This is a genomic window from Clostridium fessum (assembly GCF_027698965.1).
GTDB lineage: Bacteria > Bacillota > Clostridia > Lachnospirales > Lachnospiraceae > Otoolea > Otoolea fessa.
Genome location: NZ_JAQEQF010000006.1, coordinates 1 through 115,343, shown reverse-complemented (window position 1 = coordinate 115,343; position 115,343 = coordinate 1). Strand labels below are relative to the sequence as shown.

The following is a 115,343-nucleotide window of genomic DNA, read 5'->3' as shown; positions in this document are numbered from 1 at the left end:
GCCGCTGACCGGAAAATCGCCCCCACATTCGTAGGATTTTCTACATTCTCAAGAATCGCGATCCGTCTGACACCTGCACAGATTTCCTCGATCCCCGGCATTTTCTTCCGTTTCACTGCACACAGCATCCCGCGCGTCAGTTTAAAGCCGGTTAGGCGCGTCAGCACATCAAATGGTGCCGTAAACACAGGCACTCCCGCACACACCGGGCGTTCCAGAATCTCCCGCCCTTCTGTCTCAATATGGCGTTCTTCCATCAGAAAAGAAACCGGCTCATATCCCGCGTCGAGCGCCCGCCCGATGACCTTCGGGCTTTCCGCAATGAAAAGACCTTCCTTTGGTTCATTATAATGAAATAACTGCCCCTCGCTCAGCCGGGCGTAGATATCCAGTTCCGGCGCTTCCAGGGTTGTAATTGAAATATGATTCATTCTGCTTTTCACCTTTTTTAATATGGTTTTCATGTTCTATCGAGTATACCACATTTCTTACAAAAAGGAAGTGCCGATTATGGACGCTGACATGAAATCATTCCTCTATTCTGCGCATTCTATCATCCTCTTTCCGATTTCGTTCCTATTTCCATACAAATCTATCTTCGGCAAAGGATTTCGATTTGTCACATTAAAAATGGCAGCAAATAAAACGGTTTCAACAATAAATTTTCCTCTTTCCCCACATCTTTCTGTGACAGCAAATATAGGTTATGCACATTCCTTGAATATTTTCTGTAAAACTCTCGGATTGACTCATGTTTTCCCATTCCGGAAGACTTTATTTCAAAAGCATTTATTTTGCAACACACTTTTTAATGGCATTTTTATAAAATTTAATAAAAAATGCACCTTGGCACATTCTTTATGGAATAATAAAAAAAGAGTAGCAAAACTGGATTTACGCTCGTTTGCTACTCGTTTCGGTATTATTATATTTCCTGTTTTAAAAAAAGTCAAACCAAAAAAATCACCTGTCGGAAACAGGAATTCTGGTTATTGGTTCACGGGTAGACACTTTGGAAACCGGCACTCCCACTCTCCGCTTCAACGCCTCAATATACAGTCCCGCAAACCGTCCCGGTGTCACGCGATTGTGGGTAATGTAACCGATCTCCATATAATCGTCCACATCAAGCGGAATCGCTACAATATTCGGTCCGTTCAGTTCCTCATTGATGACACCGCTGCAGATCGTATACCCATTCAGCCCGATCAGAAGATTAAACAGGGTCGCGCGGTCGGACACCAGGATGTCCTTGCGGCTGTCCAGCGTGCTGAGGATCTCCTCGGAGAAATAGAAGGAATTGTGCTCGCCCTGCTCATAGGACAGACGCGGATAAGGTTCCAAATCCGACAGGGTGATGGAACTGCGGCTTGCAAGCGGATTGGCCGCACCGATAAATACATGCGGTTTTGCCATAAAAAGCCGCGTAAATTTGAGGTCGTGTTCCCGCAGCGTCTTGCGGATCACCGTCTCGTTAAAACGGTTCAGATACAGCACGCCAACCTCGCTCCTAAGCTTCGCCACATCCTCAATCAGCTCATACGTCTGCGTCTCGCGGATACGGAAATCGTACTCTTCTCCGCCGTACTCGCGGATCAGATCGACAAACGCCTCAACGGCAAAGGAATAGTGCTGGGTGGAGACACAGAACTGGCGTTTCTGCGGCACAGCGCCAAAATAGCGCTCCTCGATCAGGTTTGCCTGCTCGATCACCTGTCTCGCATACCCCAGAAATTCTTCCCCGTCCGGGGAAATCACTACGCCCTTGTTCGTGCGGGTAAACAGGGAAAATCCAATCTCATGCTCCAGTTCCTTGATCGCCGCCGTGAGGCTCGGCTGTGCAATATAAAGTTTTTTTGCCGCCCCGCTGATGGTTCCGGCTGCCGCCACCTCCACCACGTATTTTAACTGAAGTAATGTCATGCCCTGTTCTCCATTCTTACTGATTTTCTGTCATTTCTTTCTGAACCGCATCTGCCACAGAATTACATCAGACTCAAATCCGCCTCTAACGCACCTAGTCCACAAATTTTTCCGTCTCTTTCAGACGAACCAGCGCTCTCGCCATCGCCGCGCGGGTGCTGTAATACTCGGAAATACTCTGTTTCTGGCGCAGCCGCTCTTTCGCACGCTCTAATGCCTCCTGCGCCCGGATCCGGTCGATCTCCTCCGGTTTCTCGATCGTATCTGCCAGCAACATAACACGGTTGTTGGCGATCTCACAGAAGCCCTGCCCGACGACTGCCGCCTCCCACGGACCGTCCTCTGTCACCTGGAAACGCATTTCTCCCGCTTTGACTGCCACGATCTCGCTCTCATGGTGCGCCATGACAGCCATCTCACCGTCCACCGCCGGAAGGATCAGACAGTGGCAGACTCCCTCATAGAATGTCCGGTTGCTGGATATGATTTTTACATGAAAATCTGCCATCCGTTCCTACGCCTCCTGTTTCTCTAAAGCCTTCGCCTTTGCCACTACATCCTCGATCGTTCCGACATTGAAGAATGCTGCCTCCGGGTATGCATCCATCTCACCATCCAGAATTGCCTTAAAGCCCTTGACGGTATCCTTTAACGGCACATACTTGCCCGGTACACCGGTAAAGTTCTCCGCCACGTGGAACGGCTGGGATAAGAAACGCTGTATCTTTCTTGCGCGGCCGACGGTCAGCTTATCTTCCTCAGACAACTCGTCCATACCCAGAATTGCAATGATATCCTGCAATTCCTTGTATTTCTGCAAAATCTCCTGCACCCGTCTGGCCGTCTCATAGTGTTCTTCTCCGACCACATCCGGTTCCAGAATACGGGACGAGGATTCCAGCGGATCGACCGCCGGGTAAATACCCTGTTCTACGATCTTTCTGGAAAGAACCGTAGTCGCATCCAGATGGGTAAAGGTAGTCGCCGGTGCCGGATCGGTTAAGTCATCCGCCGGTACATAGACTGCCTGGATTGAAGTGACCGAACCATCTTTCGTCGAGGCAATCCGCTCCTGCAGCTCGCCCATCTCATTCGCTAACGTTGGCTGATAACCAACCGCCGACGGCATACGCCCAAGCAGCGCTGAAACCTCCGAACCTGCCTGTACATAACGGAAAATATTATCGATAAATAGTAACACATTCCGGTGCATTTTGTCACGGAAATATTCTGCCATCGTAAGCCCGGTCTCTGCAACTCTCATACGAGCTCCCGGCGGCTCGTTCATCTGTCCAAACACGAGCGCTGTCTTTTCCAGAACACCGGATGCCTTCATCTCACTCCAGAGGTCATTGCCCTCACGGGAACGCTCACCGACACCCGTAAAGATAGAATAACCGCCCTGCTCCATCGCAATATTCCGGATCAGCTCCTGAATCAGGACTGTTTTTCCGACGCCCGCGCCGCCAAACAGACCGACTTTTCCGCCCTTGGAATACGGCGCCAGAAGATCAATAACCTTGATGCCCGTCTCCAGAATCTCCGCGACCGGGCTCTGATCCTCAAATGGCGGCGGATCCCGGTGAATACACCAGTGCTCCTCACCATCCAGCTTTTCTCCTCCATCTACCGTCTCACCTAAAACATTAAACAAACGTCCAAGCGTCTTTTCGCCAACCGGAACGGAAATGCCTTCTCCCGTCGGTGTTACCTTCATGTCACGGCTCAAGCCCTCGCTTGCCGACAGCATGATGCAGCGGACGATATTATTTCCCATGTGCTTGGCAGCTTCCATCACACACGTCTTTCCCTGATTTTCTACTGTGAGCGCGTCCCGGATCTCCGGAAGGGGACCGCTCTCAAATTTCACATCGACAACCGGACCGGAAACCTGGACAATCTTACCTTCCGGCAGGCTGGTTTCAGTCTTTTTTGTCTCTGCCGCCTGTTCTCCCATCACACTCTCATCTCCTCTTCTCGTTCTCGTCTCTGTGCAGCCGCGCCGCCGCATACTTCGGTGATCTCCTGTGTGATCGCCGCCTGCCGCGCCCGGTTGTACATCGTATTCAAATCTTTTAAAAGTGCATCCGCATTATCCGTCGCCGCATCCATCGCCATCATACGGGCATTCTGCTCGCTGCAGAACGACTCAACCAGCGCGCCGTAGATAAATCCGGCTACATAGTTCGGAACGATCGCATTCATCGCTTCCTCCGGCGTTGGCCGGAGGGAAAACTCCTCCAGCCGCACATCGACCGGAATCGCCATTCCGTGCATATCCGGCTTGGTAATCGGAAGCACCCTTTTATCCTTCGCCACACTCTGCATCACATTTTCCATTCTTGTATACAGGACATGGATCTCATCCAAATCACCCGACAAATATCGTTCCAGAAGCATTCCTGCAATCCACCTTGCCCGGTTAAATGTCGGATCCTGCGCCGTATACTGGAAATTTTCTTCAATCGGGATGTGCTGGGAGGCAAAAAACTGCCGCCCCGTCTCACCGATGACAAACAGATGTACCTCGCGGGAAGGATCCTTTAAAAATGTATCCGCCATCTTCATGATGTTATGGTTATAAGCACCCGCCAGCCCTTTATCGCCGGAAATAACCAGCAGCCCCGTTTTCTTCGACTGGTGCCCTTCTTTTTCAAAATAGGGACTTTCCATGTTCGGCAGATGCCTCTGGATACGCCGGATGACATTTTGCAATGCATAGAAATACGGCTCCGTCTCTGCCAGTTCTTTTCTGGCTTTCTTTAATTTCGTCGAAGATATCAGGTACATCGCGTTCGTGATCTTGCGCGTATCCTGAATACTCCGGATCCGGTTCTGGATCTCTCTGAGTCCTGCCATCTTCCATCACCGCCTTACTGCTTATCCAGTTTTGCATCCGCTGTGGCTGCCTCCAGCGCATTTCCCTGTGCTTTCAGGAATTTTGCCTTGTACTCGCCCACCGCCTTCGCAATCTCGCGCTGGATATCCTCGCTGAGTGTCTTCGTCGTGCGGAGTGCGTCTCCCACCTGCGGGTAGGAGCTTCTCATATATTCGTAAAGACCGCCCTGGAATGTCTTCAGCTTTTCCTTCGGAATATCTACCAGCAGATGGCTCGTCGCCGCATACAGAATCACAACCTGTTCTTCCATCGAGAGCGGATGCTCAAGCGGCTGTTTTAACAGCTCCATCAGACCGCTGCCGTAGGTAAGCTGTGCCTTAGTCGCCGGATCCAGATCGGAGCTAAACTGTGTAAATACTTCCATCTCGCGGTACTGTGCCAGGTCGATACGTACGCTTCCGGCTGCCTTCTTCATCGCCTTGGTCTGCGCTGCGCCGCCGACACGCGATACCGAAAGCCCTACATTGACCGCCGGGCGCATGCCCTCGAAGAACAGCGAACTTTCCAGGAAAATCTGTCCATCTGTGATGGAAATAACGTTGGTCGGGATATACGCCGACACATCGCCCGCCTGTGTCTCGACAATCGGCAGCGCTGTGATTGAACCACCGCCCAGCTCATCCGAAAGCCGCGCCGAGCGCTCCAGCAGACGGGAATGCAGATAGAATACATCGCCCGGATATGCCTCACGTCCCGGGGAACGTTCCATCAGAAGAGACAGTGCACGGTACGCAACCGCGTGTTTCGATAAATCGTCATAGACAATCAGAACATCTTTTCCCTGATGCATGAAATATTCTGCCAACGCCGTTCCTGCATACGGCGCGATATACTGTAAGGACGCCGGATCACTCGCCGTCGCTGCCAGCACGATGCTGTACTCCATCGCCCCGTGTTTTTCCAGTGTATGAACCAGTCTCGATACCGTTGAAGCCTTCTGACCGATCGCCACATAGATGCAAATCACGTCTTTTCCCTTTTGGTTCAGCATCGTATCCACCGCGATCGAGGTCTTACCGGTCTGGCGGTCGCCAATGATCAGCTCACGCTGTCCGCGTCCGATCGGGAACATCGAATCGATCGAGAGGATACCGGTCTCCATCGGGGTATCAACTGACTGACGCTCGATAATACCCGGCGCCGGTGACTCCACCGGGCGGTATCCGGCTGCCTCAATCTCCCCTTTATTGTCGATCGGATTGCCCAGCGCATCTACAACACGCCCTAAGAATCCCTCGCCAACCGGGATACCTGCCATCTTGCCGGTCCGCATCGCGCGGCTTCCTTCTCCGATGGTGTTCGCATGCCCAAAGAGGATGCAGCCGATCTCCTTCGACCGGATATCCTGTACCATGCCTCTCACATCGCCGTCAAACGCCACAATCTCACCGTACATCGCATGGTCGATTCCATCCACATAGGCGATGCCGTCGCCCACCCGGCTGACCGTACCGATCTCACGGACCGAAATGTCGATTCCATCCAGATTTCCTTTCAGAATCCCGATGATTCCCTTCTGTGTAAGGAAATCACCCGAATCCGGCTCTTTTGCCAGATTCTTTAATTTATCTGCCAGCGCCCGTTTTCTTCCCTCCGTGCTCCAGTCATATTCCTCACTTCCGACCCGGAGGATAAAACCACTTCCAAGCTCCGGCTTTTCTTCCTTCACAATCCGGAGTTCCCGTCCCGGATATTTCTCCGAGAGAAATTTCCGGATTCCGGCTGCCTGTTTTTCATCCGGCTCTTTGACATATTCCAGCACACAGCGCAGATATTTATCCGGCTTTTCAAACGCCTCCGCTTCCTTAATCAGATCCGGCATCATTTTCATTGTCTGATCCTGTGCCAGCACCTCGATGATTCCCCGGACTGCCAGCGGAAACAGGCTACGAACCAGATCTTCCCGCTTCTCACGGGTCAAATCCGGATTTTCAAGCTCTGCCGGAAGCTGCGGTGTCGCAGCCAGTATCTCAGCCGCATGCTGCAGATCATCGACAGAAATCTTCTGCCTCTTTATTTCTTGTAAATAGACATCAAGTTTCTTCATTCTCCGTCGTACCCGCTTTCTTCAAAAACTCATCATAAAGAGCGCTGTCATCCGACTTCTTGTTCATCGAACCAGCCGCCGCGTCCAGAACCAGCGACAAAATTTCATGCTTCGCCTGTTCGAGCATCTTGTCCTTCTCCCGGCGTGCATCCTCGCCCGCCTTACGGATGACTTTATCTGCCTCTTTCTGGGCGTTTTCAATCAGCTGGCGTCCTTCCTCACGTGCACTCGCACGCGCCGCATCCAGCACCTTGTTTTTCTCTACTTCTATTTCATCCTGGCAGGCTGCGTATTTCTCTTTCTCCGCCTGCGCTTCTTCCTGCATCTTTTTTGCCTCATCATACTTTTCCTGAATGGCTGCATTCCGTTTATCGATCACTTTGTTGATCGGCTTAAAGAGGAAAATACGGATAATCGCATACCAGATTAAAAGGTTGATGATCGTAAAAACCAGGTTGATGTCCAACCGTAACATAGCCTTGCCCCACCTTTCGTTTTCTATCGTATCAGCTTAAAAGAATAATAATCAAAAGGGCAATAACGAAACCATAAATAGCAGTTGCCTCGGCAAGTGCCGCACCTAACAATAGAATCTTTGTGATTTTTCCCTCTGCCTCTGGCTGTCTTGCGACTGCCTCAGTCGCCTTAGATGTGGCGATTCCGATACCAATTCCGGCTCCTGCGCCTGCAAGAACTGCCAGACCTGCTCCGATTGCAATGATTGTACCCATAATAAAGTCTCCTTTTTGTAATTTTCTATTTCTCTTCTATTACTCGATTGATTCCTTGATAAAAAGCCCTGTCAGAAAGACAAATACATACGCCTGAATCAGACCGTCAAAAATATCAAAGTAAGCGCTGAACAATACCGGAAGCCCTACCGGAAGGATGTATTCAATCAATTTCATGATGACGAACGCGCCCAGCACGTTTCCGAACAGTCGCATACACAGCGACAACGGTTTGATAAATACCTCCATGATATTGATCGGTGTCACGATGGCGATCGGCTCTGTAAAGCTCTTTAACCATCCTTTTAAACCTTTGACCCGAATCCCTGCTGTCTCAATCAGCACAATACTCATCAGCGCCAGTGCTGCCGTGACGTTCAAATCCTTGGTTGGCGGCTTGAATCCCAGTATACCAAGCAGGTTCGCCACGCCCAGATACATCAGCACGGATGTCAGATACGGCGCATAGCCTTTTCCTTCCTCTCCGAGGATTCCCTCGCCAATGCCCTGCAGCCACGTAACAGCGTTCTCCAGAAGGAGCTGTCCGCGTCCGGGATGTTCAACTTTCAGACCGTGCGTCACAATCAGTGAAACCACGAGCACCACTGCCATCATGATCCATGTAACCACAACGGATTCTGATATGCCGATCCCGCCAATTGTAAAGGCTGTCTCACAGTTCAATTCCTTGATCAGGGTCGCACCCAGATCTCCCATACTGTCACTTCCTCTCTCCGGGTTGTTCTCCCGCGGCTGCCCCGGCTATTTTTCTTTCATTTCCCGATGCCGCCACGTGTTCTAGTTACTGTTCACGCATACGTGCCCAGTAACGTTTTCTCCTGTGTCTCCACATTCTTCCCGTCTGTTCCCGATCTTACTCCCGGAAATACAAATGGTAAAATTATATTTTTTTCCTATATCCATAGATAAAATGAATGGTGATAGTTATTGGTAATCGTTATTGTGGCTGGACATTTCTGGAAAAATACGATAAAGTGTGACTATATTTGGTAAATACACGTACAGATATAAAATCAGATAAACACTGTTTCAATCAGGCAGAAACAGTCCGACATACAGAAAGGATTTCAACTACATACATGGACATCAGTTTCGACTACTACAAGGTTTTCTATGAGGTGGCTCGATGCCAGAATATTACCCAGGCGGCTTTGAATCTCTGCCTCACGCAGCCAACCGTAACAAAATACATTCATAATTTAGAAGATATGCTTCAGTGCAAACTTTTCAACCGCTCCCAAAAAGGCGTGACCCTGACCGATGAAGGGCGGATCCTGTTCCGCCAGATCAACCGTCCCTGCCAGCAGATGGGACGAGCGGAAGAGCTTTTAAAAGAATACACGAACAGTCAGAGCGGCAAGGTTTCGATCGGTGCGAGCGAGCTGACAATGCGCTTCTTTCTGCTTCCTTATATTGAACAATTCCAGCAGCGTTTTCCGAATGTGACCGTGCAGATTCATTCCAACTCTGCGCCGATCACCGCTTCTTCCTTAAAGGCCGGGGAAAATGACTTTGCCGTCATCATTTCTCCGATCCACGAGATCATGAAGGATCTGGATCTGGTTCACGTGATGCCGGTTGCCGAGTTCCAGGACATCGTCATCGCCGGAAACCGTTTTTCCGAGCTGCAAAACCGCACACTCTCTCTCGAAGAGCTCTGTATGCACCCACTTGTCAGCATGGAGTCCGGCACAACGACGCGGCTTTTTTGGGACAATCTCTTTGAGGAACAGGGGCTGGATCTGCGCCCGAGCATCGAAGTTTCTTCCAACGACCTGATCGCCCCGACCGTATCCCACAATCTGGGAATCGGCTTTGTTCCCTCGGAATTTGCCCGGAACTACCTGATCAACTACCGCGTGTTCCAGCTTCACCTAAATATCCCTATCCCGAAGCGCCAGATCCTCGTCCTGCAAAACCCGATGCGCCCGCTGACGCCGGCGGCACAGGCATTTCTAGATATGCTGAAACAGCCGGTGCAGGAAAGTATAGGGAATGGACAGCCGGTCTTGTTACACCCATAGGGATTTTCACTAAAAATACCCTGTCGGTCGGATTTTAATGCTCCTGACAGGGTATTTTTGTTTGTAATCTACAAGCTTCTAACCTCTTCATATAAATGAAAGTGATTTTTTCTAAATTCCAGAAGCCCTTCCCGCTGCATTTTCCCCAGCTCTGCCGACAGCGCCGACCGGTCCACACCCAGATAGTCGGCGAGCTGCTGGCGATTGAATGGGATATCAAATCTCTCGCTCTCATTTTTTACCGCCTGATCGGAGAGATACGACAGAAGCCGTCCCCGGATGGATTTCGACGATGTATTGAAGATCCGGCGGGACAGCTGCAAGTTTTTCTGCGCCGAGATTGCAAGCAGGTTGCGGATAAGCTGCGTGTGATGTCCGCAAGAATTGGGACACTGCGACAGCATTTTTCCAACATTTAAAAACAGCACTTCCGTCACCTCCGCTGCAAACACATCGACCAGCAGCTTTTCCCCCGGCACGCACGCATATGTCTCCGCAAAAATCTGTCCCGGTTCTACCCGGTCCAGAATGCTGCGGTTGCCCCACAGATCATCGTTGACAATCATCACACTTCCGTGCATCACCACACCCAGAGATGTGACTGTATTCCCCGCGCGATAAATCATTTCTTCTTTTTCATAACTGCGTTCCTCCGCCCCCAGACAGGACAGCATCTCCCCGATTCCGGATTCGCCCGCGCCTCGAAACAGGGGGCTGCGGCTTAGAAGCTGCATTTCGAAAGGAGTTAAATTCAGGCTGGCGCCCGTTTTATAGTTTGATGCCATATAGATGTTGACCTTTCTGTTTTAACTAAGTGTTCTTATTATATCAAATATTTTTATATTTTTCTGCAATCTGATTTCCCGTTCTTGCACATCCATGCAACTTCTGCGATAATAGAAACATTCCTATATCAAATGAAGCTTTAAACCAGAAGATTTATCGGACAGGATATTTACATAAAGAGGAGACGTTCAAATGCTCGAGCCAAATCAGCTTCTTCAGACATATATCCGCCAATATCAGGCGGCAAGCAAGAAAAAACGAAAGACCAGTTCCCGCCCCCGCGATCTGAACGAGCGGACGAACCGGCTGTTAAAAACATTGAAACGCACCAAACCGACGCAGGTCACCAGCCTCTCGCTGGAGGAATGGCACCGCCAGATCAAAAATCTGGCTTATTTTGCGTACCGTTCGCACAACGATGCTGTCACAAAGCTCATTGAAAGCAGCCTGCTGCCACAGCTTATCCGCCTGGATGAGGCAATGTTTCTGCCCGCCCAGCGCGATGATATTTCCATGGATTTTCTGAATTATCTGGAAACAGAACTGGATGGTCAGCTCTGTACGCAGACACTTCTGGAACTTTACCAGATCTATAAGCGCTACGTCATCCAGTATAAAATCATGGATCTCGTCCCATCCCGTCCAGAGCTGGAATTTCCGGAAACTATGGCGATGAACCGCCGTTTCATTCTCCACATCGGACCGACCAACAGCGGCAAGACATTTCACGCGCTGGAACGCTTAAAAACAGCAAAAACGGGCACTTACCTCGGTCCGCTGCGCCTTCTGGCACTTGAGGTATATGAAAAAATGCACGACTGCGGCGTCCCCAGCACCATGCTGACCGGTCAGGAGTGTATCGCCGACGATGACAGCCGGATCACAGCTTCGACGATCGAGATGGCAGATTTCTCAGAGGAATACGATATTGCCGTGATTGATGAGGCGCAGCTGACCGCCGATCCAGACCGCGGGCATTGCTGGACAAAGGCGATTCTGGGGCTGAAAGCCCACGAAATCCATGTCTGCATGAGTCCCGCCGCTGAATCTGCTGTCACACACCTGATCCATCTATGCGGCGACAGCCTTGCCATCTGCCGGTATCAGCGCAAAACTGCACTCATCTGTGAGGACACGCCATTTTCCTTCCCGGAAAGTGTTCTTCCCGGCGATGCACTCGTCGTATTTTCCAAAAAATCCGTGCTGGATGTGGCGGGACGTCTGGAAGAAGAAGGTATCAAGGCAAGTGTTATATACGGAAGCCTGCCGCCGGAGATCCGTCGCCGCCAGATGCAGCTTTTTACCAGCGGCAAAACCAAGGTGGTCGTCGCCACCGACGCGATCGGCATGGGACTCAACCTGCCTGTCCGGCGTATCGTATTTGTCCAGACTCAGAAATTTGACGGCACCACCCGGCGCGGTCTGTCCGTACCGGAGATCAAGCAGATCGCCGGACGCGCCGGACGCTTCGGACTCTTTGACACCGGCTACGTCAATGCGATGGGGCAGGAATCCCTCGATTATATCCGGGAACAGCTTACTCAGGAGGAGGAACCGATCGAAAAAGTCAGCCTCGGTTTCCCGCAGATTCTCCTCGATCTGGACGAGCCGCTGGACGTTATCATCAAAGTCTGGAAATCCGTTGAGCCGACGCCTCCGTTTGAAAAGGTCAGCGTCGATGAGATTTTAAGCCTTTATGCGCAGGCAGAACGCCACAGAGACGATATCTACGGATTCGATGACAAACGGATTCTCTACCGCATGATCAGCTGTCCCATCGATATCAAGGATCATCAGGTTGTCCTGCAATGGCTGCGCTACTGCAAGGATTACCCGGCGGACAAACGCCTGAAACACCCGGACAAAGGCGCCGGTTCCAAGCTGGGGCTGCAGAAATACGAAACGTATTACCGCAAGCTCGACCTCTACTACCAGTTCTCCCACCGTTTTGACAAGATCATCGACGAGGACTGGCTCGAACAGGAACGCAGCCGCACTGAGGGTACGATCATGCGGTATTTGTCCAAGGGCAAAAAAAGCTACATCGCCCGCTGCCAGCGCTGCGGACGGATACTGCCGGTTGGATATCCGTTTAAGATTTGTGAGCCGTGTTTTCATCACAGTTCCATTATCGATTAGCCCCTGATTTTACCGTTTTATTTTCCGGCTGTTCAACACCACCAATGCTGTGAAAATCAAAAGAATGCCCAGCACATTTTCAACCCGCAGCATTTCTCCAAATACCACAATCCCAGCCACAGCTGCCACCATCGGCTCAGCAAACGCCAGAACCGAAGCTTTTCCTGCCTCCATCTGGCGGAGTCCCAGTGTGTAGCTTACAAACGGAAAAAAGGTAGATACAAGCCCCAGCGCCAGCCCTTTGCCAAGAAGCGCCGGAGAGGTCATCAAGCTCGAAAACACCTCCGGTAATTTTACAAAGGGAATCAGGGTGATGGTTACAGCCATAAAAAAAGCTTTATTCTGAGGTGATGATATGATAACGGAAGATGCCATGACGACATGGGGGATACTGTTTCGGGGCAGCGCATGACGTACTGCCTCTTTTTTCGAATTTATGCTATAATACAGAAAGAGGGAATTAAATTTCAGGAAAATAAGGAGAATTTCAATATGTATGATGTGTTAATTATCGGCGCCGGTCCCGGCGGTATCTTTTCTGCCTATGAGCTGATGGAACGTAAACCGGATTTAAAGATCGCTGTTTTTGAGGTAGGACATCCGCTGGAGCACCGTAAATGTCCCATTGATGGTGATAAAATCAAGTCCTGTATTCACTGCAAATGCTGCTCCATCATGAGCGGATTCGGCGGCGCCGGTGCATTTTCTGATGGAAAATACAACATTACCAATGATTTCGGAGGTACTCTCTATGAGTATATCGGAAAGAAGACGGCCATTGAATTGATGAAATACGTAGATGGAATCAACCTCCGCTTTGGCGGGGAGGGAACGAAGCTGTATTCCACTGCAGGAACAAAGTTCAAGAAAACCTGCATGCAGCATGGTCTGCATCTTCTGGATGCTTCGGTTCGCCATCTGGGTACGGATATTAATTATGTTGTTCTGGAGCACCTCTATGATCATCTGAAGGATAAGGTAGATTTCTATTTTGACTGTGCCATCGAAACCGTGGAGAAGACCGAGAAGGGTTACAAGGTTTACAGCGATGATACAACCTTTGAGGGTACGAAATGCATCATTTCCGCCGGACGGAGCGGCAGTAAGTGGATGCAGAAGGTATGCAGGGATCTGGATATCCATACGAATTCCAACCGCGTGGATCTGGGTGTCCGGGTTGAGCTGCCGGCTGAAATCTTTTCGGATCTTACAGATGAACTCTATGAGAGCAAGATCGTGTATCGCACGGAAAAATACGAGGATTACGTGCGCACCTTCTGTATGAATCCCAAGGGAGCTGTGGTAAATGAAAATACCAACGGCATCGTAACGGTAAATGGCCACAGCTACGAGGATCCTACAAAGCAGACCCATAACACGAACTTTGCCCTCCTGGTGGCGAAACATTTTTCAGAGCCCTTCAAGAATTCCAATGAATATGGAGAGAGTATTGCAAAACTCAGCAACATGCTGGGCGGTGGTGTAATTGTGCAGCGTTTTGGAGACCTGATCCGCGGAAAAAGAAGCACACAGCAGAGAATCAATGAATCTTTTACGGTTCCAACCCTCAATGCGGCAGCCGGTGATCTGAGTCTGGTTCTCCCGAAGCGGATTCTGGACGGTATTATCGAGATGATTTATGCCCTGGATAAGGTAGCACCGGGTACGGCGAATGATGACACCCTTCTCTATGGAGTGGAGGTAAAATTCTACAACATGGAGGTGGAAGTGGATCACAACCTGATGACCTGTCATGATGGACTCTACGTCATCGGTGACGGCAGCGGTATTACCCATTCCCTTTCCCATGCATCTGCCAGCGGTGTCTATGTGGCACGGCAAATCGCGGAGGCAATTTAATAATAAACGGTCAGAAATGTCTATTAAAAATGGATAAGATGCAGCCCCTATCGTCTGCCATCTTATCCATCTCATTTCACTTCTTTCGCTTACCAACATCTCATTCAGATGCATTTTCCTTGATTCCCACTCAGATCCCCAACTTCCGAAACAACGCATACAATTCTTCTGCCTCGTCCATCGAAGGTTTCCATCCATATTGTTTCAAATCGACGCGGTCGCCGTCCTCGGTGGAGTCCACCCGTATTCCATCCTGTTCCAGCAGTTTTTTCTGCTGTCCCGGATAGTCGAATGCCGCCGCGCCGCTTAGAAAGCCCTTGGAATTAATCACCCTGAATGCCGGGACATCGCCCAGGCGGTTGGTGCGGAGTGCATATCCCACCTGGCGGGAATGGCGCGGCGCACCGCACAGGAGCGCGACCTGACCGTAAGTCGTCACGCAGCCGTCCGGAATGCGCCTAAATACTTCTTCCATTCTCCGATAGATGTCCATAATTATTTCCCCAGCACCTCGTCCGCATGATCAAGTGCTGCCTCGATATTCGGGCAGAAATGATCGCGTCCGATCATATCCACAAATCCTGCCTTCTCCATCACGTGCATCGGCTGCTCGTTGACATGGGACAAAATCAATGTAACGCCGTTCTTCTGGCAGCGCTCATAGAGGGCAACCATCGAATTCATCGCTGTACTGTCAACCGCCGGAACGGCACGCATACGAAGAACCAGGCATTTCGTCTCCTCGCGGGTTTCAATCTGGTTGATGCGGTCTGCTGCACCGAAGAACAGCGGTCCCGTAATCTCATAAACAGCCAGTTCTCTCGGAATCTCCCGCAAACGTGCCTGTTCTTTCATGGCTGCTTCTTCATCTTCTGCAGCTGCCGCTAAGAGCTGTGCCTCTTCCACTGAAAGCTCTTTTCCGGCTTTTTTCGCTTTTCTTACTTCCTGCTCTTTGCGCTTCTGCTCCTCTACTTCTTCGACATAGAGCCAGCTTCTGACACCCGTCTCATCGCTCATCCGCTTCATAAACAGCAGGCAGGATAACAGCATACCGATCTCGATCGCTACAACCAGATCGAAGATAACGGTTAAGAAGAAGGTCATCACCAGAACCGCAATATCACTCTTCGGAGCCGTCTTGGTCAGACGGACGAAGGTTCTCCACTGACACATATTGTAGGCAACCATAAACAGGATTGCCGCGATGGTCGGCATCGGGATCCAGCTTGCACACGGCATCAGAACTACCAGAATCAGAAGCAGGACAACCGCATGAACCATGCCTGCAACCGGGGTACGGCCGCCATTTTTGACATTGGCTGCGGTACGCGCGATCGCGCCCGTCGCCGGAATACCGCCAAACAGGGCGGAAATAATATTACCCGCGCCCTGTGCCACCAGCTCCGTGTTGGAACGGTGTTTTCCGCCGATCATGCCGTCCGCTACCACGCAGGAAAGCAGAGACTCAATCGCCGCCAGAACTGCAATCGTAAACGCATCCGACAGGGAACCCTGAATCACATCGTAGCTAAACACCGGCAGACGGAACGCCGGAAGCTTGTTGCTGACCGTGTAAAGGTCGCCGATCGTATTCACATGCAGCGGCAGGAATTTTACCATTAAAATACCTGCAATAACCGCTACCAGCGATCCCGGAATTTTTTCCGTGATCATCGGCATCACGATCAGAATCGCCAGACACACCACGCCGACGATGATCGCATGCAGGTTGACACTTCCGAATCCAGCCGCGAACGCTTTCAGCTTCTGCATCGTCTCGATCGTCTCCATGCCTGCCGGATAGGTTACGCCAAAGAAATCCTTCAACTGACCGATGACGATCGTCACCGCGATACCGGAGGTAAAGCCGGTCGTGATTGTAAACGGAATAAACTTAATCAGTGAACCAAAATGGCAGAATCCCATGATAACCAGGATGATACCTGCCATGATCGTCGCAACTGCCAGTCCTTCCACGCCGCTCTTCGCCACGATACCTGCCACGATCGTTGCAAATGCCGCCGTTGGACCTGCAATCTGTACCTGGCTGCCGCCTAAAAATGAGATCACAAATCCGGCTGCAATCGCCGTGTAGATACCCTGTTCCGGACCTACACCCGAAGCCAGCGCCAGCGCGATCGAAAGCGGCAGCGCGATGATAGCTACGATGATACCCGCTACCACATCTGACATCAGCTGTGCGCCGGAATACTTCTTCAATGTTGTAAACAACATTGGACGTATTTTTTCCATACCTCAAACTCTCCCTTTTTCTTCCCAATTTAAATAAAAAGTAATTGCCAGCCCTAAAAAGGACCGACAATTACCTATTATACAGCAAAATAAGGGTGTGTCCAGTTTTTTCGAAGTTTTAACACAGGAATGCTTCCGACTTTACTGATGTGCGATAAAGAAGTAATAGAAGTGTAAAAAATTTTGCCGTTCCTATCCAGCACTTGCGCATTGTGTCGGACAGGTCGGGCGGTTATTCGGGCAAGTCCACCTTGCCAACAAAAGAATAATAAATCTCAATGTCCTGCCTACGGGTCTTGTTCTCGTCATAGCTGCACTCATGCACAACAATTTTCTCTACAAACTCCCGCAACAGAGTAGGGGTAAGTTCTTCAAAGCTGGTATGCCGCCGGACAACATTCATAAACTTTTCTGCGTTCACGGTGGCTTCCTGTGCTTTGGAAAGCTCCGCTTGGATAGCAGCGGCTCTTTCTTTCAGCTCCCGTTGTTCTGCTTCATAGTCTGCCGACAGCTCTGTGAAACGCTCGTCTGATATGCGCCCGGTCACGCTGTCCTCATACAGCCGCTTGAAGATAGCGGATAACTCGGCTATGCGTTTCTCGGTGGCTTCCAGCTCCTTTTTCTTGGCGGCGTTCCTGCGCTTGCCCCCGTCCTCGTTCTGCTCAATCAAGAGCTTCATAAACCGAGCTTCATGCTTTGCCGCATAGCTTGTCACTTTCCGCAGATTGGAGAGTACGCCAGCGGTCAAGAGGTCGGTGCGGATAAAGTGCGCCGTACAGTCATGGGTGCGTTTCTTGTAGTTGCCGCAGATATAACAGTCCTGCTTGCGCTTGTCCGTCTGGTATCGCTGCTGATACATGACACTGCCGCAGTCCGCACAGAACAGTATGCCGGAGAACAAGCCCACTTCATCATAGCGGTTGGGGCGTTTGCGCTGCTTGCGAAGTTCCTGCACCCGTTCCCATGTCTGGGTGTCTATGATAGGCTCGTGGTGGTTCTCGAAAATCACTTGCTTTTCCAGGGGATTTTCTACACTGTGCTTGACTTTGTAAGAGAGCTTTTCTGTCTTGAAGTTTACCAGACAGCCTGTGTATTCCCGGTTTTCAAGGATATGCACAACGGTATTGGTCGCCCACTTGCACTCATAGCCGGGGTGGTAGCGGCGGGTGCTGCCCGTCCTACGGTATTCCAGCGTCCCCGGCGTGGGGATTTGCTGCTCTGTGAGCATACGGGCTATCTTAGTCGGACCGTTCCCGGCAAGGCAGAGGTTGTATATCTGCTTGACTACGGGTGCAGCTTCCTCGTCAATAATGAAATTTTCGTCCTCGTCCATGAGGTAGCCATACACAGGCTTGCTTGTGATGGGCTTGCCACTCATGCCTTTTGAGCGTTTTACTGCTTTGATTTTCTTGCTCGTATCTCTCACCAGCCATTCGTTAAAGATATTCCGCAGCGGGGCAAAGTCATTGTCGCCCTGTGCGCTGTCCACTCCGTCATTGATAGCGATGAAGCGGACACCTTTCTGTGGGAAAATCATTTCCGTGTACATTCCCACTTGCAGGTAGTTTCGCCCTAACCTCGACATATCCTTTACGATAACTGTCCCGACTTTTCCGGCTTCAATGTCCGCAAGCATGGCTTGAAAACCGGGTCTTTGAAAGTTCGCACCAGAATAACCGTCGTCCGTGTACCAGCGCAGATTGGAAAAGCCGTTCTGCTTTGCATAGGTTTCAAGAATACGCTTCTGGTTGGAAATGGAATTGCTCTCGCCTTGCAGCTCGTCCTCATGGGAAAGTCTTGGGTAAAGGGCGGTAATTGGTTGTTGGTTGGTCTGTCTTAACATAAAATCCTCCGTTTCCGACAGCCAGCCCCACTATTCCGTACCTTGATTGTACCACATGGGGCGGCTGTCTGTATAGCGACAAAAGCGTCAAATCTGCTTCTTTATGGTCGGTCAAATCGCTGTTTTTTGTGTGGCAGCTTCCGCTTCCAGCACTTTCATCATCTTGTCGGCTGCGGTATCGGTTGCGCCCTGCTTGAAGAAGCCGGAAACGGTAAGGACGGAGTTGCCCATGCGGATTTCCGTCACACAGTCCGGGCGGCGGTCGGTGCGGTCATTGTTATTCTGTTTGTTTTCTGTCATAGGCAACTCCTTTCACTTCAACAGTTCTTTTAGTCCATTGAGCTTGGCTTGTGCCGTTTCCTTTCGGAAGTTCTCGCCTGTAAAGAGGATAGGCAGACACATTTCAAGCACTCGGTCATAGATACGGGCGTGGGCGGTGTCCTGTGGATTCTGCAGTTCCGTAAGGCTTAGATTGGTGGTGACAATCAGCGGCTTTCGGCTGCGGTATCGGCTGTCAATTACATTGTAGACCTGTTCCAAACCGTACTCTGTGCCACGCTCCATACCAAAATCATCAAGTATCAGCAGAGGGAAACGGCAAAGACGCTCGATATATTCGTTTCGCCCCTCAAAGCTGGCAGTTAAATCATTCAGTATCGCAGAAAAGTTTGACATGCGGACGGAGATTTCCTGTTCCATAAGGGCATTGGCAATGCACCCGGCAAAATAGCTTTTTCCTGTGCCTACCTTGCCCCACAAGAGCAGACCATAGTTGTTTTCTCTCATCTGCTCCCAATGCTCCACATATAAATGTGCCTTGCTCATCTGCGGGCATTTGCCGTTGTCATGTGCAAAAGTCCATTCCTGCATGGTGAGGTCGGTAAAGCCCCGGCGTTTCAGTTCCATAACGGTGTCAAGGTGTCGTCTGCGTTCCTCGGCGGATTCACATTCCAAACGCTTCTCCCGTTGGCAGTCACATTCTGTCGGGTGCTTGTCATGCCCCAACCATGCGGCGGTTTCTTTGGGAAAGTAGGCTTCTTTCGCCGTGCGGCACTTGCCGCAGTAAAGCAGACCGTCCTCGCCCGTGTAGTCCTCCGGCTCTGCGGTAGTAGTCATCATATTCAAAACGGTATCGGTAAAAAGTTCAGTCATAAACTCTCGCCCTCCTTAAAGGTGTAATCGGGTATGCCTTTTTTCGGCGGTTTCTTGGCTTCGTCCTCCTGCGCCCACTTGTATATCGTGGCTGCATGACTGCGGTATTTCGTTCCTTTGGACGCTATATGAGTAGATAAGCGGTCAATATAATACTCCCATTTGTCGGGCAGTTCCGCTTTCAGCTCGTCCAGTTCCGTATCGGAAAGAAAAACATTGTTGTATCTGCCATAGCTGCGGGCGGGGGCTTGTCCCGTTTCTAACTCTCTCTCTTTTTCTATCTCTATATCTATCTCTTTCTTTATCTCTATCTCTGGTGGACGAATGTCGGACAAATGTCCGCCGTTTGTCCGGGGTGGTGGCAAAGCCTTGTTTGCAAGCCTTGCCGCCCGTTTTCGTTCCGCTTCGGTAGAGGATTGCCCTATCATCAGTTCAATATCGGTCATGTAGAGCAAGCCGCCGTGTAGCTGCTCCACAAGCCCCAACTGCTGAAAAATCCCTAACGCCCGTTCCACCGTGCCTACCTGCTGACGGGTAAGAGTGGCGATCATCTGTGCTGTGTAAGGGATATTCTCGTCAAGCTGCAACTTGACGCCGTTTTTCAGCGATTTTAAGTGCAGCTTCAAGAGAATGTTGGAATAGAGAATACCGTCCGGCATACTCTCCAACAGCACGATAGCGTCATCATCAAAATAGCTTTCTTTCAGTTTGAGGTAGTAATATTTGCGGTTATCTGCCATAGGCGGTGTCCTCCTTTGGTTTCCAACGCTTGGAGTAATACCGGTGGCAGAGGATAATCACGGCTCGGAAACTCTGCTTGCAATCGTGGGTGCAGCCCCGGCAAAGGTCGTTATAGGTAATTCGGTTTCGGTGGTTGAGGAAAAAGCTCCATTCAAGCCGCCGTTTGTTGCTCATGCGTGGCATTGGTACGCTCCTTTCTGCCGTTTCCGTGGGTATCACGGATAGGGCGGGAAAACTGTATCTTCTCGGTATCATTTTCGGGGATTTTTTGCCCTGTACGCCCTGTTTTGAGGTCGTGGAGTATTGCGGATAGGGGTAAGGGCATATCCCTGTTTTTGTTTGGTTTCGGTATCATTTCGGGGCGGTTTTTAACGCTCCTGTTCATGCTTTTTCTGTCGGCTCGGCTCGCCGTGGTGCATTTGGGAAAGATTGCTTTTCATGGTCTGCAATTCCCGGACACGCTCTTTATTTGCCCGGTACTCGTTGTAAAGGGCGTTCTTCTCGGCGGTAAGCTGCTCGATTTCAGCCTGCAACGATTTATAGGTGGGCAGCTTGGTAATGCCTTTTTGCCGAAAATATCTTACGGCTGCGTCTGCTATGATAAAGTCGCTTTCATGCTTTTCCCGGTAGGCTTTGCGTGCCTTATCGGTTTTCTGCTTTTTCAATCCGTCACGCACATCTCTTGTCTTGGCATAGGCAAGCACCTGTTTCTGCAAGTCCTTTTTCTCACGGATAGCCGTTTCAATGGGCTTCAGCTTGGCGGTGCTGCTGTGTAAATCCGCATTGGCAGACACAAGGGCTGCGTCCAGTTCATCCGGGGTAAAGCCGTATTGCTCCATAGCGGCAACGGTAGCCGCCATCTGTTTGAGATTGTGGACAGCCGCCCAACGGTCATAGCCGATACCTTTTCCCTCGGCTCGCTTCGCCGCACGGTCAACCATTCTCTGAATGCTGCCTGTCGGGGCGATTTTCTGCGTTTTTCCTCGCTCTGTGCGGTTTGTTTCAGCGGTATGGTATTGGGGTATGGGTGCGGTCTTTTCGGCGGCTCTGTGGGCGTTCTGCTCCAAAAGGGCAAGAACGGCGGCACGGTTAAAATCATCTCCCAGTTTTCGGGCAGTAATGGGTTTCGTCCTGTCCGGGGTAAGGTAGGACAACCGCCCTCGGCTCTCTTTGACGATCACACCCTGCCGCAGAAGTAAAGCGGAGAACTCGTCAAAAGTAGTAGCTTCGCTCATGGCGTTCCGTATGGTCTGCCGCAGCTTCGCCTTGTCGGTTTCAAACTTGGTCTGCTTTGCAGGCTGCCCCTCGGCTGCAAGGGTGGCATTTTCCTTGTCAAGTTTGGCTTGTCCTTTCTTCTGCGCCCAATACTCACGCTCGGTAATGCGGTTTTTACTGCCATGGAGCAGGTCGATTTGATAGAGATTTTCCCGGTAGCACATCTCCATGACCTCGGCTTTGAAGTATTCCATAGCAGCGTCCGTGCAGCGATGTTTGCACCCGGCACGGGTATCTGCCGGTCTGTCCATGTAGGGCAGCAAGGGTACTTCCTCAATACGCAGAGAATTGATAACGATATGAACATGGATATTGCCGCTGTGGTTGTGTCCGTCCGGGTGGGTGCAGACAATGGCTTGGTGTCCGGGGAAATGCTCGGCACAAAATTCCTCTCCCAATGCTTGCGCCCGGTCTACGGTCAAGCCGTTGTCCGCTGCGTCCCGTGGGTCAAAGGAAATGATATAGTGGTGGCTTTTCACATCTTCCCGTTTTTGGTTTTTACCGTATCGGAGATTTGCCCGCATACAGGCAACGGCAAAATCTTCCTTGCCGCAGTTCAGCGTGGCTATCCGATAATCCTCCCGGAGTATGAGCCGCCCGGTTTCGTCAAGGGTGGGCTTCATGGTAAACTCGTCATGCTCAAAGGTTAGATACTGCTCGGCTGCACCGTAGTCCGCATTTTTAGAGCTGATATGCTTGAATGTTGCCAACAGCGTCACCTACCTTTCGCAAGACTTCAAACTTCAAGGCGGCAAGGTCGGAAACCGCCGCCCGTACCTCCCCGGCAAGCTGCGGATAGGGACTGTGCCACTCGTTCAGCGTCCGGGCTATCTGGTTTAAGTTGCCGCCGATCCTGCCGTATTCGGCGGTTAGCTTCCCGACGGCGGCAAGCAGCTCGTCGTTGACGGGGGAAACGGTTATGGTGGGGCGTATGGCTGCCCCGGTTATGGCTTGCCGGATAAACTCGGCTTGGCTCATGTGGTAAGCAGAAAGCCTTTCCGCAAACTCGGCGTATTCTTCCTCGGTCATGCGGGTTTTGACCACATGGCAGCGGTGGGGTGTGTTGTATTTTTTCTTCAAGCGTTGACCTCCTTTCTCGCCCGACAGGGCGCATGAGCAGGGTTTGGGGAAGGCACTCCCCAACAAGATTTACCAAAGGGGCAAAACCGCAGATATGCGGATTTTGGCACCGTGGTAGAATCTTGCTCTAAAAAACTACCGCTTTCCTCGGCGGCTCTGGTTTGCGGATATACTGGCTTGCTCCACCAATATAGCGATTGCGGCGGCGTGTTCTGCCCGCTGTTCACCACTACAACGGTGAAAAGGGGGCGTTTTGGCAAACGCACGGAAATTTTTTTGTTTTCCCTGTCTGCTCCCTACAACAATCCGGCGGTGTGGTTTGCCAAAGATTTTTGAAAATGGGCGCAAAAAAAGCAGTAAACCTTTTCAAGATTTACTGCTTATCTGCCGCTGTGATGGGCGGCGGTATTAAATTGTCAGCCGTTTTTCAAATGGAATTTATCTGCAATCGCTTTCTTTCCGCTTTCCAATTCCTTTTCTGTAATCTTCCATAATCCTAACGCAATGATCTGCTATCTTTTGCATTCCGAGTTCTTCAAAAAAGGAAATTTGTATTTTCATCAGTTCTTCACAAACAGTCAACTTCTGCTCATCCATATTGCTAATAGCAAGCCATGGGAACGCTTTATATTTCTTAGTGTCCCCAATGAGAAAATTGTACCCTATCAACTCATTTTCACGGAAAACGAAATAGAATTGTGGGCCTGAACCTGGAACTGACTTTTCCATAATTTGCTGCATTGTTTTCACGCCGCCGTATGCCGGAAAAAAACCTATTCGCTCAAGAGCATTTAATATGTCAATCCTTTTATCTGTGGGTATGTCTCTATAATTGATAATCTGTTCCATTTGCTCTACCCTCATTGAAGTTTAATTTGTCAGGCTCTAATTATACAACTTTTCTGTTTAGCGGTCAAAGCGGAACTTCAACAGGCTTTCTATCAGTTGCCTGACGATATGCTCCTGCATATCCGTGTTAATCTGTCCGTCCATTTTCGCACAAGAGCGGATATATCCGGCATAATGAGATAGAACGGCGGCAACAGCTTCCGGGTCCCCCTCGCTTGCCTTAACGATTGTTTCATAGGGAAGTAGCTGGTTCATAGGACAAGCCCTCCAACTCTGCCCGTAGCCGCCGTAAAATCATCTGAATACGCCGCCCGGTTGTGTTGCCAGCCCGTCCATATCTCCTTCCAATCTCCCTATGCGTCAATCGTTGGAAGTAGTACAGGAAAATGATTTCCTGTTCCATCTGTGATAGTGCGGACAGCGCTGCGGCAAGCTCTGGACTTTCCAAAAGCACCATCTGACCACAGACGAAAAGCGGATAGCTGTTCATGGCAGCTTGCTCCGCAAAGTATTTATCTGTGGTGCTGAATGGATAGTGTTTTTCTTCTATCAGATATTCAAGCGAGATTTCCCGCTTGCGGCGGCTGCGTATGCTCCGGGCTGCGTCTATGGCAGCGTGGCGAATAACGGTCTTGCAAAAGGCATCGTGTGTATGCCGGATATGTTCTTGATACTTTTCGTGTTCGGTCATGGAAAATCCCCCTTTCTGAATAATGGCAGAGGGCGGCAGCACTCCGTGCTGTCGCCCCTTGATTGCCTATCTGCAAAGGCAGACGGGGCTGTCAACGGCGGCGCAAAGCAACGTTCATTTTACTGTTGACTGGCTCAGCTGGCTTTGTACTATTGCCTTGTAGTAAACACAAATAGAAATGATTGCAGTAATCGCTTCCGTGATCCAAAACGCATTCCAGACGCCAACCGCTCCGAAAAACCTGCTGAGTAAAAACGCAGCCGGGATGATGACCACTACATACCGGCAAAGGGAAATCAGTAAGGAGGGAGTTCCTTTCCCAAGTCCCTCCAATGCGCCGGAAGATGTAACAGAAACCGCCGAGACGATAAACCCGGCCCCGATGATGCGTAAGGCGGTTTCCCCGGCCTGAATCGTCGCTTCTGTGTGGGTAAACAGCCCCATCAACTGTCCGGGGATCAGCAGACATATTACTGTCCCAAACACCATAATGATACCACTCATGCACAAAACGATCTTAAAGATCTGGCTGACCCGTTGGTGTTCCCCCGCGCCGTAGTTATAGCCGATCAGGGGGCGCATCCCCTGCACAATGCCATTCGCTGGAAGATAGACAAATGTCTGCAATTTGTAATAGATTCCCAAAACCAGAATATACACTTCGGAATATGCCGCCAAAATCACATTGAGCGCCGAAATCAAAAGAGACGGAAGCGCGAGATTCAGGGTTGCGGGAATGCCAATGGAGTACAGCTTTATTACCATCTTTTTGCTGGGGAGAATGTACTGCCTGCGGATATGCACGCGAATTGGCCGCGCAAGATAGACTACAAGGTAAATCGTCAGCGTCAGAACCTGTCCGATGCCGGTCGCCAGCGCAGCGCCTTTGATTCCCATTTCCGGGAATGGGCCATAGCCAAAAATCAGAACGGGATCTAAGACAATGTTTATGATGCACCCGCACATCAAGCTTATCATGGTCGTTTTCATGTTTCCTACTGTCTGGAACAATTTCTCAAACGCCATGCTGACGGTAACAATGAGTGTAAAGGCGAACGCAACGACAGAATAGCGAACGCCAAGTTCAATGACCGCTTCGGATGAAGTGAACATCCGCAGGAAAACTGGCATGATTGTAATACAGCAGACTGTCATAACAACGCCATGAATCACGGCAAGCACAAGTCCCTGCGTGGCTGCCTGATCCGCTTTTCTGTGATCCCCCGCGCCCAGATAGAAGGCGATCGCTGCATTGATGCCAACGCCAAATCCAATTCCGGCAGCATTGATAAAATTTTGAACCGGGTAAACCAACGATAATGCCGTCATAGCCTCCTCGCTGATCTGCGCGACGAAAAAACTGTCCACAATGTTGTAGAGGGAATTGACCAGCATAGATAAAACCATAGGCAAGGACATGGATAAAATCAGCGGTAATACCGGTTTCTCTTTCATGAAAGTGTCGTTCATCATTTTTCCTCCCTGGAACACGTTATGAGATATTTTTGCGGCGATGCCATGCCATCATCACAAGAGCAACGAGCAAAGTGGCAGTTTCGGCAACCGGAAATGCAAGCCAGATTCCGTTCAGATGGAACAATTTGTCCAGGCACCATAAGGCGGGAACAAGGAAAAGCATCTGCCTGCATAATTGGATTGCCATGCTGGAACCTACTTTTTCCGTAGCCTGAAAATAGGTGGAAATCATAGTAGAGAGACCGCAAAACAGATAGCTTGCCGCCATAATCCGCATAGCGGATATCCCAAAGGAGCGCATGGTTTCCGACGCCGTAAACAATCCCAAAATCTGTGCTGGAAAAAGGATGACGGCCAATGTCCCCAGTATCATCATACCAGTGACCAAAGCGGTTCCGTATCGGAAAGCGGAATGTAGCCGTTCGCTGTTGCCTGCGCCGTAGTTAAACCGCATGACAGGCAAACAGCCTTGAATCAAGCCGTTTACCGTCATAACAATCAGCTGCTGCACCTTAAAATATGCGCCGAAGAAAGCGATCGCCGTATCGGAATACGCCACCAAAAACAGATTGACAAAGGTCACCATAAACGAACTGAGGGCGTTCATAATAAAAGATGGCAGGCCAAAGGCAAAAATACGGCGGATCATCTGCTTTTGCAAATGAAAGCCTTTGATTTTTACCTGCACTTTCTGCTTTTTGCCCAGCAGCAAAGCAAATGCCAAAATCATGGACAGCAGATAGCCTGCAACGGTAGCTACCGCAGCGCCGCGGATTCCCATAGCTGGGAAAATACCAATCCCAAAAATCAGAATGGGGTCGAACACGAAGTTGACGACCACGCCCGCGATCTGGAACCACATGGGAGCGACCATGTTCCCGGTGGCCTGTATCATCTTCTGGATGGCGATATGCACCATATTGGGAATTTGCATGAAGGAGCACACACTCATATAGGCGATGCTCAGCTGATAAATTTCTTCATTATTGGTGAATGCCCGAAAATAGGGTTTCATAATCAGTAATGCCAGAAGATTGAGCAAAGCACCAATTCCAAAGGCCAGTAACAATCCATGTGTGACGGTTGTATTTGCATCATCCTGCTTTTTCTGTCCAAGATATCCTGCTATCAGCACATTCACGCCGACACCGATCCAGATAGACGCTGCATTCATCAATGTTGTAATCGGGAATGCCAGAGAAACAGCGATCAGTGCATTCTCACTCAACCGTGCCACAAACGCGCTGTCTATCAGGTTATAGGAATATTGCAGGAACATGGAAATCAGCGGCGGTATCGACATTTGCCAGATGAGTTTTCCAACAGGAGCGACCGCCATTTTATTATTGGTCTGCATACTTTCCCTCCTCTCCACAAAGTGTCCGGCGCAAAAAATTGCGCCGGACAGCGGGACATTAAATCCGAACGATATAGTTTTGTTTGCGTGCTGCGGGTTGACCGGCTTCCTTGGCCGGATAGCCCAATGCAATCGCCCCGACGCCACGCAAGGTTTCCGGTAGCTTCCACTCCCGCAGGAGAGCCTTGCCACTTTCACTGTCAAAAATCTCACGTTCCCGATGTACCCATACAGTTCCCAGCCCAAGGGCATGGGCGGCGAGCATCATGTTTTCGAGGACGCAACTTCCGTCCTCCACAAAGGTACTTGCGGAGCCATCTGCCAAAACTAGGATCACGACAGGTGCGCCATAATAAGGGTCTGTGTTGCTCCCCATCACTTCTGCGTTTAGTTTTGCAATCTCCCGCCTATATTTGGGGTCTGTAATTGCAATGATGGTTGGAGATTGATGTCCTCCGCCGGTAGGAGCGTAAGTCCCTGCTTCCAGTACAGCGTCCAAAGCCTTGGAAGGGACAGGTTCCGATTTATAAGCCCGTACACTACGGCGCGTCTTGATAAGAGACAAAAAATTTTTTTCCATACAGATATAGTCCTCCATTCTGCTAATACTTCCGAGATGCAGGCAACAAAAAAGCCACACAACTATCACAAGATAGCTGTGTGGCAAAAAGATGACCGAATCCGGAAAAAGTCCACTCAAATTTTACGCGTATTATTATAGCATTCTTTCAGGAGACTGTCAAGCATCAATCATTACGGAATTGTGGCGGCTGTCTGTTGTTTTTTGTGTTACTTTATGGCACATGAGAAATTCTGTCTGGTTTTGTACTCGTAGTGAGTGGGCATGTTCTCCCATTGGGAGGCCACCCACCAGTCCAATTCATTCAGTACGATATTGGATAGGATATTCAAGGCTCGGAATGCTTCTCGATATGGTAAAATATCCGGATCTTCCTTGACTTTTCTTCCCTCAAAACGCTGCATTGCAGCTTGGATACTTTCATCTAAAAATTGTTCAATCTCTGGGTATGCGTTATTATTATCAATGCCTTTTGCCATAACAACACCAAAACAGGCACTCGGCAGTTCTTCAAAAATTTCTTTTTTAACAACGAATCTCATTTTATGCCCTTCTTATCTGCACTTGACCGGAATACATATTTCAGTCACAAATTTTTCACTGTCATTAGTAATGCCATAGTCTATGAGCGTGATTTCTCGCGAAAAACCAGCAATCTGTATCTGTTCTTTTGTGATGTAGTCAAGGAGCTTTTCATAGTGCGCTGGAGCTTCTATATGACTGCCTCGAAAACGCAGCCGTACACAAAGTGTTTTGGGAAGAGTAATGGTTTCACCTGTATAAATGTCCTCTTGATCCAGTATTAGAAAAATGCTGTCATAACGATTTACTTTTGATTGCTGCAAATGTTCCGCGGAAATGCCAAGTCCGACCTTTCCAAGAAATACAACGGCTTCGGCATCAGATTGATCCAGCTTTCTAATCGGCACTTCCATATCATGAGAGCCATGTACTTTCAGTGGAGCGTCTACCCAAACAATGCGACAGGACGGAAGCTCTATTAAGGAAACGGTATCCAAAGGCACACTTTGTGCGTCTCGCAGCCAATTTAAGCGGTGGTTAATCTTTTGTTCTATACGTTGTAATTCTTGTTGCTTTTTCAGGACTGCATGCTTTTGCTGTAACAACTTTTCCTCAATACGGCTGATATCCTTATTTTTGAGAAAGTCCTCAATCTCGGACAAAGGCATATCCAATGCCCGCAAATACCTGATTGTGTTGAGTACTTCAAATTGTTCGGTGCCATAGTAACGATAGCCAGAATCTGAGGAAATGTATTCTGGTGTAAGCAAACCGATATGTTCATAGTGCCGCAAACTACTAACACTGATATGAAACAATTTTGACACTTCACCTATTGGGAAGAGATTTTTCCGATCCATATCTTACTCCTCCACCAGAACAAGCGTTGATTTGCGCCGTATGACTCCAAAGGCGATTAGGCAGATCACGACCGATAGCAGTGAGCCTGCCGCGGTAGCCAGTCCCATCGGGAGAAGCGTTGCCGGGAATAATTTTGAGGTCACATAAACGCCAGGCACACGCATCAATACAATGGCGAGAATATTGTGTAAAAACGACAGGCCGAATTTCCTGCATGCGCAAAAAAAGCCGCTAAAACTAAAATGAATGCCAGCAAAAATACAGTCAAAAATGTAACCACGCAGATACTGGCCGCCGAAACGGACCACCGCCGCTCCGTCCGCAGTGCTGGGATCAGTGAACAGCGAAACGATGCCTTCCGCTGTAAACTGGATCGCGATAGAAGCAAGCACACCAAAGCCTGCGGCGAGCATCACCGCATAGCGCAGCGTTTGAATGGCCCGCTCCGGTTTGCCCGCACCGATATTTTGCGCTCCCAAGGCAGAAACGGTAGACAGCATAGAGGAGGGGACCAAAAAGAGAAAACTGATCACTTTCTCCACAATCCCGACTGCCGCTGCGTCATTCAGTCCACGCTGATTGGCAATAATCGTGATAATAATAAAAGCAACTTGAATCAGGCCGTCCTGAAACGCAATCGGGATGCCGATCCCCAAAATTTTCCCCATGACCGCACGGCAAGGCTTGAAGTCGCTTTTTTTCAGAACGATGCTCCTGCGTTTCAAAATAACGGTAAGGGAAACAACTACACTGATTGCCTGAGAGAGAGTTGTACCAAGGGCTGCGCCCGCAGGCCCAAGGTGCAGCACACCCATAAAAAGATAGTCTAAAGCGATGTTGGCAGCACAGGCTGTGGCAATAAAGCACATCGGGCTTTTGCTGTCGCCCAACCCTCGAAAAATAGAACTGATAATGTTGTAGGATGTAATAAACGGAATCCCGATAAAGCAGATGGTCAAATAGGTGATCGTACCACTCACCGCATCCGTTGGCGTAGACATGGCAACGACAATGGGATGAACAAGGGATAACAGGATGGCCGTAAGTGCAATGGAAACCACCAGAAACAATATTACCGTATTCCCGATGTTATGCGCTGCCTGTTTTCGATCTCCTGCCCCCACCGCCTGGCCGACGCTGACGGTTGTTCCCATCGATAACCCTACAATCATAACCGTAATCATGTGCATCACTTGTGAGCCGATAGAAACAGCGGTAGTACTGGCTACACCCTCGAACTGTCCGATGATAAATAGGTCAGCCATGCCATAGAGCGTTTGAAGAAAATACGAGAGCAGATACGGCAATGAGAATAATACAACATTTTTGAACACACTGCCGGTAGTAAGGTTCTTTTCCATATTGCCTAATCCTTCTTTTTTGTTAAACTACCAATATTATAATATCTACAACAGATGTAGAGTCAAGCGCTTTTTCTCATTTTGTAGTACTGTTCAAATGACTTTTTATAAGTTTATTTTTTTCACGCAAATTCTTGAGAATATCTCGTGTTTCCATGTCTGTCCCTCCTAAGGAATATGTTATTATTTATTATAAAACTGCAAACCTTATTTTAACAAGCAACTCGCTGTTGCTATGGAATAGTGGATGCTGTCAATCAAATTCTTGCGTGTTTCTTTATGGCACATGAGCATTGTTACTGGGCACGTATGCGTAAACAGTAACGCAGACTTCTAAATACGCAGTTGTTAAATTTCTTGGTTGTGATTTTTTTGTCAAAATGACGGATTTGTAAAATTTCTGTCACAAACTTCCGGCTATTTTTTCGATTGACTTTCCTTTAAAAAAGTCTATAATTCGTACTTGTAAAAAGCATTGAGCAGGACACGATTTCCAATTCTCCACGTTTTCAGAGAGCTGCCGGGCGATGAAAGACAGTAACGCCGATGGAAATTATCCCCTGTGAGCTGATCGGACAAACGCATGCAGGATACCAGTAGTCCGGTCCGGATTCCTACCGTTAAAGAGGAACATATTCAGAATGATGGATATGGCTGAGAGATCGGCTTTACAACCGGTAAAAGAAGTGGTACCGCGGATGCTTATGCCTCCGTCTTCTTGAACTTTTAAAAGTTTCAGGAGGACGGAGGCTTTTTTGTTTCCCCGCTCCCGAAACTCCGGCAAACTGCCGGGACACTAAAAACCATTTGACCTATGGGAATGGAGGTATCTTTATGAACACATTAGTTATCGTAGTTATCGCAGCCTGTTGTCTGGCGGCTGGTTATCTGCTCTACGGCAGATGGCTCGCCCATAAATGGGGCATTGATCCAAACGCCAAAACACCGGCCGTCACAAAAGAAGATGGTCAGGACTATGTTCCGACCGATGGCTGGGTTGTATTTGCCCACCAGTTTTCATCCATCGCCGGTGCCGGTCCTGTCACCGGTGCTATTCAGGCGGCTGTCTTTGGATGGGTTCCGGTCTTTCTCTGGATCATCCTCGGCGGCATCTTCTTCGGCGCTGTTACCGATTTTGGTGCCCTGTACGCCAGCGTTAAAAATGAAGGCAAATCGATGGGACTTCTGATTGAACAGTACATCGGCAAAACCGGTAAAAAGCTGTTCCTTCTGTTCTGCTGGCTCTTTACTTTAATTGTAACCGCCGCTTTTGCCGACATGGTTGCTGGTACATTCAATGCATATGAGACGATAGACGGCGTGACCAGCTTATCCGCCGCCGCAACTGTCAACGGCGCAGCCGGAAGCATTTCCCTTCTGTTCATTGCCTTTGCCGTTGTATTTGGACTGATTCAGAAAAAGGCTCAGTTCCATGGCTGGAAACAGACCTTGCTCGGACTTGTCTGCACGGTAGCTGCTTTCGTCATCGGCATGAACTGCCCGCTCATTACCACCAAGGCGAACTGGTCCTACATGGTATTCGCTTACATTTTCCTCGCAGCCGTTCTTCCTATGTGGCTTTTGATGGAACCGCGTGACCTGATGACAACCTTTATGTTTGCCGGTATGATTATCGGTGCCGTCGTTGGACTGCTTGTCGCACATCCGGCAATGAACCTGGCGCCTTACACTGGTTTCCACAATGAGAAATCCGGTGACCTGTTCCCGATTTTGTTTGTAACCGTTGCCTGCGGCGCCGTATCCGGTTTCCACAGCCTGGTTTCCTCGGGTACTTCCTCCAAGGCAATCACCAATGAAAAGGATATGCCGAAAGTTGGCTTCGGCGCTATGCTTTTGGAAAGTTTACTGGCTGTCCTGGCTCTGTGCGTTGCCGGTGCTGCCGCTTCCGCTGATGGCACGCCTGCAACCGGTACTCCGTTTGCTATCTTCTCCTCCGGTGTTGCCGGATTCCTGGAGATGTTCGGCATCCCGGTTTACGCTGCCCAGTGCTTTATGACGATGTGCGTCTCCGCACTTGCCCTGACAAGCCTGGATTCCGTTGCACGTATCGGACGTATGTCCTTCCAGGAGCTGTTCAGTGTCGATGACATGGAACACGCCGAAGGATGGAGAAAGCTTCTCTGCAACAAATATTTTGCAACGGTTATCACCTTGGTATGCGGCTACATTTTAACCCAGATTGGCTATTCCAACATCTGGCCGCTGTTTGGCAGCGCCAACCAGCTGTTAAGCGCCCTGGTTCTCATCACCCTGTGCGTCTTCTTACGCGTCACCGGCCGTGAAAACCGCACGCTGCTGGTTCCACTGGTTGTTATGCTGTGCGTTACCTTCACCGCACTCGTTGAGCGCTGCATCGCACTGGTAAAGGCTTACAATGCCGGAACCGCTGTCTTTATGGTAGAAGGACTGCAGCTTATCATCGCGGTTCTGCTGATGGTTCTGGGTGTCATTATTGTGGTTCATTCCGGTAAAGTACTGTTTTCGAAATCGACTGCTTCGAAGACAGAAAACGATAAAAGATCTGAAATGAATAAACCGGCGCATTGCTAATGATTTCATCAAAATCAATTATAACCCGACTATAGGTGCCAAAAAGGGAGTCTCTCGCTCACGAAAAGAGACTCCCTTTTTTGGTATTTTTAATTCTATTGATAACCACTCTGCTACTATATGATGCCAACTCTTCACCTCTGAATCTTTCTCACCGCGAATAATTGGCACTTTTGTTACTGTTCACGCATACGTGCCCAGTAACGCACTTTTTTCTATTCTTTCATCTTTTCTCAAATTTCTCTGGTATTTCCCCTGCATTTCGTCTATAATAGGAAGCAAATTTTTCAACCGAGCACAGCGCTGACAGGCGTTGTATCAGACAGGAGGAAACATGGATATTGTATGTTTAGATCTAGAAGGTGTATTAGTACCGGAAATCTGGATCGCATTTGCTGAAGAAACCGGAATCCCGGAGTTAAAACGCACCACCCGCGATGAGCCGGATTATAACAAACTGATGAATTACCGTTTAAACATCCTGCGCGAGCACGGACTGGGACTCAAGGAAATTCAGGAAACGATCTCTAAAATTGATCCGCTTCCGGGCGCAAGGGAGTTTTTAGACAAATTAAAAGAAATTACTCAGGTAATCATCATCAGCGATACCTTCTCCCAGTTTGCCGGACCTCTGATGAAGAAACTTGGCTATCCGACCATCTTCTGCAACTCTCTGGTTGTCAGCGAAAATGGTGAGATTACCGATTTTAAGATGCGCTGTGAGAAATCCAAATATACAACCGTCAAAGCACTCCAGTCCTGCGGCTTCGAGACGATCGCCAGCGGCGACAGCCACAACGACCTCGCCATGATTGAGGCAAGCAAGGCGGGCTTCCTCTTCCGCACGACGGAGGAGATCAAGGCAGAATATCCGCAGATTCCGGCTTATGAGACGTATGATGAGCTGTTAGAAGCGATTAAAAAGGTATTAGCGTAAACATTCCGTATTTTCATAATTGCATATGCAATCGTAAAAGCAGCCCCCGGAATCCACACTCCGGGAGCTGCTTTTCAATCGTTTATCCTCTCAAATGTTCACTGATTATTTTTCAATAAATAACTGTTTTACATCAAATGCCTCGTCGATCATGCCGGATTCATACATGAAATCAGCGGTCTTCTGGAAGCCTTCTTTGTCATCATCTGTGATCTCGGTAGAGAAATCATAGAGATCGTACATGCTTTTGACTGCATCGGTGTCCAGATCCAGCTCATCGGCTACGATCTGCATCGTCTCATCCGGTTTTTCTTCCATGAAATCAGCAATCTCGGTCTGTGCTTCTTCCAGCTTCTCGATGATCTCCGGGTGCTCGTCATAGAATTTCTGTGTCACTGCCACTGCAATGATCGCCTTAATCAGGCCTTCGCCGTCAGCTACCAGGTGGTAACCCTGCTTCCCTGCATTGTAAGCAGTTGCGCCAGCAACCAGAGCCACGTCTACACTGCCGCCGTCCAGACCTGCTTTTGCATCCGGGATCGACATATTGACATAGTTGACATCGTCGATCGTCATGCCAGCCGTTGCCAGATAGGAAACGAGAAGCTCATGCAGGTTGGTTCCGGTCGGTCCTGCGATTGTCTTTCCTCTCAGGCTTTCCGGCGTCGTCAGGGACTCATCCTTAGAATACATACAGAATGCCTTCGGAGAACGGCTGTACATATTTAATACCTTGATATCCGCTCCATTTGCTGCAGACAGAATCACCGAAGTTCCGCCAACCGCATACAAAACCTGCACATCGCCGGAAGCCAGCGCCTGTGTCTGATCTGCCCCGGAGGTCAGCTCCGCATAATCAACCTCAATCCCCATATCGCCAAATGTTTTTTCAAAAATACCCTGATTTTTCTCGATGATCGTCGGCACATTGAGCGGAGAAGTTACATACGTAAAGGTCAGCTTATCCAGATCAGATTCTTTCGCTGTCTCCTCCTCGGCTGCCGCCTCCTCTGCGCTGGTTTCTGCCTCTGCCTGCGTGCTCTCAGCCGCATCTTTTGTACCGGAGCAGCCTGCCAGGGAAGCTGCGGTAAGGCAGAGTGCCATTCCCATTGCCATCCATCGTTTCATCATAATCGTTCCTCCTCTAAATAAAATGTAAATTATTTATAATATCCCTTTTCAGGGTTATCATCTCCTCCTCCAAAAGATTCCTCTCTTCCTGCGGCGCCTTGACCTCATAGAGCGCCTTGACCATGCCCTTTTCAATGACCGCAATCTGGCTTCCCAGAATCAGTGCCTCATCGATGCTGTGCGTCACAAACAGAATGCTCGCACTGCGCTCCTGCTGGACGCGCAGAAGCTCTTTCTGCATCTGTTCCCTTGTAAAATAGTCTAGTGCGGCAAACGGCTCATCCATCATGATAAAGGTCGGCTCATACGCCAGCGCCCGCGCGATCGCCGCCCGCTGCTGCATTCCGCCGGAGAGCTGTGCCGGATATGCTTTTTCAAATCCAGATAATCCGACCGTGCGGATAACCGCCTCTATTTTCCCCGGATCTGTCTCCTTTTTTGAAAGCCCGAACACCACATTTTCCCAGACGGTCAACCACGGCATGAGGCGCGGTTCCTGAAAGACAAATGCCGTCTTGTGGGCGCTCTCCCAGCAGATCTCTCCGCTGTCCGCCGTCTCCAGTCCTCCGGTCAGCCGCAGAAGCGTCGTTTTCCCGCATCCGCTCTGCCCCAGAATCACGGTGATTCTCCCCGCCGGAAGCAACAGGTTGATCCCGTTTAAAACGGGAATCTCCCGGTTATCCACCAGGTATGTTTTATGAATATCAATCAGTTCAATTCCAGCCATTTTCCCCGGATCCTTTCAGCACAAATCCTATCATCCATCCAAACAGGCGGTCCGTCACATATCCGACTGCCCCGATCGCCAGAATCCCCACGATCACCTTGTCGGTCCGCGACATCTGCTGCGCAAATAAAATCATATGTCCAAGCCCGGTGGACGCCGCCACCATCTCCGCACCGATAATGGCGCGCCAGCTATAGCCAAGCCCGATCCGCATTCCGACCAGAATATCTGCCATCGCATAGGGCAGAATGATGCGGAAAAATTTGCGGCGCTTCGAGTAGCCGAACATATCGCCCACTTCCAGAAGTTTCGAATCGCACCCGGTAAATCCCTTCACGATATTTAAGTACATCGGGAAAAAGGACGCCAGCACAATAATCACCGTCTTCGTCATCTCTCCGATTCCGCACCAGAGAATCAACAGCGGAATCATGCTGAGCGGCGGGACATTGCGGAAAAACTGCACAATATACTCATAGTAAACGCTGCTGCCCGGAAACAGCGCCCGGAACATTCCCAGCACAAAGGCAAACAGGAACGCAATCGCAAATCCCTTCATGACACGCAGGAAACTGATTGAAATATCCCCCCACAGTTCCCCGGTTTTCACCATTTTTAAAAAGCTCATCCACACCCGCGCCGGGGACGGCAGCACATACGCACTGACCATCTCCATGCGGCAGACCAAACACCAGATCAGAAATACCGCTCCGATTCCCAGCGCCGGACCGAAGTATTTCTGCCAATTATCCTTGAATTTCTTCGTTTCTTTCATTCTTCCCATTCTTTTGCCGCAATTCATGCATTTTCCGCTTCCTCAAGCGTTTTCCATGAACCGCAGATTTCTCTCACTCTGTCTGCACGCCATCCCCGTGATGGCATCCATCCTTACAATACAAAAGTTCCAGCAGATCCGCCTGCTTCCAGCTTCCGCTCTCCACATATGCCCGGATTTTCTCCGGACTGCTGACACTCTCTACCTTCGCCGCCTGTCCATCTTTCCGGCAGATTCCCGCAAAATACCCCGGCGGAATCGGGCTGTCTTCGATCGCCCGGACGCGCACCTCACCGCCTGCCAGACGATTCCATGCGATAAACCGCGTATTCTCAAATCCCAGCGAATTTCCAAGCACCGCAAGACTCTGGCATGGCGTCGTGATGATCTTCTCCCCATCCGCCAGATCCGGACGCGTGCTTAATTCCCGCGCACAGTGAAGTAAAATCGGCTCGATCGGGGCAACTTTCAGGTTTTCAATTCCAGATTCGTTTTCCGGCTCCTTCTGTATCTCTTCAAGCAGCCGAACCGCCTCCGGACAGCGCGCATCCGCAAGCGTCACTCCCGCCCGCAGACTAGCTTCATATCTTTCCCGGACGATCCGTCCCCAATCGCCCCGGCACTCGACCCGCGTCAGACCATGCCGTTCTAAAAAACGCTTCAGCGAATCTTCCTCACACATCCCGGCAGAAACCGGATTTATCCACAAATACTGCATTGTTTCTCCACTCTATCCAATCAGGCTGCCTAGCTTTCACACCTATGCACCTAATTTACTGCGTTTTCACGTTCCCTGCAAGTTAGTTTTTTCTAACTAGCTTATCATAGCAAAAAATCGATATATTGTCCAGTTTTGATTGTAAACTTTTACATTTTTATAAGTTGACACTAGCCGGTAAAAATGATAAAATCGGTTTTAATAGTTTCTATTTTCCTACATCTTTAATAGGTTTTATTCCGAACGGACTCCTGTTTTTATTGAATCCTATAAAAAAAGCAGGCGGACAGGGCATCAAGGATACAATTCAGGCGATCGAAAATGCCGGATATACCTATGAGATCGAGTCGGATGACCGTGAGGAATAATGGGACGCATTTTTCTATAAAAAAGGTTTTAACCAATTCTCGCACTTTCCGTGAAAATCGGCTAAAACCATTTTTCATTACAGCATATTAATAAACCCGGTCGATACCAGGAAAAGAACCAGCATGACAGCCGGCACAATATACCGGATTAAGAAGCTGTACATACCTGCTCTTGAAAAATGTTCCCCATTTTTCTCGACTTCTTCCACGATCCACTTCGGTCCGACCACCCATCCGATCAGGATGCTGGTTAAGAAGGAAATGATCGGCATAAGGAAGCTGTTGCTGATATAATCCATCACATCAAGCAGCTGTCCGGTGGAACCGTTCGGCAGCTTCAACTCAAAATACAGAACATTGTAGCCCAGACAAATGAGAACCGCCGTGATCAGGGAATAGATTCCGACCATCACACACATCTGTTTTCTCGTCTTTCCAAACACTTCCATGCAGTTGGCAACCAGCGTTTCCATGACAGAAACGCAGGATGTCAGCGCCGCAAAGCCAAGCATCAGGAAAAATGCAAGTCCCACGATATGACCGGCGCCGCCCATCGCCTGAAATACCTTTGGAAGCGAAATAAAGGTCAGACTCGGACCGGACGCCATGCCATCGCGTCCTAAAAATACAAAGACCGCCGGAATAATCATCATACCAGACAGAAGCGCCACACCTGTATCAAAAAATTCAATCTGATTGGTCGCCTTGTTCAAATCGATCTCATCTTTGACATAAGAACCATATGTTACCATAATTCCCATCGACACACTCAGTGAGAAAAAGAGCTGGCTCATCGCATCCAGCAGTACTTCCAGAAATCCTCTTACCGTCAGTCCCGTAAAATCCGGGCGCACGTAGACGAGGAATCCCTGTATTCCCGTCCGGACCGTCCCATCCGCGTCCGTGTAGGAAAGCGTCAATGAAAAAATCGCGATTCCGATGACTAACAGGATCAGTCCCGGCATGATAAAACAGGAAAATTTCTCAATTCCCTTCTCCACACCTCTGTATACAACCCAGATTGTGAGCGCCAGAAAGATTCCCGTGAAAATCAGCGGCGCATTCTTTTCCGTGATAAACGATGTAAAATATCCGTCCTCCGCCACATCCCTGCCGGATGTCGTCAAATACTCAAAGAAATATTTCGTGATCCATCCGCCGATGACCGAATAATACGTCATAATTAACATCGGAACCAGAAACGTCAGGTATCCGACAAACTTCCACTTCGGATGCAGCGTTCCAAACGCCTGCAGCGCATTCTCCTTCGTTCTTCTGCCGATCGCCACATCCGTCGTCAGAAGTACAAATCCAAATGTCGCCACCAGCACCAGATACACCAGCAGGAACAGTCCGCCTCCGTCTTTCGCACATAAATACGGAAAACGCCAGATATTTCCTACACCGACGGCACTTCCGGCTGCTGCCAGCACAAACCCCAGCGAACCGCTGAAGCTGTTTTTCTTTTTTGCCATTTACTTATAACCCCCGTGATTGTAACTTTTATGTCCGTCTCCCGAGGACATAGACAGCTTCTATTCTACCTGTTTTTATTAGAATTACAAGTATCTGCCGGCAATTTTCTCCTCAAATTTCTCCCCCTCCCGCTTTTCTTCCCAGCCGCCCCATCCTTACTGTTCACGCATCATGCCCAGTAACGGAATTTGCCGTGGCTTCGCATTTAATTTATTTTTTTCCCCTCCCTTCATCTCTACTTGCCTGCCTTATCATCTTCTGCTAAAATTAAAAAGACAAAAACAGGAATTTTCCCATGGAATGAGGCATATACACAATGAACAGCAATCAAACATTCCCGCGTCTTTGCCGGGTTTTAGAAATATACGAAGCCGATTTTGGCTGTGAAGAACGCCCGGACGGACAGGAAACGATGGTCTGTGTCCGTCTGCTGGACACAACTGAAAATGCAAACCTCTCAGAGCATCCAGAATACACGATACGCACCGCGGATCAGGCACTCTATGATGCCGGAATCAATGAGGGCGATCGCGTCTGGTTTGACCCGGAATCCGGGCAGATTGAGAAAGCGGCTGAATCACACTAAAATATAAAGAGTTACAAAGGAATATCAAAATGGAACCATTTTACTATAATCACATGAACAAGAACCAGCAAGCCGCCTACCGCGCCATGCAGCAGGGGCTTACCAATCTCTCCGACGAATTTCAGATTCCGCGCCTGGAGGGAAAGGATTTAAGCAATGTATTTTTTGAACTGCGGCTCGATCACCCGGAGATTTTCTGGGCTTCCGGCTTTAAATATAAGTATTACCCAGATTCCCCGAATCTGATCCTGATACCGGAATACCTCTTTGACAAGGGCAAGATCCGCGAACATCAGAAAGCGATGGGCGCCCGCGTCGAAAAACTTGCCCGCCCAGCAATGAGGCTGACTGAACTGGAAAAAGAACGCTATATCCACGATTTTATCTGCGAACACGTTCACTATGACAAATTAAAAAAGCCCTACTCCCATGAGATCATCGGACCTCTGGGACAGGGCGTCGGCGTCTGCGAGGGCATCGCCAAATCGGTCAAAATTCTTTGTGATACGCTCGGCATCTGGTGCATGATCGCGCTCTGCGGCAATAACCCTGAAAAGGGCATCAAATACCGCCATACCTGGAACATCGTCAAGATCGGGAAAACGTACTACCATCTGGACGCTACCTTCGACAACAGTCTCGGCAAATGCCTCCAGACCGGCGAGGAAATCCGCTACGATTACTTCAATCTCGACGACAAGGCGATCTTCCGCGACCACGAACCGCTCATCGCCCCGGCGCCTGCCTGCACGGACAGCGACCATTTCTATTATAAAGAAAAGAAGCTCTCCTTTACCAAACAGGAGGACGTTTACAAGCGCTCCTTACAGGCGGCCAAAAAAGGAAAAACACTGACGTTTCACTGGCGCGGCGGCTATCTGACAAAGGAAGTTCTGCGTGAACTGCTCGACCTAATCGAAAAAGCCGGAAAAGAACGGCAGAAAACAGCTCTCATTAAGCTTAACTGGCCGCAGGCAGTTCTGCGCGTCCGCTACACCGATGAGACCATCCAGCCGATTGTCACCATGGAGGAAGCAAATGAAGGGGAAGAAACCCCGGAAGGCACAGCGTCTTTATAGTTCGCCGTGCTTTTCCGCGGAGCATTTTTGTGTCATAGGACGAAGTTTCTTAGAATTTTTCTCAAAGGAACTATTGCTATAGTCTCTCTTTTACTTCCATAACTGCGCACACACCAACTCCAGTACACTTCCCGCGATACATCTCGCCTTGTCCGAGATCAGAAAACAGTTGGAAAGTTCCTCTTTTCTCGGATCGACATCTGCTACCTTGAAATGTTCCGTCACCCGATAACCATCCCGCAAAAGTCCTCGCAGAATGCCCGTGATCTGTGTCTGAACCAGAAGTTTCGTTCCGTCCTCCTGCCAAATCTCCGCGAGCGTGTCTCCGGCTTCGACGATATCACCGATCACACGCACATTTTTGAAAATACCCGCTGCCTGCGCGTGAATCACCCGCTCTGCACCGTATCCACCGATCACGCCCGGAATCCCCGTATTCGGGATTGCCGCACCCTCGCGGATAATTCGCCCAAGCCGGTGACCGCGCTTTGTCTCCACCACAACATCCACATCCTCACCTGCCGTAAAGCCCGGACCAAGTGCAATCGTGAGCGGTGCCATATCCCGGCGAGTTCCAAGATTTCGCTTTGCCAGAATCGCATCGATCACAACAGCCGGTTTCAGCGCTCCAATCGACACGCCTTTCGGATCAATCAAAATCGGCACGCTATTTTCCTGCCAGACCGCTTCTGCCTCCTCATATCGATCAATCCGGACAGCACGAAGCCCCTCGACCCCAGTTGTTTTTGTATAAACCGCCTCACACAGAGCTACCTGTCGCCGGATCGCCGCCGGATTTTCAATCTCCAGCACCAGCACACGAAGCCCTGCCGCCCAGAGCCGATGAATCGTCCCAGTTGCCAGGTCACCGCCGCCGCGCACAATAATTAAATCATCTCGTTTCATGAGGATGCCTTCTCCTATCTCACTTTTGCTACTATTATTTCCATTACCTGTTTATGCAGCTTCTTCTTCAAATAATTTTTTGATTGTGTTTTCTGCTTTTAGAGTAATTCTTTTTACTGCCACACACACGACACCTTATCATAAACAGAAGTGTCTATCCGTCCGCTCCACTGCTCCCACTCTTCCGGACGCATCCGCCACGCAAGACCACAGCCGGCAGAAATCTCCCTCGGAAGTGGAATTAAACGTCCCGGAATGCCCGTTTCCATACATCGTTTTTCCCATTCCATCGCCGCCACAGTTGTCTGAAAGGACAGTACGATAAATGGATGTTTTTCTCTCATACTACCAATTTCTCCCCTACGCTTCCTCTGCCAGTGCCCGAACTGCTTCTGCTGCCCTCTCAATCTCCTCTTCCGTATTAAAATGCGAAAAACTGAACCGCACCACTCCCTGACCGACCGTTCCAATCGCCCGGTGCATGAGCGGCGCACAGTGTGCCCCCGCGCGGACGCAGATGCCGTATTCTTCCCAGAGTGCATCCGCCACACGTGCCGAATCTTCCCCGGCAAAGTTGAGGGAGACGATCGGCGCATGACATTTTTCCGCCGGAGCTCCATACACAATGATGCCCGGAATTTCCTTCACCTGTTCGTAAAAACGGCGTGTTAAATCCCGCTCCCGTTTCTGCAATTTCTCGATCCCCTGATCCATCCGGTAACGGATGCCTGCGGCCAGCCCCGCCAGACCATGGACATTGAGCGTCCCGGCTTCGAGTGCCGTTGGCATTTCCTTCGGATGGTGTTCATCATAACTGTGAATGCCGCTGCCGCCAACCAGAAGCGGTTCCACCGAAAGTCCCGGCTTCACATACAGCCCGCCGGTTCCCTGTGGTCCCAGAAGCGCCTTATGCCCGGTAAAACAGAGCACGTCGATTCCGAGCTTCTGCACGGAAAACAGTTCTTCCCCTGCAGTCTGCGACGCATCCACAATCAGAAGCAGTCCATTCCGTTTAACAAACGAAGAAATATAGGAAAGATCCGTCACATTTCCTGTCACGTTGGACGCGCCGGTAATTACCACCGCACGCGTCTCTGGGCGCAGAAATGCTTCCAACTCTTCATATTTTAGATTTCCACGCGCATCCACACCCACAAAACTAAGCGTCGCTCCCTGATCACGCAGACGGTAAAGAGGGCGCAGCACCGAATTATGCTCACAGACCGTCGTGATCACGTGATCGCCCGGACGAATCAGCCCGGAAATGGCTATGTTCAGCGCCTCCGTTGCGTTTGCCGTAAAGGCAATCCGCGACGCATCTTCCGCATCGAACAATTCTGCTGCTGCCGCACGTGCCCCGTACACCAGTCTTGAAGCATGTAAGGTTGCCTCATGCGCGCCGCGCCCCGGATTTCCTGCGGTACGAAGCGCCTCAAGGACTGCCTGTTCCACCTGCAGCGGCTTTTGAAGCGAAGTCGCCGCATTGTCCATATAAATCATGGTTTTACCACATTTCCAGCGCCCAGCATTTTTTCAGCGATGACATACATGTTGGTTACACCGCCGACTGCCAGCTTCTCGGTCAGACCATAGAAATTCAGGCAGGTGCCGCAGGTCAGGATCTCCACACCTTCTGCCTCCAGTGTCTTCAGATCCTCCAGCATCGGAGATCCTTCACAGGTCAGACTGGCTCCGCCGTTATAGAAAAGAATGGTTTTCGGCAAGTTGTCCTGCTGGGTCAGGGCAAATGTAAATGCCTTCAAAAGCGTCTTTCCAAGTTTCTCACTGCCCTCGCCCATCTTATCATTGGCAATCACAACCACGGTATCGGTACGGCTGTCCGGAATACAGGCTTCGCATCCGGCTCCTGCCTGTGCTTTTTCCTCTTCTGTCTGTTCACCCACCGTAAAGATAACCTGATATTCCTGATCCGCCAGCTTCTTTGCACTGCTCTGATAGCCCTTCTGCTCTGCCATTTTCGTCAGATTCTGAACTGCAATCTCATTATCCACCAGCACTTCCACCTGTCCGGCACCCGAAAGTTCCTCTATCGCGTGTTTTGCCTTTACGACCGGAATCGGGCATGCGTCTCCTCTTGCATCTACTTTCTTCATTTCTGTTTCCTCCTATCCTCGTACAAAAATTTCAATCTCTCCCGGTTCCGTGATCGTTCCCACGATCCGCGCCGGAAGCCCGGCGTTCTGCAGCTCCTGTTCCAGTTTCTCCGCCTCATCCGGGGCAGCTGCCATCAGAAGTCCGCCGGAGGTCTGCGGGTCAAACAAGACCTCTTCCATTGAAAACGGTACATTTTCAAACTGCACCGCCGCCCCGACATGGTTGCGGTTTCTCTGTCCTGCCGCCGTGTATAAAAACGCATCTGCCGACTCACGTGCGCCCGGAAGCACCGGAATATGGTTCACATCAATCTCGCACGACAGCCCGCGCCCCATCATTTCATGCAGATGCCCCAGAAAACCAAACCCAGTCACATCTGTGCACGCGTGAACCGTGTACTTCCGGCTGATTTCCGCCGCTGTTTTATTGAGCGTCGTCATCGACTGTACCGCCCCGTCCATCTGCTCTTTTGTCACTTCTCCGACGCGGTTTGCCGAACAAATCAGCCCAACCCCCAATGCCTTTGTCAAAATCAGGCGGTCGCCCGGCTGCCCGGCATCATTGGCGTACAGCTTTTTCGGATTTACCAGTCCCGTCACGGACAAACCGTATTTCACGCCCGTGTCCGCGATCGAGTGACCGCCCGCGAGAATGCCGCCTGCTTCTGCCACCTTCTCCGCGCCGCCCTGTAAAATCTGTCCCAGAACATTCAAATCCATTGATTCCGGAAAACACACCAGATTCAGCGCCGTCTTGACCTCACCGCCCATCGCGTACACGTCGCTCAGCGCATTTGCCGCTGCAACCTGTCCAAAAATATACGGATCGTCCACCATCGGCGGGAAGAAATCAACCGTCTGCACCAGCGCCAGATCCTCCGTGACCTGATACACTGCCGCATCGTCCCGGCTGTCATATCCGACTAAAAGATTCGGATCCTTCTCGCCGCGCGGTAGTTTTTCCAAAATGCGGCTTAAAACACCGGCTCCCAGCTTTGCCGTACAGCCTCCGCCCGTACAAAATACGATATCCTTTTTCTCACTCATCTCTCTCACTCCTGATTTCGTTCTGGTCCTGAAAAGGAAGTTAAAATTCCCTGAATTCCGTAGCTATGTTTCAGGATATCCAGTACCTTTCTGCCATCCTCCCGGCGCTCCGACGTGTCCGCCTGGTTTAGAACCACAAAAAACGAACGCCCCGATATATCTTTTCTGGCACCGTTTTCGCTACCAAGAAGCCATGCCAGAAGTTCTGGGGTCAAAGACGTATCTTTCGAAATAGGCACTTCTTTGAGCAGCCTTTTTCCTTCTTTGGGATAAGCTGCGTCCCCATACTCACACACATCCCTGTTCCACGCCTCAATCGCCAGCTCCGCCCGGAAGCACACCTCCCCCAGCGGACGATACAGGGCACTCAGCCCCGCGACCGCCAGCACGATATCGCTCTGCGGCAGTATCACCGGCTCATGCGCCGCCGGAAATTTACACGGAAGACATTTCGCGCCATCCGCCTCCAGAAATGTGATATCTGCATCCGAAATCCACTCGCTTCGAATCGATTCTGGCAGAATTGTCAATTTTTCGTGTGGGGCTGGGGTTCCGGCTACGACGTAGGTTCCCTGCTGCCAGAGACGATCGCGCTCTTTTCCGGCATTCTCCCACGCGGTATTTTCACACACACATTTTATACCGACAGACGTTTTACACTCACTAGATTCACATTCTAGCGAAGCAGTCTTTTCTTCCTCATTTACCGCAATCCACGGCACATTTACCGGCTTCCGAATATGCGTCGTCGTCGTCGTCAGCACCCGCCATCCCTTCGCCGTGCAGTACGCCGACAGCGCATACAGAAGCGTCGTCTTTCCGCCTCCGCCAATCAGCGAGACCACGTGTCCTTTTTCACGTAAGAAAGGAAACTTCTGCTCCCAGTCCATCACCGCAGCTTCTCTTCCCATTCCTTCTCCCGAAATCCTGTTAAAACAGTATCTCCATCCACAATGACAGGGCGTTTTACCAACATCCCATTGGTGGCAAGCAGCTTCAACTGTTCGTCCTCGCTCATCTGCGGCAGCTTATCCTTTAACTGCATTTCCTTATATAGCATCCCGCTCGTATTGAAAAATTTCTTGATCGGCAGCCCGCTTCTCGCCTGCCACTTCTTCAATTCCTCATACGTCGGATTTTCCTCCACGATATGGCGCTCTGTATATGAAATTTCCTGTGCATCCAGCCATTTTTTCGCTTTCTGGCAGGTACTGCATTTTGGATAATAAATAAACAGCATCTTATTCCTCCTTTGTGAGCATGCTTGCTATTATACGGCACCTTCTATATTTAAATGCGACCGTTCTAAACAAAGCATTTTACCTTTTTAAATTACCTACGGAAATTATACCCAGACACCAGAAAGATTGCAAGGGATGCCTGAAAATGATACAATAATAATATCTGCAACTATATTCAAGTCGAACGTCCGTGAGACTTGGCGCGTGATCCTGGTCAGCGAAGCTGACATATTCCTATCAGGATCACTGCGCATCCTCGCGGAGCGTTTATCTCAGTCGGAGACAAGGCTTCCACTGAGACAAATTTGCTATTACTCACCTCCTGAAGAGGTAGGAATCTTCTCGACTGAGATACCCCCCTCTTTTATACCAACAGGGAAACACATTCACCCAAAAATTATTATAAAAATATCCACTATGAAAGAAAAAATATTTAACATCATCCAGATCGGCGACAAGAGCAACCGTATCAGCCGTGCATTCGATATTTTCATCACCTTCACGATCATCTGCAATATCATTGTCACGTTTCTGGAAACATTCGATCAATTAACATCCTTCGGTGGTCTGTTTACCATGCTGGAACATGCCAGTGTCCTGATTTTCTGTATTGAATACGCGCTGCGCATCTGGACTGCCGACTATCTCTATCCAGAAAAAACACCGGGACGCGCCCGGTTCTGCTTTCTCATTTCCTTTGATGGAGTGGTGGATCTGCTGACGATCATCCCTGTCTTTTTTCTGTCGGGCTTCATCATTTTCCGTATGCTGCGCGTGGCGCGGATTTTCCATCTGTTCCGGCTCAATGCGAAATATGACTCGTTCAACATCATTACCACCGTACTCTATGAAAAACGGAACCAGATCATTTCCTCTGTGTTTATCGTCATGGTGCTGATGCTGGCGAGCAGCATGTGCATGTATAGTGTCGAGCACAACGCTCAGCCGGATATTTTCCGCAATGCATTCAGCGGTATCTGGTGGAGTATGTCCACACTTCTGACCGTCGGTTACGGCGATATTTACCCGGTCACAACGCTTGGGCGCGTGATGGCGATCTGCATCGCCTACCTCGGAGTCGGTGCCGTCGCGATCCCAACCGGTATCATCAGCGCCGGTTTCGTCGAACAGTACCAGCGCAAGAGCAGCCTGTCCAGCATGAAGGACGCGGATATTCAGGAAATTGCCGAGGTTTTCGTCGATAAACGATATGCCGGAAAAACCATTGAAGAGATGGAAGAAGAGCAGAATATCAAGATATTTCTAGTGCTGCGCGATGATCTGTCGGTGCTTCCGCAGAAAAATATGGTTTTGAAATTAAATGATATTGTGATTATACGAATAGAAAATGAAGCGTAATCAAACTTATCATCAAACATTTTTTGTGAACATTTTATGAACGTGAAAAAGAATGTGCCTTGGCACATTCTCGCGCCGAGCGCGGTCGCTTGCGACATGTTTCTGCTTCGCGCGAGTGCGCATCATTGGCACGTTAGTGCCTTTTTGTGTAATAGGGAATTCCAAGGAATTTCCTATTACACAAAAAGACTGCCGTCCAAATTTTCTCTCTCTGGACAGCAGCCTTTTCTTTCCTTCAAAATCAGCTTCTCAGCTCAATTCCATACGTCTTATTCAGCTGTTTCAGCACTTTCTTGACATATCCGTCAACGGTATCTGCCTTGAACGCCTCTTCCTTCGGAGTGAAGAGAACGGTAAATGCCATCGATTTCTTATCGGCTGCGATCTGTCTGCCCTCGTATACGTCGAACAGGCTAACATCCTTAACGTAAGCACAAGCCTCGCGGATACAGCCCTCAACCTGTCCGCAGGTGATGTCTTTGTCCATAACCAGCGCCAGATCACGTTTTTCCTCCGGGAATTTTGGAAGCGGCTCAAATACTTTGGCTTTTCCATACCATTTCTCCAGCGCTTTCATGCTGATCTCCAACACATACGCATCTTCGCGCATTGCCTCTTCCTTCATGATCTCATATTTTACCTTACCGAGGTAACCAATCTCCTCGCCCTCGCAGAAGATCGCTGCGGTCTGATACGGATGCAGGAACGGTTTCTCTGCTTTTTCATAGTTAAAAGTAATATTTAAAACATCGGCAACTGCCTCTGCCATTCCCTTTAAGGTAAAGAAGGACTCTTCCTTGCCAAATGCACCGATGCACAGCGTCTCTCGCTCTTCCGGATATTCCGTCAGAGGCAGGGACTTCGGAATAAATGCATTTCCAATCTCGAAGATACGTCCCTCGAAGATGCCTCTCTTCTGGTTGCGTCCCATCGCATGAATCATCTGCGGTGCCAGTGTTGTTCTCATCAGGGACAGATCCTCGTTGATCGGATTCATGATGCGGATCGCCCTGCGCTCTGGCGCGTCCTCTGCAAATCCCATTTCATCCAGATCCGACGGGGAGAAGAAGGAATAGTGGATTCCCTCAAATGCGCCAACACTGCACAGCGTTCTCTTTACTTTCAGAATTGTTCTCTGACGCAGGTTGCTTCCACCGATCGTCACCTTAGCACTCGGCATGAAGGTCGATGTGATGTGATCGTAGCCGTACATACGGATTACTTCCTCGGCAACATCCGGATAATCTTCCATATCCTCGCGGTATGCCGGGAAATGCATGGTCAGTTCGTCGCCGTTGATCTCCGGCTGGAAGTTTAAGCCAGTCAGGATGCGTAAAATATCCTCGTTCGGAACGGTAATACCCAGAACAGCGTTTACCTTCTTAACACTTGTCTTGAAGGTAGTCGGCTCTAAGGAGTTTCCGGTATTTACATTTTTATGGGTCTTGGAAATCTTACCAACTCCCAGCTCCTCAACCAGGTGCAGGACACGTTTCATCGCCATCTCAGTTGTGTACTCATCGACCCCCTTAGAATATCGCTGGCTCGCGTCGGATCCCTGTCCTAATGCACGGGAGCTTCTGCGGATGTTGTCACGGGCAAATTTAGCTGCCTCAAACATCACTTCCGTCGTGGTATCACGGATCTCAGAATTTAAACCACCCATGATTCCGGCAAGTGCTACCGGCTTTTTGCCGTCGCAGATAACCAGATTGTTCGGATTTAAGGTAAATTCTTTCTCATCCAGCGTCACGATCTTCTCGCCCTCGGCCGCGCGTCTTACGTTGATCGCATTGCCCTCCAGATAATCGCAGTCAAACGCATGAAGCGGCTGACCTAACTCACGCATGATATAGTTTGTAATATCAACAATATTGGAAATGGAATTATTCCCTACCAAAGCCAGACGTCGTCTAATCCATGCCGGGGATTGACCCAATTTTACGTCATATACATAGTGTGCAATGTAACGCGGGCAAAGATCCTGTGCCTCTACCGTTACATTGAAGCCTTCTTTCTCAATTTCTGTCTCAGTGTAATCCAGTGCCGGTGTCTTGAGCGGCTCGCCCAGTGCGGCGGCAACCTCTCTTGCCAAACCAAAAATACTCTGGCAGTCCGGACGGTTTGCCGTGATAGAAACATCGAAGATCCAGTCATTTAAGCCGGTCAGCTCTTTGACATCCGAACCAATTTCCGCATCCTCCGGCAGAACCAGCAATCCGTTGTAACCAGCACCCGGATACAGATCCTCGTTTAAGCCAAGCTCGGTACCGGAACACAGCATACCCTGGGACTCATAACCTCTCAATTTACCCTTTTTAATGGTAGCCACGCCCTCGATTGTCACATGGTCTTTTGCAGTTGCATATACTTTCGCGCCAATCATGGCAACTGGGAATTTTCCACCAGCTTTTACATTGTCAGCGCCACAGCAGATCTGTAAGAGTTCCGGACCACCTACATTGACCTGGCACACATGAAGATGTGTTTCCGGAATCGGCTCACAGGAGTCAACATAACCAACGACGATGCCGCTGATATCCTTGCCAACCTGCCATTTTTCTTCTACCTCAAATCCACAGTCAAAAAGCTTCTTCTCCAGCTCATCTGCGGAAATATTAATATCTACATAATCTTTTAACCAGCTTAACGGTACAAGCATTTCTAATCCTCCTGTCCTGATCAGTCATCGATCTGATCCAGCACACGCAGATCAGACTCAAAAAGCATCTTGATGTTGTTGATGCCGTATTTCAGCATTGCGATACGCTCCAGACCCAATCCGAATGCGAATCCACTGTATTTATTGGAATCAATGCCACAGTTTTCCAGTACCTTCTTATTTACCACACCAGCGCCGAGAACCTCGATCCAGCCAGTTTCCTTGCACAGACGGCAGCCCTTTCCGCCGCACTGGAAGCAGCTTACATCGACCTCGACAGACGGCTCCGTGAACGGGAAATAGGACGGACGAAGTCTCGTTTTTGTCTGCTCACCGAAAATTCTCTGAACAAACATATCCAGCATACCCTTTAAATCACACAGGGTGATGCCCTCATCAACAACCAGGCCTTCCATCTGGCTGAACATCGGAGAATGGGTCGCATCATCATCAGAACGGAATACCTTACCCGGGGAAACAACCTTGATCGGCGGTTTTTTCGCTTCCATGACATGAACCTGTCCAGCCGATGTCTGGGTACGGAGCAAGAACTCCGGAGACAGGTAGAATGTATCCTGCATATCGCGTGCCGGATGATCCTGCGGTGTATTTAAAGCCGTAAAGTTATAATAATCGGTCTCGATCTCGGTTCCCTCATATACCTCAAATCCCATAGAGGTGAAGATATCCGTCAGCTGATTGCGGACCGTCGTAACCGGATGCAGCTTGCCGTAACGGATTTTAACCGGCGGCATCGTAATATCAATCTTCTCTGATTCATAGCGCTGCTGCTGCTCTTTCTCCTTTAATTTCTGATCCAGCTCGTCAAAGAAATTGTTTGCCCACTCCTTGGCGCCGTTGATTGTCTTACCAAATTCCGCTTTCTGATCATTGGCAACATTACGCATTTCTTTCATCAGCAGACCAATTCTGCCCTGCTTATTATCCAGAAAGGTCTTCTTAAACTCATAGACACTCTTGGAAGTCGTCAGAGCATCCGCACCCTGGCGGATTTCCTCTTTGATCGCAGTGATCACTTCATTCAGTTCTTTTAAATCCTGCATGATTTCTCTCCTTCTATTACTTTTGTTGCTTTTTATCTTGATATTGCTTTAACTTGTGGACACGAATTTGTGCATAAAGGATGTTCTCTGGCACATTCGGGCGTCTCGCGCGGTCGCTTGCGACATGACATAAAAAAATCCCTTCGCACAAAACGTGCAAAGGGACGATCATATCTATACCGCGGTACCACCCAGCTTCCTGTCGGCAGGTCATTTTTTCGTCTGCCACAGACACTTTCCGGTATGTAACGTACACCAGACGGCAATGCCTACTCTAAATTTCAGCAATGCAGCTCCCGTGGGAAATTCGGATATCTGTCTGAACGGGAAAAGGCTCACAGCCGCTGACCTCTTCTCTCTGACCGGAAACAGTATCTTATAGAACACGATCATAGCTTTTGGTTTGTTTGTTTGGTTTGATTGATTTCATGTATGCAATCTGTTTATTATTTTAGGCATGTTGGTGGGAAATGTCAAGAGATTTCTTTCCTTGATATTTTCATTGATATTTTCATCTTGGTATTTTCAAATTATAAGAAATTTTACTTACTGCAAGCATTTTGCAAGCACAAAGCCCAGAAACCTCTAAAAAAGCAGATGTTTCAGTTTGAAAACTTCCGCGTAAGGAAGCTCACTGCAATCAATGCCCTAAATTTTTATATTCCCCTGTGCATGGCATTTCTGGCACATATGTCCATGAAATCAGAAACGCATGCCCTGAAGGTTGCAATCATACAGAAAGCAGACCCTATAAAAGAAAAAATCCATTTCAGCTATTATCGGCTGGCTAAAGGTATCTCAGGCATACTGTCGTATGTAAAAGAAGGGAGCAGGCTATGGTTTCGGACAAAACGTCCGATATACCGTCAACTTTGCCTTAAGCTGGTCGCTTAAATAGATAAAAGAATAACTCTCCCAAGTAGTGAAAGGAATCATCCATTTATTATTTATCTCCTTCTTCTATCATATAGAATAATTATAATTCAAACATTTAGAATTGTTATTATATTTGTGGTGTATGTCAACAACTTTTTTTCTTTTTAATTCTACCAGCAGACAGCATCTCTTTTTATGCAAGGTTATCATTTTATCAACTGTATAAGCACGCAAAAAAGCACCAGCCAACTAAGTGACTGATGCTTCTCACATCTGATATCCTTTATTTTTTATAAACTGTATTCCCTTTTGCAATCACTTCAACAAGCTGAAGTTCCTGGTCGAGAATACAAAGATCCGCATCATAGCCCTCTTCAACCTTACCTTTTCCCTTAAGACAAAGAATATCTGCTGGATTCGATGTAATTGTAGAAATTGCTATTTCTAAAGGAATTTCTGTTTTAAATACACATTCCTTTACTTCCTTCAGAAGGCAGCTGGACTGTCCAACGCCCATTCCAAGGAATTTGCCATCACTACTGTACATCGGAAGGCTTCCCTGCCCGTCAGAAGAAATTGTTATGCGGTCAGGATTTACTCCTGAATCTAACATCCGTTTGATACCATTACATACACGTACCTCATCACAGATAGTTTCCCAATAGTCAATATCTTCATTTCCAGTAAAGTCTACTGCTCCGCCTTTCAGTGCATACTCAATCGACTTGCCAAAAAGCATCTCATTTCGATTGATATGTGTTGGCAGTATTTGAGTTGCCGGTATCTCTGTCTCATCGACTACTCGTTCAATCAGATCTAAGCATCTCGGACTATCGCCCAGATGAACATTTACAATGCCAGCTTTCCCGGAAAGAACACCACCAATCCTTGTATCCGCAATGACACGTGCAAATTCCTCGAAAGTCGGCTGTGAAGAACGATGATCAGAGATCGCGATTTCTCCCGTTCCAATGATTTCCTGAATCATCATAATATCTTTCACAATACTGTCAGTCAACGTGCGGACCGGAATCTGATAACTTCCGGTATAACAGTATGCAGACATTCCCTGCTCATTCAATCCTTTTGTCTTTGCAACCAGTGCACACATATCACGACCGATTCCATCTGTTCCAAGGCAGCCAACAACGGTTGTCACTCCAAACTTCGTAAGTCCTTCCATGGTTGCTTCCGGAGTACGATTGGCGAATCCGCCTTCGCCACCACCTCCGAGTACATGAACATGACTATCAATGAATCCCGGAGTTAAAAGTAGCCCCTCTCCATTGATCCTTTCTGCCTCAGAAAGAAATCCGTCTGCGGATATAGAACCCGCATCTTTCATCTTAACAATCTTATCATTGATTATAAGTACATCTTTTTTCCCCAGATGCTGTGGAGCATAAACATCAATATTCTGAATTAATTTCATCACAAATCACTCCCACTGAGACAAATTTACTATTACTCGCCACCAAAAGAGGTGGGAGTCTTCTCGACTGAGATAAAATACATATTTTAGAATCCAATTCCAACTGCAACAAGAACTGTAATGATTGCACCAATCATTAAGACACCAAGGAATTTCCACATGAATTTAATCCAGTTAGACCACTCAATCTTTGCAATTGCAAGAGATCCAATCAAGCATCCGGATGTAGGAACAATCAGGTTTGTAAATGCATCACCAAGCTGGAATGCAACTACAGCTGTCTGACGCGAAACACCTAACAGGTCTGACAGCGGAGCCATGATCGGCATTGTGATGGCAGCCTGTCCTGTTCCGGATACAACGAAGAAGTTAAATACGGACTGGAACAGATACATAAGTACGGCTGCAACTGCTCCGGAAACTCCAGACAATGCATTTGAAATATTATACATAATTGTATTAATAACTGTAGGTGTTGTCGGATCAGAACCACCAAGAACCTGCATGATTCCCTGTGCCATAGCAACGACAAGGGCAGCACCGATCAGGTCTTTTGCTCCATCTTTGAAAGATGTTGCAATATCATTCAGTTTCATATCATTCAGTTTAAAGATAACTCCAAACACACCGGAAACAATTCCCATAATAAAGAACTGTGTTGCAATCTCCGGCATGTAGTATCCCTGAGTCATAACTCCCCAAACTACCCATACTACTGTAACAGCCAGTGTCAGAAGGACTAAAATGTGTCCAAGACCAAATGAATGTCCTTCGTCAATTCCTGTTGTTTCATTCTGCTCACGGAAATATGAATCCGTCTTATATGCGATTGAGATTGTCGGATTCTTTTTAATCTTTGATGCATAGAACATAGTCATTCCACAGCCGAGTGCTGTAAATACGACCCACATTACCATACGGAATCCTGCACCGGAGAATACGTCAATACCTGCAATACCCTGTGCAATGCCTACAGAGAACGGATTCATCCAAGATGAACCGAAACCAATCTGTGTGGCAACATAAGTAACAAGAACTGCGATAACTGAATCATATCCAACTGCTACAAACAACGGACAAAGAATCATAGTAAACGGAAGCGCTTCTTCTCCCATTCCGAAAACTGCTCCACCAAGAGAAAACAGTACGAAAAGTATCGGAATCAGTAGTTTTTCTGCTCCCTTGGCCTTACGGATCAATCCGATCAATCCAGATTCAATCGCACCTGTACGGATCATGATACCAAATGCACCACCTACTACCATAAGGAATGCGATAATCTCGATTGCAGAACTATTTACGATTCCGTTATACATATAGTTGAAGAATCCTGTTCCACCATCTCCGCTAAAGAGTGCTACTCCTTCTGTTACTACATTTCCTGCATCATCTGTCAGATACTGGAAACTTCCGTCCTTGATTACTGTACGGGTTTTCTCAACACCATTGATCATATATGAAATATCCTGTGTTTCGTAAAATCCCTTTGGTACAAGAAATGTCAGAAGTGCTGCGATAACAACTACTAAAAAGATGATAATGTAGGTATCTGGCACTTGGAATCCCTTGTTAAAGGACTTTAGCCCTTTTTCTTCTTTTTTGCTCATTTTTGAGTCTTCCTCCCATTTTTTGATATACCATATTAGTGTACCATAGAATGCGTAAAATCCAAGTGAAAATTTACATATTTTATGTCATTCTTCTGTATTTTTATACATCAAAAAATGGAATTAGCTCTGGTAATGCAAATCATGACCACTGGCTTAGCCAGTGATTAGACTGCGCCTTCCGGAACCTGCGGAAAGGCCAGATCCTCAATCGTGCCATACTGAAGAGCCGCATTTCTCTCTTCCTCTGCCCAAAGTTTGCTTGGATGATTGGAAAAATTGATAAACATAGTAACATCCCCCTCGTTTTTATCTTATCTTAAATCCCCGTTCTTCTTCACAGGGAATCTCTGTGATCTCCATATCCGCCACGTTGATCCATCTCTGTTGCTGAATCCGATCTAACATTTCCCGAATGGAAGCTTCGCTTCCCTGCACTTCCATCTCCACTCTTCCGTCCCACAGGTTCTCCACCCAGCCGGCCAGGCCAAGGGACTGGGCGATATAAAAGGAGCGGTAGCGGAAGCCGACGCCCTGGACATCACCTGAAAAAAAGATGTGTTTTCGTACCATAATTTACATCTCCTCCGGATACTGAAATCCCCATTCTTTTCTGAATTCCGTCATCATATCCATCACATCTTTTGTATAATCCAAATGCATGCATTCTGCATCCCCACGGATGGCTTTCTCCATATCCGCCAGCTCATAGGCCAGCGCATCTGCATGCTCACCGGTCTGAATCACTTCCGTTTCTCCGGAATCTGTATAGGTGATTCTCGCTTCCCAGGCTCTCGGATATTCCATGATTTCTATATATCCCTTTTCACAGGATACCATGCCTCTTTTCGGCTGCTTGGAATGCAGCGACAACATGACAGATGCCATCTGGCCTTCCTGATTCATCAGCAGCAATCCTGCCTGTTCATCCACTCCTGTAGGTGCCGGTTTTACCTGGGATAAAAGCTGATCCGGCTTGGAATCCATAAACCACCGAATAAAGGAAAGCGCGTACACCCCGATATCCAGCATGGCACCTCCTGCCAGGTTTTTATTAAAAAAGCGGTTGTTCATATCATATTCTTTGAAGCTTCCAAAATTCATAGTGATCAGATTCGCCTTTCCAAGTTTCCCTGACTCAAGAATCTCTTTAAGCTTTTTATAAATCGGCATATGATAAATCGTCATGGCCTCACCTATGACAACACCCTTTTTATCCGCCAGAGCAATTGCCTCATCCAGTTCCCGGCTGTTTAAGGTGATAGATTTTTCGACCAGAATGTGCTTTCCATTCTCAATTGCCCTGCGCATAAAATTAATATGGGTATTATGGGGAGTTGTGATATAGATTACATCAATATCCGGGTCTGTAAACATGTCATTATAATTATCATATACCTTTTTTATCCCATATTTTTCTGCAAATGCAACCGCTTTCTCATGGGTTCTGTTACCCACCGCATCGATGTTTCGCCCGTTTTTCTTTAAGGCCACGGCCATTTCATTTGCAATCACTCCGGTTCCAAGAACTGCCCATCTGATGTTCTGCATGTATCTCTTACCTTTCTTTATCCAACTAGCACTCCACCGCTACCTTAATCACTCCATCTTTCTTGTTCTCAAAAAGCTCGTATGCATCTTCGATCCGGCTAAGCGGATAGGTATGGGTAATAAGCGGTTCCGTATCGATCTTGCCCTCTGCAATGAGGCGAAGCGTCTCCTCACAGTCGCATCCATCTACACCGCCGGTTTTAAAGGTAAGATTCTTGCCATACATATCCGGAAGCGGCAGCGTCTGGGCTTCGTCATAGAGCGCTACCACTGTGACGATTGCATTAGGCCTTGCACATTCCCAAGCTAACCGGAAAGTAGAGGGGGCTCCTGCCACCTCAAGGACTACATCGGCTCCGCCATGATCACTGTTTTTCTGAACATATTCCAGACATTCCTCCGGTAAAACGGTGTATACATCCGGATAGTGCTCCTTTATAAAGCGGACGCGGTTTTCATCTTTCTCGCAGACAATAATTCGTTTCGGTTTCTTTAACATTACGCAGAGAAGGGTACAGATACCCGTCGGACCGGCACCGATGATCAGAACTGTATCTTGCTCCGTGATCTCAGAGATTCTCGACGCCCAATAACCGGTCGCCAGCACATCTCCCACAAACAGTGCCTGCCGGTCTGTCACTCCATCCGGAATCTTATTTAATCCCTGATCTGCAAATGAAACCCGCACATATTCGGCCTGTCCGCCATCGATACGGCATCCCAGGGCCCAGCCGCCATTCTCGTCCGTACAGTTATTTACATATCCATTTTTACAGAAAAAGCATTCACCGCAGAAGGTCTCTACGTTTACAGTGACCCTGTCCCCCGGCTTCACATGGGTCACCGCTGCCCCAACTTCTTTCACAATTCCTACCATCTCATGGCCGACTGTAATTCCAGGGACCGCCCGCGGCACACTTCCGTGTTTGATATGCAGATCACTGGAACAGATGCTGGCCAGTGTTACCTTTACAATCGCATCCCGTTCGTGCATAAGCACCGGTTTTGGTTTTTCCACTAATTCAAACTTTCCCTTAGAAATATATGTATATGCCTGCATTGCTTAACCCCCTTCTTTCTATTATTCATACTGAATCCTATTATAGGCGAAACCTGGGGTTATTAGCAAGATTTGCCGTAAAAAACATGCTTCTGCTTCATTGAAACATTCCGCGTACATGATGGCTAGTTCCAACTGCTGGCAGGCTCCGGTATCATAGGTCATTTTTTCAGAAGAACGTCCAAAGCGAGTTGCCTGCGCAAGGTTCCATTTTTCAAGGATCACCTGCATCTGCTGGTTTGTCCGTTTCAACTCATCCGTAAGAACAGCCAGCTGGCTACGTAATTCTTTTTCCTGCTCCATGCTTTCAAGCAAGAGCTGCAGGATATCTTTTTTATTCAGTTTTGCTAGCTGTTCTTTTGATAACGCAAGTGCCATACGGACGATCAGTCTCCTTCGCTTTTATGGATCCAGTATAACAGAAGAAGCGAAAAAACACAAAAATCAGACCGATATCTTTTCGGTATTTTGACGGTGGAAAACTCCTGCTCCAAAAGCAGTTCTTTCTGTAGAGAATACCTTCCAGGCTGCCTGAAAACAGGTGGATCCGGCTTACTTTTCATGTGGCAGAGAAGACTGTCCACAATTCATGTTAAGCGGATAAAAAACAGAACTTTTTATCCCCATACAGGCTTTCGAATCAAACAGAAAACTTCTCTGTTTTGTACAAAAGTCACACTGGATGTTTTGGATCGATCTTATGGACAGATGGATCTATGGAGTATCCGCTCATGAGCAGATGATACTGCTCCGAAGTGATGTTACGGGCTTCCGCTTCCGATCGGGGCCATTGAAAAGTTCCCGCCTCCAGCCGCTTATAAATAAGCAGGAAGCCGTCTTCCTCCCAGACCAGCCCTTTGATCTTCCGGTTACTGGAACCACAGAAGAATTTGAGCGTTAACATTTCATTTGGATCAGCTGTTACAGACCTCTGCACAGGGAACTGCTTTGGCTGCGTTACTTCAACAAAGCCGCTTTCTACAAGCAGGGCCTCTTTCACTTTGCGGATCCAGTAATAATAAGAGTCTCATGAAAGCTGATGCTGTGCACAATAATCTTTGACAGACAGACCAGATTCGTTGCGCTCCTGAATAATAGCAGCCCAGTTTTTTACACGGATCTGTGCTGTGGCAAGTTTGGTGTTCATAATTGACCTCCTAGTGTGAAAAATGGGAAAAGTGTATTGTACAACTTTTCCAACATTATCTCAAACTTGGAGGTGTAGTTCTAGAGATGTGTGGTTTACCATTTACGGTCGAAATGTTCCAAGACAAACTCAAACCAGATAAATAAGCACGACAAAAGCCCTTAGCTATGAGTTTTATACCCACAGCTAAGGGCTTTTTAGATAAATATGGATTTATTTGTTGCACAACCACCTGTCAATCATTCTCTAACCCTAAAAACACCAGATCACAAGAATAATGGCTCTCATGCAACCGTTATCAAATTGTTATCAAAAGACTTTTAAAAGTGCTGCAAACCCGCATAAATGCTGGGTTTACTAAGCATTTTTGTTTATTCAAACTCGCAAATAAAATTTTGTTACTATACTTTTTAGTATTGGCATTATAGTTCCATTTGGTTTTATATGTGTTCAACTGTCCTAAGTCCATAGGCTGTACTGAATGATGTTATCAATTTGTTATCACATCTCTGTTATCAATCAAAGATTCTCGTAATATCCTGATATCGGTTAACTACACGATAAATCTCTACATATTCTTTACCGACCTTATAGTTAATTACATAATCTTCCCATATCGCATATTTATAATCTGTCCGAAAGCTGACCCGTTTGGATAGATCCGACCCTATTCCCGGAAACATCTGAAGATTTTCAAATTTTCCGTAAATTTCCTTTATTGTCTTCGCAGCATATTCCTCGTTGTCTTCGGCAATATAATCTCGGATATTTTTCAAATCCTTTGCAACAATCGGATTGATCCGCAGTTTTAACATCTTATTCCCCCACAAGTGCTTTTAATTCATCCAGATCCAACCAGCCTTCTCCATCTTTCACTGCTTCTTCAGCTTCCTGCAGCTTCATCAGAAGCTTTTTCTCTGCACGATCACGCTCATAGTCTTCAATATCCATGACAACGAAACGTCCTCTGCCATTCTTGGTCAGATATACTGGTTCTCCTTTATGACATTTTTTCAGGACTTCATTATAATTTCTCAAATCAGATACTGGTAAAATATTTGCCATATTCTTTCAGCTCCTTCCTTTGATTTCATATTGTTTCTGTTACTTTTATTATACACAAGACGCTGTAAAATTCAACGTAGATTTTTACAGCTCGTCATCAAAAAATGCTCGAGTAGGAGGGAGTGATTAGCTCCCCTCCTCTCACACCACCGTGCGTACCGTTCGGTACACGGAGGTTTCAATAGTTGACGTGCACAGACTGATATGCTGTGGTTAAATCGTAGAAGCCACTGTTTATCAGTCTTTCTTTATTTAACGCCCAGGTCACAGCTTTATTGTTACTGATATACCAATACTTCCTGCGACTGTTCACTATCGTTTCATTCATCTTCTTATCCTTTATTGTATTTTCATATCTCAATTTTTAAAAGGGACACAGGAACGGTTCTTTTTTCCAGAAATAGACACAATTCTGTTTTTTTATCTTTCTGATACTTCCCGCATTTATAAAGTCTACAGTAAACCATAAATTTACGGAAGTGACACCATTGGTGTTTCTTCATTATTTTCCACCAATTTCTGGTGTATTTCTTACATATGATATTTTAAATGCAGTCCTCTGATTGCGGAATATTTTCTCTTGGGCGAAATCTGCAAAAATATATTCTATGGTGGTCTTTTTTAGTGTGTTGTTATTATAATCTGAAATTTAGAAATCACCAATACGCAAAACTGGTTTAATTTCATATATATTTGTCATTTTTTAACTATGTGATTATTGGGATGATTTTTGAAAATAAAAAGAAATGTGATAATAGAAAATAATAACACCAAATTAAACTATCCAGCCTCATATTTTCCAATATTATTGTCATTTGATTGTCACTCAACCAAAAATGAGCCAAGAAATGCCGTAAATTCGGCATTTCTTGGCTCATGTACATTACTCGAATTCAATGATTGCATTTCGGTTTCTACAATATCTTGTGGTTTTGATTCTATAAAAAGTACCACATTTATACATATTATACAGGCTATTTTCTTTTACCGGAAATATTTGGGTCAAAAGTTGGTCACCCTCCTATGCTGGAATCAAAATGCTTTTCCATCTTCCCTATCTTCTGCAGCTTTCGTACGATAGGACATATAATCATTCCGTGTCTTCATCGTTCTTTTCCGAACAATCTATAACTTCCCAGTATCCATTTTTAGGCGAACCATGTCGGACAAGAATATCAAGTTCTTTTAATTTCTTAATATTATTTTCTATATTTCGACTAGCAACGCCAATCTTTTCTGCTAATTTTACCGCTGATAACCGATTGTTCTCCATAAGCAACTTTAATATTTCCAGCTGCGTACTATTAAAATCAACCGTCTCTTGTTTCTCTGATGCTTTTCCGATGTTTCTCCGATGTTTCTCCGATGTTTCTCCGATGTTTTTGTTTTCTAAGGTCATCGGTAAAGAATCACGGAACAATTCTACCCGAAACATGTTATCGAATTCTTGAAATTTTGGTTCTAAAAGTCCATATTCTTTCGCAGCATTTAAAATTCTTTTAATTCCACTGCCCCATGCTTCCACAAGTCCCATCTGACTAAAAATATTAGCAATTGCTTTATTTCGGATTTTAGAATGGCCATTCATGACTTCCTCATAAGTCAGTCCATTATACAAGCCACCAGGAGAAGTCACCTCTAGTCGATCATCATAAACCGCAACCTGAATACAGGATTCATCCAATAAATTTCGATGACAGTGTGCATTGATAATCATTTCCCTGATTGCCTCTAATGGAAGCTCATACTTTTCTTTTCTCACCAAGCCATCAATCCTCGCTCCAAGTCTTATATTCCTCAATACAAAATCTACTGCTGATTCAATCTGTGCATAGATTGGTCCTGTAAATTCTCTTTTATCCAGAAATACTGCCCGGTCCGTTCCTTTAAAGACTGCACATTGGGTCTTAGAAAATGGAAAGTAATCAGAAGTTAACAATGCATAGGCATTTGTTGCCATTACCTGTCCTTCACTTTGTTTCAGAATTTTCCAGTTAATGAGTTGCTCTTTCTTTACTGAATGTTCTGTCATTCCAGCTTTTTTCCGAAAGTTTTCAATATCCTGGCAAAGTCTTTCGGTTGCTTCATCCGAAACAGAATAACCCACACAAGTAAGTTCATCCCATGAAATCCGGGCACCTTCCATTTCAAGTTCTCTTATTTTCTCTGGAAAAGCTTGTCTGGATGTACCTGCTACACGAATATAGGTGCCATTCTCTTTTCCCTTTGATTTCAGATAATATGGACGATTTTTTCCTGCTTCTACGGACACAACAATAACTGTTTTTCCATCTACTGTCTGTGGTTCAATATCAGGAATAATCTGCGGCATACAAGAATCTGAAACGGCATTGGCAATTCCATCCATTACCTGAAATAATATCTCATTTTCCACGCCAACAATCTCGTGTGTTTTATCATCTATACCTACAATCAGCTTTCCACCCTGAGTATTAGCAAAAGCTACAATAGTTTTCATGTACTTTTCGCTTTTATCTGGTAAAGTGACTTTGTATTCAACATTTTTTGATTCCCCAGAAAACAATGTATCTCTTCCCATTTTTTCATACCTCATTTTTTCATCATTTCTCGCATCATCAGTGCAGTATTTTATTTAGCTAATTGTATTGTACCCTATTATGAATGTTAATCAAACATTTTTACAACATTTACAATATAGAATTCGGCAAATGAAAATAATTAAAACAATAGCAGGCAATCTCATCACGGATCATTCTGTTTTGTGATGTACTACATCCTAAAAAGTATTCTCATCGAATGTAATAATATCGTCTTCATCCATATCTACTAATTCATCTTCTCCTGATATAGTATACCTTTTAAGAATCGATTCCAAATTGAAATCCACATTAACGGTTTGATCATTTCTTTCCGGCTCTAATGGGAGAAGTTCTTTAAACCTGAACTGGCTCCCCTCCTGCCACACCATAAACGTCTTGTCTGAACTATGCATCAAATTGTCAAATCTTTCTCTCGCTTTTGGTGATGGTTCCCTATACAAACGGAATAGCCAGACAGGCATTAACTCAGCTTCAGTTAATCCAGACATTAATCTATCATAATTAATCATTAACGTCTCTTGGAAAGTCCCCCACTTCTCGCCGCTATCACTATATCTAGCGATTACGTTTCCTCTTTTATCAGAGTATGAAAAACCGTCTCCATAAACAATGCCGGTAAGTCCTCTCGTTAATTTAGAAGGGAAAATATAGTATCTCTCTGTTTCCATTTCGTCTGCACTGAGACATTCTTCTACTAATTTAAATATTTCAATTTTACTATTATCCTTTCCGATTGACAACACACTATTTATCTCACGCTCTGAATGCACTAAGCAAGCCTCTTGTGGGGTACAATAGCATCTGCAATCTTGATATGAATGAAAATCACATACATTCAGTAATTCATTTCTATCTTCGCAATAATTATCCAATAGTATTAGCAGTTGTTGAAAATCATTTTTCTTAACTGCACCTGCTGAAATCCATACATTTTCTGTAATTCCGCTCAAATTGTTTTGTACATCAGTTGCTGTATAGAGAAGAACCTCTCCGTTAGTATTCGATATCCATTTATCGAACTGTGGAATATCCATATTCTGCATCCACCTTTCAATCTTCTCTTTATCAATTGTCTCACGATCAAGACATGCTAACAAATCGGCATTGAACCAAGTATGCTTTTTCGCTCTATGCAATGTGTTAGCATAATCTTGATATGTATTAGTAAAATTCTCTAACTGAGAATAATCATCCACATATTGAAAAGTCTTATAATCTTTACTTAATGGAATTTCATTAGCAAATATCGCCTCTATTTTATGTTTAGCAAGCCAAACAGTCTTCTCTGCAACAGTCATAACACGGCTCATTTCCCCATGAGTTGCTGGATAATATGTTCTTCGAATCACGATATCAATTCCAAGGTTATCTTTATCTTCATATTCCCAAAATCTTTCTTTATTCCATCCCTGATTCAGTATAAATTGATATGCTAAAGCGATAATAAACCCCTCAACTTTCAAATCAGAAAGGTTATATTTCGTCTCATATTTTGTAATAAACTCAGCTGCCTTATAATGGTATTCTTTTGTTATATAATCTGTTCTGAAATAATCATCTAATCTATCACAAAGAACATATCTAGCCAAATCATAATCTATCGCCTGATAACCTCCCATACGATTTGAATCTAATGCATCTCTGCATAACGGTAAATAATCTGGATCATAAGAATATGGAGGTGTAACCAATTGACGCAGTCCTGCATCCATCAGCCCATGAGAAATTGCAGTTTTAACAACACCTGCCCCATAATACCTTAAAGCAACATTTTCGTATTTCTTTAGTCCTTCGTTGCTAAATAAATTTTCTATGAACCATTTTGAAGCAATAAGTAAATATTCATCACAGATAAATTGATCTAAAGCTATTCCAAATGAAACCGCAAATATGTCTTCAAGTACTTGAACATCGTCTATTGATATACATTTTTCAAATAGTTTCCAGAATTCTAATGGATTAGATATTCCCCATGCTGTTAATTTGTATCTGCTACTTTGGCGAACAGAATTATTTACCGATGACAAACTCCAGACTAATGCCAATGGTGCAGCAGTATGTTTATCCGTATTATAGAGCTTAATGCTTTCGAAATCTAATTCCGTATATGCTCTCCAATCTGAATTATAGTTATCCTTTAAATAAGATGGAATTGACCACCAAATGTCTCTTTCTGTCGCATTGTCAAATTCTCTCAAAAATTCATCTAACAACATTGAACCTAATGGATGTTTATCTATTCTTAAAACAGGCTGAATAACCTTACTAAAAATCACTCTAAATTCTGCAACTGAAAATTTCATTAATTTCTTAAGATACTCTCTATATTTCCCTGCAACATTTGTCGAACAATTAGCAAGTGCATAGCAAATCAATTCAAAGGCATCTTGATCGTCTATTGTGAGATTTTCAAACTCTGTTATAAGTTTTCCATTTTCAATTGCAATTAAAGACAACATTTGGTGAATACCATCGGTACATTTAATCTCTATTTTTTGGCCAGAAATCAATCCTGCATACATTTTTTGAGCAATAAGATAATCAAATGCCGGTTGCATCCCCCACGAATAGAAAGTAGTTGGCGCAGAAAAGTCATCCGCTTGCTTTATGTGTGAATAAATAAAGCCCTCATCCATAAGAAAATTAAGTATTTCGTCCAAGTAATTTTTTACCGGTATAGAGACCTTATCGAGTATCTCTTCGTATTGAATCGAACTATTTTTTGTAAATAATTGCGCCAATTCAATCAAAGCTGTTTGAATGACTTTCACGCCTCTCAAGCCCTGATGATCTGAAATATATGTATCTTCCATAGAAGAAATTTTTGCTTTATATAATTCTGTTAAGACAGTCGTGTTTTTGCTCAAATTAACAATTGGGGTATTACGATATATGTCCGAAAACAATTTAATCGATACTGGATTTTTTAAATTGGTCTTTATCCAATGGTTTTCACCGATATCAATTCGATACTTTGAAAAGTACTTATCACATATTTCATCAAGGTCTCCATCACCGGAAATAGGCAATGAATAAAAGCAATCCCGATATGATAGTTCAAAACGGTTCTCAAACACATATGGTCTAGACAAAAATACAAACTTAATCCTTGGAAACCTTTTTTTGAATGCAGTAGTTTCTTCGATTTTTCCTTTCCAATATTCCCATGAAGATGCTTCATCAATTCCATCAACAATAACCACACATTGAGGTTCTATAAAGAATTCACCATCTCTTGGTTTTCTGATAAATGCCGCATTTTGTAAGGCACCAAAAAGCTCGATCTCATTCCATTCCGCATTCAATCCCAGAGTTTTTATTATCATAGATGCCCAAGAATCACCCTCTTTGTACTCTTTAGCATGAACGATCACTGGCAAATGAACACCATTTTGTAAATAACTAGCAGCCTCTGCAATAATCCCTGCGGTCTTACCAGTACCTTGCATTCCTAAAAAAATAATTTTATTATCATCACGATAGTCTATCAAACGTACTAAATTGAAGAAATCATCCTCGATATTTTCCAACAATTTTTCTGCTTCACTAAAATGAAAATACTTACCAAAGTGTAAAGAAGAATTTCTAATATCCGCTGAAGAACAATTTAAGCTAAATATTTCAGTAATTTTGCTCACTCTACTTCCCAATTTAATAGCTTGTCTAATAGAATCGAGAACGCTCAACCATTTACTAATAATAATCAAATCTTTTTCAATATTATCCTGTAATTTTTTTTCTGCTTTTGGAATTCCTAATTCCAATAAATCTTTATATGAACGCATTAGCGCTTCCATTCTAGCAATGAACTTACAGATTTCTTCGTATCGACGTAAAGACAATTCTATACTGCCTACAAAGTACTCTAACTGATTATGAATATACCCCGCTGTATGAATCTCTGGAATATATTTTGCTTTTGCCCATCCATTTACAGTCTTCTCAAATGAAAACTTAAAAAGATCATCGAATACAATCGTATTCTCGAACCAATATTTGTAAATTCCTTGATTCTCCGGTCTAGTCAGACGTTCCTGAATAGAAGTTTCATCCCATAGAATAATATTAACATTCGGATTCGATTTTTTTAAATCAGAGCTCAATTTATCCCATCTATCTGACTCTGTATTATTTGCAACCTTTCTGTCTCTAACAATCCGCTTATTTCCTAAATCCCTAGGAACGCATACAACATATTCTTTAATATTTGGGCGTACTGCAACCGCAGTTTGAAAAGATTTTTCTATCTGTCTTATTTGTCCGTCTTCGATTTTCTCAGGAAACCACTTGGATTGTACAGCAATTATATCGCCATTCGTCAAAGAAGCAAATGCTTCAACTCCTCCATCTCCTCCATCTCCATTCACAAACGAAAAATGAGTCAATTCTTCTCCATAAGTATCCTTACACCATGACTCAAAGAGCAAATTGCACATAACTTCAAATGCATGATTATTTGATTCGCCATGATTATCAAACCTCGTCCAGTCCATACATATTTCACCCTCTTTTAGTATCTAACACATCTAAGTTTTGAATTATTTCTCAACTTACACACTTTATTTTACACCCTCTCAGCAACCTTCTTTTTTATCTTTTAACGATTTAATTTCTTCCAGAATGAGTTCAGTACAAACGACTAAAAGACCTGAAAGAAGAATAATTCCACCGTAAATCGGATAAATAAAAGATTCTTGGACTCCACCGCCAATGATACCAGACAAGAGTTGCCACACACCACTGAACGGCCAAACAACTAATGCGAATACCACAATCATCGTAATAATAGCTTTTTTCATTGCTCTTTACCTCCGTAACTTCCGATTTTTCGTTCTCTGTGACTTCCCAATAAACGGGAAGTTATGGCTTTAACTTCCTACAAATAATCAGCTTTAGGATAATACATACGACCACCACAACAGCCACCAAGGCACCACCCAATAGCAACTCTGTGTACCACGGTGCAGACTGCATGGCATATAAATTTGGATAGGTTTTAAAGTGCCAGAACTTATAAATTCCGAACCCAATGAAAACTCCTATGAATGAACCAATAACGATGTTAAAAAAGGAATTCAACTTTTTCAGCATAGCAGTGCACCCCTTTCCAACTTCCGATTTATCCAGTTAAGAAAACTAGAATTTGACTAATTATTGTGTTTTAATGATTCTATAAACTACCCCCAATTGAGCAGGGTATGTTTCTTGAATCATTCCATTAAACCATATTGTAACGATATCTCCCACCTGAACATCTTCCGCTAAATTTTCTGACGATACATAATACTCTCCATCATTCATCTGACAAAAGCCTTCAGCTGTACTCACATGCGTTACAAGAAGTTCTCCATCATCGGTAATTTCTTTTACTTTTGCATTAAAATTGATAACCTCTATTGGAATAGACGTATCATCTTTTTCAATATCTCTAAATATGATTCGTTCGTCATCAATGACTACTATGAGCTGACCTTCAGAACTCCTTTGATAATGATATCCGCTTCCGAAATTTGATTGATTATTTTCAGATGGTAACTCTGTCCCTGCCACTGTTGACACAATTTCTCCATCCATTGTTCCACAACCAGGCATTGACGCTACATATCCTGTGTCTTTATATATAACACCATCAACCATAACACATGGAGGATATGAGCCAGTATCTGCTGTTTGCTCATTTTGTACTACATCATCATTTTCTTTATTTTCTGTTTCTACGGACACATTTCCAGACACAGGTTCTTTATTTTCTTGATTCGTTCCACATCCAGCCATTCCCAGCACCATACATAATACAAGCAGATAGATTACTTTTTTCATAATACATGCCTCCTTAACTTATATTTTTTAACTCCATAAACCGGAATTTATGTGGAAGATTTTATTATCCATTCATCAAGAAATTTCATTTGTTCATCCGTATGAAACCAATGCTCTCCATTTTTCATAATAGAAAGAGTTGAATTCGTTCTCTGTGCAAATTCAAATATCGTTCCATAAGCGGTAAGATTATCTTTTTCACCATACAAAATGTGCGTTGGGATTTTCCATATAATAGGATTTTCTCTTACATAGCAAAGATAATCCCATGAAAGGGTCTCTCCAAAGGTTGTCTGAATTTCTTTTTTCTCTTTGAGTTCATCTTCTGTAACATTTGCCCAAATCATCATATCAGCAATAAGTCTTTCCATATCTACAACGGGCGAAATAAAATATGCTTTCTCTATTTGCTGATTTGCTAAAGCATTGATAGCAAAATACGCTCCAATGCTATTGGCGATTATTTCAACAGTCTTGTAGTTTGTATAAATCGAATTAAAAAGTAATGGAAATTCTTCTTTTGCTTCCCATGGAAACTGTGCAGTATAGTCAAGACCAATCACATCACAATCACTAAAGAGCGGTTTGTAATGAATAGCTTCTTCAGCATTTCCACCTTTTCCATGTATATAAATAACTGCTTTATCCACAATAGTTATCCTCCACAAAAATCCCGATTTGTCAATTTTATTTTATCATATTTCATTATCGTATTTCAACTGCACGTTCTATCAGTATAGTGAACTCTCCTTTCAAAATTTCCTCACCGTGAGGAAATTACAAAATTGCTCGTCAGCGATTTCGTTTTTGTTGCACTGTTTGTGAGATAATCGTTTTGCAAAATGTTATGGCTGGGGGGATTAGGGGGCAGTGCCCCAGTGTAGCGGCTAACAAGTGGGAAAATGGCACGAGTGTCTATATTTTCCCTATGCTTGCTATAGCAAGTATAGGGAAAATATTTGACAGCGAGTGTATATAATTTCCCCATGCTTGCTATATGCAAGTATGAGGGAATGTATATATTTTCCCCATGCTTGCTAATAATGTTGACCTACGGATTTTCGGTGTCAAGTAATGTGTCAAGCTGCGATTTCCACGCCATAATATTTTCAACTTCTTTTTCAAAAACATAAGATTCTTTTTGAAGTTTTCGTTCCAAAAATTTATTCCAATAATAATCCTTTTCTTTTTGTAAATCATTGATGTACTCTTGTATTTCGTTCCGTTCCTCAGCGGAATATTCTTCGGCATCAGCGGTCATTTCTTCCATTTCTTTTTTATTGCTTTCAAGTTCATCCATCAAATCAATGTAATCATCCAAATCGCCCCACAGCAGCAAGAATTTCAGAAATGTATCATCCGAAAACATGGCGAATCAACAACGCTGATACCACTGTTCCGCATACATCCGTTCATCACTTCCGTTGGAATACGTTCCGTCTACTAAATCCCCGATGAAGTTCTCCAACAGTTCTGAAATCGTCAGACCGCCCTCACCTGATTTTTCGGCAAGGCGTCTCACATCTGCATCGGAAAGATTCACTGTTATGGTTCTTGGTTTTATAGTTTCAATTTCTTCTCTTTGTATAACCTTGCTCTTTCAGTTCTTCATTCCAACCTGCAATCATGCGATACGCAAAAGGTCTGGAAATCTGTAAATCATGCATCACCGTTTCTACTCTCACAAAAAGCTGTTCACTTTTTAATTTTTTTGATGTACTCATTATTCACAGCCTCCATTTTGTTCTCTTTTTTGTTGTTTGGTGACCATTTTGTTCCCCTTGCATTCATATTATCTCATGTGATACTTTTTGTCAATCTTTATTGTGTCTTGGTTCTCATTTTGTTCTTGACAATGTATGTACAATGTATTAGAATAAAAAAAATATGATTGGAGATATTATTATGAATGTCAGTGAAAAAATCAGATATTATAGAGAACTCCGTGGGTTAACTCAACAACAACTTGCGGATTTTTCTGGTATTCCTCTGGGTACACTAAAAAAATATGAAACAGGTAATAGAAATCCCAAACAAGAACCTTTACAACGCATTGCTGATGCCTTACATATTAGTATCACCTCTTTTCAAGACATTCATTTAGAAACCATCGGAGAAGTTGCACCTTATCTATTTGCCATCTCCAAAGTTGGCAAAGTTCAGTTTCATGGTAACAAAGATGCTGATGGAAAATTTGACCTAAATACTCTGACCATATCCTTTGATTCTCCTGTATTAAAGCATTTTCTAAAGGAATGGGCAGATAGTAAAGTTATCATCGACCATTTAAGAGATGAAGCTCAATTTTCTCCAGATGAAACGACAAAAGCATTTTTACTTAACCGTGCTGATGAAATTGAGCAAGAATTGGAACTCCGAATGGTTGATTCTCAAATGCTCATACAAAGCGCAAAAAAATAAGGAGCCTTATCGGCTCCTCGCTTATTTATTCGTTGCATTTTCCTCAAACTGCAAGCATTTTGCAAGCACAAAGCCCAGAAACCTTTGATTTATAAGGCTTCTGGGCTTTATTATACTATTCAAACTCCCTACAGGTTAAGTTATTTCCTGTGTTTGAGTCGATTTTTGCTTCTGAAAACAACGTCTTTTCGTCTATTTCTCTTTATTATTTTCAGTTTTCAAAATTTCAGGTATCATTCGGGTATCACGAATGGATATCAATGTTCCTACTGGTATTATGACTCTGATGAAGTTAATTTACAAGTGGTAAATCCCAAGTATTCATCACCACAACTTACCAACATCTTATATATCATTCAATTACCTTTTATTCTGCTTATTTTCTTTATTCAATTTCCAAAGAAAATATCCAGGTCTCTCTCTCACATCACCAAATAACTTGACTGTGTCTTTTATTCCACCAATTGCAGCTACTGACGCCGCAATTAAGCTTAACATATTATTTCCACTCATCATACTATTTGTAAGCAATGAGCCAGTTGCTATCGTTGTTTCTATCCCAAGGGATCTGATTATCGAACGCGTTTCTCGATTTATTTGATTTATATATGTTTCATTAATCGCATATGTCACTTCTTGCAATTCATTTTCTAATTGTTCATTGTCCTTTATATTTGACAAATGTAATAATTTTTCGCCAAGTTCAGTTCTAAAATTTGCAAAACTCTCTCCATAATCATTTCGAATACTAATAATATCAGTTATTTTACTACTCTCTAATACTGGAACATCAAGTCGAAGAGCCATATTGGCAATCTGGCTATCAACAGATTGTTTCCCCATCTCTTTTGACAGCAATTGTGCCTTCAATGTAGATTGCGTTAGATACATTGTATTTAATCTACTTGCTAAATAAACTTCTTGAAAAGTTTCATCATACATATGTAAACATGCTTTATTTACCGATTGATCTAACCAAATATTAAAAGTATCCTGTGAAATATTGTCAGGTGTAAAAAACCTAAATGTGGCCTTTCTTGTATTTTCATCAAAATCAACTACTTCACTCTCTTGATATTGAACAATTTCTCCATTTCTAAATCCACAATCAGGGAAATGGATGAATAATCCTGTTCCTCTAGTCAATGGTTTGTCTAACTCAACACGTAAACCTCCATCCATCCTAACTGTGTTATGTACTTGAACATTCTTTTTAAGAAAATCCATTATAGGTTGAGGCAGACTCTTGCTATAGTTATTTGCATCATAAGTAATAGGCACATTCATTGGTGCCTCATGTAGATATGAAATGGGAATATATTTTACATAGTTGCATACAACCAGTATTGTGCTTTCCTTCATATATTTTAAAGCAGCTACCAACTGTTCTCTATCAATAGTATTATCACTATTCATTCCATAATATTCAGCCATAACTTTAGTAGAATTGCTTTTTTTCTCGGTTAATTCAAATAATGGATCTGAAATAGTTACTACATCTACATAAAGAGCCAGCTGCTTTAACAATTCTTCTCTTGGTCGTTCCGAAAAAGATTCTATGGTCACTGCAATTTTTCTTGAATCAAATATTATTTCTCTACAAATTTCCCCCATGTTTGAAATAACATATTCTCTGTATCTGTTCAATTCTTTCTCTAATTCATAATCGCTTAACGCACTGAAATTGTCCTCCAACCCATAACCAAACAAAAAGCTTTCCGTCAGAAAATCAAAATTAATATGTGACATAAACCTTCTCTCCTTTATGTGTATTCTTCTAAAATTTCATTGTTACAAAAAATGTGAGTAATATCCATTTCTGCAGTTGATAAAACCAACCTTGAGTATTATATTCTTGTAATGCTTTCTGACTCTATTTTCTTAATTGCATCTTCTTGTCTATGCTCTCCCTCGACATTAATTTCATGTTCTATCTTTACAATACTAATAATCTCCTGAGTGATTGTTATGCCTAAGCAAATACAAGCCGTGATGCTGATGCATCAGATCAATACTGACTACCTGACTGTGTGTTTCATCATAAAATGTAAGATGCTTAAGTTTACCATTTTGCACAATGGCATATGACCTACTCGCTGTATGAGAATATTCAGGTGCTTTTACAGAACCACTATCCTGAATAATCACTTGAATTTCATCCACCTCACCTACAGAATGATAATTCTGTCCACCTTCTTTAAAATGGAAGTTACCTAAATCACGCTTTAGCTGTCCATATATTATTTTTCTACGATACTTTGGTGCAAATACAATGTGATACTTACAATTCCATTTGGTGTGTGCTAAACTATTCATATCCATATGGATACCTCTGCTTGTAATGTGGTTGGCGAACCAACATTATTATAGCACTGGAGATTTTTTCTGTAAGCTAAAGCATTTCCAACCACTCGCATAGCAAGTGGTTTATTTGTTTCCAGCATTCCATTTTTCGGAACACGAAAAATTCCATCCTGGAAACAGGGTCTTGCCCTAACAAAAAAGCTCCAGAAACGGCTTGTTTTCGCTGTTTCTGAAGCTCTGTTTACTACTCAAACTCAATCGTAGCCGGCGGTTTCCCCGTACAATCATACAGTACGCGGTTTACACCTTTTACCTCATTGACAATTCGGCTTGTGACTTTTCCAAGTACTTCCCACGGAAGTTCTGCGGATTCTGCGGTCATGAAGTCGGATGTGAGGACGGCACGAAGTGCGATGGCATAGTCATAAGTTCTGACATCGCCCATGCAGCCTACGGAACGCATATTGGTCAGGGCTGCGAAGTACTGACCGAGTGTGCGGTCGATACCTGCTTTTGCGATCTCCTCGCGGTAGATAGCGTCTGCATCCTGTACGATGCGTACCTTCTCTGCGGTTACCTCACCGATGATACGAACGCCAAGTCCCGGACCCGGGAACGGCTGACGGTATACCAGATTTTCCGGAATACCAAGCTCCAGACCGGCGCGGCGGACCTCATCTTTAAACAGCATACGCAGCGGCTCGATGATCTCCTTGAAATCTACGTGTTCCGGAAGTCCGCCTACGTTGTGGTGGGACTTGATAACAGCGGATTTTCCAAGACCGGACTCAATCACATCCGGGTAAATCGTACCCTGTACGAAGTAATCTACTTTGCCAATCTTCTTTGCTTCCTCCTCAAATACGCGGATGAACTCTTCGCCGATGATCTTACGCTTGCGCTCCGGATCGGTTACACCTGCCAGCTTATCGTAGAAACGCTGCTGTGCATTGACACGGATGAAGTTCAGCTTGTACGGACCGTTCGGACCAAATACTGCCTCTACCTCGTCACCCTCGTTTTTACGAAGCAGACCGTGATCGACGAATACGCAGGTCAGCTGGTCGCCGATCGCTTTCGCCATCAGGACGCCTGCTACGGAAGAGTCTACACCGCCGGACAGAGCCAGAAGGGCACGACCATTTCCTACTTTTTTACGGATTTCTTCGATGGATTTCTCTACGAACGCATCCATCTTCCAGTCACCTGCACAATGGCAGACACTGTATACAAAGTTATGCAGCATCTTGGAGCCTTCCTGTGTATGAAGTACCTCCGGATGTGCCTGGATGCCGTACCAGCCTTTTTCTTCATTTTCCATACCTGCAATCGGGCAGACCGGAGTATGGGCTGTCACACGGAAACCTTCCGGCATCTTGGAAATATAGTCGGTATGGCTCATCCAGCATATGGTCTTCGGGGATACACCCTCATACAGCTTAGATGTTGTGTCTACCTCTACCTCAGTCTTTCCGTATTCACTGACCGGTGCTGTGGCAACCTCGCCACCTAACAGGTAGGACATCAGCTGTGCGCCATAGCAGATACCCAGTACCGGGATTCCCAGATCAAAGATTTCCTTTGAACATCTCGGAGATTCCTCCTTGTATACACTGTTCGGTCCGCCGGTGAAAATGATACCCTTCGGGTTCATCTCTTTGATTTTTTCCAGCGGCAGGGTGTAAGGATGAACCTCACAATATACGTTACACTCTCTTACTCTTCTGGCAATCAACTGATTGTACTGTCCGCCAAAGTCCAGTACAATGATCATCTCTTTCTCCACGAGTATTCCTCCTATAATTTTATGCTGCGATCCGTACTTCATCAACTTGTAGCTTCGAATCAACTTCCAGGATTTATGGTCACACGCTTGCACAACATGTGAACTGTAACAGTCATACTGCTACCGCAGGTAATCACTCCGTTCCAGCCCCATCGCCGCCAATCGAAAAATAACCGGTCGCAATCTGTTCAGCAGCTATACCACGTTCTCTTCCTGTCAATTCCTGTAACTTTTATTATAAAATACCCGGCAATTAAAGACAAGCCATTTTTACGGTATTTTCAGGCACTTTTTCCAGAAAAATACTTTTCGATTCAATTCAAGTCGAACATCCGTGAGACTTGGCGCGTGATTCTGGTCAGCGAAGCATCGGCAAAATCCGCTACCAGTATGATATCGTACGGAATTTTCAGTGCAGAAAATTTCTATCCGCAAGTAAAAATGCATATTCTATGCAGAATCACTGCGCATCCTCGCGGAGCGTTTATCTCAACCGGAGACCTAACTCCCACTGAGACAAATTTGTTATTACTCGCCACCTAAAGAGGTGGGGCTTCTCAACTGAGAGCAAAGGATGAGAATTATTATACTATTTGCATTGTGCAGATATGCACCCCCTGCGCTTTCATCTCGGTAATTGAATTGCCGAGGATTCCCGCTTATTGTCCTAAACATTTAAATATTTCTTCACATACTTCCCCGTATACGATCCCGGCGTCGCTGCCACCTCTTCCGGTGTTCCTTTCGCAATCACGGTTCCGCCGCCCTCGCCGCCTTCCGGTCCGATGTCGATCAGGTAGTCAGCAGTTTTGATGACATCCAGGTTATGCTCAATGACAACCACGGTATTTCCACCATCCGACAAACGTCTTAATATCTCAATCAGACGGTGTACATCGGCAAAATGAAGTCCCGTAGTCGGTTCGTCCAGAATATAGATCGTCTTGCCGGTTCCACGCTTGCTCAACTCCGTCGCCAGCTTGATTCGCTGTGCCTCTCCACCGGACAGCTCGGTGGATGGCTGTCCCAGACGGATATAGGAAAGTCCTACATCGTAGAGTGTCGCAATCTTCCGGTGTATGGAGGGCACATTTTCGAAGAATTTCATCGCCTCCTCGACCGTCATATTGAGGACATCATAGATGCTTTTCCCCTTATATTTGACCTCCAGCGTTTCCCGGTTATAGCGCTTGCCGCCGCAAACCTCACACGGCACATAGATATCCGGCAGGAAATGCATCTCGATCTTGATGATGCCGTCGCCGGAGCACGCCTCACAGCGCCCGCCTTTTTTATTGAAGCTGAAACGTCCTTTATTGTAGCCTTTTGCCTTGGCATCCGTAGATGCCGCAAACAGATCCCGGATCAGATCAAATGCCCCCGTATAGGTTGCCGGATTGGAACGCGGCGTCCGCCCGATCGGAGACTGGTCGATCGCGATAATCTTATCGAGCTGCTCGACGCCCTCAATGGACTTATGTTTTCCCGGAATCGTGTGTGCGCGGTTCAGCTTCTTTGCCAGCGCTTTATAAAGAATCTCATTGACAAGTGAGCTCTTTCCCGAACCAGAAACGCCCGTCACGCAGGTCATCACGCCCAGCGGAAATTTAACATCGATATTTTTCAGATTATTTTCTGCCGCTCCTCTGACAGTAAGCCATCCCGTCGGTTTCCGCCGCTCGGACGGCACCGGAATCTGAATGCGCCCGCTCAAATATGCACCGGTAATCGATTTTTCATTTTTCATGATCTCTTCCGCTGTGCCGATCGCCACGACCTCGCCGCCGTGTTCGCCCGCGCCCGGACCGATGTCCACGATACAGTCTGCCGCGCGCATCGTGTCTTCATCGTGCTCAACCACCAGAACTGAATTTCCCAGATCCCGCAGGTGTTTTAGGGTATCCAGAAGCTTGTCGTTGTCCCGCTGGTGAAGTCCGATACTCGGCTCGTCCAGAATATATGCCACACCGACCAGACCGGATCCGATCTGGGTTGCCAGGCGGATTCGCTGCGCCTCGCCTCCGGACAGCGTGCCAGTCGCACGCGACAGGGAAAGATATTCCAGACCGACATTGATAAGAAAGCTGATTCTCGCCCGAATTTCTTTCAAAATCGGTGCACCAATCGCCTGCTGCATCGGCGTCAACTCCAACGCATCGATAAATTCGCGGAATTTGACGATCGACATATCGGTCGCCTCGAAAATATTTTTCCCGCCGACCGTGACCGCCAGAGATTCTTTTTTTAACCGCTGCCCCTTGCAGGTTGGACACGGTGTGATCCGCATAAATGTCTCATATTCCGCCTTCATTGAATCAGAGAACGTCTCACGGTATTTGCGGTTCATGCTCTGAATCAGCCCCTCAAAGGCAATATCATAAATTCCCTCGCCACGCTGTCCACGGTAATACACCTTCACAACCTTGCCGCCGGTTCCGTAAATTAAAATATCATGGATCTCCTTCGGATAATCCTCAAACGGAGTATCCAGACTGAAATCGTATTCTTTTGCCAATGCATTTAAGATCGCGCCGGAAAAGCTCGTTTTGTCCGTGCAGGACTGCCATCCCATCGCCGTGATCGCACCCTGGTTGATGCTCAAACTCTTGTCCGGAATCATCAGATCCTCGTCAAACTCCATCTTATAACCAAGTCCGAAACAATCCGGACACGCGCCGAACGGATTGTTGAAGGAGAAGCTGCGCGGCTCGACCTCATCCACGCTGATGCCGCAGTCCGGACAGGAGAAATTCTGACTGAACGTCAGGGTATCGTGCTTTTCTTCGCCGTTTTCATCCCGAACCGCCGTATCGGCCAGCATCAGGCCATTGGAAAGTCCCATGACCGTCTCAATCGAATCCGAGAGGCGTTTCTCAATCCCCGGCTTGACCACCAGACGATCGACCACAATCTCAATATTGTGCTTGATGTTTTTATCCAGCGTGATCTCCTCGGAAAGCTCGTATAAGCTGCCGTCCACCCGCACACGGACATAGCCGCTCTTCTTTGCCTGCTCCAGCACTTTCTCGTGGCGTCCTTTCCGCCCGCGCACGACCGGGGCAAGAAGCTGGATCTTCGTGCGCTCCGGCAGCGCCATGATCTGGTCAACCATCTGATCGACCGTCTGACGGCGGATCTCACGACCGCACTTCGGGCAATGCGGAATACCGATCCGTGCGTACAAAAGACGCATATAATCATAGATCTCCGTCACTGTACCGACCGTCGAACGCGGATTCCGGTTCGTCGATTTCTGGTCGATAGAGATCGCCGGGGACAAACCCTCGATGCTCTCGACATCCGGCTTTTCCATCTGACCTAAGAACTGACGCGCATAGGACGACAGGGACTCCATATACCGCCGCTGCCCTTCGGCATAGATCGTGTCAAATGCCAGAGATGATTTACCCGAACCAGAAAGTCCGGTCAGGACGACCAGCTCATTTCTCGGAATATCAATGGAAATGTTTTTCAGATTGTGCTCATTGGCACCTCGTATCTTTATATATTGCTTCGCCATATCTGTACCTCAATTATCATTGACTCTGCTCTGTTTTATCATGTCGCTGCTGACTTATTTTATAGTCATTATAGTCACAGTCTTCCCTGTAATTATGCTTAGTATAACACATTCCAAAAGTCTTTGCAAACATTTGTTCTGTTTGATAAAATTGAATCAGCTAAACATAGATATTCCTTGGGAATAGAAGTCAAACTTTTCATCAATTCTAATACAAAAAGGGCACCTCCGCCCGGCTCCAAACCTAGCATGGAGACCAGACAAAAATACCCTTTCGCCCTATTTCATTTTTTCACGCATTCATTTTATTTCACGATTTTTCGTTCCCCGAAGATACACCAGCCAGTACCCGCCTCCAATCACCAGCATCCCGCCGATCATATTTCCGATCGTAGCCGGAATCAGATTATTGAGAATAAAGGTTCCGATCGTCAGCCCTTCCGCTGCCAGACCGTACTCGCCCATGATCATCAGCCCCGCCGGGATGTAAAACATATTGGCGATGCAATGCTCGAAGCCGCAGAGAATGAAAATCGCCACCGGCGGATAAAGCGCCAGAATTTTGCCAGATACCTGCTCGGAGCTCATCGCCGCCCAGACTGCAATACAAACCAGCACATTACAGAGGATCGCACGGCACAGCACCTCCGGCAGAGTCAGGGTCACCTTGGAAACGGCTGTATTCAGAAGAACCTGCGCCAGATCGCCGCCGTACAGGCTTGGAATATGCCCGTAGACAAATAAAACCGCCACAAAGATCGCGCCAATCAGATTTCCCAGATAGACAAACAGAAGATTTTTAAACAGCCCGCCCACGGAAATCCGTTTCTGCAGCGCCGAGATCGTCATCAGGCAGTTCCCAGTGAAAAGTTCCGCCCCGGTGCAGACCACCAGCGCCAATCCTGCCGGGAATACGAGTGCCGAAGCAATCCGCGATGCCGAGGCATTTGTCATTGCTGCCGAGGCAACCGAAGCCCCCGCGCCTGCCAGCGCGATGAACATTCCGGCGAAAAAGCCGAGTATCAGCATATGAGACACCGGAAGTTCCGCCTTTTTTCTGCCCGTCTCCACATAATTTTCTGCAATCTGTTTCGATGCAATCATAGATTTTCCTCCCATCAGCCTTTCTATGTCCGAAATTCATTTTTCAAATTCTTCCTTTTATCTTCTGAATTTCCGAACCTGCCACATCGTTTTATAACCTTTCCTTCCATTTCAAACAGAAAAAGACGGTTTTCGTCCGATCTTTCTGTTCTATCCCTTTAAAATCTTTGACAAACAACCGTCTTTTCTATTATTTATATATCATTTCTGATGTCGTCCTATCATCTCAAGCCGCCATCTGACATCACCTATCAAGGGCTTCCCTTATTATTTCATGTGACTACTTTTTGCAGCCCTCCCACAAATCCTATAAGTTCCCCTTCATTTTCCTACCGTTCCTCCCGGAAATAATTCTCGCCCAGATGCGCCGGGATATGTGCCCCTTTATTCTTACGCATCGACGCGATCACCAGCACCAATGCAGTGATAATGAACGGAAGGGCATCGAAAAATGCCGTTGGAATCGCATACGTGTTTTTCGGCACATAGTATTTCAGCACGCGCAGCGCCCCGAAAATAAAGGAACCGTAAATAACATTGATCGGCTTCCACGCCGCGAAGATAACGAGGGCAACGGAAATCCAGCCAAGACCGCCGACGCTGTCGCGCAGCCACACGCCGCCGTTGATGATCATCGAGCAATATGCGCCGCCGATACCGCAGATCGCACCGGATAGCAGGATATTAATGTATCTCCACTTTGTAACTTCGATACCTGCCGCATCTGCTGCGCCCGGATTTTCTCCGATCGCCTGCACATTTAAACCAACCTGTGTTTTATATAAGTAGAAACTCGCCACAATCGCGATGATGATTCCAAGATAAACGAACGGGTTATAGGAGAATAATAATTCTCCGACCACCGGCAGATCACTGAGTCCCGGGATGTGGATGTTACGCATCTGTGCCGTCACCGCATCTGGAAGTTTCAGGGTGCCGTTCTCTGATTTTTCCAGCATAAAGACGCCGATAAAATTGGCTAATCCGACGCCGAAAATCGTCAGGGTCAATCCCGTTACGTTCTGATTTGCCATAAATGTGACAGTCAAAACACCGTAAATCAATGCCGACAGCATTCCAGCCACCGCCGCAGCTAACAGCGCCGCAACAAAGTTATCCGTCTGATAGCCGACCATGAATCCGGCGCACGCGCCAATCGACATCATGCCCTCGACGCCCAGATTCAGGTGTCCAACCTTCTCACTCAAAATTTCGCCAACCGTGCCAAACAGGAAAGGCGTACCCGCCAATACAGCCGCCACCAGAAATTTAATTACGATCTCGCTGCTCATGCGCGTGTACCTCCTTTTCCGCGAAATACAAATTGATACCGTATAAACAGTTCACATCCCAGAATGAAGAACAGGATGATTCCCTGCAGCACATCCGCGCAGTCCGAGGACAATCCGAATGAAGACTGAACTACGCTGCTTCCTTTTTCCAGCACGCTGAACAAAAAGGTAACCAGCAGAATCACCGGCGGATTCAACTGTGCCAGCCATGCCACGATGATCGCCGTAAATCCGACACCTCCGGCAACTGCCGTCGTCAGCGTGACATCCGAACCGGTCGCCTGCACCATGCCGCCGATGCCGCAGACAGCGCCGGACAGAAACATCGTCCGCAGAACCACTTTTTTTACATTCATGCCGGCATAGCGGGCTGTCTCCTGGCTCTCTCCCACGACGCTGATCTCATATCCCTGCTTGGAACGATTTAAGTAAACCGCTATCACTACCACAAGAATCAGCGCAATCACCCAGCCGAACTGGATGCCGAACACCTTATCGAGCGCCGCATTCTTATTGAAACGGGCAATCTTCGCATATCCCTGGGAACCTGGGTCGCGCCATGCGCCCTCTCTCAAAAATACGATGACATTCAGTGCGATATAGTTTAACATCAGCGTAAACAGCGTCTCGTTCGTATCATACCGGGTCTTAAACCACGCCGGAATGAGTCCCCACAGACCTCCGCCGATCGCGCCTGCCAGAAACATCACGATCACCAGCAGCCAGTGATTCCAGTTCGCATGGAACAGTGCAAAATACGAGGCAAAAATACCGCCCATAATGATCTGTCCCTCGGCTCCGATGTTCCAGAATTTCATTTTAAATGCCAGCGTCACACCCAGCGACGCAATCAAAAGTGGAATCATGATTTTGACCGTTGCCTGTATCGCCATCTCGCTTCGCAGCGCTCCGGTTACAATCGTCTGATAAATGACAAATGGATTCTGCCCAATCAGCAGGATAAAGAATCCGCCTGCCACCAGAGCCAGCACGATCGCCTCCAGACGGAGGATCAATGTTTCTCTTTTTCCAAGTTCCGCCTTTTTTACAACACGGATCCACGGTTCTTTCATGCCTGTTCCTCCTTATTTTCGGATGCCATACTCTTATCCAGCCCCAGCTCGCCCGCTTCGGTACCGGTCATCATCAGTCCCAGCTGTTCTTTCGTGAGCTTCTTCGCATCCACGATACCCGTGATCTTTCCATGGCAGAGTACCATGATCCGGTCTGAAAGCTCCAGAAGCACATCCAGATCCTCACCGATATAGACAACCGCCACGCCCTTTTTCTTCTGCTGGTTCAGGAGGTCGTAAATCAGATAGGAAGAATTAATATCAAGCCCTCGCACCGGGTAAGCCGTGATCAGCACCTGCGGGCTCGACTCAATCTCACGTCCCAAAAGTACCTTCTGGACATTTCCCCCCGACATCATACGCACCGGCGTATCAACGCCCGGCGTCACGATTCCCAGTTCTCCGATCAGGCGTTCTGCCATCTCCCTCGCCGGTTTCCGGTCTACAAACAATCCTTTCCCTTCCGAATAGGACTTGAGCAGCATATTATCAACCATACCCATTGAAGCAACCAGTCCCATGCCGAGACGATCCTCCGGCACGAAACTCATGCTGATTCCGAGGCGGATGATCTCCGCCGGAGTCTTACCGATGATATTTTCCTTACGGTACAAAATAGCGCCCTTTTTCGCGTCCATCAACCCGGTCAGCGTCTCGCAGAGTTCTTTCTGGCCGCTTCCGGCAACACCGGCAACGCCCAGAATCTCGCCTGTTTTAATCTCAAAAGAAATATCATCCAGCGCCACGCCGCCGTCACTCTTATCGACGGTCAGATCGACAATCTTCAAAATAGTCTCTCTCTTCTCCATCTCCGGGCGCTCGATATTCAGGCTGATTGGTCGTCCAACCATAAGCTCCGTAAGTTTCTTCTCATCACATCCGGCAGTTTCCACCGTCTCGATGCTCTTTCCTTTTCGCAGAATCGTGACACGGTCACTGATAGAAAGGACCTCATTTAATTTATGGGTAATAATAATAATCGCACAGCCCTGTTCCCGCATCCGGCGCAGGATTTTAAACAGCCGCTCCGTCTCCTGCGGCGTCAGGACTGCCGTTGGCTCGTCCAGAATCAGGATCTGGGCGCCTCTATATAATACCTTCAGGATCTCGACCGTCTGCTTCTCGCTGACCGACATGTCGTAGACCATTTTCTCCGGTTCAATTTCAAGTCCAAATGACTGTCCAAGCGCTTCAATTTTTTCCCGCAACGCCTTTCTTCCCAGCCGTTTTCCCTTGGTTCCCAGCACGATATTATCCATCGCACTGAACACATCCACCAGTTTGAAATGCTGATGAATCATACCTATTCCTAAATTTCTCGAATCTACCGGCGAATTTATGGAGACTTCTTTTCCTCCAACCAGAATCGAACCGGCATCTGGGTGGTAGATACCGGAAAGCATGTTCATGAGCGTTGTCTTACCGGAACCATTTTCTCCCAAAAGTGCCATAATCTCGCCGTACCGGACGGTCAGATCAATCTTATCGTTCGCCACGACGCTTCCGAATGCTTTCGTGATCTGCCTACACTCAATGGCATACTGTTCTGTCATATCGTCACCTCAAATGAATATTTAACCAATTTTTTAATCAATTTTCTAAAAAAGAAAAAAGAGGTGCCGCAAATGAAAGTGGATCCATTTGAAGCTGCCTCCTTTTATCTGTTATATACTCTTGGAATCTGCAACACCCGGAAGCGTTTCCGAACCTGTTTCAGCATCGCTTCCAGGTATATAATTCCATGATTATTTCTCTACGATGTTCTTGAAGTACCAGTGGATATTGCCTGTGATATCTGCATCGGACATATGCTCGCCCTCGGTGCCAACGGTGGTTCCGTCGTTGCACTCGATCACGCCATCAAATACATCCCAGTCGCCAGACTCGATCTTCGCACGTGCCTCATCGATCTTCTCCTGCGTACCATCTACGCACAGGTCAGATAACGGGGAAATGTCTACCAGACCTTCCTCCAGACCGCCGAAGTAGTTCTCGCCTGTCCATGTACCATCAATCAGATCCTGTACAGCTTTGGTATAGTAAGCGCCCCAGTTCCAAACGGTGGAGGTCAGAACTGCCTTCGGAGCATCCTTGCTCATATCAGAGTTGTAACCAACACCAAATACGCCAGCTTCCTCAGCTGCCAGCTGCGGGTTCGGTGTATCGCAGTGCTGTCCAATGACATCACAGCCCTCGTTGATCAGGGCTACGGCTGCCTGTTTCTCACCTTCCGGATCGTACCAGCTGTTGGTGGTCTTGATGTAAACGGTTGCATCCGGGTTTACAGAATATACACCCATTGCAAATGCGTCACATCCGCCGGTAACCTCGGCATTGTCCTTGCCCCAGGCGCCGACATAACCGATCTTATTGCTCTCTGTCTTTAAACCAGCCGCTATACCAGTGAGGTAACGGGACTGATAAATCCGTCCAAAATAATTGTTAAAGTTCACACCGTTGGATTTGTAGCCGGTTGCATGGGAGAAGATAACGTCCGGATATTCTTCTGCCAGTGCCTCGCATGCATCCATGTAGCCCCAGCTTGTCGCGAAGATAATCTGGCATCCTTCCTCGACACACTCGCGCATTGCCGTCTCGATGGCAGTCTGATCATCGTCCGCTACGTTGTTCTTGCGGATAATCTGATCATCCTCCAGACCAACGGCTTTCTGCATCGCTACGATACCCTGATCATGCGTATAGCTGTAACCGGAACCATCCGCCGGATTTCCAATATGAATCACTCCGACCTTCAGATCCTCTTTAGCAACTGCCGGCATCACGCCCTCTGCTGCCTCGCCTGCTTCTGTGTCTGCCGCGTCAGCTCCCTTTTCCTCCGCTGCCTTCGTATCTGCTGTATCAGAAGACGAAGAAGAACAGCCTGCACACAGGGACAGCGCCATGGCAGCGCTCAGTAACACGCTTACTACTTTTCTCATAACATTTCCTCCTAAGAATGCCTGCGAATGCGGTTCTCTCCCTTTCTCATCGTTTGTCAGAATTCCCTCGCAGAACCTGAAATCCGAAAATAAAACCGCATTCCCGAAAATTTAGATCGATACAGGAGATATTATTGCATATTTACAGACGATTTTCAAGGAATTTGCCTAATTTTTACTGTGATATTTATTAATCTCTTTTCATAAGTTTTACTTATTTCTTTTTCTCTCCTGTAATCCCCCGATATGCAGGAAGGGAACACCGGAGGAATCAGCTGCCAGCATCTTTTTTCGACGCAGATAACACAAAAACAGGCACCAGACATTTCCTTTCAAAATGCCTGATACCTGCTCTGCTCACTGTAACTGATTTCTCTTATAACTTCGGCAAACACGTAACCGTCCACCTTGATAATACACGGCTCCGTTTTAAGCCTCTGCCTCGCCAGTTTCTTTCTTCTCTTCCAGAATCTTCATAAACTCCTCACCGGTGATCGTCTCCTTATCCAGAAGATAGTCTGCCAGCTCATGAAGCTTATCCTCATGCCCGGAAAGAATAGCTTTCGCTTTCTCATACGCGCTCTTTACCAGCGCAATCACTTCCTCATCGACTCTCGCCGCCGTCTCTGCCGAACAAGCCAGGGAAGTATCGCCGCCTAAGTAGGCGTTGTTGACCGTCTCGAGCGCTACCATGCCGAAATGGTCACTCATGCCGTAACGCGTCACCATCGCACGGGCGATCTTGGTTGCCTGTTCGATATCATTCGAAGCCCCTGTCGTGATAGAATGGAAGATCAGCTCCTCCGCCGCACGGCCGCCGGTCAGTGTCACGATCTTGTTGAACGCCTCTTCCCTGCTCATCAGGAAGCGCTGATCCGCCTCCACCTGCATCGTATATCCGAGTGCCCCGGAGGTTCGTGGCACAATCGTGATCTTGTGGACCGGAGCCGAGTGCGTCTGCAGCGCCGCTACCAGCGCATGACCGATCTCATGGTAGGAGACAATCTTCTTCTCATCCCCGGAAACACCGGCATCCTTCTTCTGATATCCGGCAATAACCGTCTCGACACTCTCTTCCAGATCCTGCTGGGACACGGTCTTTCGTCCCATCCGGACTGCCCGCAGCGCCGCCTCATTGACAATGTTTGCCAGCTCTGCGCCGCTCGCACCGTTGGTGGCACGGGCGATCTCATTGTAATCCACACTCTCATCCACTTTAACCTTTTTGCCATGGACTTTCAGAATTGCCTCACGGCCTTTCAGATCCGGCAGCTCTACCGGAATCCGGCGGTCAAAACGTCCCGGACGAAGCAGAGCCGGATCGAGGGATTCCGGACGGTTGGTCGCCGCCAGAATGACAACACCCTTCTTACCGTCAAAACCATCCATCTCAGTCAGAAGCTGGTTCAGCGTCTGCTCGCGCTCGTCATTGCCGCCCATGCCGGCGCCGTCACGCTTCTTACCAATCGTATCGATCTCGTCGATAAATACGATACACGGCGCTTTTTCATTGGCCTGTTTAAATAAATCACGCACCTTCGCCGCACCCATGCCGACAAACATCTCAACAAATTCCGAACCGGAGATCGAGAAGAACGGAACGTGTGCTTCCCCGGCAACAGCCTTCGCCAGCATCGTTTTACCGGTTCCTGGAGGTCCGACTAACAGGGCGCCCTTCGGCAGCACCGCACCGATCTCCGAGTATTTTTCCGGCTTATGCAGGAAATCGACAATCTCTTTTAATGCATCCTTCGCCTCTTCCTCGCCAGCCACATCTGCAAATGTGATACCCGTCTCGGATTCTGCATAAATCTTCGCATTCGACTTGCCAAACGTCATTGCGTTGCCAGGTCCGCCACCCATCCGTTTCATCAACGAACGTCCCATGAGCTGTCCGATTCCCACAAAGAGAATCAGCGGCAGGATCCAGGTCAGCAGGAAATTCAGCAGCGGTGACGCCTGTGTGTTGATCTCCGCACTGTATTTCACGTCCTTACCATCCAGCAGGTCATACAGGTTGACACCCGGAATCTCGCCGGTTTTGTAGGTGACATTCCACGCTGTGTTTTTATTGTCATTTTTCAGCGTATAAACGATCTCATTGTTCGTCGTCACATACACTTCATCGACATTATCTTCCTTCAACTGATCGCTGAACTGGTCAAACCGCACCTGCTGCGTCCGATCCATCATAGATGGAAAGAGGAAAATATTTAACAGCATGACAATCAACATAACCAATCCATAATAATATAAAAATGATTTTCTGGGCGGCTGCTTTCCGCCGCCGTTCGTGTTCTCTACCATAGATTGTTCTCCTTATTGTGAGTCTGTGACAGATGGTTTCTGTGTTTCCGTCACATCGTTTCGTGATACATTAACATATACCGCATTCTTTGTTATTTGTCAATCCACAATAGTAAATATTTATTTACTTTTTATATTTGTTGATCTTTTTGTCTGGATGTGCTAGAGTACAAGTAAATTGATGTTTCCTTGTTTGCAATTTATGTTTGTGAAATGGACCGCATTTTATTACTTTGATATTTAAATTTGGAGGTTTTCCTATGAATCCAGGCAAAAAAAATTCAAATCTTTTAAAAAACACCGGTATCCACTTCCTGGAGTTTGCACTCGGCTTTCTCTCCCTGGCGAAATGCCACTACCAGCCAAGCCATGATATGAAAGTCAACTCGCTTCCATTTTTTGCCCTGATCGCGCTCGACAGCTGGGCAGATCAGGACTATACCATGTCTGAGCTGGCGGACAAGCTGAGTATCACAAAGCAGCAGCTCTCCCATATGATCAAGGTTCTTGAGGAACGCGGTCTGGTCGAGCGGATCCACGATACAGCCAACCGCCGCCGCGTCTACATCCGCATCTGCGATTCCGGTCGTGAGATGATGAACCAGATGAAGCAGGAAATGCTGTCTTCCACCCTGTTTGGGCTGCGCGCTTACACCCCGGAAGAACTGGCATCGATGGACGAGTGCCTGTGCCGCCTGATGGAATTAATGAAGAAATTCAACTGTGAAACCGATGAACCTGTAAAGAATGTATCCGTATGATAAAGACACCGGAGACACTTTTTTCTCCGCTTTCTTTTAAATCCTGTATAATTGACTTTTGTAACGTCCAGCAGCATTCCGGATTGATTTCTCTGCCATTTCATCCTTTCATCCGTTCCGGTGTGTTCCACGCCTCGGCAGAGTTTTCTTTCTGTGCCAATGGACGTTTCTCAATGATACAGAAAGAAGGTTCCTACATATTATGCCACAAATGATAGAAAATCATATTTTTCCACACGCTGCTCATAGCAAACACACTCTCCCCCTCTCATCCAGGCAAACTTCTGCTGCCATTCCACGCCTTTCCGGTCAAACGCGTGCTGCCGCACCTGCAAGAGCCCAAAAGGCCGCGGACGAATTTGCCCGCTACCTGCTCACGCGCAACCTTGCCGATGAGACACTCCGCGCTTACACTTATGCTGTACGGCAGTATTTTACCTATTACCGTGACATTACTTACCCCAATTTAAAGCTATACAAAATCTTTCTGCTCGAGCACTACAAGCCGCAGACCATCAACCAGCGGATCCGGGCTTTGAATGCCTACCTGGATTTTAAAAAGCTCTATCCCGGGCATCTTCCCATGGTAAAAATCCAGCAGAAAACATATCTGGATCACATGATCAGCGAGGCGGATTATGAATACCTGAAACGCTGCCTGCTTCGGGATGAACGGTACACTTACTATTTTCTCATCCGTTTCATGGCGGCAACCGGCGTCCGGGTCAGCGAGGTGATTCAGTTCCAGGCAGAAGATATTTTCTCCGGCTATAAGGACATCTATTCCAAAGGAAATAAAGTCCGGCGCATCTACATTCCACAGTCACTCCGAACCGATACCCTCAAATGGCTTTCCTTTCTCCACAAATCCCACGGTCCCATCTTCCTCAACCGCTTCGGTTCCCCCATCTCTCCAGGCGGCATCCGCAGCCAGCTCAAAACCATCGCCCTCTCCTACCACATGACACCGGAAATGGTACATCCGCATGCATTCCGCCACCGGTTTGCCAAGAGTTTTATCGAAAAATGCGGCGATATTTCCCTGCTCTCCGATCTGCTTGGACACAAAAATCTCGAAACAACCCGGATTTACCTGCGTCGTTCCAGCAGCGAGCAATATGAGATTGTCAACCGGGTAGTCACCTGGTAGAGAGGAGGAAATGAAGCACATATGAATTTTGAAACACTTATTTCCGACTTTGGCATTTACCTTGAAAAACAGGGGCACGCCGCCAGCACCATCCGGGTCTACAGCTGTTCCGTCCGGCTGTTTTTTGCGCATTATAACAGCCTTTCGGTCGAGCACCTGCAGTCGTACCGGCGCTGGCTGCTGGAATGTTATAAGCCATCGACAGTGAATACGCGGATTCTGGGGATGAACCGGTTTCTGGATTTTATGCAAAACAGTGGATTGTTGGATAATGAAAAGGCGAATTTTCAATCACCCATATCCGCCCCCACAGATTCACTCCGCATCACTCCCACAGGTCACTACCGCCTGCGCCCCATCCGGGAGCAGAAGCACACCTACCTTGATACAGTGATCTCCCAGAAAGATTACGACCGGCTCAAACGGCGGCTAAAAAAGGATGAAAATTATTTCTGGTATTTCATCGTGCGATTTCTCGCCTCCACCGGCGCTCGCGTCAGTGAACTGCGCCAGATCAAAATGGAGGATCTGCAGCTTGGCTATCTCGATCTCTACTCCAAAGGCGGCAAGATACGGCGATTGTTCTTCCCCCGCTCCCTCTGCGGGGAAGCAATCCCCTACTTTGCCTCCCACGGCATCGACAGCGGCTTTCTCTTCCTGACCCGCCGCCGCACCTGCATCTCCGCACGCGCCATCGAGATGCAGTTAAAAAACATCGCAAAGCGCTACCGCATCAATCCGGCAACAATGTACCCGCATTCTTTCCGGCACCGCTACGCCATCAATTTTTTGAAACGGTTCAATGACATTTCCCTGCTGGCGGATCTGTTAGGACACGACAGCATCGAAACAACCCGGATTTACCTGATGAAATCGAGTCAGGAACAGCAGACGGTGATTGACCGGGTGGTGACGTGGTAGGCACAGGCGTGTGAAAACCATAAAAGGGGAAAGAACTGCCATTTTCCACAATTCTTTCCCCTTTATTATAGATTTATTTTTTCTCTGCCTCCACAATCACGAGCTCATATGGAAGTGCTTCCTCAGCGCTATCGGTTCTAATGTTTTCAACCGACCGTTCTACCGCATTCTCTTTTTTCTCCTGCTTCCCACTGTCCAGCTTTGTCTCAACATTCTGTTCCGCCTTCTTTTCAGAATCTTCCTCCTTTTCTGCTGTTCTACTAATAAGACGATGGGAGATTTCATTTGGTTTTATATATTTGCAATTTTTTTAACAACTTTTCTTTCCAAATAAACATTTTTTCAAAACGGAAATTAGAAGAACCAGATGGATAATAGAAAACGCATAAAGATATTACAGGCATAAAAAAAGCCCGGCAGAAAGAAAATGTTCTATGACATTCTCTCCCTACCGGACTTTTCCTAATATTAAATTTCCTTACAGCACCTTACTCAAAAATGCCTTCAATCTTTCGCTCTTTGGATGCTCAAAGAACTCCTTCGGTTCGTTTTCTTCGATGAAGTTGCCGCCCTCCATGAACATGACACGGGTTGCTACCTCGCGGGCGAAGCCCATCTCATGGGTAACCACGACCATCGTCATGTGTTCCTCGGCAAGCTGGCGCATTACGTTTAATACCTCGCCTACCATCTCCGGGTCAAGTGCAGAGGTTGGCTCGTCAAAGAGCATCACATCCGGATGCATTGCCAGAGCGCGGACGATCGCCACACGCTGTTTCTGACCGCCGGAGAGCTGTCCCGGATAGGCGGATGCCTTTTCCTTTAATCCGACACGCTCCAGAAGTTTCAATGCCTCCGTCTCCGCCTCGTCCTTCGGGCGTCCGAGCAGTTTCATCGGTGCCAGCGTCATATTATCAAGAATCGTCATATGCGGGAACAGGTTGAACTGCTGGAATACCATTCCCATTTTCTGACGGAGTTTGTCAATGTTTGTCTTCGGATCCGTGATATCCGTTCCCTCAAAATAGATGTGTCCGCCGGTCGGTGTTTCCAGCAGGTTCATGCAGCGCAGAAATGTGGATTTACCGGAACCGGATGGTCCGATCACGCAGACAACATCCCCCTTGCGTATCTGGGTGGAAATATTGGTCAGGACCTTTAAATCACCGAACGCCTTGGAAAGGTCATTGATGTCAATTATCACTTCTCCGTTTTGTACGTTATCGTTCATTCTTTCTCAAGCTCCTTTCCAGATTCTGTGCAAAGTGGTTGAAGATCATCGTCAGCGCCAGATAAACAGCAGCCACGATCAGAAGCGGTGTCCACGCGTCATACGTTCTGGAACGGATGATATCGCCGCCCTTTGTCAAATCCTGCACCGCCACGTAACCGGCTACCGAAGTCTCTTTCAGAAGAACAACAAACTCATTGCAGAGCGCCGGAAGTACGTTTTTAAACGCCTGCGGCATAATGATATAACGCATCGTCTGGACATAGTTAAAACCAAGGCTTCGACCTGCCTCCATCTGTCCCTCGTCGATCGACATGATACCGGAACGGAAGATCTCCGCTACATATGCCGCCGAGTTAAGACCAAACGCGATCACACCGACAAAGACGCCGGCAAATACACGCGATACAAAAATACAGTAGTAGAAAATCATCAACTGGATGACAACCGGCGTTCCCCGGATGACCGTCAGATATACCTGGCAGACACCATTTAAAAATTTCATTTTACCGGTTTTGTCGTGAGTCGCACGGACAATCGCAATCAGCAGACCAAGGGCAATGCCGATCAGGGTCGCAAATAACGTGATGATCAGGGTATTTTTTAGGCCCCCTGTCAAATACTGCCACCTGTCATCCTTGATCAGGTTTAAATATAAGGCCTGCTTGAGTTTCTCCAATCCGTTTTCCTCCTTGTAAGATGATATAGACTTGAAAAAGGGCTGCCGCCGAACCGTGTTTTCGCCATTCTGCAGCAACCTTTTTCCGTTCCGTCAGATACCGGAAACACTCCGGGTGTTTTCCGGATCACCTGAATCCATCCGTCTGACGATTCATTTCAATTCTCTTTTATATTACTCAGCGGTAATGTATTTTGCAACGATCTCATCCAGTTTTCCAGACTCTTCCAGGTTTGCGATGGATGCGTTGATAGCGTCCAGAAGCTCTGTATTGCCCTTCTTAACTGCAATTGCGTACTCTTCTTCTGCATACGGTGTTTCCAGAAGCTTTAAGCCCTCGTTCTCGTCTACAAATACCTGTGCCGGTTTGTTGTCAATGATAACTGCATCGATCTTGCCAGTGGACAGTGCCTGTACTGCATCTGCGCCCTTGGAAAATCTCTGTACACTCTCCTCGCCGAAATCATCGGTGGAGTAAAGGTCACCGGTGGTACCCTGCTGAACACCGATCTGTTTGCCCTTTAAATCATCCAGGGATTTGATGTCGCTGTCCTCGGTTACGATAACAGACTGAACGCCGGTTGCGTAAGTGTCAGAGAAATCCACCTGGGTCTGACGATCCTCGGTAACGGTCATGCCTGCTGCTGCGAAATCAGCTTTGCCAGACTGAACCTCCGGGATGATAGAATCGAATGCTACGTCGGTGATTTCCAGAGATGCTCCCATATCCTCGCAGATAGCGTTTGCAATATCTACGTCGATACCTACGATATCATTTCCATCGTGGTACTCATACGGTGCGAACTCAGCGTTGGTGGACATAACCAGAGTCTTTCCTGCAAATGCGCTGTCGCCAGCCTCTGCTGCCTCGCTGCCCTCTGCTGCCTCTGCGGTTGTCTCCTCATTCTCCTCTGCGGCTGCGGTTGTCTCTGCCGGTTTGGAAGAGCATGCTGCTAACGATGCTGCCATAGCAGTTGCCATAGCGATTGCTGCTAATTTCTTTTTCATAATAAATTCCTCCTCATTTCTATTCGCTGCTTTTGTATTTTTATGCAGTAAATACGAATATTCTTACTTTTATTACTGTATCTAGGAATACATTATACCGCATTTTTATAAATAATCAAGCCTGAATTCCTGTTTTTTACAGGGTTTTGTATGATTATGCATTCTTTTCCAATTTGTACGGTTCCAGTTACGGACAGATCTGGTTGTTAATTCTTGGCACGGGAGTTTAATAGTTGCATAATCAGGTTAGTGAAATTTTGAAAGTAAATGAAAGCAGATGACAGCTCGAAGAATGTTTCCGGTTTCCGAACGGATTATCAATTCATAACGAACAGTAAAATGAGAACAATTCCAAAAATGGACAAGGAAGAAAAAAATACTATAGTCTGCAACAGCAACAAAAATCGCTGCACCCCAGCAAATACAAGGGTTACAGCGATTTTATTTTCACTCAACTGCCAAAGACTGGATATATATTTTTTTCAATAATCCAAATTTTTGTTTTTTCTGTGTTTCCTGTTTTCAAACTTCACGTTCTCTCCACAGGCAATATCATTTACTTAGAGAATTTCTTTGAAAAAAATTTTCTTTTTTCTACCAATAACTCAACAAGCACTTGACAACACCTTGATAGTTCAGCGCCTCAGCTAAAAAAACGCATAAAAGCAATCCATTCGTTATAATAGCGTTGACTAGAAACTATAAAACAAGCCCGGCAACCAGGTTGATACGACAGGAACAAACGATACCAGCAGCAAAATAGGTAATGCACCAAAAAGCAAAAATGGAAGAATAGGTTTAATAAGTTTATGAATCGGAACATCACAAACTCTGGAACATGCCATCAGACAAGTAGCCATTGGCGGTGTAATTGAGCCAATACCGATCGAAACAAAAACGATTACTGCTAACTGAATTGTATCAATCCCACATGCAGTAGCAATCGGTGTAAGAAGCGGCACCAGCGTCAAAATAATAACATTTCCATCCAAGAAAAAACCTATAAAAAACAGCAGAAGATCTATTAACAGGATAAGACCAATACGATTATTGGTAATTCCCAACATTAACTCTGCCACCAACTCAGGAATATGGTTAAGTGTCATCAAGCGACTGAAAATCAAAGTCATTGGAAACATTATAACCAATGCCGAAACATCCTTGACTCCCTTAGAAAAAACGCCCATCAATTGAACCAGAGAAAGCTTTTTATAAACTACCACTCCCATGATCGCTCCATATAAACAGGTAATTGCACCTGCTTCTGTCGCTGTAAAAATGCCGCCATAGATACCCCCTAACACAATTACCGGCATTAAAACTGCTACAACAAGCTCTAAAAAAAATCTATTCCGGCTTATAGTCTCACGCGCATTTTTTTCTGATTCTTCTTTAGGCTCATTATCTTCAGTACATGCAGAAACGGATGCAACTGTTTTACCCGCATATTCTGGATGATAATATTTTATATAAATAATCCGATTAATGATCAAATAGAGCCCTGCCCATATTAATCCCGGCACAATCGTAGCCATAAATAAAGCACCAACCGATGCCGAGGACACGGATGCAAAAATAATAGCATTTACATTTGGTGGAATCATAAAGCCAAAAGGACTGGAAGCTGCAATTAATGCCGCTAAATATGCTTTATCATATCCTTTCTTTTCCAATTCTGGCACCATAGCTGTTGACAGTGTATTAGCCGTTGCCAATGCTGAACCGCAAAGGGCTCCAAAAAAGCAGGAAACTACTGGAATTGTGGCCGTCAATCCTCCCTTTACATTATGTAGCATCTTATCCGCTACCCGAATCAGCACATTTGCAATTCCGCTTCGCTCAATCAAAGAACCTCCTACTATAAAAAGCGGAATCGCCAACATAGAAATAGAGTTCAAAATGTAAAACGCATTCGTTGCAAACGTTCCTGTACTTCCAAGCCCCATATATGCCACAAAAAAGGAGCCGCCCAAAAATGCTAACGGAACTGCAACGCCGGAAAAAATCATGAGTAAAATTAATACTGCAGCTATTCCAAATATCATAATGTGCGTAACCTCCTTATAGATTTACAAACATTCACCACATAATAAACCATCATCCCCAAAGCTCCTAAAAATACAGAAGCATATACCCACCACATGCTAAATCCAACAGCTGGAGACACCGTATTACGTTCAATATGTGTCATCATTAAATTAAATGTTAATGGCATAAATAATCCACATATTATAGTAGAAATAATCAAACTAAACAAATGAAGTGCTTCTTTTGACTTTTCCGTCTTACACAGATTCAAGAAGAAATCGACTTTTAGCATATTGTCATCACGCACAACCAGTATTACTCCAAGCCATACAAATACAATAAATAGAATTGTTGGCAATTCCTCATAGCCGTGCATATTAATATTAAATACCCAACGACTGAAGATTGTCAGATTAACCATAATCATCATCACAATCAACAAAATACCCGCTAAATTTCCAACCACAAATTCAACTATATGATCTAATTTTTTTAAAAATTTCACCACGTTCCTCCTCTCTTTAACGGTAAATAAAAAAGCAGGGGATACTACAAACATAGATATCAATCCACTTGCAGCATCCCCCATACCATTAATAATTAAACAGCTCAGATACCTGATTGTATAATTCTTCTCCAATCAGTTCTCTCCACTTATCCGACAGAGAAGCCGCATACTCTTTCCATTGATTCAATTCCTCATCTGTTGGCTGATAATATGTAATTCCTTTTTCATCAAAGAATTTTTCTGCGTCTGCTTTCATATCTTTATAAGATTCATATTCAGCCTCTGAACACGCCCAGGCAGCATCTACAAATATCTTTTGATCCTCTTCGCTATACTGATTAAACTTATCTAAATTCATCATCAAACTATACGAAGTCCACTGAGCTCCAACATATGAATAAAATGGTGCTACTTCATAATAATTTTCAATAATATATGAAGGTATCTGCTGATCCGTAGCCGTAATCAAACCATTCTGCAGCGATGTATATAACTCTCCGTATGGCATAATTGCGATATTTCCCAAACCGCCATAAAATTCGTTAACAATAGCATCTTCATATGTTCGAAACGTTTCATTCGCCAGATCCTTCGGCACTTTAATCAATTTATCTGTCGAAAAGATGTGGCGCTGTAAGCCACTGTTTTGTGCCAAAAGTTTAATTCCATTTTCTTCATAAAGCTTTGTATTAATAGCAAATCCTTCTGCATTCGGATTAGCAAGCTTTTCCCTCACTGTGTCTAAATCAGGTAATAAAAATGGAATTCTTTGCCATGCAAATCTCTTATCTACATTAGACATTCCGGCACCAAAGTTAAAATCCGTCTCCCCATCCTGAATCATCTGAAAGGATTCCGCATCGCTGGCATAACTGGAATACCAATAAATATCTACTACATAACGGCCATTACTATTTTTCTCCACCTCTTCTTTAAATTTCAGTAGTCCATCAGCCCAGGGATTATAATCCGGGGCAACCTCTGGATCTAACGCTGATGTTGTCAAAACAAGATGAGTTGCATCTGAATCTGCTTTCGTAGTTTCTTCCGCTTTATCGCTCTGCAGTGCAACTGTATTATTACCTCCACATCCAACTATAGTTAATGCCATCATTGCTGCCATTGTCGTTGCAATTAATTTTTTCATTGTACTCCTCCTTTTTCAACATCCACCATATTCTTTTTCTGCTCGTTCCTGGCTGATCAAGCCATCTTTCACATCACACTTTAATGCTTTTTTATCTCTCTCAAGCGGATTACCCCAACCTCCGCCGCCACTTGTCTGAATATAGAGTCTATCTTTCTTATAAAAACGCACCCTTGCTTTCGAAGGCAAATGTTCTTCCGTTCCATCAGCTCTATTTACTGTAAAACGAGCTCCTAATGCTGCTTTTCCACCATTCAATCCCCACGGTGCCGTATTAACACGATCAGAGGCAATAAAGCAGTCCACCTCATCTGTCTGGAATTCCAGGACTCGCTCAATTCCAAATCCACCCCTGTGCTTACCAGGTCCTTCAGAATTTGGAGCTAAACCATATCGTATTACCTTAACCGGCATGATTCTTTCAAGAACTTCTACTGGTGTATTTCTGGTATTAGTCATATGCGTATTAACTCCACTGGTTCCATCTTGATCGCACATTCCACCATATCCTCCTCCAACAGTTTCACCATTAGCAAAGAACGAATGTGTTTCTGGATTATAACCACCCAGCTGAATTCCATTCATAGATCCACAAGCAGCCGCACATACTTTTTCTGGAACCACTTGAGCCAGTGCACCAAGCAGTACATCTACCAAACGCTGACACGTAATAGAATTTCCAGAACCGGTAGCTGCTGGATATACCGCATTTACCAAGGAACCTTCCGGTGTTATAACCTCAAAGCGGCGATATGTTCCAGAATTCGGTGGAATCGTGGGATCCGTCACTGCTCGAACAACATAATAAATGCAAGCCAACGCCATCGGACGAACACAATTCAAAGGTCCTCTTACCTGAGGGCATGTTCCCGTAAAATCAATTTTAATATGTGGACCTCCTGTAGTAATTGTTACCTTGATTTTTAATGGCTCTGTTGTAGTAATTCCATCTCCCTCTAAGAAATCCTCAAATTCAAATGTCCCTTTCGGAAGTTTTTCTAACTCTGCTCCCATTCGCCGGTCACAGTAGTTCTCTAACTCTGCAATTGCCTCAAGAACTACTTCTACGCCCATCTCATCACATAATTCCTCAAACCGCTTTTCTCCTACATTATTTGCTGCAATCTGAGCCATCAAATCTCCACTACTTTCGTATTTTGTTCGGATATTAGAGCGAAACATAGCAAAAATCTCAGGATCTACTTTTCCTTCTTTTTTTATCTTTACTGGTGGGAAGCAAATCCCTTCATGGAAAATTTCCGTTGCATCTGGTGTTAACGAACCCGGAACCTTTCCTCCCACATCTACATGATGCGCCAGATTTCCTACAAAAGCTACTAGCTCTCCTTTAAAAAAGATCGGAGAAAAGATAATAATATCTGGCAAATGAGTTCCACCAATGAATGGATCATTGTGCATGATAGCATCTCCAGGTTTCAGTTCTTTTTTGTTAATATGCTTTAAAGCTCCCTTTACTCCCCAAGGCAACACTCCTGAATGAACAGGTATATGCTCTGCCTGTGCAATCGTCTCTCCATTTACATCAAATAACGCACACGAACAATCTCTTCTATCTTTAATATTTGTGGAATAGGCTGTCCGAATTAATGCTGCTCCCATCTCTTCTGTAATTGCAAAAAAGCGATTTCGCATAACTTCCAATGTGATTGCATCCATCTTTTCATTCCTCCTTTTAGTTCTCTTCTAATGCTTCCATCTTCCCAGTCTCATGATTTGCAATCTTCACAACCAAATTCATTCTCTCATCTACTGTCACCTTATCGCCAGGCCCTACTACGGACGTAGCTCCTGTTTCCTCTATGATTGCCGGACCGATAAAGCTGTTACCTGCTTTTAAAGCATCTCGCTTATATACGGCTGTATCCAGCCACTCTCCCATAAAATAAGCTTTTCGAATTTCTTCTGGTTTTGGAAGTTCCTTGCTAATTTCTCCTTTTGAATACAAGTTACTTTTGTCCATTTCCCCAACTACAGAAAGACGCAAACTAACCAACTCCATGGGATCATTCTTCTTAAATCCATAAGAACGCTCATGTGCATCACTGAAATCATTCACAAGCTTATCCCAAACCAGCTGATTCACCGGGCTATTGGGTACCGAAATCGTTAATTCGTAGGCCTGACCAAAATAACGGATATCTATTTTTCTCTCAAAACTTACGCTACTCTCTGATACGCCATCTCGAGCCATTTCTTTTCTTGCTTCAGCCTCTAATTTTTCAAATTTTTCTTCCATATGGTCGAAAGAAACATCTTTTTCATGTTTATGATACGTGCATACTTCATCATATCTAATTGGTGCAACTAATAATCCAAAAGCAGAAAAGTTTCCAGGTGCGATAGGAATAACAACTGTTCCTATATCCAGAGTTCTTGCCAGTTCAACCGCATGAAGTGCTCCCGCTCCTCCATATGGCAGAAGCACAAACTTTCTCGGATCGATTCCTCTTTCTACCGTCATAACTCTAATTGCTCTGACCATGTTGGAATTCGCTACACGAAGAATTCCCTCTGCTACTTCCTCCACTGTCATATTTAATTTTACGGCCAATTTTTCTTCTATCGCTTTCCGTGCAGCCGCCACATCCAGGTGCATTTTTCCACCTAGCAATTTTTCACCCACACGACCTAACACAGCATGAGCATCTGTTACTGTTGGTTCTGTTCCTCCTTTGCTATAACAAACCGGTCCCGGTACTGCTCCTGCACTGCGAGGACCAACCCGAAGCGCTCCGCCAGCATCCAGCCATGCTATAGAGCCTCCTCCTGCTCCAATCGTAGTAATATCTATATGTGGGAATTTTACCGGAAATCCCTCAATCACTCCTTCACCTGTGATACCAATAGAACCATTCTGCACAATTCCTACATCAAATGACGTTCCTCCAAGATCTCCAGTAATAATATTATGATAATCCGTAATCTTGGAAAGAAATTCGGCAGCCAAAACACCTCCAGCCGGACCAGATAATAACGTATTCACACTCTTCTGAGCTGCAATCTGATCGGTCATCATACCTCCAGAAGATTGCATAATAGTCAATGGAGAATTAATCCCATTTTCATCTAATCGTCTACGCAACTGGGATACATATTTCTGCATTCTTGGCTGAACATATGCATTCATAACGGTTGTATTCATTCGTTCAAATTCACGAAACTCCGGCAAAATTTCACTAGATACAGACACTGGAAAATCTGGTGCGATTTCACGAATAACTTCCAACGCTTTTTTCTCATTTTCATCATTCGCATAAGAATGAAGAAAACAGATTGCAATGGATTCCGCTCCCTCTTCCATTAATTCATGAATCGTTTTCTTTAATTCCTCCATATCCAACTGCACCAATACAGTTCCCGTATAATCCATTCTTTCGTCTGCCTCCCGACGAAGATATCGGGGAATTAATGAAGCTGGTTTTCTAGCATGTAAATCATAAAGTTCTGGTCTGCTCTGGCGACCAATATCTAAAACATCTCTAAATCCTTTTGTTGTTATTAATGCTGTTACAGCGCCGTTTCGTTCCAAAAGTGTATTTGTAGCCACTGTCGTTCCATGTGCAACACCCGTCACACAATCTGGTGCTACTCCCAACTCTTCTAAAAGTGCTCTAATTCCGTTCAGAACACCTATACTTTGATCTTCAGGTGTAGAAGGCGTTTTTGCAAAATACACCTTACCATCTTCATTTATTCCGACTACATCGGTAAACGTTCCTCCTACATCTACACCTAATTTCAATTTAGCCATTTTTCATCCTCCTTTATCTCTATCCCTGGTAATAATTTACTTTCGGCATATATTTACTTCCTAGCATCTTATGAAATTCTGGGTATCTTGATTGTTCCGGGTGACGTCCTTTCTTTTCTGTTACATCATTAGCCAGCCATTGTAATGGAATAATGTAAAATAATGGAGTTAAAATTTCATCCATTCCTCCTGGAAGCGAGATAAAACGACCTTTTATTTCAATCTCTTTTTCAAAGCCCTCGTAACCAATAACTGTCACGTGATCCGAATGCTCCTGAGCAAATTGAATCATTCTCTTTATTCGCTCTACTCCAGGTCCCTCGTTTACCAAAAAAATCAAATATGACCACTTTTCAAGACAATGATACGGACCATGCATGTACTCTTCCACATCATATACCTCTACCGGGATTCGCACTCCTTCTAATACCTTAAGAGCCCCTTCTTTAGCTGCAGCTGTTAAAGTACCACCTCCGATAATTGTCACAGATGGAGCAGATTTATACTCCTCCGCAAAATCTTCAATTTCTTCAGATGTACATCTCAAACTTTGCTCCATCCATTTTGGAACTAACGAAATGTCTAATTCCTTACCAGCTAATCCCGCAGCATATAAATACAACATTGCTATAGTCGAAGTAAATCCCTTCGTTTTGGCCCCTACCAGTTCTTCTCCTGTACATGTATCCAAAATCGCCTCAGCACTTTTTCCGCCAGGATTATCAGGCTCGGCTGTTACCATAACGGTTCTAGCCCCATACTCTCTTCCTTTTTCCAAACAATGTATCGTCCCAATACTACGTGCCGTCTGTGAAATTCCTAAAATCAGCGTTTTCTCATCTAGTCGATAATGTGGATAGTAATACAAAAAATCAAATGGGGTAAACACCTGAACCTCTGCATTGAACCATTTTGTAAATGCATATTTAGCCGCAATTGCTGTATGAAGTGAGGTTCCAGAACCAATTAAATAGATTTTATCAAATGGACCTTTTCCCACTATAGAATACACACTATCACACACTTTTTCTGCATTTTGGCAAACTCTTCTAATTGTGTCTGGCTGTTCCAATATACAGCTCTTCATGGTTTGCTTCATTCTATGTATGCCTCCCAACTCTTGTATTTTTCTCTATTTTATTTTTTTACCTGTATATCCTGCTCTTCGATTTTTTTTGAAGCAAAATTAATTGCTCCTAGAGCTCCTGCTTTTCCTCCCAAGTTTGCCAAACAAATATCCGCCTGAATTGGCGTAAGCCTGCCAACCTCCTCTCGAATCCGCTGAATCACAGATCCCATAGAATCAGAAACTCCACCGCCTATTACAACCTTCTCTGGATTTAAAAGACTAATCGTATTGGCTATCGCAACTGAAAAATCACGAACAAATTTGTCTATTACCGGTATTACTGAGGCATCTCCTCGGCTATATGCTGTAAATAATGCTTCTGCCGAACCAACAATTTGATCCAGTGCCGAGCCAGAACATTTTTTTTCTAAAATTCCCTGTTGTCCTAATTTATTAATTTCCCCTTTTTCCACATCAGAACTTTCTAAATAATATCCTAATTCTCCTGCTCTTCCTTGAGCCCCCAATACCAACTGTCCACCACATACTAATGCTCCGCCAATACCTGTTCCCAATGCAATAAACAACATATCATCCGTCTGTTCACCTGAACCTATCCAACGTTCACCTAATGCTGCCAGATTCACATCATTTCCGACATACACTGGAAATGAAAAATATTCATTCATTAAACTTTGCAAAGGAAATTGATTCCACGATAATGCTTTGGCACGCACCACTGTTCCATCTGAATCCACCGTTCCCGGGACTCCAATTCCCATGCCAAATATCATTTCTCGTTTAATTCCTGCTGCTTCTAATGACTCCTCTACAATCTGGACTAATTCCTCAAACTGATTTTTGGTTGGTATTTTTTTTTCGTACACAATATTACCCACCAAATCTGTTATCAAAAACAAAAGTTTTGTTCCGCCAATATCCATGCCAATACAATACGCAGATTTTGGATTAAATCCCAACATAGTAGATGGGCGTCCAACCCCTGATGGAGACATACAGTCTCCATACTCAACTAGGAGCTTTTTCTTAATTAATTCATCTACAATCGCACTAACTGTTGTTTTACTTAAATTTAATGCCTTTGATATCTGTGCACGGCTAATCGGCTGTTTCTCCTTGACCATATTCAGAATCAATGTCCGATTAATTTTTCGTATTAATTCTAAATGCCCTAAATTTCCATTCTTCTCCATATTACACCCCTTACTCACTTAATTAGTTCAGTGCACTTACTAATTCTTTTAAAAATTACCTCTCGTATTAAGCAAGAGGATTTATATATAAAATACACTTTTATTATTCTGTTTTCAATAGGATTTTTCAACAAAATATCTTTATATTTTCGTAAAAATTACCAAAACGCGTTTCACATAATTTGTTTCTTCAGAAAACTAAATGTCATTTTCAAGATACACGTCTATATATGCTGAACTCTTTTTGCAATGCAATTGATAATTCATAAAATCAATTATATCTAACAAAAATGCAATTACAAACCAAAGATGACAGTAACTGTCAACCTGTAACGAATCAACAATTTCAAGAATGTTTTTACTAACCTTCTATATGGTTCCACACATACCCATGCAGTAGAACTTTCAACATTTCCTTATCTCGCTCTTCCCAGGCGGCTTGTACATTCTCCATATCGAACATGGGCATTCTTCGTAAATCTGATATGCTGAAATCTCCCAAGAGCAGGCGTGGCAAAGGCAACTGAAAGAAACGATAGCAACAAAAAACAGGTCCGGACGCACGGAGAGTAATCAGTGTATCTGAACCTAGCTTTTCTATGGTCTTTCCGATGAATAGCTTGGCTGGCTTTTCATTGAAATTTCTTATGCTTTTTTTCGTTGACATTTAATACTGTTCAATGTATCATATAATCAAGAAATGGGTTTGTTACCGTACAGCTATTGCTTAAGCGGGATGCTCGTTTCTTTTTTGTGTTCACCATATCGTCCTGTCATTATTCAAGAATGCCTCGGTGCTCTTGTAGCAAAAAGCAGACGCACCCTTTCTTACGTCCTCGAACATTTTTCCGCATCGATCGCCAGCACAAACATTAATGCATCCAGTGCATATTCCGGCTCATTTACCTGAATAACATACGTGTCCGTCATATGGAACAGCTCTTTGCTGACACTGGCAACCGAATATCCCCTTTGATCGAGGATATTATAATCCCATTCCATAATCGAACCGTCGATATGCCAGCCATTGTAATCAATATTGTAATGCGGCATCAGGAAAGAGAATTCTTTACTCAAGCATCCGATATAGGTGCCTTTTTTATATATCTCAAATTTTGGCAGAAATGTCAGTACACGCTGAACAACCATTCCAATTTCATTGCCGTCTGCATCATATATCACCAACTTATGGCCCCAGGACAACTGGCCTTTTACCACATATACTGTATTGCCAAACTCATCATAAATATCATAACTGTCAAACCACGAAAATAACCGCTGTTTAAATAAAAGCTTCATAAAATCACCTCAAATATCATAATCCGTTCTCTTTTGTCCTCGCCCGGAAACAAATCCGATGTGTCGATCTCATCATAAAACATTAGCTGTTCCTCCGTCATCAGACAACTGATATATTCCTCCGATGGATAATAAAAAAACAGCAGTATCTCTCTCTGATTTTCGTAATAGGACTCATATATCCTGGCAAGAACAGAGTGCAATATCTCTACCGAAAATGGATTGAAAAAATAACACCGGTCCACTTCTGGAGGAAGCTCATAGTTCTCCGCACTGCTTAAGATAAAGGAAGTACGGTTTCCGGACACTGCCGTCTCCTTATTTTCTGCTGCCCCCTGATAAATACGTTCATCGTATTCGATTCCGATTGTTTTACTCCTTGTCTGATAGGACAAGTAAAAACAGACTCTTCCCTTGCCGGTTCCATAGTCCAATAAGGTATTATTCTTCCGAATTAATCCGCTGTTCGCCAACCGTTCCAGAACCACGTATGCCGTCGGTTCGTATGGGTATCGGTATTGATCCGCATGCGAATCATCTCTGCCGCTTGTTCGGATTTTCAGAAATCTATCCCATTGGGTCTCATTTTGGTTCATGGTATATCTCCCGTATCATTTACTCGATTCTTATATCTACAGAATATAGGAAATTGACGGCGCTTGTCAACTTGCAGCTTTGGAAAGAAAAAAATTGCAAATATGTAAATCTCCCATCGTCTTATTATGGGCAGATCTTGTTGTTAATTCTTGGCAAATCTAATATTTCGTACTATAACTATTCTGTACCGTTTTCTCTGTACTGGGCATCTGCTTCCGTAAAGAGAATGTGCCTTGTCACATTCTCTCGCCGGGCGCGGTCGCTTGCAGCATGATTCACAAGATACGGAACCATTCCTTAGGTTTTATTACGAAAGAAGGCTTTTTATGATTTCCCGTCTACTTACCTTAACTGCCTGGTCCATGACACCGCCCGCAGTCTGGTCTCCCTTTCATTTAGTATTTATGCTGATCGGCATCCCGCTCGCCGCCTTTGCCGCATGGAAATTGCGGGCGCGCTCCGAAACATTCCGCCTGCGTCTGCTCTTTGCCTGCGGCGTCTTTCTGGCGTTTTCCGAGGTCTACAAACAGCTTTTTCTCTATTACATAGAAAACAACCGGCACTACGACTGGTGGTATTTTCCATTTCAGCTCTGCAGCCTGCCGATGTACCTCTGCCTGCTGCTGCCCTTTGTTCCGCATAAATATCAACGTATTTTTTGCACTTTTATGTATAATTACAATCTGCTCGGCGCCGTCATGGTGTTCATCGATCCGTCCGGTCTGATGCACCCGTACTGGACGCTGACCCTGCATGGATTTATCTGGCATATCCTTCTGATCTTCATCGGGCTACTCATCGCCTTTTCCCGCATGGTGCTGCCAACCGCCAAAGGATTCTGGCAGTCTACAGCTGTATTTGCGGTCGGATGCGTCATCGCAACCATCATCAATGTTACCTCACATCCGTATGGAAACGCGGATATGTTTTATATCACGCCGTACTACGCGACCACGCAGATTGTGTACTCCCAGATCGCTGCTAAATTTGGAATTTTTGCCGGAAACACGGTGTATGTGCTTTCAATCATTTTGGGCGCATGGCTGCTGCATCTCGTATTTCAAGTCGAACGTCCGTGAGACTTGGCGCGTGATTCTGGTCAGCAAAGCTGGCATATTCGTTGCTGCTCACTCATTCCGTGCACATCAACGGGATTTTACCGATGCTTCGCATTTCAAATCGGCAAAATCTGCTATCGATACGATATCATACGGAATTTTCAGTTCAGAAAATTCCTATCTGCAATTAAAAGAGCGCCAGCCCCGCATTCACAGCCGGGCAGACGCTCTTTTCTATAATAGCTCAATTAATTCACTGTCACGGTAAAATCCACTGAAACGACTCTGTAACAATGGATTTTACCCTTTTATTTTTATTTACTGAATCTCGCTATGGAACTCCTGCAGGGACTTAACCTCCAGATGTCCGTTCTTCTTGATACTTCTCAGAGCCTGTACGGTAGCCTTTGCTGCTGCCATGTTGGTGAAGTACGGAATCTTCGCCTTTACAGCTGCCTTACGGATGTAGCTGTCATCGCCTCTGCCCTTCTTATCGTTCGGGGTATTGATAATGATTGCCACTTCTCCGTTGGTAATCTTATCTAAAATGTTCGGACGGCCTTCGTTGATCTTGCATACCTTCTCAGCCGGAAGTCCTGCTGCTACCATCACATCACAGGTTCTGCCTGTACCCATCAGGGTAAAGCCACACTCGTAGAAGCCTCTTGCAACCTCGATAAGCTCTATCTTATCCTTGTCATTGACACTCAGGAGGACAGTTCCTGAGGAAGGAAGACGTGTCTGGGTTGCTTCCTGTGCCTTGTAGATAGCCTCACCAACGCTGGTGGACATACCAAGAACCTCACCGGTGGAACGCATCTCCGGTCCAAGTACCGGGTCAACCTCCGGGAACATCTTGAACGGGAATACCGGCATCTTAACACCGTAGTGCGGAATCTTCTTCTCTTTCAGTGCCGGAACCGGTGACGGACGGCCTGTTAAGTAGGAAGTCATGATATCCGTTGCCAGTTTTACCATCTTGATGTTGCATACTTTAGATACCAGCGGCACGGTACGGGATGCTCTCGGGTTTGCCTCCAGCACGTATACTTCGCCGTCCTCGATTGCATACTGCATGTTCATCAGACCTACAACGTGCATCTCTTTTGCAATACGGCTTGTGTAATCACGGATTGTCTCTACCTGATCCTTGGTCAGATTTCTGGACGGAAGGATACAAGCGGAGTCACCGGAGTGGATACCTGCCAGCTCGATATGCTCCATAACAGCCGGAACAAATACGTTCTCGCCATCGCTGATAGCATCTGCCTCACACTCGGTTGCATGATGCAGGAAACGGTCAATCAGGATCGGACGATCCGGAGTTACACCGACAGCTGCTCTCATATAGAAGGTCATCGCTTCATCGTCATGAACAACCTCCATGCCGCGGCCGCCAAGTACATAGGACGGACGAACCATAACCGGGTAACCGATCTTATTCGCAATCTCTAATGCGTCATCAACGGTAACTGCCATGCCTGACTCCGGCATCGGAATCTGCAGTTTATCCATCATCGCACGGAACAGGTCACGATCCTCTGCCATGTCGATGGTTTCCGGAGTTGTACCCAGAATATTGACACCATATTTCTTCAGGTCTGCTGCCAGGTTCAGCGGTGTCTGGCCACCAAACTGTGCGATAACTCCCAGCGGTTTCTCCTTATGATAGATGCTTAATACATCTTCCAGAGTCAGCGGCTCGAAATACAGTTTATCGGAGGTATCATAGTCTGTAGATACGGTCTCTGGGTTGCAGTTAACGATAATTGTCTCAAATCCAAGCTCTTTCAGAGCGATAGCTGCATGTACGCAGCAGTAGTCGAACTCAATACCCTGACCGATACGGTTCGGACCGCCGCCCAGAATCATGATCTTCTTGTTGTCGCTGCACGGACTCTGATCCTTGATGTGATAGCTGGAGAAGTAGTATGCAGAATCCGGTGTGGCACTTACGTGTACGCCCTCCCAGCCTTCTACGATACCTTCTTTGGTTCTTGCATCGCGGATCTCTTCCTCTGTAACGCCTAACAGCTCGCTTAAATATTTATCTGCAAAACCGTCCAGCTTCGCCTGGCGGAGAACCTCAACCGGCGGAACCTCGCCCTTATACTGCATCAGGCTTTCTTCCTCTTCTACCAGTTCTTTCATCTGCTGGATGAAGTAATGTTTAATCTTGGTTAATTCGAACAGCTCGTCTACGGTAGCGCCCTTACGAAGTGCCTCGTACATAATGAACTGACGTTCGCTGCTCGGAACATGCAACATCGCAAGCAGTTCTTTTTTTGTCTTCTTATCGAAGTCTTTCGCATGACCAAGACCGTAGCGGCCTCTCTCCAGGCTTCGGATCGCCTTCTGGAATGCCTCTTTGTAGGTTTTTCCGATACTCATAACCTCGCCGACTGCCTTCATCTGGGTTCCCAGCTTGTCCTCTGCGCCTTTGAACTTCTCAAATGCCCAGCGTGCAAACTTGATAACAATATAGTCGCCGGACGGAACATACTGATCCAGAGTGCCGCTCTTGCCGCATGGAATCTCATCCAGAGTCATACCGGTTGCCAGCATCGCTGATACCAGTGCAATCGGGAAACCAGTTGCCTTGGATGCCAGTGCAGACGAACGGGAGGTTCTCGGGTTGATCTCGATAACAATATCACGGTCTGTCTTCGGATCGTGTGCCCACTGTACGTTGGTACCGCCGATTACCTGGATTGCTTCTACGATCTTGTAGGATTTCTCCTGCAGACGTTTCTGCACTTCTTCCGAAATGGTTAACATCGGAGCAGAACAGAAGGAATCTCCGGTGTGTACGCCCAGCGGATCAATATTTTCAATAAAGCAGACAGTGATCATGTTGTTCTTCGCATCGCGGACAACTTCCAGCTCAAGCTCTTCCCATCCAAGGATAGACTCCTCTACCAGAACCTGACCAACCATGCTGGCCTGCAGGCCTCTTGCACACACGGTCTTCAGTTCTTCTACGTTATATACAAGACCGCCGCCTTCGCCGCCCATGGTGTAAGCCGGACGAAGAACAACCGGATAACCCAGTTTATCTGCGATTGCCAGTGCATCCTCAACGCTGTAGGCAACCTCACTTCTAGCCATCTCGATGCCCAGGCTTTCCATTGTATGCTTAAACTCGATACGGTCCTCACCACGCTCGATAGCATCAACCTGAACGCCGATTACTTTAACATCATATTTATCCAGAACACCTGCTGCTGCCAATTCGGAGCAGAGGTTCAGTCCGGACTGTCCACCCAGGTTCGGGAGCAGCGCATCCGGGCGCTCTTTTTCAATGATCTGAGTCAGACGGTCTACGTTCAGCGGCTCAATATAAGTCACATCTGCTGTCTCCGGATCCGTCATAATCGTAGCCGGATTGGAATTGACCAGCACAATCTCATAGCCGAGTTTTCTCAGTGCCTTGCACGCCTGTGTTCCCGAATAATCGAACTCACACGCCTGTCCGATAATGATTGGACCGGAACCGATAATCAATACTTTGTGAATGTCATTTCTCCTCATGTTTTCTCCCTCTCATTGTCTGCTGTTTTTTGGCTTTAAAAAAGCGGCCTCCCGGATCAACTAAAAATCAAGCACCTCCGCGGTGCCTTCACGCGCGTCTGTCTGATCTTCCGTCACCCTGACAGCCTCCGCCAATCGCAGCTCTGCCAGACCCCAGTTAGCCATTATCAGCATTATAATAGAAAGCGCTTTATTTGTAAACAAAAAATTTTACAAAAATCGATCTTTTTTGCTTTTCTTTTTTCAAAATGTATGATATTATAGTAAAGATATACTGGGGTGTTTATTTTGTCCAAAAGGCAGATTTAGACCCTCTTATTTTCGTTCCTGCGCGAGAATGTGCCAAGGCACATTCTTTTTTATTATCTTGTCCTACGAAAATCCTACGAAAAGGAAAGGGGGTATCCATTATGAAAAAAGTTGTCATCATCGACGGTCAGGGCGGACGCATGGGGCGCGCTCTCGTAGAAGAAATCCATAAACTCTGTCCCGGACAGCCGCTTCTCGCGCTCGGTGCCAACACCACTGCCACTGCCGCGATGATGAAAGCCGGAGCTGCCATGGGCGCCACCGGAGAAAACCCCGTTCTCGTCGCCTGCCGCGATGCCGACCTAATCATCGGACCAATCGGCATCGTCATTGCAGACTCCCTCTTAGGAGAAATCACCCCCGCCATGGTAGCCGCCATCGGACAAAGCCGCGCCCAGAAAATCCTGATTCCTGTCAGTGGAAGCTCCTATTGCCGCCATATTTTAGTAGGAACACAGAATTTACCAATGAATGAATATATCCATTTGGCGGCAGAGGAAGCAGCTGCCTACCTGAATCATATTTAAAAAATGCACGAAGCAGAACTCTCATCGTTCCGCTCCGTGCATTTTTCTCCCGGTCTCTTTATCCTTCAAAACCTGCATCTTCAACTCATCCACCCCGGAAAATTTCATCTCCGGCCGCATAAAATCCAAAAAATGAACCTCTATCTTTTTCCCATACAGGTTTTCATCCAGATCATAGATATATGTCTCCGCCCCCGCTGGTCGTTCTCCGGCAATCGTCGGTTTTTTTCCAATATTCGTGATACTTCCATAAGAAGCACCATCAATCACCGTCCGGGAGAGATATACCCCGAACGCCGGAAGATGTTTCTGGATTCCCGGCAGGATATTCGCCGTCGGAAAACCTAGGGTGGAACCTAAATGCTCCCCGTGTACTACCTGTCCGCTGATCCGGTACTCGTATCCCAACAGTTCATTCGCCTTGCGGATATTTCCCTTCGCCAGCTCTTCCCGGATATAGGTGCTGCTGATCTCGCGATCGCCGTCCATCGCCTTTTCAACGATCGACACCTCATATCCATATTTCGGTGCCAGTTTCCGAAGCAGTTCAGCATCGCCCTTCCGCTGGTAGCCAAAATGGCAGTCCGGACCGGACACGATCGCCTTTGCGCCCATCTTGCCGACCAGAATCTCGGCAACAAACTGTTCCGGGTCCATATGTGCGACTTCCTGGTTGAACGGATATTCCACCAGATACTCCACCCCCGCCTCGCGCAGGTTCTCCTCGCGCTCCTCGTTGGTCGTGATCATCGTCTGCAGCTTTCCCCGGATCAAGGTTCCCGGTGCCGTCTCAAAGGTAAACACCGCTGGTTTATATCCTTTTTCCCGATACCGCATCACTTCCCGCAGCAGCTTCTGATGCCCTCTGTGAAGACCGTCAAACTTACCGATCGTGACCGCAGTCGGCTCTTTTATCTGAAATTCTCTGGTTCCGGCAAAATACTGCATCTTACTCTCCTCCCAGAAAGATCTTACGTGGTTTCCATTGTTTCTTCTCCGGCTGATAGGCATAGAGACCGATAAACTGGTTTGCGCTGTCATAGACGCGGATTATTCCAGAATCCGGAAGTACCATCTCTGAGTTTCCATCCGCAGAAACCTGGTGTTCAGCCAAACTGCTTCCGATCTGCACTAAGCAGCCGTCTCTCGGTCCCAGCCCCTTCGGGAATGGATTTCCATTCTGCAGAAGCTTATCCAGAACTTCGCTCTCCGATACATACGCCGGGCAGTCCTCAAACATTCCATCCACCGGCACGATCCTATCCTCGATCTGACCGGCTTTCGCCAGCGCTTCCACCTCGGACAGGCGCAGGCTGTCCCCGATCGTAAATCGATCGACGCGGGTGCGGATCAGTTTTTCCATACAGCCGCCGCATCCCAGCTTTTCACCGATGTCATGGCACAGGGTACGGATGTAGGTTCCCTTGGAACAGGTCACGGTCATCGTCACACGCGGCAGTTCCACCGCATCTATCTGAAGATCATAGATTTCCACCGGACGCGCTGCCCGCTCTACCTCTTTTCCGGCTCTCGCCAACTCGTAGAGCTTCTTTCCGTTGACCTTGAGCGCCGAATACATCGGCGGTACCTGCATATATGGACCAACAAAGCTCTCCGCCGCCCCGCGGACTGCCGGTTCTGTCAGCTGTTCCGTCGGTTTCTCCGAAAGAATCGTTCCTGTCATATCCTGCGTATCGGTTTCGGTTCCCAGCAAAAGAACTGCCTGATACGTTTTCCTCTTATCCGTCAAAAGGTCGCACAGCTTCGTTCCCTTCCCCAGACATACAGGGAGTACGCCCTCCGCTGCCGGATCGAGCGTACCCGTATGACCGATCTTTTTCTGTCTCAAAATGCCCCGGAGCTTCGCCACCACATCGTGGGACGTAAACCCCGGTTCTTTATAAATGTTTATCACACCGTGAAACATAAAATCTCCTAAAAAATCAGAACTATTACCGTCCATGCGCTGTGCACCTGAAAGCAGGCAGCGCAATCAGCAACAGAACCTCCTATTCCTCCCTACGGGCATCCATCTGTTTCTCAATATGTCCCGTCAGGTTGTTGATCACATCCCTCGGATGTCCCTGCATCGTGCAGCCCGCCGCGTGGATGTGTCCGCCACCGCCGAAATACGCCGCCACCTTGCTCACATCGACATAGTCGTTGGAACGAAGGCTGACCTTGTACTCGTTGAACGCCTTTTCATAGATGAAAATGGCACATTCCACTCCTTCGGTAATCCGGAGCTGATCGATAATGCCATCCAGATCGTTCGTATCGACACCGTAAAACTCCATTTCTTTCTGGGAAACCACACTGAAAATACATCTTCCATCCAGAATCCGTGTACTGCTAAGCAGCGCTTTTCCGAGAATCTGGTTCTGTGCGTAGGTCTTGCGGTAAAAGCTGTCGTCGATGATCTTCGCCGCGTTCACGCCTTTTTCCATCAGCGCGCCCGCGATTTCCATCGTTTTCCGGGTCGTTGAATTGTACTTAAATACACCTGTGTCATGCACAATTCCGGTATAGAGACACTCTGCCGCCTCCCTGCTGATCTTTGCCTCATCAAGAAGCGTGTATAACACTTCGCTGCAGGAGCTTGCGTCCGGAATGATGTAATTTTGTTCAGCAAATCCTGTATTGGTTCTGTGATGATCGATACAGAGTGTCTTGGCGGCGCTGTCAAAATAGACCGCGTAGGCGCCCAGACGCTCTTTGTCGCTGGCATCCAGCGTAATGCACAGATCAAACTGTTTTTCCGGCACAATCTCGGTATGAATTTTCTCAAAATCATTCATATAAGAAAATTTAGCAGCCGGATGGTCGAGAAACAGTTCTGCCTCTATCTGCGGATAATTCTCCCGCAGATAGTTAAGCAGTCCCAGAGTCGTTCCGATACAGTCCCCGTCCGGATGGATGTGACCAAGCAGTACGATGTGCTCCGCCCCTTCCAGTGACGCCTCTAAGATATTTTTACTCATTTTCTTCCTCATCTCCCGATTCTGAGTCTCTGAGGTTTTCAGTTACTTCATCGATCAGGCGGGTCATGTGTACACCGTACTCAATCGACTGATCGAGAATAAATGTAATTTCCGGCGTATTCCGTAAATTAATGCGTTTTGCAAGCTGGGTGCGGACAAATCCGACAGCACTTTTCAGTCCCTGGATCGTATCCTTCGCCGCTTCCTCGTTGCCTAACACGCTGATATACGCCTTGCAGTACTTGAGATCCGGAGTTACCTCCACGGAGACAACCGTTGTCATCGGATGAATCCGCGGATCTTTCAGCTCACGGCTGATGATGTAACTCAGCTCTCTCTGTACTTCACTGTTAATTCTTGTATTTTTAATGCTATTTTTACGCATGAATCCCTCTGCCTTTCTAGCGCGGAACCTCTACCATCGCATATGCTTCGATCATATCGTCTTCCTGCAGATCGTTGAACTTCTCAAATACAAGACCACACTCGTATCCGGAAGCAACTTCCTTCACGTCGTCCTTGAAACGCTTTAAGGATGCCAGCGGACCATCGAAGATCTGCTCGCCGTCACGGGTAATACGTGCCTTGCAGCCTCTCTGGAATTTACCATCCAGGACGTAGGAACCAGCGATAGTACCAACGCCGGAAGCCTTGAAGGTCTGACGTACAACGGCGTGACCGATTACCTGCTCCTCGTAGATCGGGTCAAGCATACCCTTCATCGCTGCCTCGACATCCTCGATTGCCTGATAGATGACGCGGTAGAGACGAACGTCTACTTTCTCACGCTCTGCGATGGACTTCGCGGTTGCGTCCGGGCGCACATTGAAACCAATAATGATCGCGTTGGATGCGGCTGCCAGACTGACGTCGGACTCGTTGATCGCACCAACACCGCCGTGGATGACCTTGACTACAACTTCCTCGTTGGACAGCTTCATCAGACTCTGTTTTACTGCCTCGACAGAACCCTGTACGTCTGCCTTGACGATCAGTGGAAGTTCCTTTACATTTCCTGCCTTGATCTGGGAGAACAGATCGTCCAGGGAAAGCTTCATCTTTGTATCTTCAATTAACTTATTCTTGCTCTCAGAGATAAAGGTTTCTGCAAAGCTTCTTGCCTCTTTCTCGTTCTCCGGCTGTACAAATACCTCGCCGGCGTTCGGCACGTCATTAAGACCCAGAATCTCGACCGGAGTGGACGGACCAGCCTCTTTGACGCGGCGTCCCTTATCGTCCATCATCGCACGGACACGGCCGTAGCAGGCACCTGCCGCGATCGGATCACCGACATGCAGGGTACCCTTCTGTACCAGGACGGTTGCAACCGGACCTTTACCCTTATCCAGCTCCGCCTCGATGACAAGACCTCTCGCATTACGGTTCGGGTTTGCCTTTAACTCTTTAACCTCTGCGGTCAGAAGGATCATCTCAAGCAGTTCCTTGATACCTTCCTTGGTATGTGCAGATACCGGAACGAAGATGGTGCTGCCGCCCCAGTCCTCCGGAACCAGTTCGTACTCGATAAGCTCCTGTTTTACCTTCTCGATATTGGCACTCGGCTTATCGATCTTGTTGATCGCTACGATGATCTCAACACCTGCTGCCTTCGCATGGTTGATCGCCTCGATGGTCTGCGGCATAACACCGTCATCTGCTGCAACAACGAGAATTGCAATATCAGTGGATTTTGCACCACGCATACGCATTGCGGTAAATGCCTCATGTCCCGGCGTATCGAGGAATGTGATCTTCTGTCCGTTGATCTCTACCATGTACGCACCGATGTGCTGGGTGATACCGCCTGCCTCTTTTGCAGTTACATTGGTCTGGCGGATTGCATCCAGAAGGGAGGTTTTACCATGATCGACATGACCCATAACGCATACAACCGGCGGACGGGTTACCATGTCCTTCTCATCCTCTTCTTCCTCTTTCAGAAGTTCCTCGATGACGTCAACCTTAACCTCTTTCTCACAGAGTACGTCAAACTCCATCGCGATCTCTTCTGCCTGCTCGTAATCTACTTCCTGATTGATGGTGACAACCTTGCCCTGTAAAAAGAGCTTCTTTACAATCACAGACGGCTGAAGTTTCATCTTGTCTGCGAGATCCTTGATGGTGATTACCTCCGGGATCGTGATTGTCTTGATCTCCTCAACCTTTGCCTCCTTCTTCTGCGGCGGCTGAACAGCGCTCTTTACGTTCTTTCCGCCTCTTCCCTTGGAGTGCATCTCTTCCTCATGGTCGATCTTGCTATATTTATCGTTCTTGTAATTATTCTTATTCTGCTTGTTGTTCTGCGGTTTCTGTACAACCGGGCTGTCGAAGGATGGCTTCGGAATATTTAAACCGCCGCGTCCATCGCGTCCGCCTCTCTGACCATCACGGCCGCCCTGATAGCCGCCGCTTCTCTGGCCGTCACGGTTTCCCTG

General features: G+C 46.4%; 103 protein-coding genes, 1 pseudogene and 1 other annotated feature (1 of these 105 running past the window's edge). Of the genes and pseudogenes, 14 read left to right on the top strand and 90 right to left on the bottom strand.

What is annotated here, in order from left to right; genetic code table 11:
- From PG862_RS09295 to PG862_RS09255, 9 genes are all read right to left on the bottom strand, one after another.
- A protein-coding gene (locus PG862_RS09295) for a TrmH family RNA methyltransferase (RefSeq protein ID WP_270707212.1) crosses the window boundary here: on the bottom strand, positions 1–431 show its 5' portion. It extends 403 nt beyond the left edge of the window; only the first 431 of its 834 coding nucleotides appear in the window; the start codon lies at positions 429–431; its stop codon lies off the left edge, out of view.
- Positions 432–963: 532 nt separating this feature from the next.
- A complete protein-coding gene (locus tag PG862_RS09290; protein ID WP_118468162.1) occupies positions 964–1,923 on the bottom strand; it encodes a LysR family transcriptional regulator in 960 nt (319 codons plus the stop codon).
- A gap of 94 nt (positions 1,924–2,017) precedes the next feature.
- The gene (atpC, locus tag PG862_RS09285) at positions 2,018–2,431 is read right to left on the bottom strand and encodes an ATP synthase F1 subunit epsilon (protein ID WP_107000516.1); all 414 of its coding nucleotides are present in this window, start codon (positions 2,429–2,431) and stop codon (positions 2,018–2,020) included.
- A gap of 6 nt (positions 2,432–2,437) precedes the next feature.
- A complete protein-coding gene (gene atpD, locus PG862_RS09280; protein ID WP_431833072.1) occupies positions 2,438–3,880 on the bottom strand; it encodes a F0F1 ATP synthase subunit beta in 1,443 nt (480 codons plus the stop codon).
- Positions 3,880–4,782 carry an ATP synthase F1 subunit gamma gene (gene atpG / locus PG862_RS09275; RefSeq protein ID WP_107000517.1) on the bottom strand — a complete coding sequence of 301 codons (903 nt, stop codon included), beginning with the start codon at positions 4,780–4,782 and terminating at the stop codon, positions 3,880–3,882. Before atpG ends, atpD begins: the two co-directional genes overlap by 1 nt.
- Before the next feature lie 14 nt (positions 4,783–4,796).
- Complete coding sequence (atpA, locus tag PG862_RS09270; protein ID WP_118652318.1) at positions 4,797–6,869, bottom strand: F0F1 ATP synthase subunit alpha; 2,073 nt, start codon at positions 6,867–6,869, stop codon at positions 4,797–4,799.
- Entirely contained in the window at positions 6,856–7,344 is a 489-nt protein-coding gene (locus PG862_RS09265) for an ATP synthase F0 subunit B (RefSeq protein ID WP_118491621.1), read from the bottom strand. The genes atpA and PG862_RS09265 overlap by 14 nt, the downstream gene beginning before the upstream one ends.
- 31 nt (positions 7,345–7,375) lie before the next feature.
- Complete coding sequence (atpE, locus tag PG862_RS09260) at positions 7,376–7,600, bottom strand: ATP synthase F0 subunit C (protein WP_022359062.1); 225 nt, start codon at positions 7,598–7,600, stop codon at positions 7,376–7,378.
- A gap of 39 nt (positions 7,601–7,639) precedes the next feature.
- Positions 7,640–8,317: a F0F1 ATP synthase subunit A gene (locus tag PG862_RS09255; protein ID WP_107000520.1), complete on the bottom strand. Its 678-nt coding sequence runs from the start codon at positions 8,315–8,317 to the stop codon at positions 7,640–7,642.
- A 383-nt stretch (positions 8,318–8,700) separates the two neighbouring features.
- On the opposite strand from PG862_RS09255, the gene PG862_RS09250 reads away from it, so the two are divergent.
- Positions 8,701–9,645: a LysR family transcriptional regulator gene (locus PG862_RS09250; protein ID WP_270707210.1), complete on the top strand. Its 945-nt coding sequence runs from the start codon at positions 8,701–8,703 to the stop codon at positions 9,643–9,645.
- 68 nt (positions 9,646–9,713) lie between these two features.
- Here PG862_RS09250 and PG862_RS09245 read toward each other — a convergent pair whose 3' ends face one another.
- The gene (locus PG862_RS09245) at positions 9,714–10,430 is read right to left on the bottom strand and encodes a Crp/Fnr family transcriptional regulator (protein ID WP_022359065.1); all 717 of its coding nucleotides are present in this window, start codon (positions 10,428–10,430) and stop codon (positions 9,714–9,716) included.
- Between the two features lie 193 nt (positions 10,431–10,623).
- Here PG862_RS09245 and PG862_RS09240 point away from each other — a divergent pair, with 193 nt between their 5' ends.
- Positions 10,624–12,570: an SUV3 family DEAD/DEAH box RNA helicase gene (locus tag PG862_RS09240; protein ID WP_270707208.1), complete on the top strand. Its 1,947-nt coding sequence runs from the start codon at positions 10,624–10,626 to the stop codon at positions 12,568–12,570.
- Between the two features lie 9 nt (positions 12,571–12,579).
- Here the strand turns inward: PG862_RS09240 and PG862_RS09235 are convergent, their stop codons facing one another.
- Entirely contained in the window at positions 12,580–12,897 is a 318-nt protein-coding gene (locus tag PG862_RS09235) for an EamA family transporter (protein ID WP_270707206.1), read from the bottom strand.
- Positions 12,898–13,062: 165 nt separating this feature from the next.
- Here PG862_RS09235 and PG862_RS09230 point away from each other — a divergent pair, with 165 nt between their 5' ends.
- Positions 13,063–14,430, top strand: a complete 1,368-nt coding sequence (locus PG862_RS09230; protein ID WP_270707204.1) for an NAD(P)/FAD-dependent oxidoreductase — start codon at positions 13,063–13,065, stop codon at positions 14,428–14,430.
- 130 nt (positions 14,431–14,560) lie between these two features.
- Here PG862_RS09230 and PG862_RS09225 read toward each other — a convergent pair whose 3' ends face one another.
- The 18 genes from PG862_RS09225 to PG862_RS09140 all read right to left on the bottom strand — a co-directional run bounded on the left by PG862_RS09225 (position 14,561) and on the right by PG862_RS09140 (position 30,471).
- Positions 14,561–14,923: an MGMT family protein gene (locus tag PG862_RS09225; RefSeq protein ID WP_022359068.1), complete on the bottom strand. Its 363-nt coding sequence runs from the start codon at positions 14,921–14,923 to the stop codon at positions 14,561–14,563.
- A gap of 2 nt (positions 14,924–14,925) precedes the next feature.
- Complete coding sequence (locus tag PG862_RS09220; protein WP_117796187.1) at positions 14,926–16,683, bottom strand: SulP family inorganic anion transporter; 1,758 nt, start codon at positions 16,681–16,683, stop codon at positions 14,926–14,928.
- Between the two features lie 232 nt (positions 16,684–16,915).
- A complete protein-coding gene (locus PG862_RS09215; RefSeq protein ID WP_006773196.1) occupies positions 16,916–18,526 on the bottom strand; it encodes a recombinase family protein in 1,611 nt (536 codons plus the stop codon).
- Between the two features lie 111 nt (positions 18,527–18,637).
- The gene (locus PG862_RS09210; RefSeq protein ID WP_118736848.1) at positions 18,638–18,826 is read right to left on the bottom strand and encodes a transposon-encoded TnpW family protein; all 189 of its coding nucleotides are present in this window, start codon (positions 18,824–18,826) and stop codon (positions 18,638–18,640) included.
- A 12-nt stretch (positions 18,827–18,838) separates the two neighbouring features.
- Complete coding sequence (locus PG862_RS09205) at positions 18,839–19,678, bottom strand: ATP-binding protein (protein ID WP_118760167.1); 840 nt, start codon at positions 19,676–19,678, stop codon at positions 18,839–18,841.
- The gene (locus PG862_RS09200) at positions 19,675–20,418 is read right to left on the bottom strand and encodes a phage replisome organizer N-terminal domain-containing protein (RefSeq protein WP_270707203.1); all 744 of its coding nucleotides are present in this window, start codon (positions 20,416–20,418) and stop codon (positions 19,675–19,677) included. The genes PG862_RS09205 and PG862_RS09200 overlap by 4 nt, the downstream gene beginning before the upstream one ends.
- Positions 20,408–20,602 (bottom strand): hypothetical protein, encoded by a 195-nt coding sequence (locus PG862_RS09195; RefSeq protein WP_005932484.1) that lies wholly within the window; start codon positions 20,600–20,602, stop codon positions 20,408–20,410. The genes PG862_RS09200 and PG862_RS09195 overlap by 11 nt, the downstream gene beginning before the upstream one ends.
- Positions 20,603–20,787: 185 nt before the next feature.
- Positions 20,788–22,404, bottom strand: coding sequence for a relaxase/mobilization nuclease domain-containing protein (locus tag PG862_RS09190; RefSeq protein WP_270707201.1), 1,617 nt, complete (start codon positions 22,402–22,404; stop codon positions 20,788–20,790).
- Positions 22,376–22,774 carry a plasmid mobilization protein gene (locus PG862_RS09185; protein ID WP_117510506.1) on the bottom strand — a complete coding sequence of 133 codons (399 nt, stop codon included), beginning with the start codon at positions 22,772–22,774 and terminating at the stop codon, positions 22,376–22,378. The genes PG862_RS09190 and PG862_RS09185 overlap by 29 nt, the downstream gene beginning before the upstream one ends.
- 438 nt (positions 22,775–23,212) lie before the next feature.
- Positions 23,213–23,638 carry a hypothetical protein gene (locus PG862_RS09180; protein WP_270707199.1) on the bottom strand — a complete coding sequence of 142 codons (426 nt, stop codon included), beginning with the start codon at positions 23,636–23,638 and terminating at the stop codon, positions 23,213–23,215.
- Between the two features lie 42 nt (positions 23,639–23,680).
- Entirely contained in the window at positions 23,681–23,878 is a 198-nt protein-coding gene (locus tag PG862_RS09175) for a helix-turn-helix domain-containing protein (protein ID WP_008818017.1), read from the bottom strand.
- The gene (locus PG862_RS09170) at positions 23,856–24,314 is read right to left on the bottom strand and encodes an RNA polymerase sigma factor (RefSeq protein WP_246566542.1); all 459 of its coding nucleotides are present in this window, start codon (positions 24,312–24,314) and stop codon (positions 23,856–23,858) included. The genes PG862_RS09175 and PG862_RS09170 overlap by 23 nt, the downstream gene beginning before the upstream one ends.
- 114 nt (positions 24,315–24,428) lie before the next feature.
- Positions 24,429–25,784 carry an MATE family efflux transporter gene (locus tag PG862_RS09165; RefSeq protein ID WP_117510501.1) on the bottom strand — a complete coding sequence of 452 codons (1,356 nt, stop codon included), beginning with the start codon at positions 25,782–25,784 and terminating at the stop codon, positions 24,429–24,431.
- 22 nt (positions 25,785–25,806) lie between these two features.
- Positions 25,807–27,147 (bottom strand): MATE family efflux transporter, encoded by a 1,341-nt coding sequence (locus tag PG862_RS09160; RefSeq protein WP_117510499.1) that lies wholly within the window; start codon positions 27,145–27,147, stop codon positions 25,807–25,809.
- A gap of 58 nt (positions 27,148–27,205) precedes the next feature.
- A complete protein-coding gene (locus PG862_RS09155; RefSeq protein WP_117510497.1) occupies positions 27,206–27,727 on the bottom strand; it encodes a nitroreductase in 522 nt (173 codons plus the stop codon).
- Between the two features lie 209 nt (positions 27,728–27,936).
- Positions 27,937–28,269 (bottom strand): hypothetical protein, encoded by a 333-nt coding sequence (locus tag PG862_RS09150; protein WP_216470566.1) that lies wholly within the window; start codon positions 28,267–28,269, stop codon positions 27,937–27,939.
- A 12-nt stretch (positions 28,270–28,281) separates the two neighbouring features.
- On the bottom strand, positions 28,282–29,109 hold the full coding sequence (locus PG862_RS09145; protein ID WP_117510493.1) for a MerR family transcriptional regulator: 828 nt from the start codon (positions 29,107–29,109) through the stop codon (positions 28,282–28,284).
- Positions 29,110–29,112: 3 nt separating this feature from the next.
- Positions 29,113–30,471 carry an MATE family efflux transporter gene (locus PG862_RS09140; RefSeq protein ID WP_270707196.1) on the bottom strand — a complete coding sequence of 453 codons (1,359 nt, stop codon included), beginning with the start codon at positions 30,469–30,471 and terminating at the stop codon, positions 29,113–29,115.
- 466 nt (positions 30,472–30,937) lie between these two features.
- Positions 30,938–31,192: a binding site (T-box leader), on the top strand.
- Positions 31,193–31,305: 113 nt separating this feature from the next.
- Here PG862_RS09140 and PG862_RS09135 point away from each other — a divergent pair.
- Both PG862_RS09135 and thrH read left to right on the top strand, forming a co-directional pair.
- Complete coding sequence (locus PG862_RS09135) at positions 31,306–33,042, top strand: carbon starvation CstA family protein (RefSeq protein WP_118742901.1); 1,737 nt, start codon at positions 31,306–31,308, stop codon at positions 33,040–33,042.
- A 334-nt stretch (positions 33,043–33,376) separates the two neighbouring features.
- A complete protein-coding gene (gene thrH / locus PG862_RS09130; RefSeq protein ID WP_022359071.1) occupies positions 33,377–33,979 on the top strand; it encodes a bifunctional phosphoserine phosphatase/homoserine phosphotransferase ThrH in 603 nt (200 codons plus the stop codon).
- Between the two features lie 105 nt (positions 33,980–34,084).
- On the opposite strand, the gene PG862_RS09125 is transcribed toward thrH, so the two are convergent.
- The 5 genes from PG862_RS09125 to PG862_RS09105 form a co-directional block, all read right to left on the bottom strand.
- Entirely contained in the window at positions 34,085–35,110 is a 1,026-nt protein-coding gene (locus PG862_RS09125) for an ABC transporter substrate-binding protein (protein ID WP_333489837.1), read from the bottom strand.
- A 13-nt stretch (positions 35,111–35,123) separates the two neighbouring features.
- Positions 35,124–35,837, bottom strand: coding sequence for an ABC transporter ATP-binding protein (locus PG862_RS09120; protein ID WP_270707195.1), 714 nt, complete (start codon positions 35,835–35,837; stop codon positions 35,124–35,126).
- Positions 35,824–36,639 (bottom strand): ABC transporter permease, encoded by an 816-nt coding sequence (locus PG862_RS09115; RefSeq protein WP_243022450.1) that lies wholly within the window; start codon positions 36,637–36,639, stop codon positions 35,824–35,826. Before PG862_RS09115 ends, PG862_RS09120 begins: the two co-directional genes overlap by 14 nt.
- A gap of 46 nt (positions 36,640–36,685) precedes the next feature.
- A complete protein-coding gene (locus PG862_RS09110) occupies positions 36,686–37,330 on the bottom strand; it encodes a hypothetical protein (protein WP_270707194.1) in 645 nt (214 codons plus the stop codon).
- A 445-nt stretch (positions 37,331–37,775) separates the two neighbouring features.
- Positions 37,776–39,173, bottom strand: a complete 1,398-nt coding sequence (locus PG862_RS09105; RefSeq protein ID WP_118293483.1) for a sodium-dependent transporter — start codon at positions 39,171–39,173, stop codon at positions 37,776–37,778.
- Positions 39,174–39,490: 317 nt separating this feature from the next.
- On the opposite strand from PG862_RS09105, the gene PG862_RS09100 reads away from it, so the two are divergent.
- The gene (locus PG862_RS09100) at positions 39,491–39,760 is read left to right on the top strand and encodes a hypothetical protein (protein WP_118570193.1); all 270 of its coding nucleotides are present in this window, start codon (positions 39,491–39,493) and stop codon (positions 39,758–39,760) included.
- 29 nt (positions 39,761–39,789) lie between these two features.
- The gene (locus tag PG862_RS09095) at positions 39,790–40,839 is read left to right on the top strand and encodes a transglutaminase domain-containing protein (protein WP_270707193.1); all 1,050 of its coding nucleotides are present in this window, start codon (positions 39,790–39,792) and stop codon (positions 40,837–40,839) included.
- Positions 40,840–40,929: 90 nt separating this feature from the next.
- Here PG862_RS09095 and yqeB read toward each other — a convergent pair whose 3' ends face one another.
- From yqeB to PG862_RS09060, 7 genes are all read right to left on the bottom strand, one after another.
- Positions 40,930–41,745, bottom strand: a complete 816-nt coding sequence (gene yqeB, locus PG862_RS09090; RefSeq protein WP_270707192.1) for a selenium-dependent molybdenum cofactor biosynthesis protein YqeB — start codon at positions 41,743–41,745, stop codon at positions 40,930–40,932.
- A 113-nt stretch (positions 41,746–41,858) separates the two neighbouring features.
- Positions 41,859–42,089, bottom strand: a complete 231-nt coding sequence (locus PG862_RS09085) for a DUF3343 domain-containing protein (protein WP_118491640.1) — start codon at positions 42,087–42,089, stop codon at positions 41,859–41,861.
- Positions 42,090–42,105: 16 nt separating this feature from the next.
- Entirely contained in the window at positions 42,106–43,245 is a 1,140-nt protein-coding gene (locus tag PG862_RS09080) for an aminotransferase class V-fold PLP-dependent enzyme (RefSeq protein WP_270707191.1), read from the bottom strand.
- The gene (gene yedF, locus PG862_RS09075; protein ID WP_270707190.1) at positions 43,242–43,859 is read right to left on the bottom strand and encodes a sulfurtransferase-like selenium metabolism protein YedF; all 618 of its coding nucleotides are present in this window, start codon (positions 43,857–43,859) and stop codon (positions 43,242–43,244) included. The genes PG862_RS09080 and yedF overlap by 4 nt, the downstream gene beginning before the upstream one ends.
- Positions 43,860–43,871: 12 nt before the next feature.
- Positions 43,872–44,906 carry a selenide, water dikinase SelD gene (gene selD / locus PG862_RS09070; RefSeq protein WP_118524517.1) on the bottom strand — a complete coding sequence of 345 codons (1,035 nt, stop codon included), beginning with the start codon at positions 44,904–44,906 and terminating at the stop codon, positions 43,872–43,874.
- A gap of 5 nt (positions 44,907–44,911) precedes the next feature.
- The gene (gene yqeC / locus PG862_RS09065; RefSeq protein WP_270707189.1) at positions 44,912–45,817 is read right to left on the bottom strand and encodes a selenium cofactor biosynthesis protein YqeC; all 906 of its coding nucleotides are present in this window, start codon (positions 45,815–45,817) and stop codon (positions 44,912–44,914) included.
- Positions 45,796–46,146, bottom strand: coding sequence for an arsenate reductase family protein (locus PG862_RS09060; RefSeq protein ID WP_022359085.1), 351 nt, complete (start codon positions 46,144–46,146; stop codon positions 45,796–45,798). The genes yqeC and PG862_RS09060 overlap by 22 nt, the downstream gene beginning before the upstream one ends.
- A 418-nt stretch (positions 46,147–46,564) precedes the next feature.
- Between PG862_RS09060 and PG862_RS09055 the strand changes: the two genes are divergently transcribed.
- Positions 46,565–47,506, top strand: coding sequence for an ion transporter (locus PG862_RS09055; protein ID WP_022359086.1), 942 nt, complete (start codon positions 46,565–46,567; stop codon positions 47,504–47,506).
- 241 nt (positions 47,507–47,747) lie between these two features.
- Here PG862_RS09055 and pheT read toward each other — a convergent pair whose 3' ends face one another.
- The 21 genes from pheT to PG862_RS08955 all read right to left on the bottom strand — a co-directional run bounded on the left by pheT (position 47,748) and on the right by PG862_RS08955 (position 70,096).
- The gene (gene pheT, locus PG862_RS09050; RefSeq protein ID WP_270707188.1) at positions 47,748–50,168 is read right to left on the bottom strand and encodes a phenylalanine--tRNA ligase subunit beta; all 2,421 of its coding nucleotides are present in this window, start codon (positions 50,166–50,168) and stop codon (positions 47,748–47,750) included.
- A 20-nt stretch (positions 50,169–50,188) separates the two neighbouring features.
- Positions 50,189–51,232: a phenylalanine--tRNA ligase subunit alpha gene (gene pheS / locus PG862_RS09045; protein WP_117796200.1), complete on the bottom strand. Its 1,044-nt coding sequence runs from the start codon at positions 51,230–51,232 to the stop codon at positions 50,189–50,191.
- A 1,159-nt stretch (positions 51,233–52,391) separates the two neighbouring features.
- Positions 52,392–53,540 (bottom strand): beta-aspartyl-peptidase, encoded by a 1,149-nt coding sequence (gene iadA / locus PG862_RS09040; protein WP_270707185.1) that lies wholly within the window; start codon positions 53,538–53,540, stop codon positions 52,392–52,394.
- A gap of 86 nt (positions 53,541–53,626) precedes the next feature.
- Positions 53,627–55,147 (bottom strand): putative basic amino acid antiporter YfcC, encoded by a 1,521-nt coding sequence (gene yfcC / locus PG862_RS09035; protein ID WP_118468203.1) that lies wholly within the window; start codon positions 55,145–55,147, stop codon positions 53,627–53,629.
- Between the two features lie 167 nt (positions 55,148–55,314).
- Positions 55,315–55,437, bottom strand: coding sequence for a hypothetical protein (locus PG862_RS09030; RefSeq protein WP_270707184.1), 123 nt, complete (start codon positions 55,435–55,437; stop codon positions 55,315–55,317).
- Between the two features lie 19 nt (positions 55,438–55,456).
- Entirely contained in the window at positions 55,457–55,720 is a 264-nt protein-coding gene (locus tag PG862_RS09025; RefSeq protein ID WP_182426641.1) for an acylphosphatase, read from the bottom strand.
- Between the two features lie 3 nt (positions 55,721–55,723).
- On the bottom strand, positions 55,724–56,698 hold the full coding sequence (locus PG862_RS09020; RefSeq protein ID WP_270707183.1) for a Gfo/Idh/MocA family protein: 975 nt from the start codon (positions 56,696–56,698) through the stop codon (positions 55,724–55,726).
- Positions 56,699–56,723: 25 nt separating this feature from the next.
- Positions 56,724–57,758 carry an alcohol dehydrogenase gene (locus PG862_RS09015; RefSeq protein ID WP_270707181.1) on the bottom strand — a complete coding sequence of 345 codons (1,035 nt, stop codon included), beginning with the start codon at positions 57,756–57,758 and terminating at the stop codon, positions 56,724–56,726.
- 21 nt (positions 57,759–57,779) lie between these two features.
- On the bottom strand, positions 57,780–58,136 hold the full coding sequence (locus PG862_RS09010) for a hypothetical protein (RefSeq protein ID WP_118468211.1): 357 nt from the start codon (positions 58,134–58,136) through the stop codon (positions 57,780–57,782).
- A 295-nt stretch (positions 58,137–58,431) separates the two neighbouring features.
- Positions 58,432–58,695, bottom strand: coding sequence for an IS66 family insertion sequence element accessory protein TnpB (gene tnpB / locus PG862_RS09005; protein WP_270497499.1), 264 nt, complete (start codon positions 58,693–58,695; stop codon positions 58,432–58,434).
- A 90-nt stretch (positions 58,696–58,785) separates the two neighbouring features.
- The gene (tnpA, locus tag PG862_RS14445) at positions 58,786–58,905 is read right to left on the bottom strand and encodes an IS66 family insertion sequence element accessory protein TnpA (RefSeq protein ID WP_022360380.1); all 120 of its coding nucleotides are present in this window, start codon (positions 58,903–58,905) and stop codon (positions 58,786–58,788) included.
- Between the two features lie 515 nt (positions 58,906–59,420).
- On the bottom strand, positions 59,421–59,720 hold the full coding sequence (locus PG862_RS09000) for a type II toxin-antitoxin system RelE/ParE family toxin (protein ID WP_270707180.1): 300 nt from the start codon (positions 59,718–59,720) through the stop codon (positions 59,421–59,423).
- Between the two features lies 1 nt (position 59,721).
- Positions 59,722–59,970: a type II toxin-antitoxin system prevent-host-death family antitoxin gene (locus PG862_RS08995; RefSeq protein WP_033163464.1), complete on the bottom strand. Its 249-nt coding sequence runs from the start codon at positions 59,968–59,970 to the stop codon at positions 59,722–59,724.
- A gap of 1,090 nt (positions 59,971–61,060) precedes the next feature.
- Positions 61,061–62,530 carry an ATP-binding protein gene (locus PG862_RS08990; RefSeq protein WP_270707177.1) on the bottom strand — a complete coding sequence of 490 codons (1,470 nt, stop codon included), beginning with the start codon at positions 62,528–62,530 and terminating at the stop codon, positions 61,061–61,063.
- A 198-nt stretch (positions 62,531–62,728) separates the two neighbouring features.
- Positions 62,729–67,045 (bottom strand): NACHT domain-containing protein, encoded by a 4,317-nt coding sequence (locus tag PG862_RS08985; RefSeq protein WP_270707175.1) that lies wholly within the window; start codon positions 67,043–67,045, stop codon positions 62,729–62,731.
- A gap of 81 nt (positions 67,046–67,126) precedes the next feature.
- Positions 67,127–67,351 (bottom strand): hypothetical protein, encoded by a 225-nt coding sequence (locus PG862_RS08980; protein ID WP_270487739.1) that lies wholly within the window; start codon positions 67,349–67,351, stop codon positions 67,127–67,129.
- Between the two features lie 352 nt (positions 67,352–67,703).
- Positions 67,704–68,372, bottom strand: coding sequence for a hypothetical protein (locus PG862_RS08975; protein ID WP_270487740.1), 669 nt, complete (start codon positions 68,370–68,372; stop codon positions 67,704–67,706).
- A 47-nt stretch (positions 68,373–68,419) separates the two neighbouring features.
- Positions 68,420–69,022 (bottom strand): alpha/beta fold hydrolase, encoded by a 603-nt coding sequence (locus PG862_RS08970; protein WP_270487741.1) that lies wholly within the window; start codon positions 69,020–69,022, stop codon positions 68,420–68,422.
- Between the two features lie 401 nt (positions 69,023–69,423).
- Positions 69,424–69,672, bottom strand: a complete 249-nt coding sequence (locus tag PG862_RS08965) for a hypothetical protein (RefSeq protein ID WP_270487742.1) — start codon at positions 69,670–69,672, stop codon at positions 69,424–69,426.
- Positions 69,673–69,747: 75 nt separating this feature from the next.
- Entirely contained in the window at positions 69,748–69,915 is a 168-nt protein-coding gene (locus PG862_RS08960; protein ID WP_270487744.1) for a hypothetical protein, read from the bottom strand.
- 25 nt (positions 69,916–69,940) lie between these two features.
- Positions 69,941–70,096, bottom strand: coding sequence for a hypothetical protein (locus PG862_RS08955; RefSeq protein WP_270487745.1), 156 nt, complete (start codon positions 70,094–70,096; stop codon positions 69,941–69,943).
- Between the two features lie 181 nt (positions 70,097–70,277).
- Between PG862_RS08955 and PG862_RS08950 the strand changes: the two genes are divergently transcribed.
- Positions 70,278–70,793 carry a helix-turn-helix domain-containing protein gene (locus PG862_RS08950; protein ID WP_182432652.1) on the top strand — a complete coding sequence of 172 codons (516 nt, stop codon included), beginning with the start codon at positions 70,278–70,280 and terminating at the stop codon, positions 70,791–70,793.
- Positions 70,794–71,153: 360 nt separating this feature from the next.
- On the opposite strand, the gene PG862_RS08945 is transcribed toward PG862_RS08950, so the two are convergent.
- The 10 genes and pseudogenes from PG862_RS08945 to ftsH all read right to left on the bottom strand — a co-directional run bounded on the left by PG862_RS08945 (position 71,154) and on the right by ftsH (position 87,118).
- Complete coding sequence (locus PG862_RS08945; RefSeq protein ID WP_270487746.1) at positions 71,154–72,542, bottom strand: hypothetical protein; 1,389 nt, start codon at positions 72,540–72,542, stop codon at positions 71,154–71,156.
- Positions 72,543–73,004: 462 nt separating this feature from the next.
- Positions 73,005–73,115, bottom strand: a pseudogene (locus PG862_RS08940) (transposase); the annotation flags it as partial.
- A 226-nt stretch (positions 73,116–73,341) separates the two neighbouring features.
- Positions 73,342–74,871, bottom strand: coding sequence for a glutamine-hydrolyzing GMP synthase (gene guaA, locus PG862_RS08935; RefSeq protein ID WP_022360160.1), 1,530 nt, complete (start codon positions 74,869–74,871; stop codon positions 73,342–73,344).
- Positions 74,872–75,550: 679 nt separating this feature from the next.
- On the bottom strand, positions 75,551–78,403 hold the full coding sequence (gene uvrA, locus PG862_RS08930) for an excinuclease ABC subunit UvrA (RefSeq protein WP_118638390.1): 2,853 nt from the start codon (positions 78,401–78,403) through the stop codon (positions 75,551–75,553).
- Between the two features lie 300 nt (positions 78,404–78,703).
- Positions 78,704–79,507 (bottom strand): formate/nitrite transporter family protein, encoded by an 804-nt coding sequence (locus PG862_RS08925; protein WP_182427373.1) that lies wholly within the window; start codon positions 79,505–79,507, stop codon positions 78,704–78,706.
- Positions 79,508–79,836: 329 nt separating this feature from the next.
- Positions 79,837–80,799: an ABC transporter permease gene (locus PG862_RS08920; RefSeq protein ID WP_022360158.1), complete on the bottom strand. Its 963-nt coding sequence runs from the start codon at positions 80,797–80,799 to the stop codon at positions 79,837–79,839.
- Positions 80,796–81,872 (bottom strand): ABC transporter permease, encoded by a 1,077-nt coding sequence (locus PG862_RS08915; RefSeq protein ID WP_022360157.1) that lies wholly within the window; start codon positions 81,870–81,872, stop codon positions 80,796–80,798. The genes PG862_RS08920 and PG862_RS08915 overlap by 4 nt, the downstream gene beginning before the upstream one ends.
- Positions 81,869–83,425 carry an ABC transporter ATP-binding protein gene (locus PG862_RS08910; protein WP_270707173.1) on the bottom strand — a complete coding sequence of 519 codons (1,557 nt, stop codon included), beginning with the start codon at positions 83,423–83,425 and terminating at the stop codon, positions 81,869–81,871. The genes PG862_RS08915 and PG862_RS08910 overlap by 4 nt, the downstream gene beginning before the upstream one ends.
- A gap of 192 nt (positions 83,426–83,617) precedes the next feature.
- A complete protein-coding gene (locus PG862_RS08905) occupies positions 83,618–84,811 on the bottom strand; it encodes a BMP family ABC transporter substrate-binding protein (RefSeq protein ID WP_107000564.1) in 1,194 nt (397 codons plus the stop codon).
- A 429-nt stretch (positions 84,812–85,240) separates the two neighbouring features.
- The gene (gene ftsH, locus PG862_RS08900) at positions 85,241–87,118 is read right to left on the bottom strand and encodes an ATP-dependent zinc metalloprotease FtsH (protein WP_270707163.1); all 1,878 of its coding nucleotides are present in this window, start codon (positions 87,116–87,118) and stop codon (positions 85,241–85,243) included.
- A 260-nt stretch (positions 87,119–87,378) separates the two neighbouring features.
- On the opposite strand from ftsH, the gene PG862_RS08895 reads away from it, so the two are divergent.
- The 3 genes from PG862_RS08895 to PG862_RS08885 all read left to right on the top strand — a co-directional run bounded on the left by PG862_RS08895 (position 87,379) and on the right by PG862_RS08885 (position 89,950).
- Entirely contained in the window at positions 87,379–87,879 is a 501-nt protein-coding gene (locus PG862_RS08895) for a MarR family winged helix-turn-helix transcriptional regulator (RefSeq protein WP_118481915.1), read from the top strand.
- A 202-nt stretch (positions 87,880–88,081) separates the two neighbouring features.
- Positions 88,082–89,029, top strand: coding sequence for a tyrosine-type recombinase/integrase (locus tag PG862_RS08890; protein WP_270707161.1), 948 nt, complete (start codon positions 88,082–88,084; stop codon positions 89,027–89,029).
- Between the two features lie 21 nt (positions 89,030–89,050).
- Positions 89,051–89,950 carry a tyrosine-type recombinase/integrase gene (locus PG862_RS08885; protein ID WP_118673069.1) on the top strand — a complete coding sequence of 300 codons (900 nt, stop codon included), beginning with the start codon at positions 89,051–89,053 and terminating at the stop codon, positions 89,948–89,950.
- Between the two features lie 478 nt (positions 89,951–90,428).
- Here PG862_RS08885 and PG862_RS08880 read toward each other — a convergent pair whose 3' ends face one another.
- The 12 genes from PG862_RS08880 to PG862_RS08825 all read right to left on the bottom strand — a co-directional run bounded on the left by PG862_RS08880 (position 90,429) and on the right by PG862_RS08825 (position 104,501).
- On the bottom strand, positions 90,429–91,151 hold the full coding sequence (locus PG862_RS08880; protein WP_181357209.1) for an amino acid ABC transporter ATP-binding protein: 723 nt from the start codon (positions 91,149–91,151) through the stop codon (positions 90,429–90,431).
- Between the two features lie 19 nt (positions 91,152–91,170).
- Entirely contained in the window at positions 91,171–91,860 is a 690-nt protein-coding gene (locus tag PG862_RS08875) for an amino acid ABC transporter permease (protein ID WP_022360148.1), read from the bottom strand.
- A 174-nt stretch (positions 91,861–92,034) separates the two neighbouring features.
- Complete coding sequence (locus PG862_RS08870) at positions 92,035–92,868, bottom strand: basic amino acid ABC transporter substrate-binding protein (protein WP_270707160.1); 834 nt, start codon at positions 92,866–92,868, stop codon at positions 92,035–92,037.
- 692 nt (positions 92,869–93,560) lie between these two features.
- Positions 93,561–94,913, bottom strand: coding sequence for a TRAP transporter large permease (locus PG862_RS08865; protein WP_117796216.1), 1,353 nt, complete (start codon positions 94,911–94,913; stop codon positions 93,561–93,563).
- Positions 94,910–95,536, bottom strand: coding sequence for a TRAP transporter small permease (locus PG862_RS08860; RefSeq protein WP_117796217.1), 627 nt, complete (start codon positions 95,534–95,536; stop codon positions 94,910–94,912). The genes PG862_RS08865 and PG862_RS08860 overlap by 4 nt, the downstream gene beginning before the upstream one ends.
- Complete coding sequence (locus PG862_RS08855) at positions 95,490–96,551, bottom strand: TRAP transporter substrate-binding protein (RefSeq protein ID WP_117796218.1); 1,062 nt, start codon at positions 96,549–96,551, stop codon at positions 95,490–95,492. The genes PG862_RS08860 and PG862_RS08855 overlap by 47 nt, the downstream gene beginning before the upstream one ends.
- Positions 96,552–96,566: 15 nt before the next feature.
- On the bottom strand, positions 96,567–98,228 hold the full coding sequence (locus PG862_RS08850) for a hydantoinase B/oxoprolinase family protein (RefSeq protein WP_118468271.1): 1,662 nt from the start codon (positions 98,226–98,228) through the stop codon (positions 96,567–96,569).
- Between the two features lie 16 nt (positions 98,229–98,244).
- Positions 98,245–100,323, bottom strand: coding sequence for a hydantoinase/oxoprolinase family protein (locus tag PG862_RS08845; RefSeq protein WP_118468272.1), 2,079 nt, complete (start codon positions 100,321–100,323; stop codon positions 98,245–98,247).
- A gap of 19 nt (positions 100,324–100,342) precedes the next feature.
- Positions 100,343–101,422, bottom strand: a complete 1,080-nt coding sequence (locus PG862_RS08840; protein ID WP_118468274.1) for an SIS domain-containing protein — start codon at positions 101,420–101,422, stop codon at positions 100,343–100,345.
- Positions 101,423–101,460: 38 nt separating this feature from the next.
- A complete protein-coding gene (locus PG862_RS08835; RefSeq protein ID WP_117796220.1) occupies positions 101,461–102,606 on the bottom strand; it encodes an ROK family transcriptional regulator in 1,146 nt (381 codons plus the stop codon).
- Between the two features lie 828 nt (positions 102,607–103,434).
- Positions 103,435–103,905 (bottom strand): LURP-one-related/scramblase family protein, encoded by a 471-nt coding sequence (locus PG862_RS08830; RefSeq protein ID WP_117796222.1) that lies wholly within the window; start codon positions 103,903–103,905, stop codon positions 103,435–103,437.
- Positions 103,902–104,501 carry a methyltransferase domain-containing protein gene (locus PG862_RS08825; RefSeq protein WP_117796223.1) on the bottom strand — a complete coding sequence of 200 codons (600 nt, stop codon included), beginning with the start codon at positions 104,499–104,501 and terminating at the stop codon, positions 103,902–103,904. Before PG862_RS08825 ends, PG862_RS08830 begins: the two co-directional genes overlap by 4 nt.
- 327 nt (positions 104,502–104,828) lie before the next feature.
- Here PG862_RS08825 and PG862_RS08820 point away from each other — a divergent pair, with 327 nt between their 5' ends.
- The gene (locus PG862_RS08820) at positions 104,829–105,581 is read left to right on the top strand and encodes a TMEM164 family acyltransferase (protein ID WP_118696254.1); all 753 of its coding nucleotides are present in this window, start codon (positions 104,829–104,831) and stop codon (positions 105,579–105,581) included.
- A gap of 297 nt (positions 105,582–105,878) precedes the next feature.
- Here the strand turns inward: PG862_RS08820 and carB are convergent, their stop codons facing one another.
- The gene (carB, locus tag PG862_RS08815; RefSeq protein ID WP_107000573.1) at positions 105,879–109,091 is read right to left on the bottom strand and encodes a carbamoyl-phosphate synthase large subunit; all 3,213 of its coding nucleotides are present in this window, start codon (positions 109,089–109,091) and stop codon (positions 105,879–105,881) included.
- A 410-nt stretch (positions 109,092–109,501) separates the two neighbouring features.
- Here carB and PG862_RS08810 point away from each other — a divergent pair, with 410 nt between their 5' ends.
- Positions 109,502–109,927 carry a DUF3842 family protein gene (locus PG862_RS08810; RefSeq protein ID WP_270707156.1) on the top strand — a complete coding sequence of 142 codons (426 nt, stop codon included), beginning with the start codon at positions 109,502–109,504 and terminating at the stop codon, positions 109,925–109,927.
- Between the two features lie 21 nt (positions 109,928–109,948).
- Here PG862_RS08810 and PG862_RS08805 read toward each other — a convergent pair whose 3' ends face one another.
- The 5 genes from PG862_RS08805 to infB all read right to left on the bottom strand — a co-directional run.
- Entirely contained in the window at positions 109,949–110,875 is a 927-nt protein-coding gene (locus tag PG862_RS08805) for a bifunctional riboflavin kinase/FAD synthetase (RefSeq protein ID WP_118468282.1), read from the bottom strand.
- A gap of 1 nt (position 110,876) precedes the next feature.
- Positions 110,877–111,854, bottom strand: a complete 978-nt coding sequence (gene truB / locus PG862_RS08800) for a tRNA pseudouridine(55) synthase TruB (protein WP_118523887.1) — start codon at positions 111,852–111,854, stop codon at positions 110,877–110,879.
- 82 nt (positions 111,855–111,936) lie between these two features.
- Positions 111,937–112,908 carry a DHH family phosphoesterase gene (locus PG862_RS08795; RefSeq protein WP_118468284.1) on the bottom strand — a complete coding sequence of 324 codons (972 nt, stop codon included), beginning with the start codon at positions 112,906–112,908 and terminating at the stop codon, positions 111,937–111,939.
- A complete protein-coding gene (gene rbfA / locus PG862_RS08790) occupies positions 112,901–113,293 on the bottom strand; it encodes a 30S ribosome-binding factor RbfA (RefSeq protein ID WP_270707155.1) in 393 nt (130 codons plus the stop codon). Before rbfA ends, PG862_RS08795 begins: the two co-directional genes overlap by 8 nt.
- 16 nt (positions 113,294–113,309) lie before the next feature.
- Positions 113,310–115,343: translation initiation factor IF-2 (gene infB / locus PG862_RS08785; protein ID WP_270707154.1), on the bottom strand; the 2,034-nt coding region annotated here is incomplete at its 5' end.

Bases quoted from the DNA above. Each gene is read 5' to 3' on its own strand.
- PG862_RS09110 (WP_270707194.1), bottom strand. From the start codon at position 37,330: ATGCAGTATTTGTGGATAAATCCGGTTTCTGCCGGGATGTGTGAGGAA.
- PG862_RS08810 (WP_270707156.1), top strand. From the start codon at position 109,502: ATGAAAAAAGTTGTCATCATCGACGGTCAGGGCGGACGCATGGGGCGC.
- PG862_RS09210 (WP_118736848.1), bottom strand. From the start codon at position 18,826: ATGACAGAAAACAAACAGAATAACAATGACCGCACCGACCGCCGCCCG.
- PG862_RS09230 (WP_270707204.1), top strand. From the start codon at position 13,063: ATGTATGATGTGTTAATTATCGGCGCCGGTCCCGGCGGTATCTTTTCT.
- yedF (WP_270707190.1), bottom strand. From the start codon at position 43,859: ATGAAGAAAGTAGATGCAAGAGGAGACGCATGCCCGATTCCGGTCGTA.
- iadA (WP_270707185.1), bottom strand. From the start codon at position 53,540: ATGAAATTAATTCAGAATATTGATGTTTATGCTCCACAGCATCTGGGG.
- PG862_RS09175 (WP_008818017.1), bottom strand. From the start codon at position 23,878: ATGAACCAGCTACTTCCCTATGAAACAATCGTTAAGGCAAGCGAGGGG.
- guaA (WP_022360160.1), bottom strand. From the start codon at position 74,871: ATGATCATTGTACTGGACTTTGGCGGACAGTACAATCAGTTGATTGCC.
- PG862_RS09085 (WP_118491640.1), bottom strand. From the start codon at position 42,089: ATGAGAGAAAAACATCCATTTATCGTACTGTCCTTTCAGACAACTGTG.
- PG862_RS08870 (WP_270707160.1), bottom strand. From the start codon at position 92,868: ATGAAAAAGAAATTAGCAGCAATCGCTATGGCAACTGCTATGGCAGCA.
- PG862_RS08830 (WP_117796222.1), bottom strand. From the start codon at position 103,905: ATGAAGCTTTTATTTAAACAGCGGTTATTTTCGTGGTTTGACAGTTAT.
- carB (WP_107000573.1), bottom strand. From the start codon at position 109,091: ATGAGGAGAAATGACATTCACAAAGTATTGATTATCGGTTCCGGTCCA.
- PG862_RS09145 (WP_117510493.1), bottom strand. From the start codon at position 29,109: ATGGATCGGAAAAATCTCTTCCCAATAGGTGAAGTGTCAAAATTGTTT.
- PG862_RS08825 (WP_117796223.1), bottom strand. From the start codon at position 104,501: ATGAACCAAAATGAGACCCAATGGGATAGATTTCTGAAAATCCGAACA.
- PG862_RS09030 (WP_270707184.1), bottom strand. From the start codon at position 55,437: ATGTTTATCAATTTTTCCAATCATCCAAGCAAACTTTGGGCAGAGGAA.
- PG862_RS08795 (WP_118468284.1), bottom strand. From the start codon at position 112,908: ATGAGTAAAAATATCTTAGAGGCGTCACTGGAAGGGGCGGAGCACATC.
- uvrA (WP_118638390.1), bottom strand. From the start codon at position 78,403: ATGGCGAAGCAATATATAAAGATACGAGGTGCCAATGAGCACAATCTG.
- PG862_RS08925 (WP_182427373.1), bottom strand. From the start codon at position 79,507: ATGATTGCATCGAAACAGATTGCAGAAAATTATGTGGAGACGGGCAGA.
- PG862_RS09055 (WP_022359086.1), top strand. From the start codon at position 46,565: ATGAAAGAAAAAATATTTAACATCATCCAGATCGGCGACAAGAGCAAC.
- rbfA (WP_270707155.1), bottom strand. From the start codon at position 113,293: ATGCGTAAAAATAGCATTAAAAATACAAGAATTAACAGTGAAGTACAG.
- PG862_RS09240 (WP_270707208.1), top strand. From the start codon at position 10,624: ATGCTCGAGCCAAATCAGCTTCTTCAGACATATATCCGCCAATATCAG.
- atpE (WP_022359062.1), bottom strand. From the start codon at position 7,600: ATGGGTACAATCATTGCAATCGGAGCAGGTCTGGCAGTTCTTGCAGGC.
- PG862_RS08965 (WP_270487742.1), bottom strand. From the start codon at position 69,672: ATGGATGAACTTGAAAGCAATAAAAAAGAAATGGAAGAAATGACCGCT.
- PG862_RS08885 (WP_118673069.1), top strand. From the start codon at position 89,051: ATGAATTTTGAAACACTTATTTCCGACTTTGGCATTTACCTTGAAAAA.
- PG862_RS09150 (WP_216470566.1), bottom strand. From the start codon at position 28,269: ATGAGATTCGTTGTTAAAAAAGAAATTTTTGAAGAACTGCCGAGTGCC.
- PG862_RS08955 (WP_270487745.1), bottom strand. From the start codon at position 70,096: ATGAGTACATCAAAAAAATTAAAAAGTGAACAGCTTTTTGTGAGAGTA.
- tnpA (WP_022360380.1), bottom strand. From the start codon at position 58,905: ATGAACACCAAACTTGCCACAGCACAGATCCGTGTAAAAAACTGGGCT.
- PG862_RS09160 (WP_117510499.1), bottom strand. From the start codon at position 27,147: ATGCAGACCAATAATAAAATGGCGGTCGCTCCTGTTGGAAAACTCATC.
- pheT (WP_270707188.1), bottom strand. From the start codon at position 50,168: ATGCTTGTACCGTTAAGCTGGTTAAAAGATTATGTAGATATTAATATT.
- truB (WP_118523887.1), bottom strand. From the start codon at position 111,854: ATGTTTCACGGTGTGATAAACATTTATAAAGAACCGGGGTTTACGTCC.
- PG862_RS09140 (WP_270707196.1), bottom strand. From the start codon at position 30,471: ATGGAAAAGAACCTTACTACCGGCAGTGTGTTCAAAAATGTTGTATTA.
- PG862_RS09100 (WP_118570193.1), top strand. From the start codon at position 39,491: ATGAACAGCAATCAAACATTCCCGCGTCTTTGCCGGGTTTTAGAAATA.
- PG862_RS08865 (WP_117796216.1), bottom strand. From the start codon at position 94,913: ATGATATTTGGAATAGCTGCAGTATTAATTTTACTCATGATTTTTTCC.
- yqeC (WP_270707189.1), bottom strand. From the start codon at position 45,817: ATGGGAAGAGAAGCTGCGGTGATGGACTGGGAGCAGAAGTTTCCTTTC.
- PG862_RS09135 (WP_118742901.1), top strand. From the start codon at position 31,306: ATGAACACATTAGTTATCGTAGTTATCGCAGCCTGTTGTCTGGCGGCT.
- PG862_RS09095 (WP_270707193.1), top strand. From the start codon at position 39,790: ATGGAACCATTTTACTATAATCACATGAACAAGAACCAGCAAGCCGCC.
- PG862_RS08975 (WP_270487740.1), bottom strand. From the start codon at position 68,372: ATGAAAAAAGTAATCTATCTGCTTGTATTATGTATGGTGCTGGGAATG.
- PG862_RS09025 (WP_182426641.1), bottom strand. From the start codon at position 55,720: ATGGTACGAAAACACATCTTTTTTTCAGGTGATGTCCAGGGCGTCGGC.
- PG862_RS08910 (WP_270707173.1), bottom strand. From the start codon at position 83,425: ATGACAGAACAGTATGCCATTGAGTGTAGGCAGATCACGAAAGCATTC.
- PG862_RS08840 (WP_118468274.1), bottom strand. From the start codon at position 101,422: ATGAAGCAAACCATGAAGAGCTGTATATTGGAACAGCCAGACACAATT.
- selD (WP_118524517.1), bottom strand. From the start codon at position 44,906: ATGAGTGAGAAAAAGGATATCGTATTTTGTACGGGCGGAGGCTGTACG.
- PG862_RS09115 (WP_243022450.1), bottom strand. From the start codon at position 36,639: ATGAATTGCGGCAAAAGAATGGGAAGAATGAAAGAAACGAAGAAATTC.
- PG862_RS08980 (WP_270487739.1), bottom strand. From the start codon at position 67,351: ATGAAAAAAGCTATTATTACGATGATTGTGGTATTCGCATTAGTTGTT.
- PG862_RS08920 (WP_022360158.1), bottom strand. From the start codon at position 80,799: ATGAGCAGCGAGATCGTAATTAAATTTCTGGTGGCGGCTGTATTGGCG.
- PG862_RS08985 (WP_270707175.1), bottom strand. From the start codon at position 67,045: ATGGACTGGACGAGGTTTGATAATCATGGCGAATCAAATAATCATGCA.
- PG862_RS09235 (WP_270707206.1), bottom strand. From the start codon at position 12,897: ATGGCTGTAACCATCACCCTGATTCCCTTTGTAAAATTACCGGAGGTG.
- PG862_RS09265 (WP_118491621.1), bottom strand. From the start codon at position 7,344: ATGTTACGGTTGGACATCAACCTGGTTTTTACGATCATCAACCTTTTA.
- PG862_RS09200 (WP_270707203.1), bottom strand. From the start codon at position 20,418: ATGGCAGATAACCGCAAATATTACTACCTCAAACTGAAAGAAAGCTAT.
- PG862_RS09015 (WP_270707181.1), bottom strand. From the start codon at position 57,758: ATGCAGGCATATACATATATTTCTAAGGGAAAGTTTGAATTAGTGGAA.
- PG862_RS09255 (WP_107000520.1), bottom strand. From the start codon at position 8,317: ATGGGAGATCTGGGTGCGACCCTGATCAAGGAATTGAACTGTGAGACA.
- PG862_RS08890 (WP_270707161.1), top strand. From the start codon at position 88,082: ATGCCACAAATGATAGAAAATCATATTTTTCCACACGCTGCTCATAGC.
- PG862_RS08835 (WP_117796220.1), bottom strand. From the start codon at position 102,606: ATGGAGAAGAATGGAAATTTAGGGCATTTAGAATTAATACGAAAAATT.
- thrH (WP_022359071.1), top strand. From the start codon at position 33,377: ATGGATATTGTATGTTTAGATCTAGAAGGTGTATTAGTACCGGAAATC.
- ftsH (WP_270707163.1), bottom strand. From the start codon at position 87,118: ATGGTAGAGAACACGAACGGCGGCGGAAAGCAGCCGCCCAGAAAATCA.
- PG862_RS09010 (WP_118468211.1), bottom strand. From the start codon at position 58,136: ATGGCACTTGCGTTATCAAAAGAACAGCTAGCAAAACTGAATAAAAAA.
- PG862_RS08845 (WP_118468272.1), bottom strand. From the start codon at position 100,323: ATGGCTAAATTGAAATTAGGTGTAGATGTAGGAGGAACGTTTACCGAT.
- PG862_RS09125 (WP_333489837.1), bottom strand. From the start codon at position 35,110: ATGATGAAACGATGGATGGCAATGGGAATGGCACTCTGCCTTACCGCA.
- atpA (WP_118652318.1), bottom strand. From the start codon at position 6,869: ATGAAGAAACTTGATGTCTATTTACAAGAAATAAAGAGGCAGAAGATT.
- PG862_RS09250 (WP_270707210.1), top strand. From the start codon at position 8,701: ATGGACATCAGTTTCGACTACTACAAGGTTTTCTATGAGGTGGCTCGA.
- PG862_RS09080 (WP_270707191.1), bottom strand. From the start codon at position 43,245: ATGATTTATATGGACAATGCGGCGACTTCGCTTCAAAAGCCGCTGCAG.
- PG862_RS09290 (WP_118468162.1), bottom strand. From the start codon at position 1,923: ATGACATTACTTCAGTTAAAATACGTGGTGGAGGTGGCGGCAGCCGGA.
- PG862_RS08995 (WP_033163464.1), bottom strand. From the start codon at position 59,970: ATGGCAAATATTTTACCAGTATCTGATTTGAGAAATTATAATGAAGTC.
- yfcC (WP_118468203.1), bottom strand. From the start codon at position 55,147: ATGAGCAAAAAAGAAGAAAAAGGGCTAAAGTCCTTTAACAAGGGATTC.
- PG862_RS09245 (WP_022359065.1), bottom strand. From the start codon at position 10,430: ATGGCATCAAACTATAAAACGGGCGCCAGCCTGAATTTAACTCCTTTC.
- PG862_RS08895 (WP_118481915.1), top strand. From the start codon at position 87,379: ATGAATCCAGGCAAAAAAAATTCAAATCTTTTAAAAAACACCGGTATC.
- PG862_RS08850 (WP_118468271.1), bottom strand. From the start codon at position 98,228: ATGGATGCAATCACATTGGAAGTTATGCGAAATCGCTTTTTTGCAATT.
- PG862_RS09165 (WP_117510501.1), bottom strand. From the start codon at position 25,784: ATGAACGACACTTTCATGAAAGAGAAACCGGTATTACCGCTGATTTTA.
- PG862_RS09105 (WP_118293483.1), bottom strand. From the start codon at position 39,173: ATGGCAAAAAAGAAAAACAGCTTCAGCGGTTCGCTGGGGTTTGTGCTG.
- PG862_RS09195 (WP_005932484.1), bottom strand. From the start codon at position 20,602: ATGCCACGCATGAGCAACAAACGGCGGCTTGAATGGAGCTTTTTCCTC.
- PG862_RS09220 (WP_117796187.1), bottom strand. From the start codon at position 16,683: ATGGAAAAAATACGTCCAATGTTGTTTACAACATTGAAGAAGTATTCC.
- PG862_RS08990 (WP_270707177.1), bottom strand. From the start codon at position 62,530: ATGGGAAGAGATACATTGTTTTCTGGGGAATCAAAAAATGTTGAATAC.
- PG862_RS09215 (WP_006773196.1), bottom strand. From the start codon at position 18,526: ATGTTAAGACAGACCAACCAACAACCAATTACCGCCCTTTACCCAAGA.
- PG862_RS09020 (WP_270707183.1), bottom strand. From the start codon at position 56,698: ATGCAGAACATCAGATGGGCAGTTCTTGGAACCGGAGTGATTGCAAAT.
- PG862_RS08805 (WP_118468282.1), bottom strand. From the start codon at position 110,875: ATGCAGTATTTTGCCGGAACCAGAGAATTTCAGATAAAAGAGCCGACT.
- PG862_RS09060 (WP_022359085.1), bottom strand. From the start codon at position 46,146: ATGCTGTTTATTTATTATCCAAAATGCAGTACCTGCCAGAAAGCGAAA.
- pheS (WP_117796200.1), bottom strand. From the start codon at position 51,232: ATGCAGGATTTAAAAGAACTGAATGAAGTGATCACTGCGATCAAAGAG.
- atpD (WP_431833072.1), bottom strand. From the start codon at position 3,880: ATGGGAGAACAGGCGGCAGAGACAAAAAAGACTGAAACCAGCCTGCCG.
- yqeB (WP_270707192.1), bottom strand. From the start codon at position 41,745: ATGAAACGAGATGATTTAATTATTGTGCGCGGCGGCGGTGACCTGGCA.
- PG862_RS08915 (WP_022360157.1), bottom strand. From the start codon at position 81,872: ATGAAAGAACCGTGGATCCGTGTTGTAAAAAAGGCGGAACTTGGAAAA.
- PG862_RS09000 (WP_270707180.1), bottom strand. From the start codon at position 59,720: ATGTTAAAACTGCGGATCAATCCGATTGTTGCAAAGGATTTGAAAAAT.
- PG862_RS09120 (WP_270707195.1), bottom strand. From the start codon at position 35,837: ATGGCTGGAATTGAACTGATTGATATTCATAAAACATACCTGGTGGAT.
- PG862_RS08945 (WP_270487746.1), bottom strand. From the start codon at position 72,542: ATGTCACATATTAATTTTGATTTTCTGACGGAAAGCTTTTTGTTTGGT.
- PG862_RS09170 (WP_246566542.1), bottom strand. From the start codon at position 24,314: ATGACCGAACACGAAAAGTATCAAGAACATATCCGGCATACACACGAT.
- atpC (WP_107000516.1), bottom strand. From the start codon at position 2,431: ATGGCAGATTTTCATGTAAAAATCATATCCAGCAACCGGACATTCTAT.
- PG862_RS09180 (WP_270707199.1), bottom strand. From the start codon at position 23,638: ATGAGGGTAGAGCAAATGGAACAGATTATCAATTATAGAGACATACCC.
- PG862_RS09205 (WP_118760167.1), bottom strand. From the start codon at position 19,678: ATGACTGAACTTTTTACCGATACCGTTTTGAATATGATGACTACTACC.
- PG862_RS08855 (WP_117796218.1), bottom strand. From the start codon at position 96,551: ATGAAAAAATTAATTGCAACGACAATGGCAGCAATGATGGCATTAACT.
- PG862_RS08820 (WP_118696254.1), top strand. From the start codon at position 104,829: ATGATTTCCCGTCTACTTACCTTAACTGCCTGGTCCATGACACCGCCC.
- PG862_RS08950 (WP_182432652.1), top strand. From the start codon at position 70,278: ATGAATGTCAGTGAAAAAATCAGATATTATAGAGAACTCCGTGGGTTA.
- PG862_RS08905 (WP_107000564.1), bottom strand. From the start codon at position 84,811: ATGAGAAAAGTAGTAAGCGTGTTACTGAGCGCTGCCATGGCGCTGTCC.
- PG862_RS09155 (WP_117510497.1), bottom strand. From the start codon at position 27,727: ATGGAAAAAAATTTTTTGTCTCTTATCAAGACGCGCCGTAGTGTACGG.
- PG862_RS09225 (WP_022359068.1), bottom strand. From the start codon at position 14,923: ATGGACATCTATCGGAGAATGGAAGAAGTATTTAGGCGCATTCCGGAC.
- atpG (WP_107000517.1), bottom strand. From the start codon at position 4,782: ATGGCAGGACTCAGAGAGATCCAGAACCGGATCCGGAGTATTCAGGAT.